This is a genomic window from Streptomyces sp. NBC_00385 (genome assembly GCF_035917155.1).
GTDB lineage: Bacteria > Actinomycetota > Actinomycetes > Streptomycetales > Streptomycetaceae > Streptomyces > Streptomyces poriferorum.
Genome location: NZ_CP107951.1, coordinates 1 through 114,735, shown reverse-complemented (window position 1 = coordinate 114,735; position 114,735 = coordinate 1). Strand labels below are relative to the sequence as shown.

Below are 114,735 nucleotides of genomic sequence, written 5' to 3'. Positions count from 1 at the left end.
GACCCCGGGGGCTGACGGAACCCTCCGCAATCCGCAGTCCGGCAAGTGCCTCGACGCGGAGGGCGTGTCCTCCGCCGACCGGACCAGGCTGCACCTGTGGACCTGCGGCACCGGCGCCAACCAGAAGTGGATCCTGCCATGAGCCGAAGAACGGTCCGACCTCTCGGACGCCTCGCCTGCTGGGCCGCATCGGGTCTGCTCGGCGTCGCTGCTCTGCCTGCGGCGGTCGCGACCGCCGCCCCCGAGCCCGCTGCCCTCGACCGCTCGTTATCCGCCCCGGCGAAGGCGGCCGTCGCTGCTGACCCCGCGTACGACGTGCTGGTCTTCTCCAGGACCGTCGGTTTCCGCCACTCCTCCATCGACGAAGGCATCACCGCCCTGCGCGAGCTGGGCGCGGCCAACAGCTTCACGGTCACCGCGACCGAGGACGCGGCCGCCTTCACTCCGTCGAACCTCGCCGGATACGAGGCCGTCGTCTTCCTCTCCACCACAGGTGACGTCCTCAACGCCACCCAGCAGACCGCCTTCGAGGGATACCTGGCAGCCGGCGGCGGCTATGTCGGCGTCCACGCGGCGGCCGACACCGAATACGACTGGAGCTGGTACGCGGGCCTGGCCGGCGCCCTGTTCCAGTCGCACCCGGCCGTCCAGCCCGCCGCCGTCAAGGTGGAGGACCGGGCCCATGACGCCACCGCCCATCTCGGCCCGACCTGGCAGCGGACGGACGAGTGGTACAACTACCGCACCAATCCACGCATGTCGGCCCATGTGCTTGCTTCCCTCGACGAGTCCAGCTACAGCGGCGGCAGCATGAGCGGTGACCACCCCATCGCCTGGTGCAAGGACTACGCCGGCGGTCGCGCCTTCTACACCGGTGGCGGTCACACCGAGGACTCGTACGGTGACCCGGCGTTCCGCCGGCATCTGCTCGGCGGCATTCGCTGGGCGGCCGAACTGACCGAGGCCGACTGCCGTCCGGAGACCGGCTACACCACGCTCTACGGGAGCTCGGGAACCACCGGCTGGCAACAGGCCGGTCCGGGCTCGTTCGCGGAATCCGACGCCACCTTGACCTCCCGCGGCGGCCTCGGCCTCCTCTGGTACGAGGCGAAGGAGTACACCTCGTACTCCCTGAAGCTCGACTGGCGCCAGGCCGACGACGACAACTCCGGTGTCTTCGTGGGCTTCCCCGCGTCCGACGACCCCTGGTCGGCCGTCAACAACGGCTACGAGATCCAGATCGACGCCACCGACACCCCCGACCGCACCACGGGCTCCGTGTACGGCTTCAAGTCCGCCGACCTGGCCGCCCGTGACGCGGCCCTGAACCCGCCGGGGGAGTGGAACACGTATGAGATCCGGGTCGAGGGTGAGCGCGTCCAGGTCTTCCTCAACGGCCGCCGGATCAACGACTTCACCAACACCGACCCCGTCCGCAGCCTCCGGCAGGGCCATATCGGCCTGCAGAACCACGGGGACGGCGACGACGTGTCCATCCGCAACGTCCGGATCAAGGAACTCGGCGGTGCGACCGGGCCTCGGGAGGGTGCTGTCACGGGTATCGGTGGCAAGTGTGTCGATGTCGCTGGCGGTGTGGTGGCGGACGGGACGCAGATCCAGCTGTACACGTGCAATCAGACGGCTGCGCAGAAGTGGACGGTCGGTACGGATGGCACGCTGCGGTCGCTCGGTAGGTGCATGGACGTCAGTGGGGGTGGTACGGCGAACGGGACCAAGGTCCAGCTCTACGGCTGCAACGGTTCCGGGGCGCAGAAGTGGGCCGCGGCGGTCGATGGGACCTTGCGCAATCCGCAGTCCGGCAAGTGCCTCGACGCGGAGGGCGTGTCCTCCGCCGACCGCACCAGGCTGCACCTGTGGACCTGCGGCACCGGCGCCAACCAGAAATGGGTCCTCCCGAGCTGAGTGACCCGCTCGACACCGTCATCGGCGCGGAGGGCGACGGTGGCGGGACCGGCCCCTCACATGGGCCGGTGACGGCGGCAGTGCGCGACGCCGAAGCGCGCTGCCGCCGTCCCCCATGCCTATCGGTGACGGATGATCGAGGTCACTGCACTCGCTCGTACGGGTTCGCAGACTCCGTCCCGGTCAGGGGTCGCTCTTGCAGCTTCACGCACGGCCTTCGCTGCCGGTGGTTTCAGGGCGGAGTCGTCATCAGCCCATCGATGATGCGGCGCGCCTTGCCGACGGCCTCCGCGTCCCCCGACTGCAGGGCGGTGTTGGCGGCGCAGAGCAGGGCGTCGATCTGAAAGACGGTGAGCTCGACATCGAGCCCGGCGAGCTCGCCGGACTCCACGGCCTTGCGCAGTTCGGCGGCGAGGACTTCGCGCCACTCCCGCTGATCGTGGAACAGTGCGTCGTGGACCGGACCGGCCCGGCTGTCGAACTCGGCGAGATTGGCCACTCTGAAGCACCCGCCTGCGAACAGGGGGGTCTCGGCGTAGACCACCCAGCGGTCCAGCAGTGCGCGCAGACGGGCGATGCCTGCGGGGGCTGTCCTTGCCGGGCGGATCACGGCGTCGATGAACATCTCGCGCGCGAACTCCACCGTCGCGAGCTGTAGGGTCTCCTTCGTTCTGAAGAGAGTCTGAATCCCTGCCTTGCTGAGCCCTGTATCGACGGCGAGCCGACCGAAGCTGACTCCGCCGAGACCCTCCAGCGAGGCGATGTCGACAGCCCGGCGGAGCACCGTCCCGCGTGTCCGTGCGCCGCGCAGGAGACGCTTGTCCGTGACCTCCGTCCGAATCCCCTCCGGTGCCGGGGACAAACGCGATCCGGTACCGCCGGCTCGGGAGCCGACCGACTCCGCAGCACTGCCCATACGGTCGATCGTAACCTGTTCGATCCGCGTAGTCGGAGCGGCGCAGGCCGACGTCAGCAGCGCTGAACCGTGGTCGAGTGCGAGAAATGTGCTCGGCGGTCAGTCACGATGCGTACGGCTCAGTACGTGAGCCAGCCCCTTCACCATCTCGGTCGCCAACACCGCCTGCCCCGAGGACGAGAAGTGAATGCGATCCTCGCTGAGCAGGTCATTCCGTGCGTTGACGGGGTGGTCCCACATGTCAACGAGAACGGCCCCGAACTCGGCGGCCAGTGCCCGGGTGATGTCGTTGACCCTGACCACTCGCTCCGCCCAGTCCGAGAACGCCGGAACGAGGTATGCCCGGCCCAGCGTGAAAGTGGTCAACTGGGCCCCGGTCCTGGACGCCAGGGCGTACATGCGCCGCAGCCCCTGTTCGATCCGGTCGAAGTCCGGCTGCCGGCGCACGAGGTCGTTCGCCCCGCACGGCAGGTGCACCAGGTCCGGGCCGAATTCCTCCAGGCGATCAATCTGCTTGTCGAGGGTCTGCTCCGTGGTCGCGCCGACCTCGGCCGTATTCAGATACTCCAGATCCGGCCGCACCCGCCGAAGGATCTCCGCCATTCTGGTGGACCAGCCCGCGTCCTCATATCCGGGACTCGGGTCCCCGGTGCCGGCCGACAGACTGTCGCCGATCACCGCGAATCGGCTCCAGGGGGCGTCGAACAGTAGCGCCGCCGCGTCCAGGGGCTGCAGGCAGTACGGATCGGACTCCTCGGTGAGCTTCGTCAGAGGCATGAAAAAAGAATACGTACGGCCGTATGTAAAAACAAGGGGCGCCCACGGGACCCGCGTGCTCTGTCGCACTTCCTTGTTGCTCGCGGTCTCGGAACGCACCCACAGTCCTGCGGCAGAGGGTCCTTGGCGGACGCCCGGCCGCTGGGGGAGTCGCCCGGACCTCGCGGGGGCACCACGGATCGACGGCCGGGTGGCGCTTCGCGGGAGCGTGTCGATGCGGTCTTGGGACCGTGGGTGTGGTGGCTGTCGGATTCGAACGGTCGTGCCTGACCGTTGACCGGATGGCGAACTCGGCTCAGCGTTCTGAACGGATTGCTTCTCACTGAGGAGCTGCCGGTGCAGCGTGGCGGCGTGACAGGCCCGGGATTCCCAGGGTGGCCGGGCGGCGGCGTGGGGCCTGGTCCGACCAGGTCCGCCAAGTGGGAGGGATGCTGACCGTTTGCTGCTGCCGCCTCGGACATCGCACCGCCGGCCAGTTGGAGCCTTGCCCGTCCGCGCGCGCCTCTTGCGCCAAGGATGGTTCCGCCTCGGTGCTGTCTCTGGCCGGACCTAACGCCCGGCTTCGCCGGCTGGAACCGGTCCGGACGACGGCCGCCACTCGCGCCTGATCAATCCGAACACCCACGAGTCGGACACGTCGCCGTTCACCACGCAGTCCTCCCGCAACGTCCCTTCGCGCATGAATCCGACCTTCTCCAGGACCCGGGCGGAAGCCGCGTTGCGTGTATCGGTCTCGGCCTGAACCCGGTTCAGGTCCAGTGCGTCGAATGCCCACTGCAGCAGGGAGCGTGCGGCCTCCGTCGCATAGCCGTGGCCCCACATCGCTTCGTCGAGGACGTAGCCCAACGACGCGCTGCGGTAGTCCGGGTTCCATCCGGTCAGACCGCACCAGCCGACAAAGGTCCCGTCGGATGCGCGGTCGATGGCCACCCGCGCTCCGGTGCCTTCGTCCGCCATCTTCCGGGACATCGCAATGAAACGCTGGGAGCGGGCCCGTTCGTTCCACGGTGGGGAGTCCCAGTAGCGCATCACGTAGGCGCTGCTGTGCAGCGCGAACAGGTGATCCGCGTCGGCGTCGGTGAAGGGGCGCAGTCGCAGGCGAGCGGTGTGCAACGTGGGGGTGGCCAAAGTCATGCGCACCATCTTGTGTCCTCACGGTGCGGACAGAAAACCGAATATCCGATCCCGGCCGACCGTCATCGTGACAGCACCGGTGCGCGTGGTGGAGCGTACGGCGCTCGCCAACCGCCACGTCGCCCCGGGCGTTAGGTTGTTGACCACCACTCCGGTTCGCTCTGTCAGGAGGCACACATGTCCGGTGACACACTCAGCCAGGATCCCGCAGAGCTGAGAAGGAGGACGGACAGCAGCAAGGCGCACCCGGCCCGCGTCTACGACGTCTTCCTCGGCGGCAAGGATCACTATCCCGCCGATCGCGACGCGGCAGCCGCCGGGCTCGCCGCCAACCCGCGCGGCTACCTCGACGTACGGCACAACCGTGACTTCCTGCGGCGCGCCGTCACCACCCTGACCAAGGACGACGGCATACGCCAGTTCCTCGACATCGGCACCGGCCTGCCGACCGCGGAGAACGTGCACCAGATCGCCCAGCGCACCGCCCCCGAGACGCGGGTGGTCTACGTCGACAACGATCCGGTCGTCCTCGCTCACGCCCGCGCCCTCCTCACCAGCGGTCCCGAAGGACGTACGGACTACGTCGACGCCGACCTGAAGAGCCCGGCACGGATCCTCGAACAGGCCGAGCGGACCCTGGACTTCAGCCGCCCCATCGCGCTGTGCCTCGTCGCGATCCTGCACTTCGTCGAGGACGAGGAGGCGTATCCGATCGTCCGCGAGCTGATGGACGCGCTGCCCGCAGGCAGCCGACTCGTTCTCAGCCACCTCACCGACGACCTCAACCCGGAGAACATCCGGGCAGTCCAACGCACTTACACGGAGCGGGGTTTCACGTTCGTGCTCCGTAATCGCAAGGACATCGGGCGCTTCTTCACGGAGGCCGGGCTGGATCTCGCCGCGCCGGGGGTCGTCCCGGTGCACCACTGGCGCGCTGACCACGCGGCTCCCGTGCCGGAGCAGCCCGAGGAGTCCTATCTGGCGGGCCTCGAAGACATCGAGAAGGTCCGGTACAAGGACATCAACGACGTCACGGACGCCGATATCAACGTGTACGGGGGGCTGGGCGTCAAGGCCTGACGTCCGGTCCCGCCGCGATGGCTCAGGGGTGGCCCGGCGGTGTTCGCAGCCGGCCGGGAGGCCCTGCCGAGGGTGGCGCCGTGCCCGCCGATACCGTCGCCCGAACGCCGGGGTGACGGCCTTCGTCGTGGGGCCCACGGGGCTACGGTTACGCGCATGACAATTCTGGTCGTTGGTGGTTCCGGCTTTCTGGGGACCGAGCTGGTCCGGCAGGCGAGAGCGGCGGGGCACACGACAGTGGCGACGTACGCGACCGAGCCCGGTGCCGCCTCCCCGGGCGCGTGGTGCCACCTGGATCTGAGGGACGCCGGACGTCTGGAGGCGGTGATGGCCGAGGTGGACCCGCGCGTCATCATCAACGCATCGAGCGGCCGCGCCGACTGGGCGGTTACGGCAGAAGGACCGCTGCGGCTCGCGATCGTGGCCGCGAAGCGCCGGACCCGCATGGTTCACATGTCCACCGACGCGGTGTTCTCCGGCGTCGGCCGGGTCCACTACGACGAGGCGTGTCTCCCGGACCCCGTCACTCCGTACGGCGCGGCCAAGGCCGCGGCGGAGACCGGGGTCCTCGCCGTGCATCCGACGGCTGTCGTCGCCCGCACGTCGCTGATCATCGGCCACGGGCGTTCCGTGCACGAGCGCCTGGTGCACCAGCTCGCCGACGGCACTGTCGATGGCGCCCTGTTCACCGACGACATCCGCTGTCCGGTCCATGTCTCGGACCTGGCGGCCGCGGTTCTGGAACTGGCGTCGAGTGGCGCGAGAGGCATGCACCATGTCGCAGGGGCCGACGCCCTGAGCCGCCACGACCTCGGCGTCCTCATCGCCGAGCGTGACGGTCTCGACGCCTCCCGTCTGCCCACCGGTCTGCGGGCCGACAGCGCTGGACCGGGAGCCCTCGACGTCCGCCTCGACAGCCGACGGACTCAGGGACAGCTGCGCACCACACTGCGCGGTGCCAGGCAGTTCTTGAAGCCTGCCGACCGTGTGTCCTCAGCCGCCCCGGCCTGAGGATGTCCCGTGGCGCTTCCGCAGGGCGGGTGCCGCCGACTCTCACAGATCTCGGAAAACCGAGTCAGCACCGCTCGGAGGCTGGTCTGCGCCCGCCCCTGCCGTCTGGACGGACTACCTCAACTACACGTTCGCCTGGGGGACTTCACCCAGTCCGGGTGATCCCGTCCGTGATATCACGGACGGGGCTTGTCAGGTCGAGTGTCGAACGGGGTGTTGTGGTGGCTGTGGGCTATCTGGTGACCGTGGTGCTGGCCGTACTGATCGTGGTGTTCTGCCTGGTTCGCATACGTGGGCCGCAACCCCTCTTCTACTTCAGCTACCGGCTCGGCCTGGTCTTCAACGAGATCCCGCACGTCGTTGTCTACGCGCTGGTGGCATCGACGGCGCTGGCCTACGCGGAGGGCGACATCGCCACGACCCCCGACCGGGTGAGCGTCGGGGTGGCAGCCGCCGCGGCTGCCGGGCTCGTGGTGGTCGGCCTGCGTGGGGTGCGGGCGGCGTCCGTGGTGCGGGTCGCCCTGGACGACGCGCTCGGCGCCGGCACGGGGACGCGCCGCCGGCCACCGCTGGCACGCATCCTGCTCAGGCCCGTCTTCCGCCGCCGCCGTGACGTCAAGCGGGTGGGCAACCTCAGCTACGGGGACGGAGGCCGCCGCAACCTCCTCGACGTCTACCACCACCGCTCGCGCCCCGAGGGAGGCTCCGTGATGATCCACTTCCACGGCGGCCACTACGACCAGGGCCGGAAGGACACTCAGTCGCTGCCTCTGCTCTACCGGCTCGCCGGCCAGGGCTGGGTCTGCATCAGCGCCAACTACCGGCTGCGGCCCGACTTCCCGCATCCCGCCCACCTGATCGACGCGAAGAAGGTCATCGCCTGGGCGCGTGAACACGCAACGGAGTACGGCGCGGCGCCCGGGGCGGAGGTGTTCGTGGCGGGGAGCTCCGCAGGCGGGCACATGGCGGCTCAGGCCGCGCTCACCCCCAATGAGCCGGCCTATCAGCCCGGGTTCGAGGAGGCGGACACCTCTGTGACCGCCGCCGTCGCGCTCAACGGCTTCCTCGCGGAGTACTTCGACGGAGACCCGGCGACCTCGCCGGTGAACCTCGTCCGGGCGGATGCGCCACCGTTCCTCATCGCACACGGGGACCTGGACGAGTTGGTGGACACCGGGAATCCCAGGGCGCTTGTCACGGCTCTGCGCTCCGTCTCCACCTCGCCCGTCGTGTACGTCGAACTGCCCGGCGCGCACCATGCTTTCGACCTCTTCCACTCGTTCCGGTTCGAGGCGCTCATCGACGGAATCGAGGACTTCGCGGCGTGGGTGGCGGTCCGTAGGACGTCGAGCTGAGACAGCGTCGTGCAGGGTGAGCCGGCGGAGGCGTCTGTCACAGCACAGTGCTGCTTCCGGCCCCGGGCTCCGGTCCGGGACCGGATGACGAACCGACGGTGCACGGTCGGCTTCGAGGCCTCGAGGCACGCAGGGGGAGCTCGCCGGGCGCACCCGCTGACCAGTACGTGAACAGGGCACCGTCTCAAGCGTTGTGGCCGCTTGGATGAGATCCGTATCGTCGGCCTTCCGGCCCGGCCCGCGGCCTTGACGACGGCGTCGGCGACGAGCACCGTGATCCGCTCCGGTCCACCTGTCACCTACCGAAGCCCGCGGACCGTCGTGCATCACCCCCGTAACGAAATGATCCGTTTCCTTGTGCGGGCCGCGTCCACGCCCGTGAAGTGGGCTGATGCACTTTCCGACAGCAGGCGGTCCGCTCCTCCGCCACGTGCGCGTGTGGCACGCCGTGGTGGCCTCCCTCGTCGTGGGGGCGGTGGTGGGGTTCGTCGTCCTTCGGCCGTCCGGCGGCGCGCGTGCGGTGCCCAACAGTCCCTGCCGGGCCGTCGGTTCCGCGCGCGAGGCCGCACCCGCGGCCCCCGACCTCGACGGGGACGGCTTCGTCGATCTGGTGCACGAGATCTCCGAGACGGAGAACTTCGACCTGTTCGTCGTCCCCGGCTCCGAGCACGGTCCTGACCCCGACCGCACGACCGTCTTCGCCCACGACGACCTCGGTGTGCCGCGCGACGTCCAGACGGGCGACGACCCGTTGCAGCCGACGGTCGCCGACCTGGATGAGGACGGCCACGCCGACCTCGTCGTGAGCGGCGCCGCCCAGATCCTGTGGGGAGGCCCCAAGGGCCCACGGGCCGGCGGAGCGCACGGGCGTGTGCCACTGCCGGGCAGCGGGTACCACACCGCGCCGGTCGCCGGTGACTTCGACGGGGACGGCCACACCGACCTCGCGGTGTTCAGGGACTCGAACGAGGCGCGGCAACTGGTGGTCCTCAAGGGACCGTTCAAGCGCTCCGGAGCCCCGGTCAGGACCGTGGAGATCCCCAGCCCGGTCCACGAGGGCGCGTCACCGGTCCTGGTCGCGGGGGACGCGAACGACGACCGCGCCACCGATCTCGCACTCTACGACTCTCCGTGGGATCCGCCCCTGCTGTTCACCGGGGGCGCCCGTACCGCCGGCGGCCTGAGCGAGGAACCCGAGCGGCTGCCGGAGGGCGAGAACGTCGTCTTCGGCGACTTCGACGGCGACGGGCGACAGGACATCGCCATCGGCCGGAGCTTCGTCGACAGCTACGACGAGGTCGACACACCCCACCGGCGCGGCCAGGTCAGCGTCCGCTACGGGAAGGATCCGGGGAAGTGGGTCACCATGGACGGTGGCGACTTCAAGGAGGGCTTCGGCGCCGGGCTCGCCGTCGGGGACTTCAACGGGGATGGCTGCGACGACCTGGCCGTACAGCTCACCAGGAAAAAGGAGGCGGGGGACGCGCGGATCGAGGTGCTGCGGGGCGGCTCCGAGCACGGCCTCGGATCGAAACCCTGGCACTCCACCGAGCGGTCCGTGCCGGGTGACTACGGCCCCGAAGGCGCCAGACTCTTCGCCGCCCACGACTGGGACCGCGACGGCCGCGCGGAACTGACCCTTCTCGGTGGGGACAGGTGGTGGATCACCGATGGCACGGGCCGCGACGAGGCGTCCTTCCCGGTCGCCCCCCGCAAGGACGAAGGTTCGTAGGCACATGCCTGCTGTCCCGGGCACGAAATCCCGGTCTCCGTAACGGGTGCCGCTCGGCCGCCTCCGCGATCGTGTCCTCCAGCAGAGCCTCGAAGCATCCGGCGTCCCGCCGCTGCCGGACCGACACGGCCGGTCACGCTCCGATGAAGCTCACGGTTTCCGTCATGTCCGCCCGCCCGGTACGCAGCCGTGGCACGCCTTCTTTCTCGAACCCCACCGCAACACCGCAGAACAGTGAGAGGCAGTCTTCGGCTCCGACGATCTGACTGACTGTCTTGCGATACATCGTCCACATCACCTGGGGGCAGCTGTGCAGGCCTTCCGCCCTCAGCAACAGCATGACCGTCTGCACGTGCATCCCCGCGTCCCCCCACTGCCCCGGCCCCATCGCCCGGTCGAGGTAGCAGAACAGCACGACGGGGGCCCCGAACGCCTGCGCATTCAAGGCGGCGATCTTCACGGGCCTCTCGGGGTCGTCGCGCTCGATCCCCAGCGACTCGTACCGCTGAGCAGCCGCGGCGGAAAAGCGGTCCGTGTACGGCGAGGTCAGTTCGGCCGGGTACATCGGGTACTCCCGCGCATCCCCTGGGTCTCCCGCCAGGGCCCTGGCTGTTGCGCGCCTCTTCAGCTCGGCCAGGGGCTCGCCGGTGACGACGTACACATGCCACGGCTGGAGGTTTCCACTCGACGGAGTCCGCGTTGCTGCGGCCAGCACGCGGGCGAGCACGTCCTTGGATACCGGCTTGTCGCTGAACGCCCGCACAGCCCGGCGACTGTCCACGGCTTCGTACACATCCACGTCTGCTGTTCCTCTCACTTGACGACAGCCACTTCTCCATCGTCTTCGGCAAGCACACATGGCAACAGGTGATCCTGATCGTGCATCGCTCCGCGCCCGCAGGCCAAGGCCGGTGTCAGGCTCGCGGCCGCCCCTCCCTTACCGGTCGCAGGGCGTCCACCAAGAGGTCCAGCAGTCGACCCGTCAGCTCCGGGCTGTTGGCGGCCGTCGTGGACAGGAACACCCCGAGGAGCATCATCGTGACCTCGTCCGGCTCGACGTCCGCCCGCAGTGAACCGGCCCGCGCCCCGGCGTCGAGGATCACCGCGATTGCCGCGGTGAGCCGTTCCCGGGTGGCCGGTGTCGCGATGGTGCCCGAGGCCCAGCCGGCGCGGAGGGTGTCGGAGATGCCGCGCTTGGCCGCGAAGAACGCCGCATAGCGGTCCATCCACGCACGCAGCGCCTCTTCGGGCGGCAGCGTGGACAGGAGTGCGGGGGCGCTGGTGACGACGGCGTCGAGTTCGGCCGCGTAGATGGCCTCGACGAGCGCCTCACGGGTGGGGAAGTGGCGATAGAGCGTGCCGATCCCGACGCCTGCCTCGCGGGCGATGGCGTCTAGGGGGGCTTGGCCGTCGCTCGCGGTGAACGCGTCGCGGGCGACTTCGAGCAGCCGCTCGCGATTGCGCCGGGCATCCGCGCGCGCCGGCCGCCCGGTCGCCTTCGCCGGGCCGTCGGGGGGTGGCGAGTCTGACGCAGCCAAAGCGGAGGCCCTCCGTTTGGTGTTACGGTTGTTGGTAACGGAGTCTCTCCGTTTCATTCCATCGTCTCATGAGAGCGAGACCGTCATGACGTCCACCGCTCGATCTCCCCAGCTCACCGCCACCGGAGCGGCACGAGCCGGCGGGCCGGGTACGCTCGCGGGCCGCACCGTCTCCCGTGTCGGCTACGGCGCCATGCAGCTGCGAAGGCCGGATCGCGAGGCCGCGGTCGCACTGCTGCGCCGTGCCGTCGAACTCGGCATCGATCACGTCGACACCGCGCAGTTCTACGGCAACGGCTTCGTCAACGAGGTGATCGCCGCCGCGCTCCGCCCCGAGGACGACGTCCTGGTCGTCAGCAAGGTGGGCGCCGAACCCGCCGAGGGTGGTCCCGTCCCCTTGCGTCTCGCCCAGCGGCCCGAACAGCTGCGGGCGGGAGTGGAGGACAACCTCAAGAGCCTCGGACTCGAACAGGTTCCCCTCGTCAACCTGCGCCGCGCCGACCACGGTCCCGGGCTGCGGCCCGAAGGCGATCAGGTGGTCGACCTCGACGACCAGCTCGCCGTCATGGCCGACCTGCGGGACGAGGGAAAGATCGGCGCCATCGGCCTCAGCAGTGTGTCCCTCGACGGACTGCGCCGAGCCCTGCCCGTGGGCATCGCCTGTGTGCAGAACGCCTACAGCCTGGTGTCGCGCGACGACGAGGACATGCTGCGGCTCTGCCTCGCCGAGGACATCGCCTGGGTGCCGTACTTCCCGCTCGGCGGCGCCTACGCAGGCCTGCCGAAGGTCACCGAGGAGCCCGCCGTCGCCACCGCCGCGCAGGCGCTGGGTGTCGCCCCCGCTCAGATCGGCCTGGCCTGGCTGCTCCAGCACGCCCCGAACACCCTCCTCATCCCCGGCACTTCCGACCTTGAGCACCTGCGGGCGAACACCGACGCGGGCGCGATCGCCCTCGACGAGGCCACACTCGCCGCCCTCGACGCCGTCCCGACGCGCTCCGGCGACATCGAGGTCGCATAACCCGTTCGCCCGCACCACCGCACAGGGAGGTCATCCTTGACACTGAACGCCGCCGAACGGCACCGTACGGGCGAGGAGTTCGCCCAGAACCTCGCGCTGACCGGGCTTTCGCCCCACGAAGTCGCCGCCGATCTGGCCTTCACGCCCGAGCGGCTGCGGCGGACGCTCGACGTCGCCCCCGCATCCTACGCCGTCGACGTGTGGCAGCTGCGCGACTATCTGCAGCAGGCCGTTCTGGACGCCGGGGGTACGCCCGTGTCTCACTCCGTCCAGGACCGCCCGTAGAGGCGACCGCCGGTGCGCCGGTGCGCCGGTGCGCCGGTCAGACGGGCGGAGGCCGCTACCGCCGGGCTGGGGGAGCGGAAGTCGCGCGGGTCCACCGTTCGGTACCGCGAGGTGTTCGTTTCCGTGCGCCTGACGTACGGATGCCCGATCTCGCGCACCATGTTCACCAAGTCGGCACCGGGCGCCCTGACCCGACGGGACGAGGAGAGCAGTCATGAACGAGAAGAAGATGCGGGCAGTGGTCCTGAGCGGGCCCGGGCCGGTGGAGAACCTGGTGGTGACCGAGCGGCCGGTCCCGGCGACCCGGCCCGGGTGGGTTCGGATCGCGGTCAGGGCATTCGGCCTGAACCGCTCCGAACTGCACACCCGCCTCGGGCTGGCCGAAGGCGTCGTCTTCCCGCGCGTTCCCGGCATCGAGGCGGTCGGCGTCGTCGACGGCCTCGACCCGGCGGACACGGACAGCGGTCTCCGCCCCGGGCAGCAGGTCGCGACCATGATGGGCGGCATGGGGCGCACGTACGACGGCGGCTACGCCCAGTACTGCCTTGTTCCGACGGGGCAGGTCGTCCCGTTCGCGTCCGCACTGCCCTGGGAAGTGATCGGCGCCGTGCCCGAGACCCTGCAGACCGCGTACGGGTCGCTGACCACGGGCCTGGACCTGAGGGCCGGTCAGAGTCTCCTGGTGCGCGGCGGCACCTCCTCGGTCGGACTGGCCGCCGCGGCGCTCGCCAAGGACCTCGGCGCGAGGGTCCTGTCGACCACCCGGAACCCGGGCCGCGCCGGCGCGCTCGAGGAACACGGTGTGGACCACGTGCTGATCGACGACGGGAACATCGCGGACGCCGTCCGCGAGATCCTCCCCGAAGGCGTCGACGCGGCGCTCGAACTGGTCGGCACCCCGACACTGCCCGACACGCTCGCCGCCACCCGTGTGCACGGGACGGTGTGCTTCACGGGGATGCTGTCCAACCAGTGGATCGTGCCCGACTTCTACCCCATCGGTTACCTGCCCAAGGGTGTACGGCTGACCGCGTACGGCGGCGAGAGCGCCGACCTCCCCGCGTCGGTGCTGCAGCGTTTCCTCGATGGGATCGCCGGGGGCGACATCAGCCTGGGACCGGTCAACACGTACACCCTCGACGGCATCCGCCAGGCCCACGCCGACATGGAGCAAGGACGTGCTGTCGGAAAGCTCGTTGTGCTGACCGGTGCGTGAAGCCTCGCGCGGATACCCCCGCACGGGAGGCCTCCGCGGCCTCGCGTGCGGGGGAGTCCGAGTGTCGGTGTGGGGTCGGCCGTCGTGCGTCGCCAGGTACTCGCGAGGGTCGGGTCCTCGGTTCTGTGGCGCGCGGGCCGCCTCGACCTGGAGTCGATGATCACCCATCGCGTGCCGCTGACGGGCATCAACGAGGCGATCCGCCGGATGCACACCGGTGAGGCACTGCGCACCGTCATCGACATCGCCTGAGCCGCGCGGCCGATCCTGGCCCTGCCACCGGCGGCGCAGCAGCCGCGCGGGGACGGGTGGGCCGGACCGCGTACTCCTTGACGACGGCCTCCCCGCCTTCAGCGGGGAGCGCCCCGGGGCGCCCGCAGCACGGACGCCCCCGCCGGGGTCAGTGTGTGCAGCACGGCCGGCCCGTTGCGGACGGTCGTGATCAGGCCCGCGTCGCGGAGCACCGTGGCGTGCCGGCTCGCGGCGGAGGCCGAGATGCCGGCGGCCCGCGCTATCTCACCCGTCGTCGCCCCCACGGCCGCGGCCCGCAGCGCGACGGCTCGGGCGCGCCCCAGGAGGCTGGTCAGCGGCCGCTCCGGGTCGCTCTCATCAGGGGCCCGGGGCGCGGGTTCGTGCAGCAGCGAGTACCAGATCACCGGCGGCAGCCCCGGGTCGGCGAAGGCGACCGGCTCGCCCCAGTTGAAGTGCGACGGTACGAGCGTGAGCCCGCGGCCGTTGAGATACAGGTCCCGGTCCGCCGTCTGGCGCGGATAGGTGACTTCCAGAACGGGCGGGCGCCAGCGCAGCATCGGACCGAGCCCGGCGAGCATGCCTTCCACGCCGCCGTCCAGGAAACCCCGGGAGCGCAGCGCACGTTCGGCGTCGATTCTCGCCCGCACCTGCTCCTGGTGGGGGACGACGACGGCGTCGAAGTACGCCCGCAGCATCCCCACGAACTCCATGCGCCCCTCGCGCCCGGCCAACTGCCCGGACCACCGGGGCGCTCCGGCGACCCGGTCGAGCAGGTCCAGCTCCGCCACCACCCGGTGCGGCGGTGTGGCGAGGACCGACTCCAGCCCCGCTTCCAGCCCCTCGACGGCGGTGGACGGCGTGAGGAAGTCCGGGAAGTAGGCCGCCCTCGGATACAGCGGCATCAGCACGCTCTGCAACGCCCGCTCCAGCCCTGCCTCCCGCAGCTGCAGCCGCGCTGCCCGGTACCACCCCGCATACGCCCACCGTCCTCTGCGGGACTGCAGCCGGTGGAGGGTGGCGGCGATCTCGAACAGCGGATCCGGCGCGGGCGCGAGTCTGGTTCTGGCCAGATCCGCGTCGGTGAAATGAACACGCAGCATGTCGGTCCCCCGTTGTTCCGCGACGCGCGCCCTTCCTCGGTGCGGGCCCGCCACCCGGGAGCGTAGGAAACGTCGATAAACAGGAGATCGACGGGCGGCTCAGCCCGCGGACACAGCGGTGCCCCGGACCAACGGCTGTCGGTCCGGGGCGGGTGCTCAGGAGAGTCCTGCGCCTCGACGTGCGCGGCGACGGTGAGCTGTCGAGCGGTCCCCCGGCTCACCCCGGGACGCTCCCGAGCGGGCCGGTCAGTGCAGGCAGTCCCAGGTCTTCGGCCCGATGATGCCGTCCTGGGTGATGCCGCAGACGCCCTGCGCCTTGACCACGTACTTCCGCGTCGTGGGGCCGAACTGCCCGTCGACGTCCACGTCCTTGTAGCCCCAGACGTTCCGCAGCAGACACTGGGCGTGGGACACGGCCGCGCCGGAGGCCCCTGAACTGATCTCCGGGTGAGAGCCCGAGTAGTTGCAGACGCCCAGCACGGAGACCCCTCCGGCGGTCACTGCCGCGGGAGCCGGCGCGGCGGCAGTCGCGGATCCGGGCAGGGCGAGCGTGGCGGCTGCGGCTGCGGCGACGGCGAGCGTCGCGAAGACCGAACGAGTCCGGCGCATGTGGGTATTCCCCTCGTTTCGAGGACGTCGGGTGACGTCCAGGCAGCACCCAAGCTGGCAGCGAACTCGCCGGCGGAACAAGGATTCTGGGACGCGTGGGACGGTGGGACGCGGGCTGCCGGGATGACGACGTGTTCCCGCGGCGCGCCGGGACGGGGACGGGACGAGCCCGCCCCGAACCGCCCGGCGCAGGCCCCGTATCGAAGGCGACTGCGCACTCGGCCGTGTGGCGTTCGCGGAAGCGGGGCGGGTGGCCACGGGGGTGATCCGCGCCCGATCCGTACCGGCGGGGGCAACGCTGATCTGGACCTTTGCGCTCAGAGGAAAGGGTGTTGTCGCCTCCGACGACGGACTGGAACGGTGGAGTGGCTCAGCCATCAGCCATCGGAGGGCGCCGAGCCGAGCCGCGAGAGCGTCAGGCCGAGCGGGGCGAAACGGGGGAGTCATGGGGAGACACACGGAGGAAGCCGAGCGGTTGGCGGCCAGGCTCAGGGCACTCAAGTGCCGTGCGGGTGTCAGCTACGACGTACTGGCGAGGAGCACAGGAGTCAGCAGGTCCACCCTCCATCGCTACGGTACGGGCCGGCTGCCCGCTTCGTTCGGGCATGTCCTCGCCTTCGGCCGAGCGTGCGGAGCGACGAAGGAGGAACTGCGCGAGCTCCACACCCTGTGGGCGCTGGCCACAGGCCTTGCGGCCGCGGCGCACCGCGACCGCAAGGCCGGGGGAGAACCGGGGAGCGGACCGGCGGACGCGTGCGTGACGGATTCGACGGGCGGGCCGGTTCCTGGTGAGGCACACGAGACGCGGACGGGCGGGGAGCCGACGGCAGAGCGGCGGACCGCGGGGCGTACGCGCATACGGTCACGCCTCCTGCTCACGACGGCCGCTCTGCTGCTGGGCGGTTTCGCCTGGATCGTGGGCTGGTCCGGAGGAGGATGCCCGCGCTGCGGCGTTCGGCCGGGCGGATGGTGGCGGTCGTCGCCCAGCGGGTGGCGGTGCTTCGCCACCGCTTCGGGCGGCTGACACACGGCCCACGGAAGGGTGTTCCTGGCAGGCCGAAAGGAGTGCCGCGTGCAGATCCGTGCGGTGGGTGACCAGGTAGGGATACGTGAAGCGCCGGGTGTACGCCGCGCCGCGCAGATCGAGCGAGGCGATCTGGTCTCCGCTCAGGGCGTCCATCATCACGAGCTGGGGCGGGGCGACCGCGGTGCGCCGGACGGTGCCGACTACGGCGATGCGGTGTGGAGCAGGGGTCAGGGACATATGGCCTCCTTGGTCGGGGGCGCAGGACACCGATGGAAGGCGGGCAAGAACATCGCGCGGTGATCCGCAGAGCAATCATTGGTGTACGGATCATGTGGCGAGGGTGCGGCCTCGGAGTCAACGATGCGGCGGAGGAGATCCGGGGCGGCCGGCAGGCGGCCGTGTGGCTCTGCGGGTGTGTGAGGAGGTCGTCGACCGCCTCGGCGGCATGGTCGTCTACCCCGGACCGGCGGGGCGCAGGGCGTCGGATACGGACTTGACGCCGCCGTGCGACGTGAGGCCGCCGTCGACGGGGATCTCGGCACCGGTGATGAACGACGACCGGTCGGACAGCAGGAAGACGACCAGTGGCGCAACCTCCTCGACGGTTCCGGTCCGCCCCAGCGGGGTCTCGCGGATGTTCGTCTCCCGGAAGGCGGGAGAGGCGGAGGCGGTCATCTCGGTCTCGATGTAGCCGGGGTGGATCGTGTTGACTCGGATCCCACGGGGTCCGAGCTCCAGTGCCGCCGTCTTCGAGAGACCCCGAAGGGCCCACTTGCTGGTCGTGTAGGCGACCGGGTAGTGGGCGGTGAGGGCCGCCGAGGAGCCCACGTTCACGATGGAGGAACCCGGCGGCATCAGGGGCGTCAGGTGCTGAATGCCGAGGAGCGGGCCGGTGACGTTGACCGCGTGGACGCGCGCCATGTCCTCGGGGCGCACGTCACCGACGCGGGCGCGCCACGTGATGCCGGCGTTGTTGACCAGCCCGTGTACGTGTCCGTACGTCTCCCGCAGCTCGGCGGCGAGTTCCGTCCAGTCCTTCTCGCTGGTGACGTCCAGGCCGCGGCAGCCGCCCACGGGTTCCAGATCGGTCGCGATGACCTGGGCCCCTTCGCGGGCCAGGGCGGCGGCCTCGGCCGCACCCTGGCCGCGGGCCGCGCCGGTGACGACGACGACCTTGCCGTCCAGTGCCATGGGGTGCGGTACGGGTTTCACGAACGTGTCCTCCTGATTGCGGTGGGACTAATCTGGACCCCGCACCGATGATCAGGGAAATTGATTCTGTGGATGGCTTCCATCCGCGTGTTGTATACCTGCCGGTCGGTGCCCTACCGCAGAGGGAAGCCCGTGAATCTGGCCCGCCTGGATCTGAACCTTGTCGTCGCTCTTCGCGCTCTTCTCGAAGAGCGCAACGTGACCCGCGCCGGTCAGCGTGTCGGGCTGAGCCAGCCCGCGATGAGCGCTGCCCTGGCCCGGCTGCGCCGCCATTTCGACGACGACCTGCTCGCCCGCGTGGGCGGCCACTACGAGCTCACCGCACTCGGGCAGGTCCTGCTGGCCCGCACCGCCACTGCCTACGAGGTGATGGAACGGCTCTTCGCCAGCCAGGCCGCGTTCGATCCGGTGAGCGAGACGCGCGAGTTCAAGATCGTGGCGTCCGACTACGCGGTCGCCGTGTTCGGTGCGGAACTCGCCAGGGTCGTGCACGAGGAGGCTCCAGGAATCCGGCTGCGTTTCACTCAGACCCCGACCACCGTGGTCGAAGAGACGGCCACCCTGCTCAGCACCACCGACGGACTCCTCATGCCACACGGTGTCATCAGCGACTTTCCCGCCACCGACCTCTACGAGGACCGATGGGTGTTCCTCGTCGCCGACGACCACCCGAGCGTCGGCGACCGGCTCACCCGGGAGGATCTCGGGCGACTGCCGTGGGTGACCTACCAACGGACCTACGACGCCCCGGCGGTTCGCCAGCTCGGCATGCTCGGAATCGAGCCGCGCGTGGAGGTCTCCGTCGACAACTTCCAGCTGCTGCCCATGCTCGTGGAGCGCACCCAGCGCATCACCCTGATCCAGGCCCGCCTCGCCCGCCTTCTCGCTCCGCTCGCCGCAGTCCACGTGGTCGAGCCGCCGTACGAGGCGGTCCCGCTGAGGGAGGCGCTCTGGTGGCATCCCGTGCACACGCACGACGCCGCACATATCTGGCTCCGTGAAACGACCGCACGGGTGGGCCGCGGCATGGCCGGCGCACCCGCGGCCCACGCGGGCTTCTGACGACGGGGCCAGCCCGCAGCTGGAGATGACGTACGAGGACGGCACCACACGCCTCGTCGCCACGGACGGAACCTGTACCGCCGCACCCGGACCGATTCTCACCAGCGGTCTGTACGAGGGGGAGACCTTCGACGCCCGCCTCCACGACCCCGACTGGGCCACGCCGTCCCGCGCCGGCACGGGGGAGCGGACTGCCGTCCGCACGGGCACCCGTGATCCAGAATCTCGTCGGCCGCCTCCGTGCCACCGTCGACGGCCCGGCCGGCACCACCCTCACCCTCCGGCATGCCGAGGTCCTCCAGGACGGCGAACCGGCCACCCGCCCGCTGCGCGAGGCGCACTCCACCGACACCCTGATCCCTTCCGGGGCGGGACCACTCACCTGGGTGCCCCGCTTCACCCTCCACGGTTTCCGCTACGCCGAGATCACTGGTCGGCCCGGCCAACTGACGCCCGGCATGGTCACCGCGCGCGTCCACCCCACCGACATGCGCCGCACCGGTTGGTTCGAGTGCAGTGACCCCCTGGTCAACCGCCTGCACGAGAACGTCGTGTGGAGCATGCGCGGCAACTTCGTCGACCTGCCCACCGACTGCCCCCAGCGCGACGAACGCCTCGGCTGGACCGTATACATCCAGGTCTTCGCCCCCACGTCGAGCTTCCTCCACGACTGCTCCGGACTGCTCGACTCATGGCGCACCGACGTCGCGCTGGGACAGCCTGCGCCCCGACGGCACCCTCAACCCGGGCGGCATGACCTCCTTCAACCACTACGCCCTCGGCGCCGTCGCCGATTGGCTGCACCGGACCGTCGGCGGTATCACCGCCCCCGGCTACCGGAGCATCGCCTTCCGTCCTCGCCCCGGCGGTGGCATCACCTGGGCCACGACGCGCCACGAGACGCCCTACGGCACCGCGTCACTGTCCTGGGAACTCGCCGCCACCGGCATGACGGCCCGCATCACGGTGCCGGACGGCTGCACGGCGACCGCCGAACTCCCGGGCCGCGCCCCCCTTCCGCTGGGGCCCGGTGAACACGTCCTGCGCACGGCGCGGATCCCCGCAGAGGCGGCCTGACCGGCCACGCCCGGATCCCGTATCGATACCGAGCCGAGGGGAAGGTCGCCCGGGTCCTGGCCGTACGACGGTGCCGGCCCCGCACGTTGCGGGAACCGGCACCGCGCGCATCGTCCGCTACGGGTTGACGCAGCCGATCGAGCCGACCGGGAAGTTGTTGCCGGTCGATGTCGCCGTGAACCCGAAGGTGACGCTGCCGTCCGGTGGGACGGTCCGGTTGTAGTCGACGTTCCTGACCGTGAGCGCGCCGTCGGACCCCGTGGTCAGCGCACCGTTCCACGCACTGCTGATGGTGGTTCCCGCGCCGGGTGTCCACTGCACGGCCCAGCCATTGAGCGCCGTCGTGCCGTGGTTCATGACCTCGACGGACCCCTGGAAGCCGCCGCCCCAGGAGCTGGTGACGCTGTAGACGGCCATGCACCCGGTGTGCGGGTCGGTCGGTGTGGGGGTCGGAGTCGGGTCGGTCGGGTCCGGAGTCGGCGTGCTGCCCGAGCCGCGGATGCCGGTCACCTCACCGTTGCCGCCGTCGAAGACGACGTCGGAGCAGGAGAAGAAGTTCTCCTGGCTGTCCGAGCGCACCCACTGGATGAACATCACCGCGTCACCGGAGCGGCCCGAAGGCAGGGCCGTGTCCCAGTAGTAGTGACCTCCGTCGGTACCCGGTGAGCCCGTCGCGGGCGGGTTGGTGACGGTGTCGATCAGCTCCAGGTCGTCCCAGCCCAGTTCGGTGCTCGGCGAGTAGCCGGGCTTCGACAGGTACACCCGGAAGGAGCCCGGATGCGCCGCCCAGTTGCTGTGCTGGACCTGGATCGTGTTCCCGGACGTCAGGTGCGTCCGGGGCCAGTCGGAGCGCGCGGCGTTGTATCCGGTGAAGTCGTACGGCGACCGGTCACCGGCGCTGCACAGCTTCCCGTCCGGGACGTAACCCGCCCCCCGTCCACCGGCGTTGGAGTCGAGTACGGCGAACCAGTTGTACAGCGAGTTCGGGCCGCTCTCGTTGAGTGCGGCCTTGCACGCCGGGTTGGTCGGGTCCAGGGATCCGGTGCTGGTCTTGGCGTCCAGCCAGCAGAGATAGGTGCGCGAGCCCGGCGTCATCGTCACACCGTGCGCCTGCGCGTTGCCCTGGCCGAATAAGGCCAGGGCGATGGCGCCGAACAGCGTCGCGAGCACCGTTGCCAGGGAGGCAAGTTGTTTCCTGCTTCGGGTCATGGTGTCTCCTGTGCCTGTGCGGGGGTTGTCTTCCGGTGGGGTCTGTCTCCTGCGGGGTGTTGATGGGGTGCGGGTGCGGCCGTGGTGGTCCGTGGTCGGTGCGGTCACGGAAGCACGCAACCGGCCTGCCATGGGTGGGAGCGCTCCCATGCTTGGTTAGTAGGGGACTGTAAGAGCGTCGCCGTGTCCCTGACAACCCATCGGACGGAATGCGTGGAACGGATTCCGAAGCGGCAGGCCAGGGGGGCGCGTTGGGGAGCACCGACGCAACGGGGGTTGCGCGGCGCTCCGTTGCTCTGGGAGCGCTCCCTGAGCCGGTCGCCGCCGCTCGGGACGTACCGGTCGCGGGCCCGGTGGTCAGGGCCGCCGCCGTGGTGTGCGAGAGGCCTCAGGCCGACTCGCGCACCACCAGCTGCGTCCGCAGGATCACATGGCGCCACGCGACCTGCGGCTGGTCCATCTCCTCCAGCAGCAGCCGCACCATGGTCCGGCCGATCTCCTCCATCGGCTGGCGGACCGTCGTCAGCCGCGGTTCGGTCTGCTCGGCCAGCTCGAAGTCGTCGAAGCCGATCACCGCCACATCCTGCGGGACCCGGCGCCCCGCCGTGTGCAGGGCGGTCACCGCCCCGGCGGCCATGCTGTCCGACGAGGCGAAGACGCCGTCGACCTCCGGGTGCCGCTTGATGAGCCCGGTCATCGCCCGCCGTCCGCTGACCTCGCTGAAGTCCCCCTGTACGACCAGGGACTGCACCTCGTCGAGCCCGGCGTCGCGCAGCGCCTCCCGGTAGCCGCGCAGCCTGCACCGGGAGGCGTACATCTCGGGCGGGCCCGTGATCGCGGCGATGGACTTCCGTCCGCCGCGCGTCAGATGGGCGACCGCGGCCCGCGCGCCGCCCACGTTGTCCGCGTCCACATAGGTCACCCGTTCCTCGTCCGAGCGTCGGCCGAGCAGCACCGTGGGAAGTCCGGCGTCGGCGAGCATGTCCGGCAGCCGGTCCTCGGCGCGCACGGACATGAGCAGCGCCCCGTCGATCCGCCCGCCGCGCACGTACTTCACGAGCCGCTGCCGCTCGGCGTCCGTGCGGACGAGCGTGAGCAGCAGTTGCACGTCCGCCTCGGTCAGGGCGTCCCCGACCGCACGTACGACCTCCGAGAAGAACGGTTCGCCGAACAGCCGCCAGTCCGTCTTCGTCATCACCAGTGCGACGGCGTCCGCGCGCCGGCCGGCCAGTGAGCGCGCGGCGAGGTTGGGGACGTAGTCCAGTTCGTCGATGGCGCGCTGCACGGCACGGCGTGTGGACGCCTTGACGCCCGACGCGTTGTTGATCACCCGGGAGACCGTGCCCCGCCCCACTCCGGCAAGCGCGGCCACTTCCTCCAGCGTCGGTGTGCCGGAACCTCGCTTCAGCATGCTCCCACCCCCAAGAGATCCGATCTTACGGCCCGGAGGGTGTCCGGCCCGGATAATGGCGGAGAAGAGGGAGTCCGCGCAACGATGGCGGGACGGTGGGGACTTGAGAGGAAGCGCTGCTCGCTTCCGTGATCGCCGGTGCGGCCGCAGCTGCCCGGCTCCCGCGTCGCATCCCGTCCGCGCGGCTCGCATTCCCGCAGGGCTCCGGTGATCGCGGGGCGAGGTCTGCCGTCCGTGAAGGCGGCAACGGTGGCGAATCCTGTCCAACGGCTTGACGGCGCGTCTCACGTCCCCCGAGATTGGGAGCGCTCCCAACTCCGTTGCGTCCCACCGGACTCGACGTCTCGGAGCGATCGGGCCTGCGGGATGACCGCGCGACGACTACTGGCCGACCCGGCCCATGTCGAGGCCGTTTCCATCCATCAGCGGGACCGGCGTTCTGCGGCCGACGCTCTTCGGGAGCGCTCCCGACCCGCCGTTTCCCCTTCGTACGAGGAGGACTGCTGTGAAACGCCTTCTGGCTCTACTGGCGACCTGCGCGACGATCCTGGGCCTCACGGCCCTGTACGGCCCCCAGGCGGTGGCTGCCGCCGGATGCAAGGTCGACTACACGGTCACCAGCCAGTGGCAGGGCGGCTTCCAGGCCGGTGTGAAGGTCACCAACCTGGGTGCACCGGTCTCCGGCTGGACGCTCGACATCGCCATGCCGGACGCGGGGCAGAAGCTCGTCCAGGGGTGGAACGCCACCTGGTCGCAGTCCGGTTCCACGGTCACCGCCGTCGGCATCGACTGGAACCGCACCCTGAACACGGGCGCGACGGCTGACGTGGGGCTGGTGGGTTCCTTCACGGGTGCCAACCCGAAGCCGACGGCGTTCAAGCTCAACGGCGTCGCCTGCACCGGCTCCGTCGACGGGACCCCGTCACCCGACCCCGACCCCGAGCCGGGTGACGACGGCACCCCCGTGGGCATCAACGGGCAGGTCCACGTCTGCGGCGTCCACCTGTGCAATCAGTACGACCGTCCCGTACAGCTGCGGGGCATGAGCACGCACGGCATCCAGTGGTTCAGTCAGTGCTACAACAACGCATCCGTGGACGCGCTGGCCAACGACTGGAAGGCGGACCTGCTGCGCGTCGCCATGTATGTGCAGGAGGACGGTTACGAGACCGACCCCGCGGGATTCACCAGCCGTGTGAACGGCCTGGTCGACATGGCCGAGGCGCGGGGCATGTACGCGCTGATCGACTTCCACACCCTGACGCCGGGCGACCCGAACTACAACCTCGACCGCGCCAAGACGTTCTTCGCCTCCGTCGCGGCCCGCAACGCCGGCAAGAAGAACGTGATCTACGAGATCGCCAACGAGCCGAACGGTGTGAGCTGGACGGGCATCAAGAACTATGCCGAGCAGGTCATCCCGGTGATCCGTGCCGCCGACCCGGACGCGGTCGTCATCGTCGGGACCCGCGGCTGGTCGTCCCTGGGAGTGTCGGACGGCTCCAGTGAGAGCGAGGTCGTCAGCAACCCCGTCAACGCCACCAACATCATGTACGCGTTCCATTTCTACGCCGCGAGCCACAAGGACTCCTACCGTGCCGCGGTGAGCCGGGCGTCCTCCCAACTGCCCCTTTTCGTGACCGAGTTCGGAACGGTGAGTGCCACGGGTGGCGGGGCGCTGGACCGGGCGAGCACCACGGCCTGGCTGGACCTCCTCGACCAGCTCAAGATCGGCTACGCGAACTGGACCTACTCGGACGCTCCCGAGAGCAGCGCGGCGCTCCAGCCCGGCACCTGCGACGGCAGTGACTACAGCAGCAGTGGCGTGCTGACCGAATCGGGGACGCTGCTCAAGAGCAGGATCAGCACCCCCGACAACTTCCCCACCAGCTGACCCCGGCGGGGCTCCGGCGGTGCCTGAGCCCCGCCCGTGACCGCCCCGGTCCGCGTAGCATCTGCCCATGACGCCGACCGGGAGTGAAGGCGGCGACCCGGCCGCCTGGGATGTCGCACGTCCCCGGCGGCCCGGCAGGGTCGCCGGGGCGGACATGGCCGGCTTCGGTGTCCCCGGCCGGCTGGCGGGCGGCCTGCGGGTGGTCCCGCGTCCGGCCGTGATGCTGGTCCTCGAGGTCGGTGCGTGCCGGGCCGTCGTGGACGACGGCGCAGGGCGGCGGCACCGGGGGAGTGTCGTCGCCGGGCCAGGGTTCGGCGACGGAGGTGCGGTACGGGCGTGGGGCACGCGGGTGGAGTGCGTGCAGGTGCGCCTGTCCCCGGTGGTCGCACGCGCGGTTCTTGGCGTGTCCCCGGTTGACGTGGCCGGTGCGATGGTGGTCCTCGACGACCTGTGGGGCCGGGACGCGGCAAGGATTCGTGAGCAGTTGGGCGAAGCCTCCTCGTGGGAGGAGCGCTTCGCGTTGACGGACGCGTTGCTGGCCCGACGAAGCGACGCGCGGTCACCGGTGGATCCCGAGGTGGCCCATGCCTGGGACCGGATCGTCGCCGGCCGAGGTCTCGTCCGGATCGGCGCGCTGGCCGGCGAGCTCGGATGGAGCCGCAAGCGACTGTGGTCGCGGTTCCACGCGCAGCTCGGCATGCCGCCCAAACGTGCCGCCCAGCTGGTCCGATTCGACCATGCCGCCCACCGGCTGGTCGCAGGTGAAGGGGCTGTTCAAGTCGCTGCAGAGGGCGGCTACTTCGACCAGTCCCACCTGCACCGGGATGTCATGGCCTTCACCGGACTCACACCGGTGGCCGTGGCCGGTGAGCCGTTCCTGACCATCGACGACACCGCATGGCCGGCCGCGGAACGTCCGCACCCCCGCCCTTGATCCGGTATCCCGGTCCGGTCAGTTCCCGTCCCGGGACGGTGGATTCACGGCGACGCCTTTGAAGAACGTGTAGTGGAACGTTCCGTCGTGCTCGGCGGTGCGGCGCAGGTCGGCGATCCCCTGCTCCCACTCGGCGGTGGTGGTGAGTGAAGCGGCCAACGCCTTGTCACGGACGGACGCGATCATGGCGATGAAGGTGTTGCGGGTGAAGCCTTCGACCAGGGCGGGCAGGGTTCCGTCGGCATAGACGGTGAGCGGGCGGACCGCGACCTCGTCGAATCCGGCGCCGGCCAGCAGCGGCTGGACCCGCCGGCCGAGCTGCGCGTCACCTCCGGCCGACGCCTGGAGGCGAACCTGGCAGTCGATCGCGGCGCGGGCCAACGCGCTGTCGGGGTGGAAGAACGCCGAGCCGTGGTCCCCCTCGATCACCGTGATGGTGCCTCCGGGCCGCAGCACACGCCGCAGTCCGGTCAGTGCCCGCCGGGGATCCGCCAGGTGTTCCAGGACGAAGCACACGAAGACATGGTCGAACTCCGCGTCGGCGAAGGGCAGGTCGTACACGTCGGCGCTGCGCCACTCCACCTGGGCGTTTGGCGCAGACCCTGCGACACGGGTGCGGGCCCGCGCGAGGGACTCCTCGGACCGGTCGACCGCGACAATGTGCGCCCGGGGGCTCGACCGGAGCAGATGGACGGTCTGGGCGCCGATCCCGCATCCGAGCTCCAGCACCCGGCTGCCCGCGGGGTAGGCCGTGCCGGCGTGCAGCAACTGGGCCAGTACGTCCGCCTGGTCGCCCAACCGCCGTCCCTCCCGCGGCGAGTAGCCGTGCACGTAGTCGCCCGCCGGCACAGGGGCGGAAGGGGTCGTGGCTGTGTTCATGGCCCCACTCTGTGCCCACAATGGTCCGATGAACAGATCCAATGAGGATGCTCCCGGTGGGGCCATAACGCCCGGGGCCGACTTCCTTCATCTGGCCATCGACGAGGCCCCGGGAGGCGGGAAGTCCGACTGGCTGGCCCGGCAGATCCGGCGCGCTCTGGCGGACGGCCGCCTGCCGGTGGGCAGCAGGCTGCCGGCCACCAGGGTCCTGGCCGGTGAACTGGGCGTATCGCGCGGCGTGGTCACCGAGGCGTACCAACGCCTGGTCGAGGACGGGCACTTGGACGGACGGGGACGGAACGGAACGATCGTTGTCGGTGCCCCCGCGCCGGTGACGAGGGCGACCGGTTCCGCCATACCGGCCGGTCCGCCGTCACCGCGTTCCGTGTTCACCGCGGCGCCCGGCACGGAGATCTTCGACACGATGCGCAGGGCCCGGGCGCGCATCGACCTCTCCCCGGGGCTCCCCGACCTCGCCGCGTTCCCGCGAGCGGCGTGGCTGCGTACCGAACGCCGTGTCCTCGACCACCTCGCGGCATCCGACCTCGGGTACGGAGACCCACGCGGCACGCCGGCGCTTCGCCTGGCCATCGCCCACTGGATCGCCCGGAACCGCGGCATCAGGGCGGACCCCGACGAGGTCCTCATCGTCGCGGGCACCGCCCAGACGCTCACGCTCCTCGGACGGGTGCTGCGCGACGACGGCATCTCCGCGATAGCCGTGGAGGATCCCGGTTCCCTCGGAGCCCGTCAGCATCTGCACAACTGCCGGCTGGACACCCCGCCCGTAGCAGTCGACTCCGAAGGCGTACGCGTCGATGAGCTGCGCGCCACGGGTGCGCCGGCCGTACTCCTCACACCCGCCCACCAGTTCCCCACCGGCGTCGTCCTCCGGGGCAGCCGGCGCAGCGAACTGACGTGCTGGGCCCGCGAACACGGCGGACTGATCATCGAGGACGACTACGATGCCGAGCACCGCTACGACCGGACACCGGTGCCCGCACTGCGGTCCGTGCTGCCCGAGAACGTCTTCTACGCCGGAAGCGTCTCGAAGCTCCTCGCACCGGCCCTGCGCATCGGATGGGTGCTCGCCCCGCCGAAGTACCGCGAAGCGCTGGTGGACGCCAAACGCTTCGCCGACCTCGGCAACGCCGCCCTGCCGCAACTCGTACTGGCCCGGTTCATGGAATCAGGTGCGATGGAACGCCAACTGCGCCACCTGCGCAGGCATCACCGCCACCGCAGGGACGCCATGATCGAAGCCATCGGCGCCCACCTGCCGAGCGCGACCGTGCACGGCGCCGCGGCCGGTCTGCACCTGACGATCACCTTCGACGCCGAGTTCGCCGACACGGAGATCGCGGCCATGGCGCTGGACCGTGACGTGAAGGTGCACCCCTTGTCGTGGCACAGCCAGCGGCCCCACCGCCCGGGACTGGTCCTCGGCTACGCGGCGAGCACACCCTCGGACATCGCCGAGGGGGTGGCGGCACTCGGCGAAGTGCTGCGGCACGGTGGTGCGAGCCGCCCCGGGGCGTGATGCCCGCGAAACAGGGGCCTGAGCCGGCCCGGTGGCCCAGCACGGGCAGAGCCAGGGCGACCCCCTCGGGTGCGGCCTTGCGATCAGGAAGGCCATGGTGGCCGTGAAGTCGTCGAGGAAGGCACGGAACGGCCGCGGCGGGCGGTCGACGGGGCGGAAGAAGTCGTCCCGGTGAACGGGGACGACGCGCCGGGCGCCCGTGGCTCCGCCCTCGCTCACGTGAGCTGTCACCGGGCCCGGCCCGGGTGTCATGACGTCAGTATCCGTCTCCCGGCCGTTCCCGGCCCCGGCGCCGGCCTGCCGGCAGGGGGTGGGGCACCGTACCGGGGACGACGGTGCTGGTGAGTGTGGAGAGGCCCTCGACGGTCAGGCTGACGGTGTCACCCGGTCGCAGGGGAGGCGGCGTCCGCTCGCCGCGCAGGCCCCAGAGTTCCGCGAGGCAGCCGCCGTTGCCGCAGGTCCCCGACCCGAGGACGTCGCCCGGCACGACACGGGTGCCGCGGGACGCGTAGGCGGTCATCTCCTCGAACGTCCAGCTCATGTTGGACAGCAGGTCCGTGCCGACCGTCACACCGTTGATCTCCGCGGTGAGCGCCAGACGCAGGAAGCCGTCCACGTCCCGGAACGGCTCCAGTTCGTCGGCGGTGACCAGGTAGGGCCCCAGGGTGGTCGCGGTGTCCTTGCCCTTGCAGGGACCGAGGCCGACCTTCATCTCCGCCGACTGCAGGTCGCGTGCGGACCAGTCGTTGAAGACCGTGTACCCGACGATGTGGTCGCGGGCCTGCTCCGGGGTGAGGTCACGGCCCTCCCGGCCGATGACCGCACCGACCTCGAGTTCGAAGTCCAGGACCGCCGAGCCGGGAGGCACGGGCACGTCCTGGCCGGGGCCGTAGACCGCGTGCGGATTGGTGAAGTAGAACGTCGGCGCCGCGTACCACTGCTCGGGCACGCCCGCCACGCCGTCGACGGACCGGCGTACCCCCTCGACGTGCTCCTCGAACGTCACGAAGTCCCGTATGGAGGAGGGCTGGAGGGGCGGAAGCAGCCGCACCTGCGACACCTGCGGACCCGCCGGCGCGTCGAGTGCCGCCGCACCCGCGGCAAGCAGTCCGGGAAGGCCGTCGGTCTCCCGGAGCAGCGCGGTGAGCGAGGAGACGCCCGGCAGCGGGAAGAGGGTGCCGTCCTCCTCCACGACGGCCACTCGGTGGCGGTGCTGATGCTCGTAGGAGGCGAAACGCATGACAGGGCTCCTGGAGGACAGGGGCGGGGGGATCAGACGGGCGGGGCGACGAACACACCGCGGTCGGGGTCGTTGAAGGACTCCTTGGCGACGATCTCGTTCATCGCGTTGGCGGTGCCCCACTGGTCGGTGACCTCGGGCCTGGAGAAGTCGTAGACGTGCGGGTGCCAGGTGTCCTCGTCGAGATTCTCCAGCTCCGTCGTGTACTCCACGGTGTTTCCGTGCGGGTCGAGGAAGTACGTGAAGGTGTTGTCGCCCGCCAGGTGCCGGCCGGGGCCCCAGATCTTCTTGAAACCGGCCCGCATGACCCGGCCGGAGCCGCGCATGTACTCGTCGATGCCGCGCATCTCGAAGGAGACGTGGTGCAGGGCGGTGTGCGGGCCCTGGGCGATGGCCATCGAGTGGTGCTGGTTGCTGATCCGCATGAAGTGCATGACCTCGCCCATGTGCGGGGAACTGAGCGTGTCGGAGAGCGCGAAGCCGAGGTGCCGCTCGTACCACGCCCGAGTGCGGTTCAGGTCGGGGGAGTTGAGGACGACGTGGGACAGCTTGACCGGGATGGCCTCCTTCTCCTCGATCTTCCTGTGCTGCCGGACGTCGACATCGGCGGAGACCTCGATGGTGCGGCCGTCGACGTCGAAGAAGCGGAAGCCGTACCCGCCGCCCGGGGTGTCCACCTTTCCGGGCCGGCTGACCAGCTCCACGCCGCCGGCGAGCAGCCGCTCGGCGAGGGTGTCCACGTCGGCCGGGTTCGCGGCGCCGTAGGAGACGAGGTCGAGACGCTTCTCCTCGGCCCTGCGCAGCCGTACGACGTAACTCTCGGGGGAGCCCTCGGCGGCGAGGAACGAGATCCCGGAGTCCTCGGCGACCTTGGTCAGGCCCCACACCCCGGCGTAGAAGTCGAGCTGCTTGTCGTAGTCGGGTACGGCCAGGTCCACGTGGCGCAGATGAGTGAGCAGGCGCATGAGGTCAGTCCTTCCGGAGGAGGGCGGCGGCATTGCCGCCCCGGACGGCGTGGAAATCGGAATCGGTGAGCCGTGCGGCGCGCAGCGCGCCGACCGGGTCCTCGCTGCCCATGTCGAACGGGAAGTCCGAGCCGAGGAGCACCCGGTCGGCCCCGGCGGCACGGACCAACTCGCGCAGCACGTGCGGGTCATGGACGAGTGAGTCGAAGTACAGGCGCCTGAGGTAGCTGCTGGGCAGGTGGGCGCAGCCGGCTCCCGCGTCGGAGCGCGTGGACCAGGCGTGGTCGGAGCGTCCGATGTGGGTGGGCAGATAGCCGCCGCCGTGGGCCGCGATCACCTTCAGCCCCGGGTGGCGGTCGAGCACCCCGGAGAAGATGAGATGGGAGAGCGCGACCGCGTTCTCCGTGGGCTGGCCGACGGTGTTGGACAGGTACCACCGGTCCAGGCGCTCATCGAGCGTGCACCCGAAGGGGTGCAGGAACAGCACCGCGCCGCTCTCCTCCGCCCGGGCCCACAGCGGTTCGTACGCCGGGTCGGACAGCTCGCGCCCCGGTGCGTGACTGGAGATCTCCACCCCGAGCAGCCCGTGTCCCAGGGCGTCGTCGAGGGCTTCGACGGCCAGGTCCGGGTGCTGGAGCGGCACGAGGCCAAGCCCGCGCAGCCGGTCCGGAGCCGCCGCGCAGTGTGCCGCGGTGGCCTCGTTGGCCAGCCTCCAGACCTTCTCCGCGGTCTGCTCGTCCGCCCAGTAGTGGTAGTGCGAAGGAGACGGGCTGACCAGCTGTACATCGACTCCCTGCCGGTCCATCGCCGCGAGGCGCACGGCGACGTCCGTCATCGCCGGGATGCGTGCGCGGACCATCGGCCCGTTCACGGCGAGGGCCTCGGCACCGTTGCGCCGGGCGTCGAGTCGCCCGGCTTCGGCCAGGCCGGGCAGACCGGCCACCAGGGCCTCGATACCGGGGAGCAGGAGGTGCGCGTGCACATCGACGGTGGGCACGGTCACGGCAGCTCCCGGAGCATCGTCATGGTGCGGCCCATCAGGCCGGGTACGTCTGCGTCGCGTACCCCGTCCAGCTGCCACTGCCCGATCTGCACGGACGCTTCGACCACCGGGCGGACCCGGGCGATCCGTCGCTCGTAGTACTCCTGGAACAGGGCGTCGTCCCAGGTGTCCGCCCCGGTCAGCGACTGCGCGAGGACCCACGCATCCTCCAGCGACAGGGCGGCGCCCTGGGCGAGGGTGGGCGGGCAGCAGTGCGCCGCGTCGCCGATGAGCACGACCCGGCCGCGATGCCAGGACCCCTCGACCAGCATCCGGTCGAACCAGGTGTAGTTGACCTCGGCCGGGTCGGTGATGTGCCGGGTGATCTCCGGCCAGAAGCCGCCGTAGGCGGAGGCCAGCCGGCGCATCTCGTCCGCGTACGACTCCGGCGGGATCGAGGCGCGGTCGCGGTTGGCCTCGACGACGTAGGCGTACAGGGTGCTGTCGCTGGTGGGGCAGTATCCGGCGATGTACGCCGGTCCGCCGTAGGCGAGGTCGGTGCGGGTCACACCGGCCGGGCGGGGGGCGGCGATCCGCCAGATGGCCATGCCGGTCGGCTCGGGCTCGGCCGTGATACCGAGCGCGGAGCGCGTGCTGGAGCCCAGCCCGTCCGCGGCGATCACCAGGTCGTACCGGCCGTCGGAACCATCGCTGAAGCGGACGTGGACACCGTCGGCTTCCTGGTCCAGGATCTCGGCGGTGACGCCCAGGCGGACGGACGCGCCGCTCGTGCGCACGGCCTCGATCAGGATGCGCTGGAGCTGAGGCCGCTGCATGCCGACGGTTGCGGGAAGGTCGTCGCCGCCGCTGCGGATGTCGTCCTGGACATGGAGCACGGTCCCGTCGGGTGCCGTGATACCGACCGACCCGAAGCCGTAGCCGGACGCCTCGACCTGCTCCCACACGCCCAGCTCGCGCAGCACCCGCAGGGCGTTGCCCTGGAGGGTGATGCCCGATCCGGCGGCGGCGTTCCAGTCGTCCCTGGCCTCGATCAGGTGCACCTCGACACCGGCGCGGCGCAGCAGGAGCGTGACGGCGTTTCCGGCCGCGCCGCCCCCGATCACGAGGACCGGACGGGCCTCGTTGCGGGCTTGATTCATGGAGAACTCCCTTGTTCCTGAGGCTACTTGACAGCGATCGGGTTGACGGGCGATCCGACGGCGCCGGTGATCGGGAGGGGTGCGGCGGTGAGCCAGAACGCGTACACGCCATCGGCCGCGCAGTCCTCCGCGAGCGCGTCCAGGTCCCACATCTCACCGATCAGCAGCCCGATGTGGGGGATGGCGACCTGGTGCAGCGGCTGGAAGGCGTGCTCGAACTCGTTGGGCCGGACCTCGAAGCCCCAGGTGTCAGTGGCGACGGCGGCGATCTCGCTGCCGTGCAGCCAGCCGGCGGTGGTGAACGACAGCCCGGGGGCGGGACCGCCGGCGTAGTCGCCCCAGCCCTCGCGGCGGACCCGGCTGAGCTGCCCGGTGCGGACCAGGACGATGTCACCGCGGCCGACTTCGACACCTTGGGCCTCGGCGGTCCCCGTCAGGTGTTCCCCCGTGATCGCGAAGCCGTCGGGCAGTTCGCCGCCGTCCCCGAAGGCACGGCCCACGTCCAGCAGTACGCCGCGGCCGGCGACGTGCGGGGCCATGTGCTCGATGCCGGTGACCAGGTCTCCCTCGGAGGTGACGACCTTGCCGGCCGGCCTGCCGTTCCACGCCTTGCCGTGGTCGAAGATGTGGCCGAGCCCGTCCCACTGCGTGGAGCACTGCAGCGGCATCGTGATGACGTCGTCGGCACCCCCGAGACCGTGCGGGAAGCCCTGGAGCCCGAGGGCCGCGTCGGTGCCGGTGTCGAGCATCGTGTGCACCGGGTTGGTACGCCGACGCCACCCCTTCTGCGGCCCGTCCATGTCGAACCGCTGGGAGAGGGAGAAGCTGGTGCCCCGCCGTACGAGCGCGGCGCCTTCGCGGCGCTTGGCCGCGTCGAGGAAGTTGAGGGTGCCCAGTACGTCGTCCTCGCCCCAACGGCCCCAGTTGGAGCAGGCCTTCGCGGCCCGGGCGATCGAACCCTCGGGGTCGTGGCGGTCGAAGGTCACGAGGCGTCCTCCGCGACACAGCGCGTGCGCTGGGTGCCGAGACCCGTGACGGAGCCGTCCATGACGTCCCCGTCGCGCAGCAGCCGGCCCCAGTGCATGCCGTTGCCGGCCGGGGAACCGGTCAGGACCACATCCCCGGGCAGCAGCCGGGCGCTCTGCGAGGCGTACGACACCATGCGTGCCACGTCGAAGATCATGTCCGCCGTGGACTCGTCCTGCATGGTCTCGCCGTTCAGCTTCAGTACGAGCTGCAGGCCGCCGGGGTCGGCGACCGACGCGCTGGGCACGATCCAGGGGCCGAGCGGGGTGAAGCCGGGCGCGTTCTTGCTGCGCAGCCAGTCCGTTCCGATCTGCGGCATGTCGCGGCGGAAGACCGTGGCACGGTCGGTCAGGTCGTTGGCGATCGTGTACCCGGCGACGTACTCCAGCGCCTCCTCCTCGGACACCTGGTGGGCGGTCCGGCCGATGACCACCGCCACCTCCAGCTCCCAGTCGGGCTTCTCGGCCCATGAGGGAAGCGTGACGTCGTCGTACGGGCCCGTGATCGCGCTCGGCAGACCGATGAAGACGTACGGCAGGTCCTCGGCCGCCCGGCGGTCCATGATCTCCGCAGCCTCGGCGCGCCGCTCCTGTTCGGACCGGCCGTCGGCGGGGTCACCGTGCGCGACGTGCAGGTCGATGACGTGCTGCCGGTAGTTGGCGCCGGACTGGAACACCTGACGCGGCTCGACCGGAGCGTGGACCCGGAAGCCGGCCAAGGGCCGGAACTCCGGGCCGTCGTCGGCCGGTGCGGCCAGCGCGGCAAGTCGGGGCGCGGCAGTGTCCCAGATGTCCAGCAGCCCGCGGACGGTCAGACGGGGGTCGCCGAAGGCCGCGCGCAGGTCGAGTACCCGGGCGTCCGCCGTGACGAGCGCGGGGAATCGCGCTCCGTCCGGTTCCGACAGCGTGGCGAGGGCGAACGGTCCGGCGAACAGCGCGGACGCGGATTCAGGTTTCACGAACAAGTCCTCCTGATTGCGATGCGACCAATCTGTCCCAGCAGGCCATGATCAGGGAAATCGATTCTATGGATGATCGTCATCCATGCCGTTTATTCCCGCCGGTACGCATCCGGCCGCTGGAGACGGCCGACGTCGGCCGGCCCCGGGTCTTCCGGGATCACAACTTCCCCTGGAACAGAGGTAATTACGGAATTCGGGGCGGAGGAGGAGGTGAAGTTTCGTACGCTGCGAAAGTCGGAAAGGTCACGGGGAGGGACTTCCATGTCGTTGCGCAAGGGTGCCAACACGCCGGTGCGGAGTGCCCGTGTGCGGGTGGAGCTCGGGTGGCGCGAGGGCCCCGGCGTTCCTGATGTGGACGTGTCGGCACTCCTGCTGACGGCGGCCGGCAAGGTGCGCTCCGACGACGACTTCGTTTTCTACAACCAGCCAGTTCACCCCGGCGGAGCCGTCCGCCATGAAGGAAGGCGCCAGGACGGTGGCGGTGCGGTCGAGACGATCGACGTCGCCCTCTCGGCGGTGGAGCAGGAGATCGGGACCGTCGTGGTCGCGGCGTCCACGGAGGGTACGTTCGGCCGGGTGCCCGGACTGTTCGTGCGCGTGCTCGACGCGGTGAGCGGCGCCGAGACGGCGCGGTTCGACGCCACGGACGCCACGACGGAGACCGCGTTCGTGCTCGGGGAGCTGTACCGGCGCAACGGCGCCTGGAAGTTCCGGGCGGTGGGTCAGGGGTACGACTCCGGCCTGGCGGGGCTCGCGACCGATTTCGGGATCAGTGTCGACGAGCCCACGCCGCCCGCGCCGGTGTCCCTGCCGCGGCCGGCCGCACCCCCGCCGGTGACGGTGCCTCGGCCGGCCGCTCCCGCGCCACTTGCTCCGCCTCCACCCGTTCCCGTCCAGCCGGTGCGTCTTTCGAAGATCACACTGACGAGGACGGCGCCTTCGGTGTCGTTGACCAAGCAGGGTGCGACCTCGGGAGGGATGCGGGTCAACCTCTCGTGGAGCGCCCGCCGGCCACCGCGTGGCTGGATGAGGAAGGGGGAGGAGGCCGTCCGGCTGGAGGACGTCGACCTGGACCTCTCCTGTCTGTGGGAGCTCCGGAACGGGGCGACGGGGATCGTCCACCCCATCAACAACCAGTTCGGCTCGTTCGATCAGCCGCCGTACGTCCAACTCGACCAGGACGACCGGACGGGCACGAGTGACACCGGCGAGAACCTGATGATCAACCTCGATCACGCCGCCGAGATCAAGCGTCTTCTGGTGTTCGTGGTCATCTACGCCGGGGCGTCGAGCTTCGCGGGGCTGCACGGCGTCGCCACGTTGTATCCGCCCGTCGGCCCGCCGATCGAGATGCTCCTCGACGAATGCACCGTTCCGTCCCAGGTGGCCGCGATCGCGCTGATCGAGAACAACGGCGGGGAGCTGATGGTCCGTCGGGAGGCGAAGTACCTGTTGCCGCCGCCCGGCATCTTCAAGCAGCAGGCCGCGGATCTGGAGTACGGCTGGGGGCTGACGTGGCAGGGGGCGAGCAAGGACTGACCGGGCCGCGCCCCATCGTGCCGCCGGGGGGTCTCCGGGCCGATGGGGCAGTCCGGTGTAGACAGTGTCTACCACTTGCTGGTAGACACTGTCTACATGGAACGTGAAAGGTCTCTGCGGGAACGGCTGATCGACGTCGGCGTGGACATCGTCATGACCGACGGACCCGCTTCCCTCGGGCTGCGCGAGATCGCCCGCCGCGCGGGGGTCTCCCACGGGGCGCCACGCCGCTACTTCCCGACGCACCACGCCCTGCTCTCGGCGATCGCGCGACGGGGCTTCGCGGACCTCGCCTCCCGGTTCGAGGCGGCAGCGGACGAGGACGCGTCGCCGCGGGACCGGCTACAGGCGCTCGCACGGGCCTATCTCCGCTACGCCTCGGAGCACCGAGGCATGTTCGAGCTGATGTTCCGTCATGACCTGCTGTACAGCGGCGAGACGCAGCCGGCCGACCTGCCTCCGCTGCGCGAGTCGACCCTCCCGCTGTTCTCGCACTTCGTCGAGCTGGTGTCGCGCCACACGGCTGAGCGCGTGGCGGCCGGGCCCACCGCGCCTCCCGCTGTCATCGCGGCGGCCCTGTGGACCAATCTGCACGGCGTCGCCCAGCTGGGGGCGTGGGGCAGTCTGCAACTCGCCCTGGACGCCGCCTCCCCGGAGGCCGCTCCCGGTGACGACCCGGTCGACGGTCTCCTCATGGTGGTGCTCGACGCCCATCTCGGCCCGGTGAACGCGTGACGGGGGCGGCCGGGCGGCCTCGCATCGCGCTCCTGGCCGCCGTGGCCGGAGCGATGATCGTCGCGCTGGACGGCACCGTGCTGCTCGTGGCACAGCCCGACCTGCAACGTGATCTCGGGGCGACCGTGACACAGGTTCAGTGGACCAGTACCGGCTACCTCCTGGCCGTGGCCGTGGCCGCGTTCCTCGTCATCGCGGGGCGCCTGGGGGACAGGTACGGCCACCGGCGCCTCCTGTTCGCCGGCGTGCTCGGCTTCGGGGCGGCGTCGGCGGGCATCGCCTTCGCCCCGGGAGCCGGCTGGGTGATCGCCCTGCGCATCGCCCAGGGCGTGTTCGGCGCGCTCCTGCAACCGGCCACGCTCGCCCTGCTGAGGCTCGTGTACCCGCCCGACCGGCTCGGCGCGGCGGTCGCCCTTCGGACCAGCGCGATCGGGGTGGCGGCGGGGACCGGTCCGCTGCTCGGGGGCTTGCTCGTCGCGCATCTGGGCTGGCGGGCCGTCTTCCTGGTCAACGTTCCCGTCGCGCTCGCCATCGCCGCACTCACCCTGGCGGTGCGGGTGCCGGAGACGCCACGTGTCCGCGGCGGGAGGGCCGACCTCGTCACCGCGGCGCTCTTCGCAGCGGTTCTCGCCGTGCTGGTCCACAGCCTGGCCGGTGTTCCGGAGTACGGCTGGGCCGCACCGCAGTCGCTCCTCGGACTTGTTCTCGTCGTGTGTCTCTCGGTGGGGCTCGTCCTGCGTGAACGCCGCAGCGCGCACCACTTCGTGCCGTATGCCGTGGCGCGGTCGGTGCCGGTGGTCGCCTCGATGGCGATCCTGCTGGTCACGTCGGGCGGGATGTCCGGCGCGCTGTTCGTGTCCACCTTCGTCCTGCAGAACAGCCTGGGGCTCGACCCGCTCACCACCGGCCTGCGCGTTCTTCCGCTGACCGTGCTGATGGTCCTCGGCGCGCCTGCCGCCCACGCGATGCTCCGCCGGTACGGCGCCCGACGCGCCGCGATCACAGGGCAGGCTCTTGTCGTACTGGCCATCGTGGGCCTGTCCGCGCTCGGCCCGGCCAGTCCATGGGCGTGGTGGAGCGCGACGTTCGCCGTACTCGGTGCCGGCTTCGCCGTCGTCATGGTCACCGCCACCGGCACCGTCGTCGGCGACACGCCACCGGGCTACGCGGGGGTTGTCGGCGGACTCAAGCAGACCGCCATGAACGTCGGCCCGACGCTCGGCATCGCCGTGGCCGCCGGCACGATGCCGCCGCATCCGTCCGCCGCCCTGCTTCCCGGCGCGGGGCTGCCCGCGTCAGGCCCCGTCATGGATACGGCCCTGCTGGTCCTGGCCGCTCTCGCCGCGCTCGGGCTGCTGCCGGCGTCGCTCCTGCCGAAGGCCCGGAATGCCGCGTCCACCGCCGCTGGTCAACCCTGCCGGCGCAGGTCCAGCATGCAGAAGACCTTGTCGTAGCGGAGTTCACCGACGGCGACGAAGCCGGGCAGGCGGCCGTATTCGGTGAAGCCCAGCGAGCGGTAGAGGTGCAGGGCGCCGGTGTTGTCGCCACGGGCATCCAGGGTGAGGACCTCGATCCCCGCTTCCCGGGCGTCAGCGATCAAGGCAGTGGTCAGCGCCCGGCCGACGCCACCGCCGTGGGCGGCAGCATCGACCGCGATCTTCTCCAGGTCGGCGTGGGGCCGATGGGTCGGCCGGGCGTAGCGGAGCCAGTACCCCAGACCGACAAGCCGACCGCAGAGGTACGCGGCACGCAGGGACGCGTCCCCGGCCTGAGTGGCGGAGATGACGTGGCCGAGAAGTTCCGCCACCTCATCCCGTGAGGGAGGGTCGACCCAGCCGAGCGCGGCACCTCCGCTCACCAGGTCCGCCAGGATCCGGTGGGCGGACTCCGCGAACCGGACCTCCAGCTCCGGGTCGGAACTCAACGCCGAGGCGTCGAGGACGACGGGCTCAGGGGTCGCACCGCTGGTCATGGCCGGATTCATGACCGGCAGCCTAAGGGCGGGACAGCCCTTAGCCAGCCCTGGGCCCGGCAGAGTCCCCCGGCTCCGGCTCGTGCCCCCGGCCGGCGGTCGTCCCGGCGCCACCCGCGCCGTGCGCGACGGCTACCCGGCCCAGGGGACCTCGGTGGTGGAGAAGTTCGAACGCGATGGTCGTGCCGTCGCGCGACACGGTCGTCGACTTCACTGCGGCGTCGGCGTCGGCAGGGCTGGCGGACATGCTTCCTCGGATTCACTCGGCGGGCCCACCTGGCGGCTGTCGCACGGAAGACCGAATCCGGTCCGAGAAGTCATCGGTTGACCGCAGGCCGGAAAAAACGCTTGGACTCGGTAGGTGCGACGGCGGGACACTGGAGCCCCTCGCCCGACTCCTTCTCGTACTCACCCGGAACACCGCCGCGCGCCGTGTGCCGCAGGACCACCCCGGCGAGGGCACTCCACTCGAAACCGAAGCTCCGCGCGGCCGGTGGGGCAAGCGCCTCCTCCCGCAGCAGAACGTGGCGGGCGGCCGCACGACCACACAAGGTTGTTATGGGATCGCCTGAATCGCACGAAGCGCCGGGCAGGGGCTCCGTGCTCCTCGCACTTCGTTACTACGGAAGGGAACTGACCCGCCGAAAACGGCTGACCTTACCCGCGATGCTGATGCCCGCACTGGGCAACATCGGCATCAGCTACATCGCCCCGCTCGTCGTCGCGAAGCTCGTCGGTCACCTCGCCGGTGACGGAGACGACGACATCGGCTCGATGCTCCCCTACGTCCTCGCCTTCGCCGGCGTGCTGCTCCTCGCGGAGATCTGCTGGCGCGTCGGAGTGCACTTCCTCAACCGCCTCGACGCCCTCGGCATCGAGCACCTGTACGTGCAGGGCATGGACGAGCTCTACGCCAAGGACACCGCGTTCTTCCACGACAACTTCGCCGGGTCGCTGACCAAGCGGGTGCTGAGCTTCGCCTCCCGCTTCGAGGAGTTCGTCGACACGCTGACGTTCTCCGTCGTGGGCAGCTTCGTGCCGCTGATCTTCGGATCGGTGGTGCTGTGGCGGTACGAACCACTCCTCGTCGTCGTCCTGTTGACGATGATCGCCGTCACGGCGCTGTGCGCGGCACCGCTCATCCGCCGCCGGCAGGCTCTCGTCGGAAAGCGCGAGGAGGCCATCGCCCGGGTGTCCGGACATGTGGCCGACAGCCTGATGAACATGGACACCGTCCGGGCGTTCGCCGCCGAGGAGCGGGAGGCCGCCGAGCACCGCTCCCGCGTCGCGGAGTCGCGGCGGCTCACCCTGCGTTCCTGGGACTACGGAAACCTCCGCATCGACACGCTGGTCGCGCCGATGTCCGTGCTCACCAACGCCTTGGGCCTGCTGCTCGCCGTCGCCCTCAGCGGAGGCGGCAACGGCGTGGAGGCGGTGGTCGTCGCCTTCATGTACTACTCCAACGCGACCCGCATCATGTTCGAGTTCAACCAGATCTACCGCCGGCTGGAAAGCTCGATGACGGAGGCCGCCCAGTTCACCGAACTCCTGCTGACGCCGCCCGCCCTGCGTGACCCGGAGTCGCCTGAGCCACTGCGTTCCCGGGCCGCCGATGTCCGCTTCGAGCAGGTGACCTTCGCCCACGCGGGAGCGCCGCCGCTCTTCGAGTCCCTCGACCTGGCCGTGCACAGCGGTGCGAAGATCGGCCTCGTCGGCCGGTCGGGCGGAGGCAAGACCACGCTCAGCCGACTGCTGCTGCGGATGACGGACATCGACGACGGCAGGATCCTGATCGGCGGTCAGGACATCAGCAGAATGCGCCAGGCGGACCTGCGCAGCATGATCGCCTACGTACCGCAGGACCCGGCGATGTTCCACCGCACGCTGCGGGACAACATCGCGTTCGCCCGGCCCGACGCCACCGACGCCGAGATCCGTCGCGCGGCCAAGGCCGCCCATGTCACCGAGTTCGCCGACGCCCTGCCCGAGGGATTCGGCACGATGGTGGGGGAGCGGGGCGTGAAGCTGTCCGGCGGACAGCGCCAGCGCGTCGCCCTGGCCCGGGCGATCCTGCGCGACGCGCCGATCCTGCTGCTGGACGAGGCGACGAGCGCCCTGGACTCGGAGAGCGAGATCCTCGTCCAGGAGGCGCTGTGGCGGCTCATGGACGGGCGAACGGCGCTCGTGGTGGCGCATCGCCTGAGTACGGTCGCCACCATGGACCGGCTCGTGGTCCTGGACCGCGGGCGGATCATCGAGCAGGGCACGCACCACGAACTGCTCGCGTCGGAGGGTGCCTACGCCAAGCTGTGGCAGCACCAGTCCGGCGGTTTCCTCGAAGACCCGGCCCAGCCGAAGGCCGGCCTGGTCTGACCGGCGACGGCCGCGGCCGGGGCCCGCACACGGGCCCCGGCCGTCCCCACCCGAGGGACCGCCCCGCTCACAGCCACCCCGAGCGCTGCGCCTGCAACGCCATCTGGAACCGGTTCGCGGCACCCAGTCGCGCCATCAGGACCGACAGGCGGCGGAACAGCGTCCGGCGGCTGATGCCCAGTTCGCGGGCGATCACGTCGTCGCTCGCGCCGCCGGCGAGGAGCCACAGGAGCCGGCGGTCGGCGGGTGGCAGCCCGCCCGGCCGGGTCGCCCTGCCGTGGAACGGCAGGGCGTTCTGCCAGGACTGCTCGAACAGTGCCACGAGCGCCGAGAGCAGACCGCAGGGCTGCACGACCAGCATCGTGTTGTGCACGTCCGCCTCCTTGATCGACAACGACACGAGCGCGTACGCGTCGTCGATGATCACGAGCTTGACCGGTACCGACGCCAGCACCCTGGCCTGCTCCCCGGCCTTGACGCACGGCTCGATGACGTCCTGCAGATGTCCCGGATGCTCCAGTGACGCCCGCGAGTACACGACACGCTGCGTCACCCCGCGGGCCAGGGTGGCCAGCGCGTCGTCCGTCGCCCCGGGCAGCGGGAAGTACGGGGGTGACTCGAACTGCCGGATCTGGTCCCGGGCACTCGCCCAGGCCTGCCGGATCCTCGGGCCGACGGCGTCCCCGGTCACGACCTCGACGAGATGGTCGTTGTACGCGGCGAGCCGCTGCCGCCGGAACGAGTCGAACGCGCCCCCGACCGCGATGCGGGACTCCTCGACCTCGGCCGCGCGGTGCCGGGCCAGCACCTCGAGCCCCGCGGCGGGCGGCACCGGGGCCACCACGTCCTCGCCCTCCTCGGCGGCACTGGCCAGACCGGCGTCCACCAGCGCCGCGTACGCCGTGGTGACCTCCGCACGGCCGAGGCCGGCCGCGGACCCGATCGCGTCCAGCGGGGCGGGGGCCAGTTCCAGCAACGCCAGATAGACCTCGCTCGCCGCCGGGCCGATGCCCAGAAGCCGAAGGGCCTCCCCGAGTCTCACGTTCGTCATACCCGCCATTATCGACCGCTTCCGCCCGCGCCCTGGCCGATCTGTGCCAGTGGCGGCACTGGGCGCCACCTGCCAGGCCCGCGGGATACCGTCCGAGAGCCGCCGGCGGCAGCGAAGGCGGACGTCCGGAGGTCTCCCTTCGGCCCTGCCGCCGAGGAACCGTCCCGAAGAACCCGAAGAAGGAGCATGACGTGTCGAAAGGCCGAAAGAACGGTCTCTACTCAGGGATCTCCGAGGAACTGTCCGCCCTGATGCGCACCGGATGGGCCGACACCGAGCAGCACGACCTGCAGCCCGACGAGCAGGCCCCGCACGCCGCCCTCCGCCGCGCCGCGCTCTCCGCGCGCTTCCCCGGCGAACGCCTCGTGATCCCCTCGGGCAACCTCAAGGTCCGCTCCAACGACGACACCTATCCCTTCCGCCCGCACTCGGCCTACGCACACATGACGGGAGACCGCGCCCGGGACGGCGCGCTCGTCCTCGAACCGCGCCCGGACGGCGGCCACGACGCCTACTGCTTCCAGCTGCCGCGGGACAGCAGGGACAACGACGAGTTCTGGACCGGTCCCACCGCGGAGCTCTGGATGGGCCGGCGACGCTCCCTCGCCGAGTCGGAGCGCGTGCTCGGCCTGCCCTGCCGCGACGTCCGCACCGCGGCCGGCGACCTGGCGGCCGCAGCCGGTGTGCCGACCCGGATCGTGCGCGGTGTCGACCCGGTCCTGGAAGCCGCGGTCACCACCGACGAGGAGCTCGACGCCGATCTCGAAGAGGCCCTCAGCGACCTCCGCCTCGTCAAGGACGACTGGGAGATCGGCGAGCTCCGCAAGGCGGTGGACTCCACCGTGCGCGGGTTCACCGACGCCGTCGGCGAGCTCTCCGGCGCCGTGGCCTCGTCCGAGCGGTGGATCGAGGGCACCTTCCTGCGCCGCGCCCGCCTGGAGGGCAACGCCGTGGGCTACGGCACCATCTGTGCCGCGGGCGACCACGCCACGATCATGCACTGGACGGACAACGACGGCCCCGTGCGCCCGGGAGAACTGCTCCTGTTCGACGCCGGCGTGGAGACGCACACCCTCTACACCGCCGACGTCACCCGCACGCTGCCGATCAGCGGCACGTTCACGCCCGTGCAGCGCAAGGTCTACGACGCGGTGTACGAGGCCCAGGAAGCCGGCTTCGCGGCCGTCAAGCCGGGCGCCGCGTACCGCGACTTCCACGACGCGGCCCAGCGGTACCTCGCGGTCCGGCTGGTCGAGTGGGGCTTCATCGAGGGCCCGGCCGAGCGCGCCTTCGAGCTCGGCCTCCAGCGCCGCTTCACCATGGCGGGCACCGGGCACATGCTCGGCCTGGACGTGCACGACTGTGCCCAGGCCAGGAACGAGGAGTACGTCGGCGGCGCCCTGGAGCCGGGCATGGTGCTCACGGTCGAGCCCGGTCTGTACTTCCAGCCCGACGACCTCACCGTCCCCGAGGAGTGGCGCGGTATCGGCGTCCGGATCGAGGACGACCTGCTCGTGACCGCCGACGGCCACGAGAACCTGTCGGCCGGCCTGCCGCGCTCGGCCGGCGACGTCGAGGCGTGGATGGCCCGGTTCGCGGGCTGAGCACCGGCGAGGGATCCGGCCGCGCCGACGGGCCACGGCCTGTGCACCGGCGCGGCCGGGTCCCTCGTACCCTGAGTCCCGTGTCAGCCTCCCGTCTCCACCGCACCGCCGTCCTCGTCCTGGAGGGCGCGAAACCGCTCGATGTCGGGATCCCCGCGCAGGTGTTCACGACGCGCGCGAGCATGCCGTACGAGGTACGGGTGTGCGGCGCGGCGCCCGGGCTCGTGACCGGCGGCGACGGGCTGTCGTACCACGTCGCCGACGGTCTGGACGCGCTGGAATGGGCCGACATCGTCTTCATCCCCGGTTACCGGTTCCCGGACCGCGACGACCCGCCGCAGTCCGTCGTCGACGCGCTCGTCGCCGCCCACGACCGTGGCGCACGGCTCGCGGCCATCTCGACGGGTGCCTTCGCCCTCGCCGCCACGGGCCTGCTCGACGGCAGGCGCGCGACGACACACTGGCACTACGCGCGGGCGCTCGCGGCGAAGCACCCCCTCGTCCAGGTCGACGAGAACGTCCTGTTCGTCGACGAGGGCAGCGTCCTGACCTCGGCGGGTGCCGCATCCGGCATCGACCTGTGCCTGCACATCCTGCGTGGCGACCTCGGCGTGGCCGCCGCCAATCACGCGGCCCGGCGGCTGGTGGCGGCGCCCTACCGCAGCGGCGGTCAGGCGCAGTACGTGCCGCGCAGCGTGCCCGAGCCCCTCGGGGAACGCTTCGCCGCCACCCGGGAGTGGGCCCTGCACCGCCTCGGTGAGCCGCTCACCCTCGACGCGCTGGCCCGGCACGCGGCGGTCTCGCCGCGCACGCTCTCGCGCCGCTTCGTCGAGGACACCGGCTACACCCCGATGCAGTGGGTCATGCGGGCCCGCATCGATATGGCCCGCGAACTGCTGGAGCGCTCCGAGCAGAGCATCGAGCAGATCGCCGCCGAGACCGGACTCGGGACGGGGACCAATCTGAGGCTCCACTTCCAGCGCATCCTGGGCACCACCCCGAGCGAGTACCGGCGCACCTTCGCCCGGGCCGAGTAGCCCGGCACGTGGTGGCGCGATCCTTTCGAACCGTGGCGCTCACGCCGCTGCCACGACCGGGGTGCGGCGAGCGAACCTTGATGACGAACCGCAGGGACGAAGGGACACCCCATGACTCGCATCGCCATCAACGGATTCGGCCGCATCGGACGCAACGTGCTGCGCGCACTGCTGGAGCGCGACAGCGACCTCGAAGTCGTCGCCGTCAACGACCTCACCGAGCCCGCCGCTCTGGCGCGGCTGCTCGCCTACGACTCGACGTCCGGCAGGCTGGGGCGCCCGGTGACCCTCGACGGGGACGTCCTCGTCGTCGACGGCCGCCGCATCCAGGTGGTCGCCGAGCGCGATCCGGCACAGCTCCCGTGGGCCGCGCTCGACGTCGACATCGTGCTGGAGGCCACCGGACGCTTCACGTCGGCGAAGGCCGCCCGCGCCCACATCGACGCCGGTGCGAAGAAGGTGCTCGTCAGCGCGCCCTCCGACGGAGCCGATGTGACGCTCGCGTTCGGGGTCAACACCGACGCGTACGACCCGGCCCTGCACACGATCGTCTCGAACGCCTCGTGCACGACCAACGCGCTCGCGCCGCTGGCCAAGGTCCTCGACGAGCTCGCCGGCATCGAGCACGGTTTCATGACGACGGTGCACGCCTACACGCAGGAGCAGAACCTGCAGGACGGCCCGCACCGCGACCCCCGCCGCGCCCGCGCCGCCGGTGTGAACATCGTGCCGACCACGACCGGTGCCGCCAAGGCGATCGGCCATGTGCTGCCGAACCTCGAAGGCAAGCTGTCGGGCGACTCGATCCGCGTCCCCGTACCGGTCGGTTCGATCGTCGAGCTCAACACGACGGTGGCCCGCGACGTGTCGCGCGAGGACGTCCTGGCGGCGTATCGCGCCGCGGCGGACGGGCCGCTCGCCGGGGTCCTGGAGTACTCCGAGGACGCCCTCGTCTCGTCCGACATCACGGGCAACCCGGCCTCGTCGATCTTCGACTCGGAGCTCACCCGTGTCGAGGGCCGGCACATCAAGGTCGTCGCCTGGTACGACAACGAGTGGGGCTTCTCGAACCGTGTCATCGACACGCTCCAGCTCCTCGCCAACGGCTGACCGGCCATGGGGCCCCGCGGCAGGCGCTCGGCGCCTGCCACCGGGGCCCCGGCCGTTCGCGGAAGAGGCTCAGGGAGCGATCGCCATGGCGAAGAGGTGAACGTTCCCGTTGGCGGGCAGGACCACGAACTCGACCGTCCTGGACGGGTCCAGCGCGATGGAGTGGGCGAACACGCTGTACTTCACCGTGGCGTTGCCGTACCCGTCGGGCCGGTTGCGGCCGTCCGTCGACGTGACCAGGGTCGCGCCGTGGGCGTCGACCGGGTCGAACGACCAGTTGGGGAAGCCGAACGAGCCCGTGGTGGACGTTCCGTCGGTGTAGTAGACGGTGGCCTTTCCGGTGGCGCCGCTCCCGACGCCCGAGCCGAGGAACACCAGCTTCGACCCCTGGCCGGCCAGGGAGACGGCCTGCCCGGCACTCGCCACGTTGTCCTTCGTGCCGGCCGGCACGTCCGGCCAGGTCAGGGTTGCGCCCAGTGCGTCGACCTTCGCTCCGGGGGTCAGACCGGCCGCCGCGAGCTTCTGCGCCGAGAAGCTGTTGCCCTCACCGTCGTAGTTCCCTGCCGTCGTGGCGGACTCGTCGGTGATCGCCACACCGTTGTACGCCGCGGCGAGGTTCGCCTGCGGTGAGCCGGAGCGGTCGGTCCGGATGCCCGTGGCCATTCCGAGGCCGTCGCCGCCCTGGTAGGTGGCCGTCGCCGTGAACGTACGGATCACGAATCCTGACCGCTTCTCCGGCACCTGGATGTGGAACGTGGCGGTGGCCGAGGTACCCGTCGCGAAGGAGCCGGACACGCTCTGCACGGACGGCTGGACCGCCCATCCGACCGGCCCGGCGAACGACACCTTGAGCGAACGAAGGCGCTGCGGCGCGGAGTTCTTGACCGTGACCTTCACCGTCGAGATGACCGGCCCGTCGAGGTCGACGGGAGAGACGGTCACCTCGGTCTGCGACTCGGCGGCCGCGGCCGGCGGCGCGGGCGCGGCGGAGGCGGCCTGCGCGGGAACGAACAGGACCGCTGCCGCCACGACGGCTCTGAGCGGGTTGATCAGTCGGGCCGTTCTCATGGCGTGCTCCTTGGAGGGGGAGGTCATGGGGCGACGGGGGGCATCTCGGTGGTGCGCGAGTCGAGCCCCATGCGCAGGTTGACCCACGAGCCACGGGTGAAGTCCGGAATCTCCACCGGACGCCCTTGGGCAGCGAGGGACTTGACGCTCAGCGGAACCGCCGCGCACCACGAGGCGGAGTCGTACACGTCGATGTCGGGGACGAGACCGGCCCGCATCAGCTGGACCGTGCGCCACTGCAGGACGTAGTCCATGCCGCCGTGACCGCCGTTCTCGGCCTCGTCACCGAGCTCCTTCCAGAGCCAGTGGTCGAACTCCTTGCGGTACGTCTCGAAGTCGCGCCAGGTGTCGCCGCTGTGGTCCGGCTCGAAGTAGACGCGGGCGTCGGTCGTCGAAGTGCCCGCGTAGTCCTCGAAGATGCCCCGGCTGCCGACCAGCGAGTTGATCCGGCTGTACGGACGGGGTGCGCTCACGGCGTGCTCGGCCCGGATCGTCCGGCCGTTCGCCGTCCGGATCTGACAGGTGACCAGGTCGCCGTTGATGTACGTCTCGTTCCAGGACGGGTGGGACTTCGGCATGAAGCGCTCGCGGTAGTCGGCGAGTCCCTTCGGCGCCGTCGCGGTGGCCGACAGCGTCGTCATCCGGTCGCCGCGGTTGATGTCCATGGCGGCGGCGATGGGAGCCAGTCCGTGCATGGGGTAGAAGGAGGCGGTGGAGCGCGTGTGCCACAGCCGACGCCAGGCATCGGTGTAGTAGGTGTCGGAGAACAGCAGCGCGCGCAGGTCGTGGAGGTAGCCGCCGTGACCGTTGGTGAGCTCGCCGAACACCCCCTCGTGGCCCATCTTGAGCATGGCCAGCTCATTGCGGCCGTAGCTGCAGTTCTCGGACAGCATGAGGTTCTTGCGGGTGCGCTCCGAGGTGTTCACGAGGTCCCAGAGCTCGTCGAGCTCGGTCGCGATGGGAAGCTCGACGATCACGTGCTTGCCGGCCAGGAGCGCGGCCTTGCCCTGCTCGTAGTGGAACTCCCAGGGCGTGGCGATGTAGACGAGATCGATGTCGTCGCGCTTGAGCATCTCGGCGTAACTGCCGTCGGAGCCGCCGAACTCCCGGGGGCGCGGCTTTCCGGCCGTGACGAGCCCGTCGGCGGTGCGCTTGGCGCGGTCGGCGCGGATGTCGCAGACCGCGGTGACCACACAGCCGGGGATCACGGACCAGCCCGTGGTCATCCCGGAGCCCCGGTTGCCGAGCCCGATCACCCCGACGCGCACGGTCTCGTAGGGCTCGAAGGGGACGTTGACCATGGACTTCTGACCCGCTGCCCGGCGGGGCGCGGCGCTCTCGGTGAGCAGGGAGGCGGCGGCGGAACCGGGAGCGGCCGACGCGGACGCGGCCGATCCGAGCCCGACGGCGAGCGCTCCGGTGGCCAGCGTTCCTCCCAGGACCAAACGGCGTGAGACTTCAGGGATTTCAGGCATGCGACAACGCTCCTCGTTACGCGACCGGCATCACTGGCGGGGACGACTCTCGCGGGAACGACGGTGACATGTCAAGAGTTGTTCACCGTCACCGAGTTTCGAGCATTAGCGAGCATGTGGCGTGCGAGAGTGGTTCCCGTGCGTGCGCGCGCCGGTGGGCCGATGAGATGTCTCCACTCATCGGCCCACCGGCACCCCTGCGCGCCGTGTGCCCGCTCAGGCCGTAGCCGTCACCGAACGCGCCGCGGGCTGCTCCGGGTTCCGCCGTGCCATGCGCAGACCGGCCAGGGTGATGAAGACCGTGGAGAACACGGCGGAAAGGGCGAAGGCGGTGAAGCCCCAGTCCGCGGCTCCGTTGGCGAGCAGCTGACCGCCCAGCCAGGGCCCGAACACGGCGCCGAAGCGGCCCATTCCGGAGGTCCAGCCCACAGCCGTGGCGCGGTTGGCGGAGGTGGAGTAACCGGCCACGGTCGCGTAGATCATCGTCTGGGCGCTGTTCAGGAACAGGCCGGTGACGAAGACGACCGTGAAGGTCAGTCCGAGCGGCATGTGGACGCTCAGCAGATAGACGCCGACGGCGGTCAGTACGAACCAGATCGCGGAGATGCGTGCCGCGCCGAAGCGGTCGGCGCAGCGGCCGGCGACGAGCATCCCCACGATTCCGCCGAGGTTGAAGACGACGACGAAGTTCAGTGAGGAGCCGAGTTCGTAGCCCTCGTTGCGCATCATGGTGGGCAGCCAGGTGGCGACTCCGTAGACGAGCAGCAGTCCGCCGAAGGAGGCCAGCCAGAACATCAGGGTCTGGATCCATTCCCTGCCCCGGAACAGCTGGGCGAGGGCGTACCAGCGGTCGCCGGCGGCCTGTGGGTCCTTCGTCGCCGGTATCTCCACGTCGTAGCGCGCCGCGAGATCATGCGCCTCGGTGGTGCGTCCCTTGGCGACGAGGAAGCTCAGCGACTCCGGCATGTACCGGGCGACGAGCGGCACCGCGATGACGAGCGGGACCACGCAGACCCAGAAGGCCGCACGCCAGCCGAGGGGCTCCACGATCCACAGGGCCACGTACGCGGAGAGGATGCCACCGGCGTGGTGGGCGGTCATCAGCGTGCCGATGACGAAGGCGCCGCGGGCGCGCGGGGCGTAGTCCGAGACCATGGTGATCGCGGTCGGCAGCAGACCGCCGAGGCCGAGCCCGGCGAGCGTCCGGCCCAGGCCGAACACGGTGACCGTGGAGGCTGCCGCGCAGAGGGCCGAGGCCAGGGAGAACAGCGCGGTGCAGGACATGATCATCTTTTTGCGCCCGATGAGGTCGGTGAGCGTGCCCGAGGAGAGGGCGCCGATCAGCATCCCGAACGTGGCGTAACTGCCGAGGTCGCCGGCCATGGACGGTTCGAGCCCCAGCGCGTGCTGCTCCAGCATGTGGGGCAGCACCGAGCCGTAGATGAACATGTCGAGGCCGTCGAAGAGCACGACCAGCCAGCACAGCGCGATGACCAGCATGGCCATTGCGCTGCCGCGGGCGGCCGGGGCGAGCGAGGAGGACATCGTTGTTTCCTCTCGTCCGGGAGGAGAGTCCCTGGAGGTTGGGAAGAAGGGGCGGTCGGCGCGGCTCGAGCCGCCGACCCGGCGCGAGGCGAGATGCGCGCTCGCGGTGATGGCCTTGACGGTAGAAACACCGGAAGGGCATGTCAACGCTTTTGTTGACAATCTTAGAAACAATGTGGCCCCGGTCCGGGCGCGCTGCCGGACCGGGGCCGAACGAGGCGCCGGACGTCAGCCGACCGGCGGCGTTCCGTGGGTGTGGAACGACTCGATGGTCCGCAGTCCCCAGGCCTGTCCCTTGGCGCGCTCGGCCTCGGTCCAGGTGATCAGAGGCCAGTCGGGGGCCAGCACGAGGCGGGTGAGCGGGTTGCACAGCTCGACGCGGTTGCCGCCCGGCTCGTAGACGTACAGGAAGAACGTCTGCTGGATGGCGTGCTTGTGCGGACCCGTCTCGATGAACACGCCGGTGTCCAGGGCGAGATCGGCGGCGCGCAGGATGTCCTCGCGGGTGTCCGCGGCGAACGCGATGTGGTGCAGCCGGCCGCTCGACCCGGTCCAGTCCTCGGTGTAGACGATGTCGTACGACTTGTTGGTGAACGTCAGCCACTGGGCCGCGATCCGGCCGCTGTCGAGCCTGATCTGCTCGGTGGGGCGGGCGCCGAGAACCTCGCGGTGGAAGTCGCCGTTGGCCGCGACGTCCGCGCCCAGGAAGTTGACGTGGTCCAGCCGGCGTACGCCCACGCCGCGGCCCGGTTTGGCCTGGGGCTGGTTCTTGAGCCCCGGCCGCAGTCCGTCCGGCGCCTCGTACCACTCGCTCTCCCAGTACAGGGCCAGTTCGTGGCCGTCCGGGTCGGTGGTGACGTACAGCGGACCGATGCCCGGTTCGTCCTCGACCCAGCGGCCCGGCCGGCCGGCCGCCTCGACGGCCTCGATCCGGCGCCGGAGCGCGTCGGCGCTGGAGGCACGGAGAGCCGTGCGGCGGATCCCGGGGACGGAGTGGGCGGTGAGCGTCAGGCTGTGGTGCTCGTAGTCGTCCCAGGTCCGCAGGTACACGGAGTCGCCGGAACGGCCGTTCTCCGTCAGGCCGAGGAACTCGGTGAAGAAGCGGACGCTGGCGTCCAGGTCGGGGGTGAGCAGTTCGACATGGCCGAGGTGGGCGATGTCGCCGAGAGGCGGGGTCATCTGCAACTCCTGGAAGTGCGGGAGAGGGAAGGAACGTGTGGGGTGCGGGTCAGACGGGACGGGGGAAGACCGTGCCGTCGAAGATCTTTCGCGCGGTACGTACGACAGCGGTGCGGCCGGCCCGCGGCAGGGCACCACCCGCGCCCCGCTCGACGGCCGACTCGATGTCGAGGAACCCGGTGGGATGCTCTATGCGCAGCCGGTCCCCGTGGGCGGGCAGCCGCGCCACGCTCTCCCCGACGCCGCCGGCGACGCGCAGCCCGGCGGCCACGCTCGCGGCGCCCAGCACCCCGATGGACGTGTGGCAGCGCACCGGGATGAACGTGCGCGTCGACACCGCGCCGCCGTACCGCGGCGGTGCCAGCAGGCTGATCTTGGGCACGGTCGCGTCAGTGACGTCGCCGAGCCCCATCAACGGCCCTGCTGCGAGGCGGATTTCGCGGATCCGGCCCGCCAGAGCCGGGTCCGCTTCCAGTTCCTCGGGACTCTCGTAGCCGGTCAGGCCCAGTGCGGAGGCGGCGACCAGGACGGTCGGCATGCCGTTGTCCACGCAGGTCACCGGGGTGCCGGCCAGTGTGTCCCGGGCGCTTCCCGTGGGCAGCAGCGGACCGCCGCCCGGCGGGAACCCGATCACCACCGGTGCGGCGGTACCCGGCACCCCGGAGATCTCGGCCGCACCTTCGTAGGAGATCCGTCCGTCCGGAGTGGGGAATGTCGCGGTGGCGAGATCCCCCGTGTTGAGCATGCGGATCCGCACCGAGGTCTCCGCCCGGCCGGGGGTGACGAGACCGCGTTCGACGGCGAAGGGGCCGACCCCCGCGAGGAGGTTCCCACAGTTCTGACGGTCCGACACCTCCGGTGTACCGACTCCGACCTGGAGGAAGAGATAGTCGACGTCGGTGTCGGGGCCGGCTGACGGACGCACCACCGCCACCTTGCTGGTGAGAGGGTGCGCCCCGCCCAGGCCGTCGATCTGGCGGGTGTCCGGACTGCCCATGATCCGCAGCAACAGGGCGTCACGCAGGTCCGGTTCGGCAGGCAGGTCCGCCGCGAGGAAGTAGGCCCCCTTGGAGGTGCCGCCGCGCAGGAGCAGGCAGCGCACCCCGGCGGGCGCGGTCACCGCTCCGGCCCGGAGGTGTCCGCGGCGTACTCGTCGTACGGCTGGTACCGGACACCGAGGCGTACCAGCGTCTCGCGCAGCCCGTACCGGTCAAGACCCAGTTGTCCCTCGGTGAACGCGGCGCGCGTGGCCTCCTCCTTCGCCGTGCGCGCCTGCGACAACTCGACGGCATCCGAGGCCCGTTCGCGCGGCACGCACATGACACCGTCGTCGTCGGCGAGGATCACGTCACCGGGACGGATGATCCGGCCGCCGATCGCGACCGGCACATTGACCGATCCGCCGGTCGCCTTGACCGTCCCCTGGGCGCAGACCGCGGCCGACCAGACGGGGAAGCCCATCGCGCGCAGCTCGGAGGTGTCGCGCACCCCGGCGTTGGTGACCAGACCGCGCACGCCCCGGTACCGCAGCGCGGTGGCGAACAGCTCGCCGAACATTCCGTCGGTGGAGGGCGAGGTGGTGGTGACGACGAGGAGGTCGCCCTCGCCGCACTGCTCGACGGCCGCATGGATCATGAGGTTGTCGCCGGGCCAGCTGAGCACCGTGACCGCGGTGCCGGCCACACGTACGTCCTGCTGGATCGGGCGCAGGTGGGAGCCCAGGAGGCCGGTACGGCCGAGTGCCTCGTGCACGGTGGCCACGCCGTAGCCGGCCAGGGCCCTCACGTCCTCGGCGGACGCCTTCGGGGGACGGGTGACGATGACGCCGCTCATGCCAGCTCCCCGGTGACCTGCGGGTAGGGGCGCATGTACGCCTCGGCCCAAGTGGCGTGCGGAAGTCCGAGGTTGGGCCCGGCGTTCCGCTTGAGCTGGACACCGCGCCGCTTGCCGAGATCCGTGTAGTACTCCCACAGGTGCTGCTGCGCGCCCAGGCACTCCATGGCCTTGCGCTTGGTCTCCCAGACCTCGGTGATGTCCAGCAGAACCTCGGGCACGAACCCGCACATCTCCGGCTGGTGCGGTTCGAAGAAGAACACCGGGGGAGCCCCGATGATCTCGCCGTCGGCCGGGTAGCCGATCGCCTGGGCCAGGACCCGCGCGTCCAGCGCCATGCGGGCGGCCGCCGGGTGGTCCCCGTTGTACGGGTCGGTGAGGGGATGGGTGAGGACCACGTCCGGCTGCGCCTCGCGGTAGACGGCCACCAGCCGGTCGGTGAGCTCCGGGGTGACGGGCAGCGGGTAGTCGCCGGCGTCGAAGAAGACGATGCCGGCGCCGAGCGCCGCCGCGGCGCGCTCGGCCTCCCCGCGGCGGATCGCCTTGATCTCCGCCAGCTTCTTGCCCTCGCGCCACGCCTTGGCGGACTCGCCCCGCTCACCGAAGGTCAGGCACGCGATGGTCACCTTCTCGCCGCGGGAGGCGGCGAGGGCTATGGCGCCGCCCGCCCGCCATACGAAGTCCCCGGCGTGCGCGGTGATCACCAGCGTCGATCGTGGGGTGGCGGGCACCTTGCCGTGCGTCATTGCGAACTCTCCTTGGTGACAGGTGTGCTCCCGCCCCGAGTCGCGTCAGTCGTCGCGCAAGGCGTCGATCACGCTGCCGAGGTGGGCGCGGACGGCTGCTTCCGCCGCCTGCGGGTCCCTGGACGTGATCGCGTCGATCACGGCCAGGTGCTCACTCAGGGACTTCTGCGGACGGCCCGGCCTCAGTGCCAACTGGAACTGATGGCGCACGAGTTGGCCGTTCAGCCGCTCCAGCAGTCCGACAGCCGTCCGCTGGCCGGAGAACTCCCGGATCAGCGCGTGCAGTCGGTGGTTGAGCTCGGAGTAGGTCATCGGCTCGCCGTCGGCCACGGCCTTGGCCATGGCCGCGCCCGTCTCCGCCAGCTCGGCCAGCTGCTCCTCGGTGGCCCCCGCGGCCACCTTGGCGGCGCAGAGTCCTTCGAGGACCATCCGGCACTCGGTGATGGCGACCGCCTCCTCCTTGGTCACCACGCGGACGCGTGATCCGCGGTTACGGATCCGCTCGACCAGCCCTTCGGATGCCAGCTCGAGAAGTGCCGCCCGGATGCTGGCCCGGGTGACACCGAACTGCTCGGCGAGTTCGTCCTCCACCAGCCGTTGGGCCGGTGCCATCTCCCCGCGCAGAATCGCCTGCCTCAGCTCCCCGAGCGCGTGCTGCTTGGCCTGCTCTCCGGAACTGGGACGCGCTTCCTTCGGCATCAATGCCCTCCCTGAGTGAGTGCCTGTCGAACGTAAACTTACGCCAACAGGATTGTCAACAATCTCGTTGCCAAGTCTTGCGCGAAGATCCGGGCGGGACTACGTTCCTCGCCGTAGCGCCGCCGGGGAGCCGGACGGCCGGCGGCGTCCCACGCGTCAAGGCGTGTCCGCACCCTCCCGGCACCCTTCCCGCACGTACCCACTGGACGGCTTACGGGCACAGGCCCGGGCCGCGACCGAACGGAGTCCGGGTATGCCCCTGCCCTCACGCTGGTTCCGAAGGAAAACGCCTGCCGTACTGGCCACCCTCGCCGCCGTCCTCGCCCTTGTCGGCGGGACGGGCATGGCGTCGGCCGACGGCACGACCGGCAACGCCCCGGCCGCCGCTCCGGCACCGGCCGTAACCGGCGCGTCCTCCGGTACCGCACCCGCCCTGCCCTGTTCCGGCATCGCCTCACTCGACCTGGCAGCCGACGTGCCGGGCGTGCCCTTCGAGATCAGCTCCGCGACGGAGCTGGCCGCCGGCAACAACACGCTCGGGAACTGGGCGGCCTGCTACGTCAAAGGTGTCATCGCCCCGCAGATCCACTTCGAACTCCGGCTGCCCGAGAGCGGCTGGCAGTCCAACTACCTCCAGGTCGGCTGCGGCGGCCTCTGCGGAAGCGTGAACACGGGCAGCGCCCCCGCCGCCGCCGGCTGTGTGCCGTTGACCGACGGAGCCTTCGCCGTCGCCTCCAGCGACGAAGGGCACTCCCAGGGTGGCGGGCTCTTCTCCACCGACCCCACCCTGCGCGCCGACTTCGGATACAAGTCCGACCACCAGCTCGCGCAGGCGGCCAAGGCCGTCATCAAGAAGTACTACGGGCGGGCCGCCGCCCACTCCTACTTCGACGGCTGCTCGCAGGGCGGCCACCAGGCGCTGACCGAAGCGCAGCGGTACCCGGACGACTTCGACGGCATCATCGCCGGAGCCCCCGCCAACAACTTCACCGCCCTCAACACCTTCTCGCACGCCTGGACGGCCCAGTCCGTGTTCCTCGACGGCGGCCCCGCCACGCTCACCACCGCCGATCTGACGCCGCTGCACGAGGCGGTCCTCAAGGGCTGTGCCGCCACCGACGGAATCATCGCGGACCCGCTGGGCTGTACCTGGGATCCGGCCACCCTCACATGCCGGGCAGGCCGGACCTCCACACCTGGGGACTTCTGCCTGACCGCCGACCAGGTCACCACACTCCACCGGATCTACTCGGGCCCCACCGACCGGCACGGCAAGCTGCTGTACCCCGGCTACCAACTCCGCGGCTCCGAACTCAACTGGGCCGGCGTCATCGTGCCGGCCGAGGCCACCGGGACCACCGGAGACATCAACTTCGTCAGGGAAACCCTCCGCTACCAGGTCTTCGACAGTCCGCAACCCACCCTGACCTACCAGGACATCGAGTTCACCGAGGCCTATTACAAGAAGATCGTCCGGCCCAACGAGGGCATGTACGACGCCACCGACCCGGACCTCAAGGCGTTCAAGGCGACCGGAGGCAAGCTGATCCTCTGGCACGGGCTCGGCGACCAGCACATCCCGGCCGTCGGCACCATGGCGTACTACAAGGCCGTGCAGAAGGCCATGGGCGGCACGGCGGCGACGGCGGGCTTCGCCCGGCTGTTCCTCCTCCCGGGCGTCGCGCACTGCGGCGGCGGCCAGGGCCCGGACGACTTCGACGCGCTGACCGCCGTCGTCGACTGGGTCACGAAGGGCGACGCCCCCGACAGCCTGATGACGACGTCGGCCGACAGCACCGGGAAGGTCACGGCCACCCGCCCCGTCTACCCCTTCCCGTACGTCGCCGAGAACACCACCGGGGGCCCGGACGACGAGGCGGGCAGCTACACCCCCGTCACGTCCACCGCCGAGGCGGGCCTGACGCTGAACTGGCTCGGCTCCTTCCGCTCCGGCTACGAGACCGTCGGCAACTGGGCCGACGGCAAGTGGGTCGTCACCAAGGGCAAGGCCTGACCGGATGGTGACGTGATCGCCGCCGACGCGTGACCTCGTGCGGTGCGGCCCCGCCCCCGGGGTCGCACCGCACGCCAGGCTGCTCGCAACCGCCCATTCCCGGCAGGGAAGTGCCGCTGCGCCGTGCCCGGCGCAGGATCTCGTCCGAAGCGATCCACCGGGTAAGGAGTACGACGTGACCGAGACCGACCCTCAGGACCTGGCCAACCGGTACATCGCCCTGTGGGTGGTGCCGGATGCAGCCGGACGCCGCGCGGCCATCGAGCAGCTGTGGGCGGAGGACGGCATCCATTTCCTTCAACCACCCGTGGAGATGCGAGAGGTGGCCGCAGGACTGGGCTTCGACCGCTCCACCTTGCAGGCCCAGGGGTTCGACGCGTTCGAGACCCGAGTGGCGCGAAGTCACGAACAGTTCGTCAAGGAGGCGGGTCTCAACTTCCGTTCGGGGAACGACGCCATGCGTCTGCACGACATGGTCAAGTTCTCCTGGGAGACGGTGTCCACCGGCACCGGCGAAGTGGTCGGTGGCGGTCTGGAGATCCTGGTACTCGACGAACACGGCCGGATCAAGGCCGACTACATGTTCCCGGGGGCCTGATCCGCCACCGGTCCGGTCGGCCGGGCCGCCGCCGAGAGGGCCTCCGCCGTCTCCTGGTCGGCCGGCAGGAACGCCTCGAGTCTCAGCTCGGCGAGTGTCACGTCGATGGCGGTGGCGAACGTCGTCACCGTCGTCATCAGGCGCAAATCGCCGAACGGCGAACACAGATGGAGAGGAACCGCGAATCCGAGCTGCCCGGCGGACGGCTCCAGACCGGGAACATACCCGGAGAGTTCGTCACGCAGGTCCCCCAGGTGACCGAGGCCGGCCAGGATGTGACGCGCCCACTCCGCGAGGTTGCGGATACGGGGAGCCACCCCGTCGGGGTGAAGGGCGAGTCGGTAGACGTTGCGGCCGGGGCCGACCAGTTCGGGAGCCGCGCCCTCCGTGATCAGACCGAAGGCGGAGTTCGCGGCGATCAGGTCACCGGCCCGGTCCACGACGATGGCGGGACAGGGCAGATGGCCGCGCAGAATGCGGTCGATCGCGGCCCGCACAGGGGCCAGTTCCGGACCGTTGAGCGAACTCTCCGGGTAGGCGGGCGCGTACCCGGCGGCCAGCAGCAGTTCGTTGCGCTCGCGCAGCTCCAGCTCCAGCGACTCGGCCAGACGCACGACCATGGTCCGGCCGGGAGCGGACCTGCCGGATTCGATGAAACTGAGGTGGCGCTGAGTCGTGCCCGCGCGCAGCGCCAGGTCGAGCTGGCTGAGACGGAGACGAGTGCGGCGGTCGCGTAACGCGCGGGGGAAGTCCACGGGCCCGTTGTACCGGTGCCGGAGGATTCAGGTCCATTCCCCCGAGGGAATGGACCGCGGTCCTGACGTGCGGGCAGGGGGCCCGTTCGTACCGCCCGGCTGCCCCAAGAGGCAGGGCCGGATGCCCCTGGCCCGTCAGGGGCGGGCTGGACGGGGCAGGGGCCCGGCCGTGAACGTGGAAGACCGGCAGGAGGGCGTGGTGCGCGCGCCCACGACGGTGCGGGTCAGGGAGACGGCGATGAACGCACAGGACCACAGCCAGCAGGACGAACAGGACCACCACGGTCCGGCGCGGGAGAGCGGGCACGACCACGAGCACCTGCACGGCGAGGCCCCCGCGGTCCCGGACGCCCGCGGCACCCGGGCGGACACCCACCACGTCTTCCGGGCGGCGGCCACCGGCCGGGCGGACGTGCTCGGAGCGGCCGGCATGGGCGTGCTCCAGCGGAGCGTCGGCAACGCCGCGCTCGGCCCCGTGCTTCAGCGCTCCAGGGCCGGAATGCCGGAACAGTCCGAGGAGGAGCCGCGGTCGCCGGTCCACGACGTCGTCTCCTCGGGCGGCGGCGCCCCACTGGACACCGAGACGCGCACGGATCTCGAGGCCCGGATGGGAGCGGACTTCTCCGACGTGCGCATCCACAACGACTCCTCCGCCCACGAGTCGGCGAAGGGCGTCGGCGCGCACGCCTACACCGTGGGCAACAACGTGGTCTTCCAGCGCGACGCGTACGACCCGTCCTCACCGCAGGGCCGGACGACGCTGGCCCACGAGCTGACCCATGTGATCCAGCAGCGCAGCGGTCCGGTGGAGGGCACGGAGGCCCCCGGAGGCATCCGGGTCAGCGACCCCTCGGACCGCTTCGAGCGGGAGGCCGTCACCAACGCGGACCGGGTCCTTTCGGATCCCGCTCCGGCCGCCGCCCCGGTCCCGCCGTCGGCCGCCCCGGCCGTGCAGCGGGCCGCCACGGAGGACGAGGACGAGCAGCCGGCCGATGTGCAGGGCTCGTTCGTCCAGCGGGCGGAGGAGAAGGGCCCCGAGGAGGAGGAAGAGGCGCCACCGGCCTGAGCGCGTTCGCCCGCGCCCGGTGGGTGGGGACGGGCGGGGGCCGTCCGGCGATGGAGGACGGACCCCGCACCCCCGTCAGCCCGCGGAGTCGGCCCGCATCGTGCCCCCCAGGAACAGCGACTCCGAGCACCGTGCGGGCGTGCGGGCGCCCACCGGCTTGCCGACCTTGCGGCAGTCGATCGTCATGGTGACCTTGCCGCCCGCCGGGACGAGGATCGGCGTCACGAAGTGGTAGTCGGAGTCACGGAAGTTCTCCAGCCCGAGACTCAGCACACTCGAGTTCGTGCCGGCCGAGATGACGACGGTTCCGGCGTCACCCTGCGGGTTCTGCACGACGATGTCGGTCAGCTGGAAGGTGTGGCCCTTCGGCACCTGGAGGGCGGTCGCGGCATTCGTCCCGCCGCCCACCGAGTCCCTGACGCGGACCTGCGCGCTCGTCGGAGTGGCCGTCCCGTCGTCCGTCCCCGTCCCCGCACCGGCCTCCGCCTCCGCGGACGGGCTCGGCGTGGGCGTCGAGGCGCCGGCGCCCGCGTCCGCCCCGGCGGTGTCACCGGCCCCGCCGTCGGCGCCCGCCCCCGCCGTATCGCCGCCGTCCGGTGCCTTGCTCTTGTCGGCGGCGGCTGCGGAACGTACCGCCTCGGGTGTGACCGCCTCCCGCGCCGCGGACTTCACGGCCGGACGCAGCAGCGCGTACCAGATCCCGGCCAGGGCGATCAGCAGGACGGCGGCTGTGACGAGCGCCCGGGGCAGCCAGCGCGGCAGCAGGGGCTCCTGCTGGTAGGAACCGTCCACGAGCACCGGAGCCACCGGCTCCTCGCCCTCGGCCACCTGGGTGGCGGCGAAGACCTGGAAGGGATGCGTCAACGGCGTGCCGCGCCACATCCGCTTCGCGGGCCTGACCCGCAGCCTGCCGAACTCCGCGTGCCCGGGCGCCACCTGGAGTTCTGCCACGTCGAACGCGACGCGGGCGAGCTCGGTCCCCGGCTGCGCGCCCAGCCGGACGGTGACCGGCGTGTTGCCCCGGTTGTCGACAGCGAGCTGGTGCCGTCCGCGGCGGGAGCCGTGCGAGCTGCGCGGGACCAGCTCGGCCGTCGTGGCCGTGAACGGCAGCACCGTCACCCGGCCTTCCGGCACGACCGTCTCGCCCTGCTCACCGGTGGGCACCACCCGGATCCCGAAGGGTGTCTCGCCGGCCGGTACGGTCGCGTCCCGGGGCGGGCGCAGCATGAGCGAGACGGTCCGGGTGTCGCCCGGATACAGCGACAGCACCGCAGGCTCCACCGCCGACCATGCGGCGCACGCACCGACCACCTCGAAGCGGTACTCCTCGACCGTGGCGCCGGAGTTCCGGACCTGTAGGGGAACAGCCGTCTCCTCGCCCGGTGCGGCGCTGACGGACGATGCGTCGAGACTTGCCGTGAGACTCATATGGCGGACCGTAGAGTCGTCGACGCCGTCGGACATTGGCCTCGAAGGAACACTTTCGGGCAGATCCCATGCCCCTGACACCCTTTTAGTTTTCTTTTCAGTAAACAAGGGCATCTTCTGACCGCCTCATGACCAATGGGGCGGACAAATACGGCTGCGAGGCGTGTGCTTGTTGTGGCCTTCCAGCTGTTGCCCAAGGGGGAGCATCGGCATGGAACGCATGGAACGCACCACGGTCGCGTTACGGGCCCAGGATCCGATCTCGCAGGCCGGAGTGGCCAGCCAGCTGAGGACCCGTCCCGAGGTCAACGTGGTGGAATGGGGCGAGGACGACTCCGCCCCCCAAGTCGTCGTCATGGTCGTGGACACGGTGGACGAGGACGTGCTCACGACGCTGCGCCACGTGCAGCGCACCAGCGACTCGCGCACCGTGCTGGTCACCACGGAGATCGACGAACAGAAGCTGGTGAGTGCGGCGGAGTGCGGGGTCGTCGGGGTGATCAGGCGGGCGCAGTCGACGCCCGAACACCTGGTGCACGTCATCGAGACGGTGGCGCGGGGCGAGGGCCACCTGCCCTCCGACCTGCTCGGCAGGCTCCTCGCGGAGGTGGGGCGGCTCCAGGGTCAGGTGCTCGGGCCGCGCGGACTGCACTTCACCGGACTCGCGGCACGCGAGGTGGACGTGCTGCGGCTGGTGGCCGAGGGATACGACACCGCGGACATCGCCACGAAACTCGCCTACTCCGAACGCACGATCAAGAACGTCCTGCATTCCGTGATGACCCGCCTCCAGCTGCGGAACCGGTCCCACGCGGTGGCGTACGCCTTGCGGCAAGGGCTGATCTGAGGACTCGGCCGGCCCCCTCCCACGGTCTTCGGCCGGCCCTTCCCTGCCCGGGCCCCGGTGGGGGCAGGGTGCGCTGTTCCGCGGGCCTGCCCCAAAGGGCAGCGCCGGCTTCCCGGGGAAGTGACTCGCCTCCCGCTGCGATATCCGGGCACCTGCGGGACGGTGTCGGCGCTGTTCTTTCGGTGGGAGGTACGGGTGCGGGGGAGTGATTCGGTGCGGGCGACCGGGCGGACGAGACGGGCGGGCGGACATGCCGGTGCGCGGCGTTCCGTGGCGCTCGTACTGATGTTGCTGGCCGCCGGTCTCGCGCCCGCCTCGGCCGGTACGGGCGTGGCCACGGCCGTACCGGTGCCGCCCGAACCCTGGGTGACTCCGGCGAGCCTGCACGAGGCGCTCGACCCGGGAGGTTCGACGGGGGTGGACAAGGCAGTGCGTACACCGGCCATTCCGCCGATGCCGGATGTGGTGCTGCTGGTGGACGGCACGATGAGCATGCCCGTACCCATTCAGCAGGTTCAGGAAAACTTTCCCGCCATTTCCGAGAAGATCCTGAACGAGCAGCCCGACACGCATTTCGCCGTCGCCACGTTCGGCGACCAGGAAGTCGATCCGGGCGCCGGGTTCAAGGTGCTGCAGGAGCTGACGGATGACGTCGGAAAGGTCCAGGACGGCGTCGACGCACTGGAGGCGGACATGGGGGGCGGCAGTCGCGGACCCTCCGAGGACTGGATCAACGGGCTCTGGCAGATCGCCGGCGGGGCCGGTGGCAAGACGGTCTTCCGCGAGGGGGCCAACCCGGTCGTCGTGCTGATCGGGGACGCCTCCAGCCACGCGCCCAGCAACGGCCACACCATCGACGACACGATCTTCGCCCTTCAGGACAAGGGCGTCCGCGTGATCGGCATCGACCTGGACAGCCCGATCGGCGACGGCCTGAACGGCAACGGGGACGCGGGTGACCCGAATTACGTCGAGGACCCGCCGACCACACCGGGGCAGGCGACACGCATCATCGAGGCGACGCAGGGGCGTCTGCTGGAGGAGATCCAGCCCGACGCGGTCGCCCAGGCCATCATGGACGGATTCGACAACCTGCCCACCTCCGTCGGCTACCGGCTCGACAACTGCGACCCCCACCTCACCGTCACCCTCGACCCACCCACCCGACAGCTGACCAGCGGCGAGACCGCCCACTTCGCGGAGACCGTCGACGTGTCGGCCGACGCTCCACAGGGCACCACCCTCACCTGCACCGTGCAGTTCCTGCTCGGCACCCAGGCACCGGGGACGGACACGATCGGGCCCGCCGCGGCGGCCGATCCCGACTTCCAGCAGCAGATCAGCATCGACGTCAACGACATCGCCGCCCCCGTCGTCACGGTGGACGACCGGATCGCCTGGCCCGACAACGACGACGGAGCACGGATTCGCTACCGGGTGACGGCGACCGACGCCCAGGACGGCACGCTGCCCGCGACCTGCACCCCCGCGTCCGGTTCCTTCTTTCCCGTCGGAACGACCACGGTCACCTGCTCGGCCACGGACGCGGCGGGCAACACCGGCACGGACACCGCACGGTTCGAGGTGCTGCAGCCCCCGCCGCAGCCCGACCCCCCGTCGCCACCGGGACCGGTGCCGCCCTCGTCGGAGATCGCCGTCAAGGCCGACGTCAGCCCGGACCGTACGTACGTCACTCGCCCGGCCCGCGCCCGCTTCACCGTCACCAACGCCGGCCCGGACACGGCAGGAGGAGTCGTCATCGGCGCGAGCTGGCCGGCCCCGGAAGAAGGCAAGGACCGGAGCCTGCAGATCCTCACCCGCTGCACGGCGGCCAAGCCCTGCACCATTCCCGCGGGCGGCCGGATCGAGGTGACGCAGACGGCGACGTACCGGACGGCGATCACCGGAGACGTACGGGCCACGGTGCGCGGCACCGTCCCGGACCGCAGCACGGCCGACAACCGGGACACGGACCGGCTGCGCGTACTGAAGCCCTCCCTCACCGTGACCCCGCAGGTCGCCAGGCCGGGGCAGCCCGTACTGGCCCGCGGCAAGGACTACCCGCCCGGCGAGACCGTGAACCTCACGTGGAACCTGGGCATTACGGCCGACCGGTCCGGGGTGAGGGTGGGCCGCGACGGCACGTTCGAGGTGCAGATGCTGGTGCTCCGCAAGGACACCCTCGGCCCACGCGTCCTCCGGGCTGCGATCCGCCGCCTTCCCCGGCTGGAGAAGCCGGTCCTCGTGGTCCAGCGCAACCTGCAGCCCCCCGACTTCAAGGGCCGGACGTGAGAGGGGTGACCAGCGGATGATCCACGAGGTGGACGACGTACTGCGCTCCCTGATCCGGGCGGAGGTGCTCGAAGGCGGCCAGATCGCAGTCGTCTTCGACGCACCGACCCGGGAATGGGCGGCCAAGGTGAACGCTCCGATGGTCAACCTCTACCTCTACGACATCCGCGAGGACATGCGACGACGGGAGCGCGGACTCCACAACGAGTACGACGAGCGCGGGACCGTCGTCGCGCGACGCCGCCCGCCCCGCTACTTCAAACTGTCCTACCTGATCACGGCATGGACGAAGCGCCCGGAGGACGAACACCGACTGCTGTCCTCCCTGCTCGCCTGCCTGCTGGCGTACGAGGCCCTGCCCCCGGAACGCCTGGCCGGGACCCTCGCCGGGATCGGGGCCGCCGTACCGATGTCGATCGCGCTCCCACCGCCGGAGGACCGTTCGTTCGCGGACGTGTGGAGCGCCCTGGGCGGTGAGCTGAAGCCCTCGCTGGACCTGGTGGTCAGCGTCCCCGTGACCGCCTCGCCGACGTACACGGCGGGCCCGCCGGTGGGGGAGGAAGGTCTCCGGGCACACTTCGGGGACGTACCACCGGCCTCGGAACCGCCACGCGATCCGATGCCGGGCCGGGGCGGCCTTCCGGTGTACGGAAGCCGCCCGGGACGTCCGGCACCCGAGACCGCACCAGGCCCCACGGCATCGCGCCGGGGCCTCGCTCTCCGCATCACCGAGAACCGGCGCAGCCAGGACGGCCGTACGGAGGACAGCACCGCATGACATCCCCGGGCCACCCCGCCGAGGACCTGAACCTGCGCCACCTCCTCGCCCGCGCGGTGGGCGTGGAGCAGCGCATCCGCCACGCGGTCGAGGCCCGGCGGTGTACGGACCCCGACCCCGAGGACGCGTTCCGCGGGCTCTACCTCACGGACGAGAACATCGCTCGGCTGCTGGACGTCGAAGGGGCACGGGGCTTCCCGGAACCGATGGGGACGGACGCCGCCCCGGCAGCGGACGGCGACTCCCGTATCGCCTCCCTGGAGGCCGGCTTCGGGCTCACCGCGCTCGACATCGAGATCCTGCTCATCGCCCTCGTACCGGATCTGGACGAACGCTTCGAGGCGTTCTACGGCTACCTCAACGACGACGTGACCCGCCGCCGGCCGTCCATCGGCCTGGCGCTCGGCCTGTGCGGCCTGTCACCCGCCGATGCGGTGGCGCGGGGCCGGCTGGCCGCCCGCGCACCGCTCCGCCACGCCGGGCTGCTCCTGGCCGAGGACCTGGACCGCCCGTTCCTGAGCCGGGCACTGCGCGTCCCGGACCGGGTCACCGCCCACCTGCTCGGCGACGACACCCGGGACCCGCGCCTCGCCGATCTCCTGGCGCCCTGGCACGCGGTGGAGGGCGTCGGCGACCCCGTCCCCCTGGCCCGGGTCCTCGCCGACGGGCTCCCCCTGGCCTACCTGAGCGAGGACCAGGGCGGCGCGGGCACAGCCCTCGCCGCATCGGCGCTCGCCCTCGCGGGCCGTGGCGTCCTGGGCCTGGACCTGGCCCGCCTGGCACAGGACCCCGCGCCGGCCGACGCGGTACGTTCCCTGGTCCGCGAGGCCCGGCTGACCGACGCGGGCCTGGTCTGCGCACCGCTGGACGCGCTGTCCCGCGAACACCCGCACCTGCTGAGGCTCCTCACGGCGACGCCCGTGCCCACGGTCATCGTGGGCCGGGCACCGTGGGACGCCTCGTGGTCGACGGTCCCGCCCCTGCTCCTGCACGCCCCCAGGGTGGAGCCGTCGGCACGCGGCGCCCTGTGGAGCGACGCGTACCGCCGTGCGACGTCGGCCCCCCTCCCCGCGACAGTCGACCCGGACCACCTGCTCGCCCCCTTCCTCCTCACTCCGGAACAGGTCACCGGCGCGGCCCGCAGCGCGGCCCAGACGGCTCAGCTCGACGGCGGAACGCTCACCCCCGGCCACGTACGCCAGGGAGCCCGCGCCCAGAACGCGGCCGGCCTCGACCGCCTGGCCCGCCGCATCGAACCCACGGTGAACTGGCACGACCTGGTCCTCCCGCCCGACGCCCACGCCCAGCTCCGCGAACTCACCGCCCGCGCCCGCCACCGCGACCGGGTGCTGGGGGAGTGGGGGATGCGCCCGGGAGGAGGCAGGGGCCGAGGTGTATCGGCCCTCTTCGCGGGCGACTCCGGAACGGGCAAGACCATGTCGGCCGAAGTGATCGCGGCCGACCTCGGCCTGGACCTCTACACCGTCGACCTGGCCACGGTCATCGACAAGTACGTCGGCGAGACCGAGAAGAACCTGGAGCGCATCTTCACCGAGGCGGCGGGAGTGAACGGCGTCCTGCTCTTCGACGAGGCGGACGCGATCTTCGGCAAGCGCTCGGACGTCAAGGACGCGCACGACCGCTACGCGAACGTCGAGAGCGCGTACCTCCTCCAACGCATGGAGTCCTTCGACGGCCTGGCCATCCTCGCCACCAACCTCCGCGCCAACCTCGACGACGCCTTCACCCGCCGTCTGGACCTGGTCATCGACTTCCCGGTCCCGGACCCGGAACAACGCCTGCTGCTCTGGGAACGCTGCCTCGGCCCGCTGCTCCCGCGCGGCACGGACCTCGATCTCACGTTCTGCGCCGAGAACTTCGAGCTGGCGGGCGGCAACATCCGCTCGATCGCGGTGACGGCGGCGTACCTGGCGGCGGACACGGGGGGCGCGGTGACGATGACGACGCTGATCCACGCGATCCAGCGGGAATACCAGAAGCTGGGACGGCTGACGCTGGCTTCGGAGTTCGGGCCGTATCTGGGGCTGGTTCAGGGGTGAGGAGGGAGTTCGCGCTCAGGCCGGGCCAGGTCGGGTGAGGTCATGTCATGTCATGTGCGTGGGGTGGCAGGTGATCCGGCGAGAGCGGTGAGCTGGAGCCTGGTCTCGTCCGCGCTGCCGGGCACGGCGGTCATGATGACGATCTTGAGTTCGGAATCGCCGTCGGTCAGGACGTCACAGTCCACCGTGACCGGTCCCACCGACGGGTGGTCGACCGTCTTGTGGTCCTCGCGGTGCGCGGCCACCGCTCCAGTCGCCCAGAGCTCGGCGAACCTCCGGTTGCCCGCGTTCAGATCGCGGATCAGCGCGGCCAGGCGGCTGTCCCGGGGGAAGCGGCCGGTGGCGCGGCGCAGATCGGAGACGACGGCGGCATCGGTGGCGTCACGGTCCGCCTCGGTCACCGGCCATCGCGCGAGGTGGGCGGGGCCGGCCCCCACCGGGAACCTGTCGCGGGCGAAGTTACGCAGCCGCGGCAGCGAGGCTGAGGGGTCGCCCAGCAGGGCTGCCCACCCACGGTTCCACCACACGAGTTGCCAGTCGGCCGCGAACACGGCTACCGCCACGTCCCCGAGGCGGGTGAGAACCCGCTGCATCCCGGGCGGGAGATGGTCGCAGATCGCGCCGTCCACCGGCGGCGCGAGCCGGCTCAGCCGGTACAGGTGATCCCGTTCGGCGGTGGACAACTGGAGCGCGCGTGCCAGCGACGCCACCACGGACACCGAGGGCGTCGTGGCCCGCCCCTGCTCCAGACGCACGATGTAGTCGACGGAGACACCGGCCAGGTCAGCCAGCTCCTCGCGCCGCAGTCCGGCGGCCCGCCGCCCACGGGCCACCGGCAGCCCGGCGGCCGACGGGGGCAGCCGGTCGCGCCACGTGCGGATCATCGCACCGAGCCCGGATTCGGGTGTCGTCGACATGACCTCCATAATCCCGCATCCCCGGCGGTGCGTGCGGGCGCGAAGGTGGTACAGGTCTTCCTACCGTCGAAGCGTCCCTGGTGCGCTTCCCCCGGCGGGCGGACCATCGACCGCATGACGATCACTTTCATCACCGGAGCCAACAAGGGTCTCGGCCGCGAGACCGCCCGCCGCTTGATCGAGCACGGCCACACCGTCCTCGTCGGAGCGCGCGACCGCGAGCAGGGCACGGAGGCCGCAGCCGCGCTCGGTGCACGCTACGTCCCCATAGACGTGACCGACGACGCGTCCGTGGCGGCCGCGGTCGCGAACGTCGCCGAGCACGAGGGAAGGATCGACGTCCTGATCAACAACGCCGGCGTGCACGGCCCCGCGGGCGATCCCAGCGGCCTCACCGCCGCCGACGCCCACGCCGTTCTCGACGTCAACGTCATCGGCGTCATCCGAACCACCACCGCGTTCCTGCCACTGCTGCACCGCTCGGACGACCCCGCGATCGTGAACGTCAGCAGCGGTACGGGCTCCCTCGCTCTGACCCACGACCCCGAGCGGCCCGAATCGCACGTCATCGCACCGCTCTACACCTCCTCCAAGGCAGCAGTGACGATGTTGACCACGCAGTACGCCAAGGCGCTCAAGGGCATCCGCGTCAACGCCGCAGACCCCGGCTACACCGCGACGGACCTCAACGGTCACAGCGGCCCGCAGACCGTCACCGAGGGCACGGACGCGATCGTCGCCCTCGCCACGGAAGAGCCCGGCGCCGGCACCGGACGCTTCGTCTCCCGGCACGGCGAGATCGCCTGGTCCTGAAACCGCTGCGCGGGTGAGGCCGCAACGACCGCCTCCGCGTGTGCCCTTGCGCGGGCCGATGGATACCGCCACGGTGGGCGGGCGGACGGGCTGTTGACCGACAGATCCCCGCCGCACTGCGACGGGAGCCGGTGTGACCGCACTGTCTGTTCTGCCCCATGCCCTGCACGGCGACGGCCCGCACAAGGTGATCGCGGTGCACGGCTGGCTCGCCGACCGCTCCGCGTACGACCCGGTGCTGCCGGACCTCGACGCCGCTTCGTTCCAGTACGCGGTGGTGGATCTGCGCGGCTACGGCGAGGCGAGTGACGCGGACGGCTCGTACACGACGGCCGAGGGCGCCGCGGACGTGCTCACGCTGGCCGACCGGCTCGGCTGGGACCGGTTCTCGCTGGTCGGCCACTCGATGGGCGGCTCCGTCATCCAGCGGACGGTGGCCGCCGCGCCGCAGCGGGTGCGCAGAATCGTCGGAGTGTCACCGGTTCCCGCGTCCGGCCTGCCGCTGCCGCCCGAGCAGTGGGAGCTGTTCGCCGGGGCGGCGCAGACGCCGGACAACCGTCGGACCATCCTCGACATCACCACCGGAGGCCGGCGACCGGCGGCCTGGCTGGACCGCATGGTGCGCCGCTCGGTCGAGTGCAGCGACGCGAACGCGTTCCGGGCGTGGCTGGACTCCTGGGCGGGCGAGGACTTCCACGACCGGATCGAGGGATCGCCCGTACCGGCGCTGGCCGTGGTGGGGGCGCTGGACCCGGCCCTCTCCGCCGATCTGCAGCGCGCCACCTGGATGCGCTGGTTCCCGCGCTCCGAGCTGGCGGAGCTGCCTTCGTGCGGCCATTACGCGATGGACGAGGCGCCGCTCGACGTGATCCGGGTGATGGAGGACTTCCTGCGGGCGGACGCGGAGGACGGCGGGGCGACGGCGTGAGCGCGCCGGACGTGTTCGACCCCAGGCAGTACGGGCGTGGCATCCCGCACGACCGCTACCGCCACCTGCGCGACCACGACCCGGTCGCCTGGCAGGAAGAGCCCGAAGTGCTGGGCTGGTCGGCGGGCCCGGGCTTCTGGGCGGTCACCCGGCACGAGGACGCCGTCCGCGTACTCAAGGACTCGTCGACGTACTCCTCGTATCTGGGCGCCACCCAGATCCGCGACCCGGACCCCGCAGACCTGCCGTTCATCCGCCGGATGATGCTCAACCAGGACCCACCGCACCACAGGCGGCTGCGCATGCTCGTCAGCCGCGCCTTCACCCCGAAACGCATGGACCGCTTCGAGACGGTCGTACGCGAACGGGCCCGCGCCCTGCTCACCCGGGCGGTCGCCGAGGCGCGGGCAGGAGACGGCACCTGCGACCTGGTCACCCAGGTCACCGACGACTACGCGCTGCTCAACCTCACCGACCTCCTGGGCGTCCCGGACACCGATCGCACGCTCCTTCTCCACTGGACCCAGCGCGTCATCGGCTACCAGGACCCGGACGAGGCAGGAACGCCGGCACTCGGCCCGGACGGGAAGCCGGTCAACCCGCGCTCCCCGGCGTCGCTGCGCGACATGTTCGACTACGCGCACACCTTGGCGGCACACAAGCGCGAGCACCCTGCCGACGACGTGATGACAGCCCTCGCCACCGACCCCGAACTGACCGCGCCCGAGCTGGAGATGTTCTTCTTCCTGCTGGTGGTGGCGGGCAACGACACGGTGCGCAGCGCAGCCCCCGGCGGCCTGAGCCTCCTCGCCGAGCACCCCGAGGCGTTCGACCGCCTGCGCAACGGCGAGGCCGCGTTCACCACAGCCGTGGACGAACTGCTCCGCCGCCACCCACCGGTTCTGACGTTCCGCCGCACCGCCACACAGGACACGGACCTCGCGGGCACACGCATCCGCGCCGGTGACAAGGTGGTCGTCTTCCACGCCTCGGCCAACCACGACGAACGCGTCTTCCCGGTCCCGTTCACCCTGGACCTCTCCCGCTCCCCGAACCCGCACATCTCGTTCGGCGACGGCCCTCATGTCTGCCTGGGCGCGCACTTCGCGCGCCTGCAGCTGCGCGCGTTGTACGAGGAGGCGTGCCGCGTACTCCCGGCAGGGCCTCTTGAGCTCGCGGCCCCACCGCGCCGCCTGGTGTCGAACTTCATCAACGGTCTGAAGTCGCTGCCGCTGCGGGTGGCCGTGTCCGATGGGTGACGACAGCGTCCCCTGACATGGGCCGGCGAGGATGCGCCGCTGCGCTACGCCTTGCCCGACCCGAGCTGTGACGCCTGCCATCCGTGAATGAGGAGATCGAACACGGTCTCCACGGCCGCGAGCGGATCGTGCCGGGTCGCGGCCAGGACCGGTACCTCCAGGACGAACCGTGCGAGTGCCGAGCAGGCGAGATCATCGGCCTCCCGGCCGAGCTCAGCCGCGATCGCGGCGCTGAGCGCGCCCGCGTGCCGCATCCACATGCGCTCCCAGTACTCGCGCAGCGCGGGCGTCTGCTGCACCAGTGCGGCGAACCGCTCCCGACGAGGATCGGCCTCCAACTGGACCCAGGAGGACAGTGCGTGCGCGCGGAGCGCTTCGACCACGCCCTGCCCCCCGGGCCGTTCGCGGACGGCGGCGGTCAACGCGGCTTCGACTTCCGCTTCGCGGTCGAAGACGAGCGCCTCTTTGCCCGGGAAGTGCGCAAAGAGTGTCGTCGTCGACACGTCGGCTCGCTCGGCGACGTCCCGGACGCTCACTCGTTCGTATCCGTGCTCCAGGAAGAGCTCCAGGGCGGCGTCGGCGATGGCCTGCCTGGTCGCGGCCTTCTTGCGCTCGCGGCGACCAACGGGAACGGGCGGGGTATCGGGCATGCCACCACTGTACCCGATACCTGAAACAAGGCAGAAACTTGAACGATTGCAGTTTCTGACTTGTTCTGCTTTTCTGGTCTCGGCAGGGGCTGCCGCCCATCAGGGCGCGGCACCGGACATCTCCGCGCAATGGGCGCGGCGTCACCGGAGTCCTGCCCGGCGAAAGGAATCCCCCATGTACTCTCCGACACCCACCAACGCACGCATCGGCATCATCGGCGCCGGCCCGGGAGGCCTCACATGCGCCCGCATCCTGCAACGGCACGGCATCGCGGTGACCGTGTACGACCGCGATCCGGACGCGGACTCCCGGAACCAGGGAGGCTCGCTCGACCTGCACGACGACGACGGCCAACTCGCACTCCGCGAAGCGGGCCTGCTTGAGGAGTTTTTCGCGCTCGCCCGGTTCGACGGGCAGGAAATGCGCCACCTGGACCCGGCGGGCAACCTCCTTTCCCACCACGTGCCGGACGAGGGCGAAACGACCAAGCCCGAGATCGACCGCGGACAACTGCGCGACCTGTTGCTGCGCTCACTCGCCGCAGGGACGGTCCAGTGGGGACGCACGCTCGAGTCGGTGAGCGGGCCGGCCGGCGGCCCCCGAACTCTGACGTTCACCGACGGGACAACAGCCGAGACCGATCTCGTGATCGGTGCGGACGGCGCCTTCTCGCGCGTACGCAGAGCGGTGTCACCCGCAACACCGCGCTACACGGGGGTCAGCTTCCTCGAAGCACACTTCGACGACATGGAGAACGCGCACCCCGAGCTCTCCGAACTGGTCGGGAAGGGCAGCGCGCACGTCGCCGACGGGGAGCGTGGTCTCTTCGCGCAGCGGAACAGCGGCGGCCACATGCGCGTGTACATCATGCAGCGCGTCCCCCTGGACTGGATCGAGGCGAAGGGGCTCAGCCCCAGTGACACGGTGGGCATCCGTGCGCACCTGCTCGACGCGTACGCGGCGTGGTCGCCCCGTACCCTCCGCATGATCACCGACAACGACGGCCCCTACGTCGATCGCCCGATCCTGGCCCTGCCGGTCCCGCATACGTGGGAGCACTCCCCGGGCGTGGCACTCCTCGGGGACGCCGCACATCTCATGCCTCCGCTGGGTGTCGGTGTCAACCTCGCGATGCTCGACGCCAGCGAACTCGCACTTGCGCTCGTCGGCTCCGCGACTGTGGACGACGCGGTGCGCGCGTACGAGAAGACGATGCTGCCGCGCTCGGGGGAGATCGCCCAGATGCTTGAGGGGGGCGCCGAGTCGATGCTGGCCGTGCCCAACGCTGACGACGAGCGAGTCGGGCAGGACCGGCCTTGACGCGCGCGCCGAGCCCGGGCGGCCCGTTCGCCTTGCCTCTTCCCTCTCTCGAATCGCGAGGAGACCGGCATGACGTACGCACACATCTCTGACGAGGTGTTCAGTCGCCCCGACGGCACCACCTTCATGCTTGATGTCCCTCGCCCGTCGCATGACGAACAGCTTCCGGCGGTTGACGGGCCTCGCTGACGGAGGCTTCCTGGTCGCGACACTGGACTCCTGTCTCGCGCCCGAGCACTCCCGGCGTCGCCTGTCGAGGCCGTCATCGCAGCCGGCGAGTACCTGCGTCGCGAGGCGGACCGATTCCACCTCGACCCACAGGCCATCGAAGCCGGGTAAACCTCGGCTGGCGCCTCGCTCTCCACCGTGCCGCGCTGCGACGGCCGGACCTCTTCGGAGCGTTCGTGCACTACTGAGGCCGAGCGACTTCTACGCCTCGGCATCCCGAAGCCCCATGGAAGCTTTCCTGCTTGGCGCGCCAATGGAAGCGGCCTGCCTCGGTGGCGAGGGCGACGAGTACCTGGATGGCGTCAGGGAGGCCGGCCCGATCTCCCTAGCGGACCAGGCGGCGCGGCCGATTCTCCTCGTGCCCGGCGACCTGGACCGCCTGACGGGCCTCGCGGACGCGGAGGCGCTGCACGCGAGGGGCATCTGCCGTGCCCCAGATCACGGGCATGGGTAGCGGGCGCGCATCTCGGTGATGCCTTGAGCTGCGCAAACGAGCGGTCCGTATGGTCGCCGAGGTCCGTGGTGACTATCCGAACGAGTCGGTCGCACTGCGGGCGGTCGCCCAGAAGCTGGGCATCGGTTCGGCCGAGACTCTGCGGAACTGGGTGAAGCGCGATGAGATCGACTCCGGAAAGCGTCCGGGGACGACCACAGAAGGGTCACCGCAGATCAAGGCGATAAAGAAGGAGATCGCTGAGCTGAAGCGGCGAACGACATCTTGAAGGCGGCGGCAGAGCGTTGCCTTGACCGGTTGAATCCAAGGGCACGGCTTCCAAGATCATGGAGTTGTCGACGCCCCGTGATTCGACTGGAAGACCGTGCCGGAAGGCCGCGCCCCAACCTCCCAGATTTGTAACTGGACTGGACGGGCTGCTCCGACAAACACGGCGATCCCGTATCTGTGAACCAGATCTTCTCGTTCGTGCCGACTGGGGCGATCAGTCAGGACTCGGGCGTGCCGATCTGCTGGATCAGCAACGCCTCCTGGGGCCACTTCCCGGGAGCGGATGGAGGCCTCCTGGACGAAGAAGGAGCCGTCGGTCACCGAGTTCGGCCTGGTCGAGTCGGGCTGAGGGTGGCACCTCAGGACTGTCCGCCGAGGCCGGAAGTCAGGTCGCGCTTGAGGCGATCGATGGCCTCCACGATGTCACGGGCCTCGTCGAGCATCTCGTCCGCCACCGCGTGCCCGGGCCCGTAGTAGCGCTCCTCCACCTGGGCGTAGAAGTCGGCGTAGTACTCGGCCAGGACGTCCAGCAGCGAGTCGCCGTAGCGCGGAACTTCGGCGGGTAGCTCCTCCAGTACCGTCCAGACCGCGCCCTCGATGCCGTAGACCGTGGTGGCGCCCTGGGCAAGGTCGGACAGGCGGTAGCAGAGCATGGAGTCGCCGTGCTTCGTCTCCTCCTCGTCAAGGCAGACGAGGGGGAGCAGGTCGGGGTCCAGATCGGCGACGGCCTTCTCGTACCGCTCCGGCGTGGGAGGAGCAAACGGGACTGAGTCCCGGCCAGGCCTGGTGATGAGGCGCCACGGCTGGTTGGCCGGGTAGTAGTCGGGCAGCTTGGGGTCGATCCCCGAGTCAGCGATGGCGAAGATTTCGTCGGGTAGCTCCACCCCGTAGCACTCGGCCAGCGCCTCGCGGGCACTCCGTCCCTGGTCGTAGAGGGCCTGTACGCGGGCGGCCATCGTGGCGTATCCCTCGCGCGGCGCTGTCGGACTCACTTGTCGGTTCCCCCTTCAGCAGGTGGAACGATCTCGTCCAGGTAATGCTTGATCTGTGCCCAGGTGTCCACGAGGTCGGCGGAGGTGAGCACGCGGACGATTTCCTTGGTGACTTCCCCAGCCTTCTTTACCAGATCCTCGCGCGCCTCCCGCCTGGCGAGGAGTTCATCGACTCTTGCATCGATAGCCTCCAGTCGAAGCCGGAGCTCCTCGGTAGCGAGCGCCTTCGGATCGCGTGCCATCATTCGCACGACACTTTCCACCTCGGAGTAGACCTTTTTCGTCAGCCCCTGGGTGGCCCAGCCGGGCGCGGACGTTTCCGACTTGGACATCTCCATGGCGAGCCGGTTCGCGTTCGCGTAGGTCTGCGACTGGCCCAGCAGCGCGTCGGCAGGATCTGGATTCCGCCGACCGGGCCGGACCGCGTGCAGGACCTCGGGCTCGCCGATACCGAACCCCCGGGAGGAGTCGTGGATGAGGGGGTCCGTCGTCGTCGCGGCCTCATGGACGTAGGCCACGAAATCCTGGTCGTCGCCGCGGTATCCCCTCGCCAGCCGATTCCGCATTGCCCAGCCCTCGGCAGCCTTCTTGCCCCAGAAGGGCTTCTTGGCCCCCATCATCGCCGGGTCCTGGAAGATGCCCGGTTGTTCGCCCTGGTCGTGTGTCCATGCCTTGATGAGCATGTTCGGCTCAGTCGGGTAGATCATCCGCGGCAGGACCTTCGCCACGGCTGCTCGGATCGCCCGGTCGATCTCGTTGCCCAGGACCGTCAGCTGAACTCTCCGGGGATCCGCGTCCGCGGCCCAGCTGACGCCCTTGAAGGAGTATCCGCCGATGGTCAGCATGGGGTGCCGCTGCATGTCCGCGAGAACCTTCGTGTACTTCGCGAGGACACCCATCGGGTCCTCGCCGACGGTGGTCAGCCCACCGTCCGGATCCTGGCTGAAGACGTGCACCCGATGGTTCCGGGTGGACAGAATGTCCACCGCCTGCTGGGTGTACGTCGAGCGGAGCACCTGTTCCCGCAAGGCGCCGTACGGGAGCGACTTACTCTGCCGCATCGTCGACTCCTCATCCTTCGCCCTCGTGCGGTCGCCCTCGTCACTCAGCTCCGCGTACGCCTTGCGTACTTTGCTCAGCGGCACCGCCTTGCCACCGGACTTGGGGAACCACCGCGGCTCCCAGAGGAAGCCGAAGACCGCCATCAGCATGTTGTCGCGCTCCGCCACACCCGAGACGGCGTTTGCTACCTCCTTGCCGGCCGTCTCAGTGGCCTCGATGTCCAGCCTTTCGAAGGCGTTGACGCCCGCGATGACCGCCGTCCGGTGAGCCGCCACGGCCTGCAACTCCGGGTCACCGGCCCAGGCCTGGTCCAGGTAGCGGGTCGCCAGATCGCTCTTGGCTTTGTCGGGCGTGGCGAGAAGGTTGACGGCGAAGCCGGTGAAGTCGTCCTTCACTTCGAAGCCACCGTCGGGGAAGGGCTGCAGCTGCTCGTTCACCGTCCCGACCAGAGTGGTCTTCAACTGGGCCATGCCTTGAAGCGGGCCGATCTTGTACGGGAAGGCCTCGCCGGCCGCTGGCACCTGGCCTTGCTGCTGGGTGGTGTTCGGCGCGATCTTGACGGTGGTCGCGATTTGTTTGTCCCGGGTCACCCCGGTGAACGGCTCCATCCCGATGGTGAGCTTGAGGCCGCGGGCACGGCTGTCGAGGCGCCTCTGCTGGGACACGGTGATGTTCTTGGCCGCAGCGACCTTCCTGGCGTACGCGGTGCGCAGGTCGCCGTCCTCGGGCTCGGCGGTGCCGCGCAGCGCGTCGAACGACTCCGCGATCACGGCGCGGTTGAAGGCGCGGTGGTCCTTCGCAGCGTACCAAGAAGCGCCGTTCTCGCCCTTCGCGATCCAGCCCTTCCCCTCCTCGGTGGTGGCCTTCTTTGCGCCCTTGCTGGCCGTGGCCCGGACCGTCCAGGGGGTGCCCGCCTCGCCGACTACGACCTGCACCTGTACGCCGCCGCGGGCCGCTCCGGTCCTGGCCAGGGCCGATTCAAGCTCGGCTCGGCCGACGAGCTGCGTATCGGTTCGCTGCCGGGCTACGGCCCAGCCGCGCTGTGCGGCCTGCCGGGCGATGACGCGCACGTCCAGGGGATCGGCCTCCTTGCCGTCCTTGCCCATGCGTTTCGCCCAGATCTTCTTGCCCGCCTTGGCGATGAAGCCGACGATCTTGTCGATCGCCCGGTTCACCGGCCGCGCCACCGCGTGGAAGACCTGCTTGACCTTGTTGGCCAGGCTCCCGATGCCCAGCAGCGACGCCAGGAACCCGATGAGCAACGGCACGCTCGCCGCCAGAGCCGTCTCGACCATCTTCGGGACGCCCGCCTGGCCGCCGTTGGCTATGGCGACCACCGCGTCCAGTACCGAGTTGACGAACTCCGCTATCTGCGCGCCCTGCGTCACCACGAACGTGACGATGTCGATGATTCCCTTGACCGCGCGGATGAACGCCGACGCCGGGTTGAGCAGGGAGAGGATCCACGTGATGCCCGCGATGATGACCGTCGGGATCAGATAGCTCGTCAGCTTTTCCAGGATCGTGGCCTTGAGGTCGCCGGCCTCTGCCTCGATTTCCTTGACCGCGCCCGCCGGGCCCTCGGTCGCGATGCTCTTCGCGACCGGGACCGATGTCTCGACCGCCGCCATCGCCTCGTCCGGGACACCCTTGCGGGTGACGCGGGCCTTGATGTTGTCCCAGGTCAGGCCCAGCAGTGAGCCGATGAGCTGGATGATGCCCTTCATGTCGAACTTCTGGGGGAGTTCCAGGCCCGCCTTGACCGCGGTGCCGAGCAGCCAGGAGACGACGCCCGTCTTCAGGTGCTCGGCGATGTTCGTGATGAAGAGGTTGAGGCCTGCGCCGACCGCGCGTACCAGGTTGCCCAGGAAGCCGATGGGGTCCTTGATGATCTTCATGATGGCGCCGGCGGCCTTGGCGAGGATGCCGAGGAGGAGGTTCTTGAGCTCGTTGATCGTCTTGATGACGCCGACGATCGCGTCCTTCGCCTTGTCGATCAGGCCCTTGTTGGCTTCCTGGAGCTTCTTGATCTCCTCGTCGATCTTGTTCAGGGCCGCCGTGTACTTCGACGCGAGGTCCTGGACCAGCTGCTCCGATTTCTCGTTGACCGTGGCTTCCAGGTCGTCGAACTTGCCCGCGAAGTCCTTCGCTGCCTCGTCGCCGAACTGCCGCAGGTCCGCGGGGAGTTTGTCGACCTCGGCCTTGAGCTCGGTGCGGCCCTTGGCGATGCGGGCCTTCGCCCTGCCCAGTTCCGTTCCGATGAGGTCGGCGACCGAGGAGATCACCGTCTGCATCTGGGCGACGTAGAGCTTGCGGGCCTCCTGGTAGAGGTCGTTGGCCGCCTCGGGGAGGCCGGCGAACTTGTCCTTCACCCAGCGGGCCTTGCCCGTCCAGCCCGAGTAGCGCTTGTCCTTGTACTTCTTCATCCGGCGCTTGTGGTCCGCCGTGAACGCGTCCCGGGCCGACTTCTCGCCTGCCGTGAACGCCGTGTCGACCTTCTTGTCCAGGTCGGAGAGCGTGGTCTCGACGTCCTTCTTCGTGCCGTCATAGACCTTCTGGAGCTTGGCCGTCACCTCGGCGCGCTTCTTCTCGTCCTTCGACTTCGTCTCGCCCTTGCCGCCGTCCACCTTCTGGCCCGCCTGCGCGCGGGTTGCCGTGAGGGCCGTCATGGCGGCGGCGCCGGAGGCCGCCGCGCCTGCCTTGGCGGTGGTGAGTTGCTGGTTCTCGGCTGCCTGGCCCTTCGCGGGCGCCTTCGCGGAGTCCGTCTCGGCTGTCTTCTTCGCCGACAGCGCCTCGTTGAAGGCCGGCTCGTTGCTCTTGGCCAGCTGGTCCTCGGTGACCTCGGCGTCCGCCATGTGCTTGTCGTTCTCGGCCGGGCCTTCGGAGAAGTCCGTGACGGCGGCCGGTTGCTTCGCCGGAACGGCGTCCGCCGCTGAGGGGGCGCCGGGGTTGCCCGGGGGCTGGTCCGGGGCGAGAGGGGTGACCGCCTTGTCCTTGGCGGCCGAGGTGTCCGGTGGGGCCTTCGTCGCCGTGTCGATGTCCTTGGCCGAGGACTCCTTGCCGTCCGAGACCTTGCCGTCGACCTCCGCCTTGACCTTGTCCGCCTTGCCGGACTTGGAGAACTTGTCGGCCTCGTCGAGGTTCTTCGGCGCCTGTGCGTCGATCGCCTTGTTCACCGCGTCGACGAATGCCTTCTTGTCGAACTCACCGGGCTTCGCGGCGTTCATCTTCTCGGCGTTCGCCGCTTTGCCCTGGGCTTCCTTGTCGTCAGGGGGCGCGACCGCCGCGTCCTGGGAGGCCTTGGACTCCGCAGCCGCAGGCGGGTGGACGGCGATCCGTGTCCTCTTCGCCGCCACGGCCGCCTTCATGCTGCGGAAGCCGGGGGCCTGGGCGGGAGACGGTGTGACCGGGGCCGTGTAGCGCTGGGCGACGAGGCGGGAGACCGCCGCGTTGCCGGCCGCCCGTTGCAGGCGCTGAAGGGCTCGGCGGTCCGGGGCCGGTGAGGACGGCGAAGGGGCCTGCTCCGTGCGAGGGGCGGCGTCGGGGTGGGCCGGTGCGGTGGGGGTCTTCTCCGGAACCGACTTCATCCGACCCTCCCGCCAGCCACAGATCCGCCCGGACGTCGTGTGTCAGGCTGCCGCGCGCGTACCGGGCCGGTGGAGGATGCGCGGGCCGTGGCCGGGGCACGTCGCCGTGGCGTGTGAGGTGCCGGCGGCCTGCCTCTTCGGGCAGCCGTCCGTGCACGGCGGGGCGGCCGAGTATCCGTTCCCGGTGATCGCGCCAGTGATGAGAATGACTCGCGGTCCCGACCATGGAACGGGGCGAGGAGCACATCGAGGAGCGCGTCAAGGAGAGGCTCATATGCCGTCGTACCTGTCCCCGGGCGTCTACGTCGAAGAGGTCGAGTCCGGGTCCCGGCCGATCGAAGGGGTGGGCACCTCGGTCGCCGCCTTCGTCGGCTTCGCCCAGCGGGGGCCGTTCGACGAGCCGACGCTCATCACCAACTGGAGCCAGTTCGCCAGTACCTTCGGCGACTTCGTCGACGGCATGTACCTCGCCTCCTCCGTCTACGGCTTCTTCGCCAACGGGGGCGGCATCTGCTACGTCGTACGCATCGCCGAGGGAGCGGACACCGGTGCCGGGGAGCTGGCCGCCGGGGCCGAGGTCCAGATCGGGCCGTACGCCGTCAAGCCCCGGGCGGGTGTCGCCGGTGAGATCAGTGTGGAGGTCGCGGAGGCCGAGGGCGACGACCCGCCCTCCGACGTCTTCCAGCTGATCGTGAAGCGGGACGGGCAGGTGGCGGAGACGTACCCGTCCGTGACCACCAAACGCAGCAAGGAGAACGTCGCGACCCGCGTCAACGCGAAGTCAGAGCTCATCGAGATCCGGGAGACGGGGCGCGGCGCCGCCCCGGCAAGGCCCGACGTCCAGTCGGTCGCGCTCGCGCCCGCCGCCCCCGCAGCCGGCGGTGCCGGAGCACTCGCCCCCGAGGCATACGTCGGTGACGCCGACCGCCGCACGGGGCTCGGGGGGCTCGAAGCCGTGGACGAGGTCACGATGGTCGCCGTGCCCGACCTGATGGGCGCGTACCAACGCGGGCTGCTCGACCTGGAGTCCGTCATCGCCGTTCAGCAAGGGCTCATCAGCCACTGCGAGTTGATGGGCGACCGTGTCGCCGTCCTCGACCCGCCGCCCGGCCTCTCACCGCAGCAGGTCAGGAGCTGGCGCATGGACCGGGCCAACTTCGACTCCAAGTACGCCACGCTCTACTACCCCTGGATCAGCGTCGCCGACCCGGCCTCCGGACGCGCCACCCTCGTACCGCCGAGCGGCCACATCGCGGGGATCTGGGCGCGCAACGACGACACGCGCGGAGTGCACAAGGCGCCGGCCAACGAGGTGGTGCGCGGGGCCGTGGCGCTGCAGACGCAGCTCACCAAGAGCGAGCACGATCTGCTGAACCCGATCGGGCTCAACTGCATCCGCTCCTTCCCCGGGCGCGGCATCCGGGTCTGGGGCGCACGGACGCTCGCCTCCGACCCGGCCTGGCGCTACCTCAACGTCCGGCGGCTCTTCAACTACCTGGAGGAGTCCATCCTCGCGGGCACGCAGTGGGTCGTCTTCGAGCCGAACGACGACGCGCTGTGGGCACGCATCCGGCGTACGGTCTCGGCGTTCCTGGTGAACGAGTGGCGCAAGGGCTCCCTCTTCGGGCTGACACCCGACGAGGCGTTCTACGTGAAGTGCGACCGCGAGACCAACCCGCCCGAGAGCGTCGACGCGGGGCAGGTCATCTGCGAGATCGGCGTCGCACCGGTCAAGCCCGCCGAGTTCGTGGTGTTCCGGCTCTCCCAGCTGACCGGCGGCACCGGGGGTGTCGACGAATGACCGGGCCGTCGGCTCCGCCGCGATCAGCAGTGACCCGCCCGTCCTCGAACCTGGCGTAAGGAGCCCGTTGTGCCGCTTCCCGATCTTGACAGTTCCGTCGGACACTCCTTCGGCCTGGAGTTCGACAGCGTCATCATCAAGCAGATCACCGAGGTCAGCGGTCTGAAGATGGAGCAGGACGTCATCGAGCTGAAGCAGAACACCGCCGACGGCAAGTACGCCATCAAGAAACTGCCCGGCCGGCCCAAGGCCGGTGAGGTCACCGTCACACGCGGCCTCACGGAGGACAACAGCTTCGAACGCTGGATCAAGGACTCCCGGTTCGGCCGCATGATGAGCGCCCGGCGCAACGGAGCGGTCATCGTCTACGACTACGAGGGCCTGCCCATCAAGCGGTACAAGCTGATCAACGCCTGGCCCAAGTCCCTGGAGATCGGCACCCTGAAGGCCGGTGACACCTCGGTCCTCACGGAGAAACTGTCGATCACCTACGAGAGCATGGAGCTCGACTGATGCGGCGCACGGTCCAGTTCCAGGCTCCGCAGGGGGAGTCGGCGGAGCGGGAGAGTGCCGGGCGGCGCGAGCCGTTGCGTACGGAGTTCGCCTTCGACCTGCCCCGCGGGTACGTCGACGAGTCGGGCACCGTGCACCGCTCCGGAGTGATGCGACTCGCGACCGCCCGCGACGAACTCGTGCCGTTGCGCGACGATCGGGTGCGGGAGAACTCCGCATATCTGTCGGTCGTTCTGATCTCCCGGGTCGTGACCCGGATCGGAACGGTCGAGGACATCCACCCAGGAGTCATCGAGGACCTGTTCGCTTCCGATCTGGCCTTCCTCCAGGACTTCTACCGCCGGATCAACGCGGAGGGGCACACCCGCGCCGCCGTGTCGTGTCCGTCCTGCAAGGAGGAGTTCGCGGTGGATCTCGCCGGCGGTCGCCTGGGGGAATCGTGACGTACGCGGCCGACCTGCTCTACGAGGAAGTCGCGTACCTCGCCTACCACTTCCACTGGCCGCTGGACGACCTGCTGGACCTGGAACATCCGGAACGGCTGAAGTTCGTCGCACAGATCGCTCGCCTCAACGGGCAGTAGCGAGGAGCGCAGGGAGGGCGGGAGAGTCATGGGGCTGATGTCCTGGCTGCGCGGCGGCCGTTCCACCGGTGGTGACCCGTCCCCGGGTGATGCGCACGCTGCGCGGCCGGACCGGGTGGACCGTGTCGATGTGAGCCGTCCGGCACCTGTGCAGCGGTCCGTGACAGGACAGGATCTCGTGATCGACCCGGATGGATTCCAGGCGGCGCTGACCACGAGGCAGGACACCGCACTCGGCACACCGCTGGGCCATCTGGTCAGCCCGGACGCACCGGCCGGGCTGGTGCACGGAGTCGCCCTCGCGGCGCCGGGGAGCCCTGCTCCCGCGGTCCAGCGGACCGTCGAGATGCCGCTGCGGCTACGGAGCAAGCCCGCTCCGGTGGCTGTTCAGCGCGTGTACGGGGAGAGCGTTCCGGCTCTGACGACCGCTGCCGGATCGTCGGCCGAAGCCGGTCTGCCCGTACGGCACCTGGTGGGCGACGAGCCGCTCGTACAGCGATCGGAGGCAGCCGGGCAGAGCGATGCGGTGCTGGACACGAGCGAGGCTTCGCCGGGTGCGGCTGCGCTTCGGCGCACGGATTCCTCCCCCTCGGCGCAGCCCCCTCGACGCACGCCGGGACTCGGGGCGCCGCTGCCCGGTCTGCCGCCCACCGCGCAACGACAGGCCCATCGGCCATCGGACGTTCAACCGGCCTTGCCCCGGCCGCCGGTGGCGCGGAGAGAACCGACCTCAGCGGCCTCGGCCGACGAATCCTCCGCTTCGGCGGGCGACGCAACGCCGGTGGCTCCGGAGATGCACGTGCCGTCCGACGGGACGGAGGCGGCCGCCGCGGTCGCCCCGCTGCTCGGTGATGCGCCCCTGGCCGGTGCGGACTCCGGGGGAGAACCGGGCGGGGAGGACGTGGCCGTCGCGACCCCGACACCCACTGGCCCCGTGCAGCGCTCCGCGGCCGTCCCCGCCGGAATCCCGCCCGTACCTCCGCCCGCCGCCGGCCCGACCGCACCACTTCTCGGGGATCGGCCGCTCTCCCTCCGGTCCGCAACTGATCCCGGACCTCCTGCCGGCGCGGTCGTTCAACGCGCGCCGGAGGGCGGCGGGGCGCAGCGGATGCCGGCACCGCCCGCCGGTCCGCCGCCGAGTGAGCCCTCTGCCGTACCCGTACGGTGGACCGCCCCGGATCCGGGAGCGCCTTCCGGTCCGCCGGCGGCACTTCTCCGGCGTGCGGCTGCGCCCGTACAGCGGCAAGCGGCCGGGGCACCGGCCGTCCAGCGGCGGACGGGCGGGGCGCCGCCCGTACCCGCGTCGGCGGCGGTCCGTACCGGCGGCCGGGCCGCCGCGTCCCCGACCGCCGGTTCCGTCGCCGTCGCGGCCGGGGTGGCCCAGCGGATGGCCGACGGGAGCGTCGTCTTCGGGGCCGCGCCCCTGCACGGCACCTCACGGCCGGTCGTCCAGCGGGACGCCGAGATCGCCGAGGAGCCACCACCGCTGCCGGAACCCGAGCCGCCTCCCGCAGCGGAACCGGAGCCGGGACCCGAGGCGTCGGCCGGTCCCGGGGTCATGCCGGCAGTCGCCGACTCCGATGCCCGCGCGGGAGCGGTGGCAGGGCAGGGGGCCCCGCCCGTGACGGACGAGCTGGTCAGGGCGCTCTACGGGCCGCTCAGCCGACTCCTGAAGGCCGATCTGCGGCTCGACCGCGAGCGCGCCGGATTCCACATCAACACCCGCCACTGACGATCAGCGCCCTTCACCGACTCGCCTGAGTCAGTCACCGGATCACCCGAGTCACTGAGCCACCGATCGAGAGGCACGTCCCATGGCCACCTCCCCGGACGACGACCCCGCCGTCAGCGTCTGCTTCGTCGTGACGATCGACGACATCGAACTCGGGTCGTTCAACACCTGTGACGGGCTGGGCTGCGAAGTGGTCCTGGAGACCCGGGAGGAGGGTGGCAACAACGGGCATCTGTGGCAGCTGCCCACCCGGCTGAAGTACTCCAACGTCAAGCTGTCCCGCCCGCTCACCCGGGAGACGGAGAAGGTGGCGCGCTGGTTCGCCACCATGACGACCGGGTTCAGCCGAAAGACGGCGCACATCGAGGCGCGGACCGGGGACGGGCGGAAGGTGGCCCAGTGGGGGCTGCTGGAAGTCGTGCCCGTGCGTTGGACCGGGCCCTCGTTCACTCCCGAGTCGCCCAAGGTCGCGATGGAGACGATCGAGATCGCCCACCACGGCTACGTGATGGAGGGCTGAGCAGGATGAGCGGCTCGGGACCCATCGCCTTCAGCGCCGCCGGTACGTCCGGGGTGGCGTCCGCCGCGAAGGGCGGCTCGGCCAGGCCCAAGCTGGAGCACGCCTACCTGGAGCTGCGGACCCCGCCCACCGGGGGCGGGCTCACACCCGGTGGTCCGTGCGGACGGATCGACTTCCAGTTCAACCCCAAGGAGCTGAGCCTGACCAAGGCCGCCTCCTGGAAGCGCACCCCGGCCAAGGGCGCGAAGAGTTCGGGCCCGCCGGAGTACCAGGGATCGCAGCCCAGCAAGCTCACCGTCGAGATGTTCTTCGACGCCAGCGACACCCAGGACACCCGGGTGGTGACCTCCGTGGAACAGCTCTTCGCCTGCTGTGTGCCGACGAGCGAGACCCGGCAGCAGCAGCGGTCGTCACCACCCTGGGTGGTGTTCCACTGGGGCGGGCTCACCGGGTTCCCCGGGTACGTCAGCCAAGTCGGGGCGAAGTACACCCTGTTCACGACCTCAGGGGTGCCGATCAGGGCCGTCTGCCAGGTCACGATGGAGGAGATCAGTGGGGAGACGCCCGGCCAGAACCCGACCTCCGGCGCGCTGGCTGCCCGGCGCGTGCACCGGGTGGCGGCCGGGGACTCGCTGCCGTCGCTGGCCCACCGGGAGTACGGCGACGCCGCTGCGTGGCGGGTCATCGCGGAGGCGAACCGTATCGACGACCCGTTGCGGCTCGCACCGGGGACACAACTGCTGCTGCCCGCCCTCGACGAGCTGAGCAGACTCGGCAGTGACGCGGACCGGGGGCAGGGCCGATGACCGGGCAGGGCGTCGCCAGCGCGCTGGTGGTGGAGTTCGACGGCACCCCGCTTCCCGCGAAGTTCGTGAACACCCTCGTCGAGGGGTACGTGGACGACAGCCGTACGCTCCCCGACCTGTTCCTGCTGAGGTTCCGGGACCCCGACCGGGTCCTGCTGCAGCAGACCGGACTGAAGATCGGCAGCGAGGCCCGGCTGCTGGCCCGGGCAGGCGGTGACACGGCACCGAAGCCGCTGCTCGAAGGAGTGGTGACGGCACTTGAGGTGGAACTCGACGAGACCGGCACGTTCACCGTCGTACGGGGCCTCGACGAGTCGCACCGGCTGCTGCGGGGCCGGCGGGTCGCCAGCTACCAGAACATGACGCTCGCCGACATCTGCGGTCAGGTCGCCCAGCGCGCCGGACTGAAGCCGGGAACGGTGGATGTCGCCGGCCCCGTGATCGAGCACATGGCCCAGCCCAACGTCACCGACTGGGAGTTCGTGCGCGGGCTCGCCGAGGAGGCCGGGGCACAGGCGTACGTACGCGACGGGCGACTGCACATCACCCGTCCCGCCGAGGCGAGCGGGGCGCCGGACGGGTCCGCGCGCGCCGACCGCAATCCGCTCGTCCTGGAACTGGGCGGCAACCTGCTGCGGTGCCGCGCCGGGGTCTCGGCCGCCGAACAGGTGTCCGAGGTGGAAGTACGCGGCTGGGACGTCGCGGCGAAGCAGCCGGTGATCGGCAGGGCCCCGGCCGGAACGTCGTCGACGCTGGAACTCGGTGTGACGGCCGCCGAGGTGTCCGCCCCGTTCGGCGAGGCACGGTTCGTCGTCACCGACGCGGCGTACGGGGCGCAGGCGCAGGTGGACCGTGCGGCGAAGGCGCTGGCGGAACGGATCGCCGGGTCGTTCGCGGAGCTGGAGGCGGCGATCCGGGGCAACCCGGAGGTCAGGGCGGGCAGCGCGGTGGCGCTGAACGCGGTGGGCGCGCCCTTCGAGGGCCGGTACACCGTCACCTCCTCGCGCCACGTGTTCGACGCCGTACGCGGGTACGAGACCTGGATCACCGTGTCCGGGCAACAGGAACGCTCGCTGTTCGGACTCACCGGAGGCGGCGGGCAGGGGGCGGCGGCCGCGTCCGGGGGAGGGGGGCGATGCGCCGGCCTGGTCAGCGGGACGGTGACGGACACCCAGGATCCCGAGGGGTCGGGCCGGGTGAAGGTGCGCTTCCCCTGGCTGTCCGACGAGTACGCCAGTGACTGGGCGCGCACGGCGCAGTCCGGCGGTACGGGCGGCGGCGAGGCCTTCATCCCTGAGGTCGGCGACGAAGTGCTGGTCGGCTTCGAGCACGGGCACCTGGACCGGCCGTACGTGCTGGCCGGGCTGTACAACGGCAAGGACCGGCCCGGGGGAGGCCCCCCGGGCACCGCGGGAAGCCCCGCCGAGGGCGGCGACCTCGTCGATCCCACCACCGGCGCGGTGAACCGTCGCGCCTTCGCGTCCAAGAGCGGAAACCAGCTCGAACTGCTGGACGCGGCCAACGGCCCGCAGGGAGTCAGGCTCCGCACCGGCGACGGGAAGCTCACCATCGACCTGGACCGGCGGGGCACGGCCGTCGTCATCAACAGCGACGGCAGCGTGACGATCGAGGCCAAGGAGCAGGTCTCCGTCAAGGCGGCCAAGGGCGTCGCGCTGGACGCCGGACGCGGCGCGCTGGAACTGACCGGCGACAGCGTCACGGTGACGTCCCGCAGCGGGGTCGCCCTCGACGGCGGGAACGGCAAGGTCGCGCTCTCCACCGGCGGCGCGGTGGAGGTCCAGGGCGGCCAGGTCACGGTCAACGGCACACAGCGCACGGACGTGAGGAGCGGCGGGTCGGTGGCCGTCAACGCACCGATGATCACGCTCAACTGACCTACCGCAATCAGGGAAGAGGAGTACACCGCATGCCGTCAGCCGCAGCCGCCCGGGTCACCGACCCCACCGGCCACCCCGGCACGGTCGGGCCGCCCGGAGTCGTGTCGGTGCTGATCGGCGGGAAGCCCGCCGCCACGGTCGGCACCGCCCACCAGTGCGCGTCCCCTCTCGCCCACCCGCCGTCCACGATCGCACCCCCCGGCAGCACCACCGTGCGGATCGGCGGGAGCCCGGCCGCCCGGGTCGGAGATCTGAGCGGCTGCGGTTCGCCGGTCGTGTCGGGGTGTGCCACCGTACTGATCGGAGGCTGAGCCGGGATGGGACAGCAGTTCATCGGAGCCGGCTGGGCGTTCCCGCCCCGCACGGACGCCACCGGGTCCATCGCGCTGGTGCGCGGCGAGCGGGAGCTGGAGGAGTCCATCCGGCTGATCCTCGCGACCTCCCCGGGCGAACGGCCGATGCGGCCCGAGTTCGGCTGCGCCGTCAACGACTACGTGTTCGCGCCCGCCGACGCGGGAACGGCGGGACAGCTCGCGTACGAGGTCCGGCTGGCGCTGGAGCGCTGGGAGCCCCGGATCGACGTCGCCGAGGTCACCGTGCGGTTCGACGAGGCGGACAACGGGGTCCTCTACATCGACATCGGCTACGCGGTGCGCGGCTCCAACGACCCGCGCAACCTGGTCTTCCCGTTCTACGTGATCCCGCAGCACGCGCAGGAGCCGACGACCCACGACGACGAGGAGGCCGGCGCGTGACGCTGCCCAGTCCCCATCTGGACGACCGCCGCTTCCAGGGCCTGGTGGACGAGGCCAAGCGCCTGGTCCAGCAGCGCTGCCCGGAGTGGACCGACCACAACGTGTCCGACCCCGGCGTCACCCTGATCGAGGCGTTCGCCACCATGGTCGACCAGCTCGTCTACCGCGTGAACCGGGTGCCGGAGAAGAGCTATCTCACCTTCCTCGACCTGATCGGGGTCCGGCTGCACCCGCCCACGGCCGCGCACACCGACGTGACGTTCCGGCTGTCCGCGCCCCGGCCCGACCCGGTCGTCGTGCGGGCCGGGACGGAGGTCGCCACCGTGCGTACGGAGACGGAGGAAGCCGTCGTCTTCACGACCGCCGAGCAGCTGACGATCACTCCCTGCGCCTTCGCCCACCTCGCCACCTGGCCGGTGTCGGGGGAGGCGGCGGACCGCACGGACGAACTGGCGATCGGCCGGGACGTGACATGTTTCGGGGCGGCCCCGGCGCCCGGCGACTGTCTCTATGTCGGTCTGTCGGCCGCGGTGCCCGCCGGAGTCGTCGTCCTGCGCCTCGACTGCAGGGTCGAGGGCGTCGGTGTCGATCCGCTGCGGCCGCCCCTGGTCTGGGAGGCCTGGGACGGTACCGCCTGGACGGTCTGCGATATCGAGAAGGACGACACCGGAGGCTTCAACCGCTCCGGCGAACTGATCCTCCACCTGCCGAGGACGCACACCCCGGCAGCCGTCGTGCGGCGCACCGGGGGCTGGCTGCGCTGTCGCCTGATCGACGCCCAGGACGGCCGGCCGACGTACCTGGCCCCGCCCGTCGTCCGCCGGATCACCGCCTTCACCATCGGTGCGACCGTGGCGGCCGAACATGCCGAGACCATCGCCGACGAGGTGCTGGGCGCGGCGGAAGGAGTGCCGGGCCAGGTGTTCGAGCTGGCCCGGCCGCCCGTGGTACCCGGCGACTTCGTGGTCGAGGTGGCCGACCCCGGAAGCGGACCGGAGCCGGAGTACACCCGGTGGACCCGGGTCGACGACTTCGCGCACTCCGGACCCGAGGACCACCACATCACCCTCGACCCGAACTCGGGCCGCGTCGAGTTCGGACCGGCCGTACGGGAACGGGACGGTTCCGTACACCACTACGGCGCGGTTCCCGCGAAGGGCGCCACAGTCCGGGTGCGGTCCTACCGCACGGGCGGCGGGCTGCGCGGAAATGTCGCCAGGTCGACACTGAAGGTCCTGCGCAGCGCCATCCCCTACGTGGCCCGGGTGGAGAACCGCAGGCCGGCCCTCGGCGGTGTCGACGGCGAGAACGTCGACAGCGCCCGGGTGCGCGGGCCGATGACCCTGCGGACCCTGCACCGCGCCGTCGTCCCGCACGACTACGAACTCCTCGCCCGCGACATCGCCCCGGACGCGGCACGCGTGCACTGCATCCGGGCGGGCGAGCCCGGGGACGACGACGGTTCGGCCCACGGGGTACGGCTGCTCGTCGTCCCGGCCGGCCGCAGCGACGAACAGGGCAGGATCGAGTTCGACGAGCTCATCCCTCCCGCGCACACCCTTCGCCTCATCGCCGGACACCTGGAGGCCCGCCGCCCGATCGGGGCCCGCCTCGTCGTCGAACCGCCGTTCTACCAGGGCGTCACCGTCGTCGCCTCGGTGCAGGCCGAACGCGGAGCGGTCGCGGAGCGCGTACGGGAGGCCGCGCTGGCCGCGCTCTACGGGTACTTCAACGCGCTGTCCGGCGGGCCGAACGGACAGGGCTGGCCGTTCGGGCGACCGGTCCAGTCGGGCGAGGCGTTCGCCGTGCTCCAGCGGGTGCCCGGGGTGGACCTCGTGGAGGACGTACGGCTCTACCGGGCCGATCCGGTCACCGGCGAACGCACCGACGCCACGGCCAAGATCCCGCTCGACCGGCACGCGCTGGTCTTCAGCTACGAGCACCAGCTCCGGGTGAGGGGAGCCTAGGAAGATGCGTACCGGCGTCACCGGACTGCCCACCCCGCACCCCCTGATCGACCAACTGCCCGCCGTCTACCTGGAGCAGGACTTCCTCCGGCGCTTCCTCGCCGCGCTCGACGAGGTACTCGCACCCGTCCTGCTCACCATCGACAACCTGCCCGCCCACCTCGACCCCCGCAGCGCCCCGGAGGACTTCCTGGCCTGGCTGGCGCAATGGGTGGCGGTGGAGCCGCCCGAGGACGGTCCCGTCGAGCGGCGCCGCGAGACGGTACGGGGAGCGGTCGCCCGGCATGCCAGGCGCGGCACGGCGGGCGGGCTGGCCGACGCGGTGCGGCTGGAGACGGGCGCGGAGGCGGAGATCACCGAGAGCGGCGGAACGGCCTGGTCGACCGTGTCGCAGACCGCGCTGCCGGGCCGGGCGCGCGCCACGGTGACGATCCGGGTCCGCGAACGGGCGGGGAGGTCTGTCGACCGGGTGCGGCTGGAGGAGCTCATCAGGACCGAGATCCCGGCCCATGTCGGGTACACGCTGGAGATCCTGCCTCCGGCCGGGGACGCGGGGGGTGGTGCGCAGTGATCTGTGAGGCGTGTGGTCACCGGAATGCGCCGGGGCGCGAGTTCTGCGCGTCCTGCGAGGCGTTCCTGGCGTGGGAGCCGGAGGGGACGGGCGGGGCCGGACCTGGGCCGCGGGCGGCCGGACAGCCGCATCCCGTGGCGCCCGCCGCCGCCCCGGAGCCTGTTCCGCACTCCGCCCCGCCCGCGGTGCCGGCGCCCGGTCCCGTACGCATGCCCCCCGCACCGGCTTCCCCGCCGCAGCCGGCGGCGGCAGCGGCTCCCCGGCGCCCAGGGGACGCTCCGGACGGGCCGGCCCCCGGCCCGGATGCCTGGACGCCCGGTTCGGTGTCCGCTGCGCCGGGACCGCCCGGACCGGTGGCGGGTGCTCCGGTGGTGTGCCCCAACTGCCGCGCGGAGAACGCGCCGGAACGCACACTCTGCGTCCGGTGCGCTCTGCTCCTCGACCCGGGGCCGCCCCCCGCCCCCCGCCCGCCGTGGTGGCGCCGGATTCTTCGGCGGAGGCCGGGGAAGAGCCGTGCCGCGGGTACGCGGCCACGGCGCGGGCGGCGCAGACCGAGGTTCGCGCTGCCGGTCATGCTGCTTCTGCTGGCGGCCGGGGTCTGGTTCGCGCTGCCGCACCTGTCCGGCCTGCTCGGCTTCGCCAAGGAGGAGACCGGGGCCCCGGAGGCGGTGGAGCCGTCCGCGTTCCGCAGCTCCAGCTCCGCTCCGGGACATCCGGTGGCGGCGGCCTTCGACGGATTCAACAACCGGTACTGGACCCCGCGGGAGAGCGGTGACGGAACCGGCGCGTACCTGGACTGCTCGTTCACGCAGCCGGTCCGGCTGCTGAAGATGGTGGTGTTCTCCGGGACTTCGGCGCGAAAGGACGAATTCCTCACCCAGGCCAGGCCCGCGCGGATCACTGTTGTCCTGACCTCGAAGGACGGCAAGGCGAGCACTCGGACGGTCCGGCTGGCCGACGAGCCGGGCCAGCAGACGTTCGACGTACGGGGGTCGGACACGGTCGCCGTGCGGCTCACGGTCGACTCCGCGTACGGCACGGGCAAGGGGCGCCGGGTGGCCATCGCGGAGGTCGAGTTCTTCGGACACCGGTCCTGACGGCCCTGCCGTCTGCTCGACGGCCCGGTTCGGGCCGGACCTCCAGCGGCAGGCGCTGAGTGCGCCGACCGCGCCGACCACCGGCGCCGGTTGGGACGCGAGGGTTCCGGCGTCGGGCCGCAGCGAGCCGTCGAAGGCGGCGGAGCCGATCGTGAAGGCATCCGCTCCGGCCGATGCGAGGTTCCGGACCTGGTCGGTGCCGGTGATGGAACCGGCGACCACCAGGCGGCCCGAAGTCGCGGCGCGGGCGGCCCGGACCAGGTCGAGGGGGTCGGCGTCGATGGCGCGGTACGCGAGCAGCTCGACACCGGCGCAACCCGCGGCCTCCGCACGCCGGCAGTCGTCGGCGATGCGACGGGGGCCGCCGGCGAGGCGGGCGGGGTGTCCGAGGGGGTGGCCGGCGAACGGCAGGCAGCCGATGGGTGTGCCCTGCAGGAGACCGAGGGTCTCCTCGGTCCACGTGCCGCCCATGAGCCAGTCCACGCCGAGCTCGACGGCGGGCGATCGGAGTCATGCGTGGTCCCCTCGGGCGGAGGAGAGGCGGCCGGCGGGCTGCCGGACCAGTCGGCACAGCCGCAGCAGCGTCTCGTCGTCGCCGAAGCCGCCCGCCTTGATCAGGACGGGGAGGGGGACGACGCGCCGAGCGGGGTTCCGCGGGCGACGCCGGGTTCGGGCTCGTCGAGCAGGTCGATCCCGTTGATGCCGAGGGCCTGGAAGACGGTCGCGGCCGTCTCTCCGCCGGTGACGACGAGTGCGTCGACCAGACGCTTCCCGGCCAGTGTCCGTACGACTGAGGCCAGGGAACGGGCGAGTGCGCGGGCGGTGTGCGGTGCATGGCGTTCATCGGGTGTCCGCACGGTGAGGACGGGCGCGGTCAGGGTGCGCAGCGCCTCCACCGCCGGGGTGGGATCGTCCCCGACGGTGACCCCCCGGACGTCGGCCCGGGCGCGGAGCACGGCCAGCTGTCGCCGGGTCGCCGGATGGGCGCTGCCGACGACGACGAGCGGCCGGCGGGCCGGTGCGGGCGCGGGCGCGACCGGTCCGTCGACGCGTGCGCACCGTCGGGCCAGGGCGGCCGCCAGCCCGGGCGATCCGACCCACAGGACGTCGTAGAGTCGGGGGGCCGCTGACACCAGGCGGTCGAGGTCGCCGTCCGTCGCGGCGGAGCAGACGATCAGGGCGCCTCGGCGGATCAGGCCGGGCAGTTCGGCCGCCCGGTCCGGTCCGACCGCGACGGCGTCCGGGAACACCGTCGTGAGGTCGGAGCACCGCACCGGATGAACGGGGTCGCGGGCGTAGTCGCTCTCGTGGACCGGTACGCCCCGCATTCGCCGTCGTCCAGGACGACCTGGAACGGGGCCGGCTCGTCGCGCCCTTCGAGTTTCGTCCCCGACGGCACCGGCTACCACCTCCTGAGCAGTCGACCGTCCGGCCAGGACGCGCGCGAGCACCGGCTGACGGCATGGCTGCGGAGCCGTACGGACTGGACGGCGAACCCGAGCCGACGGACTCCGGCTCCGGGTGAGCGGCGCCCGGCGCGCCGGACTCCGGCTCACTTGCGGCAGGGCGGCGGCCACTGCAGGGTTCCGGGTGTGGCTACCTTGCTGATCGTCCATCACACTCCCTCGCCGAACTGCCAGGCGCTGTTCGAAGCCGTCGTCTCCGGTGCGACGACGGATGAGATCGAGGGGGTCGAGGTCGTCCGGCGGGCGGCGCTCGCCGCGACGGCGTCCGACGTCCTCGCCGCCGACGGTGTGCTGCTCGGTACCCCGGCCAACCTCGGCTACATGTCCGGCGCCCTCAAGCACTTCTTCGACCAGGTCTACTACCCCTGCCTGGACGCGACGCGGGGCCGTCCCTTCGGGTACTACGTACACGGCGGGAACGACGTCACCGGTGCCGTGCGGGCCATCGAGTCGATCACGACGGGGCTGGGATGGCGTCGTGCGGCGGACGCCGTGAAAGTCACGGGAGAGATCGCCAAGGCGGACACCGATGCGTGCTGGGAACTGGGGGCGACCCTCGCTGCCGGCCTGGCGGACTGACGCGCGAAGCCTTTCATGGCCCGGTGGCCGGGCGCGGCGGCCCCGTCACCGCCACCCGCTTGCCGGTCTCCGGGTTGCCGCTAATGTCGATATGTAGGCCAAAAGTGTGGTTTCGTTTCCGCGCTCTCCCCGCGAAGGGACGGCGCAGTACGAGAAGGAGCCTCCCATGAGGAGCACATTGCGGAGCGCGATAGCCCTGGCCGGAGCGGCAGCCCTGTCCCTGGGAGCGGTGGCGACCAGCGGCGCGGCGCAGCCGGGAGCGGACCGCCAAGCCGACGAGGTCAAGATCGGCCTGCTGCTGCCCGAGAGCAAGACCACGCGGTACGAGAAGTTCGACCGGCCGTACATCGAGGACAAGATCAAGGAACTGGCGCCCGGCGCCCAGATCGATTACTACAACGCCGCCGAGAGCGCCACCACACAGCAGCAGCAGGTGAACACCGCTCTCGCCAAGGGCGACCAGGTGCTCATCCTCGATGCCGTCGACGCCAAGTCGATCCAGTCCTCCGTGCAGAAGGCACGCGACGCGGGCGTGAAGGTCGTCGCGTACGACCGGCTCGCGCAGGGGCCCGTCGACGCCTACGTCTCGTACGACAACCGCAAGGTCGGCGAACTGCAGGGCCAGGCGTTGCTGGACGCGCTGGGCGACAAGGCGGACAGTGGCGAGATCGTCATGCACAACGGTTCGCCGACCGACCCGAACGCCGCCGAGTTCAAGGCCGGCGCCCATTCCGTCCTCGACGGCAAGGTGAAGATCGGTAAGGAGTACGACACCCCGAACTGGGACCCGAACAACGCCAACCAGCAGATGGCGGGCGCCATCAGTGCCCTCGGCAAGGACAAGATCGTCGGCGTGTACTCGGCCAACGACGGTCTGGCCGCAGGCATCGCCACCGCCCTGAAGGCGGCCGGCATCAACGTGCCCCTGACCGGTCAGGACGCCCAGCTCGACGCGATCCAGCGGATCCTCGGGGGAACGCAGACCATCACCATCGAGAAGCCGTACAAGCCGGAGGCGGACACCGCGGCTGCGATGGCGGTCGCCCTCGCCCAGGGCAAGGACATCCCCAAGAACCTCACACCGACCACCGTCACGAGCGGCAGCGGCGAGAAGGTCCCGGCCAAGCTGCTGACCCCGGTCGTGGTCGACAAGGACAACATCAAGGACACCGTCGTCAAGGACGGCCTCTACTCCGTCGAGGAGATCTGCACCGCGAACTACGCGGACGCCTGTGAGGAGACCGGTCTCCAGTAGCCCCGGTGTCCACGACTCCGGACGAACGCCTCCGCGCGGTCGTCCGGCGGGGGACGAGACCGCCGGCCCGTACGGACGGGCAGCGGAGGAGGCGGTTCCTTTGCCGCAAGAACCTGTGCTCACTCTGCGGGGGATCTCCAAACGCTTCGGCGCCGTCCAGGCGCTGTCGGGCTTCGACCTGGACGTCCACCCCGGCGAGGTGGTCGCGCTCGTCGGTGACAACGGAGCCGGCAAGTCGACCGCGGTCAAGGCGATCGCGGGAGTCAACCCACCCGACGAGGGCACCATCGAATGGCGGGGCCGCAAGGTCACCATCGGCCGCCCGCACGACGCCCAGAACCTCGGCATCGCGACCGTCTACCAGGATCTGGCCCTGTGCGACAACCTCGACGTGGTCGGCAACCTCTTCCTCGGCCGTGAACTGCGCCGCTTCGGCGTGCTCGACGAGGTCCGCATGGACCAGCGGTCACGTGAACTGCTCGACACGCTGTCCATCCGCATCCCGAGCGTCCGCATTCCCGTTGCCTCGCTGTCCGGCGGACAGCGTCAGACGGTGGCGATCGCCCGTTCGCTGATCGGCGATCCCCAGGTCGTCATCCTGGACGAGCCCACAGCGGCGCTCGGTGTGGAGCAGACGGCCGAGGTGCTGGACCTGGTCGAGCGGCTCCGCGACCGCGGCCTCGGCACCATCCTGGTCAGCCACAACATGGTGGACGTGATGGCGGTCGCGGACCGGATCGCGGTGATGCGACTCGGCCGCAACAACGGGTTCTTCGACCGGCGCTCCACCACCACCGAGGAGATCATCTCCGCCATCACCGGGGCCTCCGACAGCGCGGTCACCCGGCGCCAGGCCCGCAAGCGGGAGGAGGAGCGATGACCCGCGATCCCGCCCGCGACGCCGACGACGCCGCCCAGGAACCCGCACGCGATGCCATGCCGGCCGTCGACACCCGCCTGCTCGTCCGCGACGAGGGCATCCGCGGGTACGCCGGCGAGTTCTGGCGCAAGACGCGCAGCGGGGAACTGGGCTCCCTGCCCGTCGTCATCGCCGTGATCATCATCTGGACCGTGTTCGGCAGCCTGAACAGTACGTTCCTCTCGGCCCAGAACCTCTCCGACCTGAGCCAGCAGATCGTCGGCACCGGCATGATCGCCGTAGGCATCGTCTTCGTCCTGCTCCTCGGCGAGATCGACCTGTCCGTCGGCTCCGTGAGCGGCCTGTGCGCTGCGATCTTCGCCGTGCTCAACGTCCTGAACGGCATGAACGAATGGCTGGCGCTTCTCGTCGCGGTGCTGGGCGGAGCGGCCGTCGGCCTCATCCAGGGCTTCTTCTTCGCGAAAGTGGGCGTGCCGGCCTTCGTCGTCACCCTGGCAGGCAACCTCGCCTGGAACGGGCTGATGCTCCAGGTACTGGGATCCAGCGGCACGGTCAACATCCCCGCCGACAGCATCGTCGCCGAGATCTACTCGACCATCTACCACAGCCCGGCCGCCGCCTACGCGGCCGCGGCCGTCGGGGTCGGACTCTTCCTCACGGCCTCCCTCCTGGACGCCGCACGCCGCAGAGCGGCCCGGGTGCCGTCCCGGCCGGTCGCCGAGATCGTGCTGCGTACCGTCGTCATCGCCGCCATCGCGTTCGTCACCGCGTACATCCTCAACCAGTACCAGGGCCTCCCGCTCGCCCTTCTGATCTTTCTGATCGTGCTGGTGGTACTGGACTTCGTGCTCCGCCGCACCACGTACGGGCGGAAGGTGTTCGCGGTCGGCGGCAACTCCGAGGGGGCGCGACGCGCCGGCATCAGCGTGCCGTTCGTCCGGATGACCGTCTTCTCGATCGCCGGCGCCATGGCGGCGGTCGGGGGCCTCTTCCTCGCCGGACAGATCCAGTCGGCGAGCCAGACCTCGGGCGGCGGCAATCTGCTGATGAACGTCATCGCCGCCGCCGTCATCGGCGGGACCAGTCTGTTCGGCGGGCGCGGCTCCGTCTGGTCGGCCCTGCTCGGCGCCCTGGTGATCGGGTCCATCCAGTCCGGGATGAACATCATGGGTGTCAGCAACGCCGTCCAGTTCATGATCACGGGATCGGTCCTGCTGGCGGCCGTGGTCGTGGACTCGCTGTCCCGCAGGACCCAGAAGGCGGCGGGGCGCGCGTGATCCGTACGCGGACGGGCCCGTGCGGCGGTCAAGGCGCGTCCGGACTGCCGCGATCCGGAGCCCGGGAGGGGCTCGGTGCGCAGGTGCCGCTCACCGTCCTCCGGGGGCGGGGACGGTGACGCCGGAACTCTCCGCCCTGATAGGGCGGGTGGACGGAACAGGCGGCGCAGCCGCGTTGTTGTCGTTCGGAGCAAGGCGAGTCGGAGCAAGGCGAGTCGGACCAAGGCGAGTCGGAGCAAGGCGAGTACGGCCATGATCCGCCGGGCATTGCGCGGCGGGCCCGGCGCGCGTAGCGTTCCGGGCAGGTCATGAGTGTCAGCGTCAAGCCCTGGCTTGCCGACCGGCAACCCTCCTGCGCGGCGGGGTGCTTCAGGTGACGACCAGGCGGGGCCCGTCCGGGTTCCGCAAGCGCGAGGCCTCCGGGCCCGCCGAGCCGGAAGAGCGGAGGCGACGGTCATGCCATCGGTGACCTGCCCGCTCGTCAGGGTGCTCGCCCCGCGGCGCCGCGTCCACCTCTACTCCCGGCCCCACATCGACCTCCAGCGCGTGGCTGCCGCGCTCTGTTGTTCCTGATCCGTACCCGCGACGCCGAACCTCCCGACGAGGCCCGGCGATCACCCACGGTCGATCAGGAAGGCAGCCTGTCGTGTCCGCACCGTCATCCCCGCACCCTCCCCTGTCCTCCCCCCTGCACCTCGCCGTCGCGCTCAACGGCGCGGGCTGGCACCCGGCCGCATGGCGTGAGCCGGAGGCCCGGCCCGGGGAACTGCTCACCGCCGCGTACTGGGCCGACACCGTCCAGGAGGCCGAACGCGGCCTGCTCGACTTCGTCACGATCGAGGACGCGCTCGGGCTCCAGTCCTCGCGGTTCACGGGGCCCGACGACCGCACCGACCAGGAGCGCGGGCGCCTCGACGCGGTACTCGTCGCCGCCCGCGTGGCCCCGCTGACCCGGCACATCGGGCTCGTTCCCACCGTCGTCGCCACGCACACGGAGCCGTTCCACATCTCCAAGGCGATCGCCACGCTCGACTACGTCAGCACCGGCCGGGCCGGTCTGCGCATTCAGGTGTCGGCCCGGCAGCACGAAGCCGCGCACTTCGGCCGCCGCACGTTCCCGCACTTCGGCGTCGAGGACCTGGACACCCCGGCCGTCCGCGACCTGACCGCCGAACTCTTCGAGGAGGCCGCCGACTACGTCGAGGCGGTGCGCCGACTCTGGGACAGCTGGGAGGACGGGGCGGAGATACGCGACGTCGCCACCGGCCGCTTCATCGACCGCGACAAGCTGCACTACATCGACTTCGAGGGACGGCACTTCAGTGTCAAGGGCCCCTCGATCACGCCCCGGCCCCCGCAGGGACAGCCGGTCGTCAGCGCCCTGGCCCACCAAAGCGTGCCGTTCCGACTGGTGGCCCGCTCCACGGACATCGGCTATGTCACCCCGCACGACGCGGTCCGGGCCCGAACCATCGTCGAAGAGATACGTGCCGAACAGGCAGCCGCGGGGCGCGCGGAGGAGCCCCTCCACATCTTCGGGGACCTCGTCGTCTTCCTCGACGACGATCCCGGAGCCGCAGCAGCCCGCCGGGACCGGCTCGACGGCCTCGCGGGATATCCGTACACCAGTGACGCGAAGGTCTTCACCGGCACACCCGCGCAACTGGCGGACCTGCTCCTGGAATGGCAGCGGGCCGGGCTCACCGGATTCCGGCTGCGCCCCGCGGCGACCGCCCACGACCTCCCGGCGATCACCCGTCAACTCGTACCCGAACTGCAGCGCCGAGGCGCCTTCCGGACCGCCTACGAGGCCGGCACCCTGCGCGGGCTGCTCGGACTCGCCCGCCCCGCCAACCGCTACGCCGCCGTCTGAGCCGGAGGGACCACAGACATGAGCACCAGCAACGGCGCCGGCACCAGCACCGGCAAGCCGCTCAAGCAGATCCATCTCGCCGCCCACTTCCCGGGCGTGAACAACACCACCGTGTGGAGCGATCCCGCGGCAGGCAGCCATGTCGAATTCAGCTCGTTCGCGCACTTCGCGCGTACCGCCGAACGGGCCAAGTTCGACTTCCTGTTCCTCGCCGAAGGGCTCCGGCTCCGTGAACAGGGCGGGCAGATCTACGACTTGGATGTCGTCGGGCGCCCCGACACCTTCACCGTGCTGTCCGCCCTGGCGGCCGTCACCGAACGCCTGGGCCTCACCGGCACGATCAACTCCACGTTCAACGAGCCCTATGAGGTGGCCCGCCAGTTCGCCAGCCTCGATCATCTGTCGGGCGGGCGCGCGGCGTGGAACGTCGTCACCTCGTGGGACGCCTTCACGGGCGAGAACTTCCGCCGCGGCGGATTCCTTCCGCAGGAGGAGCGGTACTCCCGGGCCAAGGAGTTCCTCGCCACGGCCAACGAACTGTTCGACTCATGGCGCGGCGACGAGATCGTCGCCGATCAGGGGGCCGGCGTCTTCCTCCGGGACGCCCGGGCCGGGTCCTTCGCGCACAAGGGACAGCACTTCGACATCGAGGGGCGGTTCAACGTCCCGCGCAGCCCGCAGGGCCGCCCGGTGATCTTCCAGGCCGGTGACTCCGACGACGGACGCGAGTTCGCGGCGGAGGGCGCCGACGCGATCTTCAGCCGCTACAGCACCCTCAAGGAGGGACAGGCGTTCTATACGGACGTCAAGGGCAGGCTCGCCCGCCATGGCCGCACCCACGATCAGCTGCTGATCCTTCCCGCCGCGACCTTCGTCCTCGGCGACACGGACGCCGAGGCGCGGGAACTGGCCCGCGACGTACGCCGGCAGCAGGTCAGCGGCGCCACCGCGATCAAGCACCTCGAGTTCGTCTGGAACCGCGACCTGTCCTCGTACGACCCCGAAGGCCCGCTTCCCGACATCGACCCGGACCTCGGCGAACACACGATCGCCCGCGGCCGCGCGCAGGTACGCATGTACCGCGATCCGCTGGCCATCGCCCGGGAGTGGCGGGAGCTCGCGGCCGCGAAGAACTGGTCGATCCGCGACCTCGTCATCGAAACCGGCAACCGCCAGGCCTTCGTCGGCTCACCGGACACCGTCGCGTCGACCATCAACGACTTCGTCCAGGCGGACGCCGCCGACGGCTTCATCCTGGTCCCGCACATCACACCCGGCGGGCTGGACGTGTTCGCCGACACCGTGGTCCCGATCCTTCAGGAACGGGGTGTGTTCCGTACGGAGTACGAGGGCGCGACCCTGCGCGACCACCTCGGCCTGAGCCGCCCCGACGACGTCGCGACAGCCGAGCGCGTGGCCTCCTGACGCTCCTTCGCATCTGCGGCCGGTGCGCCGTCGGAGCCGGTGACCGGCGACGACACCGGCCGCAGGTGCGAAGAGCGCGTCGAAAATGCGTGGCGGCCGCACATAGGGGCCGCTAGGCTGCCCGCGATGACCACACACACTGCTCTCGGATTGGGGGACCCGTCCGCGCAAGGTGAGTGCTGATGCTCACTGAGAACGCGAACACGGATCCCTTCCTCACCTTCTGGCTGCGCGTACGCGAGTTCGCCGTGCCGCCCTCCATGATCGAGACCGCGACCGTCCGCCGCCGCGCCGGTGACTGGGCCGGAGCGTGCGCCGCCGCGGGCATCGACGTCGATCTCCGACTCCGCACCCTGGCGCACACGCACGGCCGGGAACTGGCCGGCCGGGTACGGGCCGACCTGCGCCACCTCGTGCCGGACCTGCTGCGCTGGCACCTGCCGAGAATCGCTCCGCACGGGCTGCTGCGCCCGGGCCTGACGATGGCTCTGGCACGGTACGAAGCCGGGGAGCCCGGCAGCCATGACCCCCTGCATCTCGTGGTCCGGACCCCGCCGGCCCGGGCCGATGCCGGCCAGCGGATCAGCCTCGCGTTGTGGGACGGCTCCCGCTCCGACACGGACGCCCGCCGCCATCCGCATCCCCGCCCCAGCCGGCGCTTCCGCCTCGACCTGCATCGCCACCTGTGGGACGCCCGCACGACGGACGAACTGCGCATCCGGTCCGGGGCCGACCGCCCGCCGGCCGATGCTGATGACGGTTGCGGCGTGGACCCGCGCGTGCGGGCCCTGATTCCGCCGGGCCGGCGTTGCGCCACCGGGCTGTGGGCGGCCGAGGCGGCCCTGCTGCTGCGGGCCGAGGCCCGGTCCGCCGGCACGTTCGTCGTGCGGTTCGGGGGCCGGCACCGGCTGCTCCTCGAACAGGACGCGCACGGTGACGGGACGGGCCCGCCCGCACTGCGGATCGCGGAGGCGTCCCCGGACACCGCCGGATGCGTGCTGCCGGTCCTGCCCGACGCGGCGGCCTGGGCGCTGCCCGACCTGGAGCTGATCCGCAGCGGGGTGATCGAGGCCGACCGGCTGCACCCCCTGGTCGTCCGGGCCCTGATTCCGGGGCACGTCCCGGCGGGGCCCGCCCCGCATCCGGACGGGGCCGGACAGCCGCGCCTCGTGGAGTGCGGCGGAGCGCTACACCGGATCGGGCTCGTCGACGGGGTCCTGGCCCCGCTCGACCACGACCCGGCCGAACTTCGCCGTGAGGAGCTCCTGGCGGCCCTGACCGGGACGCCGATGCCCTGCCTCCAGGCCATCGACGAGGCCCACCGCCGTCCTGACTGCCTCACCGGAGTCCGCGAACGCCTGGACCACGGTGACATCGAAGGTGCGCTGGCCGTCGTCGAAGGGCTGCTGGGTCCCGGAGCCGTCCTGCGCGCCGGCCCGCTGCGGGACGAGCTGGAGACCGCGGCGCGGCGGCGCATCGACTACGGACTGTTCCGGGCGGACCTCGCCGGATCCGGTTCTCGCCACGCCCTCCCGGAGCACCGGCGCTCCCGGGGCCGCCACCCGTACCGGCGCCCGCGCCTCGCCACCGTCCGCTGATCCGGGGCCCCTTCACCCCGCACGCCCCAGCTGTGTTCCCCTCCGTTCCGAGACCCCTCAGGTGATCACCCATGCCCACACGCACCCTGTCCGCGCCCGCCCGTACCCACCACGAGCCCGCTCCCGCGTCCCAACTGGACGTCGCGGGGGAGCTGATGGCCCTCCTGCGTGACACCACCACCGAACCGCGCCCCGACATCCAGCTGGAGGCCCTCACCCTGGCCGTCGCCGCCGACCTGCCCGTCCTCCTGTGGGGCGAGCCGGGGATCGGCAAGAGCGCCGCGCTCACCCAGCTCGCCGCGTCGCTGGACCTCCCGCTGACCACGGTGATCGCCAGCGTGCACGAGCCCTCCGACTTCTCGGGCCTGCCCATCGTCGGCGACGATCCCGCGGAACAGGGCGTGCCGATGGCGCCGCCGGACTGGGCGGTGCGCCTGGTGCGGGCAGGCCGCGGGCTGTTGTTCCTCGACGAACTGTCGACGGCCCCGCCCGCCGTGCAGGCCGCACTCCTCCGTCTCGTACTGGAGCGACGGATCGGCGCGCTCCAGCTTCCGCCGGGTGTGCGGATCGTGGCAGCCGCCAACCCCCGCTCGTCGGCGGCCGACGGATGGGAGCTCAGCCCGCCCCTCGCCAATCGGTTCGTGCACCTCCAATGGGTCCACGACCACGAGGTCGTGGTGCGCGGACTGGGTGGGACGTGGCCGCGGGCCACCCTGCCGCAGCTCGCCCCCGAACGGCTCACGGAGGCCGTGGACTTCGCCCGCCGCGCGGTGTGCGGGCTGCTGTCCGCGCGCCCCGCGCTCGTGCACCGGCTGCCCAGCGGGGAGACGCGCCGGGGCGGGGCCTGGCCCTCCCCGCGGAGCTGGGAGATGACGCTGCGTCTGATCGCGTTCGCGACGGCGGCCGACGCCTCGCGCGACGTGCTGTCACTGCTCGTCAGGGGTGCGGTGGGGGACGGCCCTGGGCTGGAGTTGCTGGCGAGCCTGGACCGGATGGACCTGCCGGACCCGGAGGACCTGCTCGCCGACCCGGCAGGGGCCGAGCTGCCCGAGCGGGGGGATCTGCGCCAGGCCGTACTCGACGGCGTGGTGGCGGCGGTCCGCCGGACTCCGGAGAAGTCCCGCTGGGACGCGGCCTGGGCCCTGCTCGTCCGGGCGCTGGAGACAGGGGCCCCGGACCTGGTCGTCGTCCCCGCCACGACGCTCGCCGCGCTGCGCCGGCAGGACTGGGACGTGCCGGAGTCGATCGAGGCGCTCGCCGGAACCGTGTCGCTCTCCCGGCGCGCGGAGCAGGCGGCGGCCCGTGCCGCGGTCGCGACCAAGGCCCGCCGGTGACCCCGGGCGAACCGGGGGCCCTGGACCTCGACAAGCTCTACGCCGCCCGGTTGCAGGCGGCCCGCGCCCGCCCCTACCTGGCGACCGCACTGTTCGCCCTGCACCTCGTGGAGTCGAGGCGGGTCCCGACCATGGCGGTGGACCGGTACTGGCGGTGCTACGCCTCGCCCGGCTTCGTGGACCGGACACTGGTGGAGGAGCTCGCCGGTGTGTGGGTCCACGAGGTGTCGCACCTCCTGCGCGACCACCACGGGCGCAGCGACCGGTTCGTGAGGGAGCACGGTCCGGCCGGTCCGGCGGAGCGGCTGCGGATGAACATCGCCGCCGACTGCGAGATCAACGACGACGTGTTCGGCGACGGTCTTGTGCGGCCCGCGGGGGCGGTGGAGCCCCGCCATCTGGAACTGCCCGAGGGGGAGCTCATGGAGGACTACCTGCGACAGTTCCGGCTCGGGGCGCGTACGCAGCACCTGGCCTGGCTGGACTGCGGCAGCGGCGCCGACGGGCTGGAACGGGAGTGGGACCTGGGGCCGGGCGGCGCCCACGGTCTCAGCCCGCAGGAGCGGGACGCGGTGCGCTTCCGGGTGGCCCAGGGCATCGTCGGACGGCCGGGGAACGCCTCGAAGGGGTGGAGACGGTGGGCGCAGGAGGCGTTCCACTCGCCCCAGCCCTGGCGGCAGTTGCTGGGGGCGGCGCTCCGTTCGGCGGTGTCGGGGCCGGGGGCCGGCGAGGACTACACGTACGGCCGCCCGGCCCGGCGTTCCGCAGGCGTGCCCGGTGTCGTGCTGCCGAGCCTGCGGCGCAGGCCGCCGCGCGTCGCGGTGGTCGTCGACACCTCGGGTTCGGTCAGCGACGCCGAACTGGGCAGTGCGCTGCTGGAGGTCGCCGCCATCTCCCGGGCCGTGGGCGGCCGGCGGGACCTGGTCACCGTCCTGGCGTGCGACGCGGCGACCCGGGTCGTCCAACCACTGTGCCGTGCCGAGGGCATCGCGCTGGTCGGCGGTGGCGGTACGGACCTGCGCTCGGGCTTCGCCAGGGCGCTCCGGTCGCAGCCCCGGCCCGACGTCATCGTGGCTCTCACCGACGGGCAGACCCCCTGGCCCGGCTCGCCACCGCCGTGCCGGACGGTGGTGGGTCTGTTCGACCGGCCGCATGAGCGGAGGTGGGACGAGGACTCCGAGTACGTACCGGACGAACCGCCCGCGTGGGCGCGCACGGTGGTCATCGGGGCCGCTGCGTCGTGAACCGTACGGAGTGCTGGGCTACGCCGACGCGCCGGGAGCCCCCGCCCGCAGTCCGTCCATCACCAGGTCGAACAGGCGGGCGGCCCTCGGCTGCCAGTCGCTCTGCGGGTCGAGCTGCCAGAGACCGGCGATGGCGAGCTGGAAGTCGTCGGGGGTCACATCCGGGCGGATGGTGCCCGCCTCCTCGTTCGCGCGCAGCAGGAGCGTGACGCCTCGGGTCACCGGGCCGTGGCCGAGCTGCGCCAGACTGCCGTACCTGCTGGCGGTCGCGCGCAGGGCGACGGCCAGACCGGCCTTGGCCATGGCGTACTGCGCCAGCCGGTCCATCCACTCCCGCAGCGCCCGGTCGGGGGCGCGGGTCGCGAGCAGCTGGGCCGCGGTCTCAGCGACCTGCTGCATCTCGTAGCGGTAGACCTCCAGGACGAGCGCCTCGCGGTTCGGGAAGTTGCGGTAGAACGTCCCCTGCCCGACACCGGCCTTCTTCGCGATCGTGCTCACCGGGGCGTCGGCCGACCGTGTCAGTTCCACGAGGGCGACGGCCAGGATGCGCTCGCGGTTCCGTTGCGCGTCCGGACGCTGGGGCGTGCACTTCTCGTCGTCCACGACTCCTCCTTCCGGACACACGGCCCTGACGGCCTTGCTAAGCGGACAGCTGTCCACTAGGTTCGACGGATAAGCGGACAGGTGTCCGCTTTCCCTCATCGTAGCGGTAGATCCGGCCCATGAGGCCGACCGGAGTCCCCGGTCGCCCGCCCCCCACCCGAACCGCCCTCTCCCTCCCGGCGCGCTGCCGGGATCGTCTCGTTCGACGCGCATAAGCAATGCGAAAGAAGGCTGATCATGGCCCCATCGACGTCCAGTGCCATCACCCTGAACATCAATGGCGAAAATTACACGCTGCCCGTCGACCACCGCACCACACTCCTCGACGCCCTGCGTGAGCGTCTCGATCTGACCGGCACCAAGAAGGGCTGCGACCAGGGGCAGTGCGGTGCCTGCACGGTACTGCTCGACGGGCGGCGGACCGTCGCCTGTCTGCAGCTCGCGGTCGCCGCCGAGGGGCGCGCGATCACCACCATCGAAGGCGTCGCCGACGGCGACCGGCTGCATCCGGTGCAGCAGGCCTTCCTCGACCTCGACGGCTACCAGTGCGGCTACTGCACCCCTGGCCAGATCTGCTCGGCACTCGCGGTGATCGAGGAACACGCGGCGGGCTGGCCGAGCGCCGTGACCGACGACATCCGGCCCGAAGCGGGGGTGCCCGCTCTCACCGCGGAGGAGATCCGCGAGCGGATGAGCGGCAACCTCTGCCGCTGCGGCGCGTACATGTCCATCGTGCAGGCAGTGGCGCGTGCCGCGGAAGTGTCCGCGGAAGACGCCAAGGAGGCTGTGGCATGAGGGAATTCGGATACGAACGCGCCCGCGATGTATCCGGGGCAGTGGCCCTGCTCGCGGAGGACCCCGGTGCCCGCCTCCTCGGCGGCGGCACCAACCTCGTCGACCTGATGAAGACCGGCGTGGAACGGCCGACGCTGCTCGTCGACGTCCAGGAACTCCCGCTCGGCGACATCGCGTTCACACCCGACGGCGGACTGCGCGTCGGCGCGACCGTCACCAACAGCGACCTCGCCGCCCATGCCGAGGTCCGCCGGCACTACCCGGCCCTGGCGCAGGCGGTTCTGGCCGGTGCCTCCGGACAACTGCGCAACATGGCCACCGTCGGCGGAAACCTCCTCCAGCGGACCCGCTGCGGCTACTTCGGCGACATCGCCAAGCCGTGCAACAAGCGGACCCCCGGCAGCGGTTGCCCCGCACGGGCGGGCGAACACCACAACCACGCGATCCTCGGCGCATCCGAGCACTGCGTGGCGACGCACCCCTCGGACATGGCGGTCGCGCTGGCGGCCTTCGACGCGGTCATCTCGTACGAAACGTCCGACGGCCCGGGTGAGTCGGCGGTCGCCGACTTCTATCTTCCGGTGGGGGAGACCCCGCACCTCGAAACGGCTCTCCCGCCCGGCGCACTGATCACCGGCGTCACCGTGCCCCCGGCCGCCGTCGCCGCGCGCTCCCGCTACCGGAAGGTACGTGAACGGGCCTCCTTCGCGTTCGCGATCGGCTCCGTCGCAGCGGCGCTCGACGTCCAGGACGGCGTCGTACGCGAGGTGCGCCTGGCCCTCGGCGCGGTGGCGTCCCGTCCCTGGCGGGCCCGGACGGCCGAGCAGGCACTGACCGGCGGCCCCGCGGACGCGGAGGCGTTCGCCGCCGCGGCGGACGCCGAACTGGCGGCGGCCGAGCCCCTTGCGGACAACGGATACAAGGTGACCCTGATGCGCAACCTCGTCACGGCCGTGCTCACCGAACTCGCCGAGGAGGCCGCCCGATGACCACCACGACCGAGAACACCACCGTCACGGGAGCGGTCGGCTCATCCCGTACCCGCGTGGAAGGCAGGGACAAGGTCACCGGCGCGGCCCGCTACGCCGGCGAGATCCCCTTCGCCGAACTGGCCCACGGCTGGCTGGTGCTGTCGACCGTGGCGCGCGGCCGGATCCGGTCCGTGGAGGATGCGCCCGTCCGGGACATGCCCGGTGTCCTCGCCGTGCTCCACCACGAGAACGCACCGCGTGTCGACACCGCGTACATGGGCATGCTGGGCCCGCCCAACCCGGTGGTCGGGATCTTCCAGCACGACCGGGTGCCCTTCATGGGCTGGCCCGTGGCACTGGTCGTCGCCGAGACGTCCGAGGAGGCCCGCGCGGCCGCCGAGGCACTGGTGGTGCGCTACGACGAGGAACCGCACGACGTGGGGTTCGTCGCCGGGCACGCCGGTGCGTACACCCCCGGCGGACCTGCGGTGGAACAGGCCGACACGGAGAAGGGGGACCTGGAGGCCCGGCTCCGGGAGGCCGCCCACGTCGTGGACGAGGAGTACTCCACGCCGGAGGAACACCACAACTCCATGGAGCCGCACGCCGCGACGGCCCGGTGGGAGGGCGGCCGGCTGGATGTCCTCGACTCCAACCAGGGCACCTTCTGGGTGGCGAGCGAACTCGCGTCGCTCTTCTCCCTCGACCCGTCATCCGTCCGGGTGCGCTCCGAGCACGTGGGCGGCGGCTTCGGGTCGAAGGGACTGTCCCCCCACCAGGTGGCGGCCGTGATGGCCACGACCCTGCTCCACCGGCCTGTCCGCGTCGTGCTGACGCGCCGCCAGATGTTCTCGCTGGTCGGATTCCGCAGCCCCACCCTGCAACGGGTCACGCTCGGGGCCGACACCGGCGGCCGTCTGCGGGCCTTCGACCACCAGTCGCTGAGCCTCACGTCGACCGTGCACGAGTTCGTGGAGCCGAGCGCGAACGTGGGGCGCACCATGTACGACGCCGACGCCCATCGCACCGGGCACCGGCTGGTGCGGCTCGACGTGCCGACCCCCACCTGGATGCGGGCACCGGGGGAGACGCCCGGCTCCTTCGCCCTCGAATCGGCCATCGACGAACTGGCCGAGAAGTGCGGCCTGGACCCGATCGAGCTGCGCGCGCGCAACCAGCCGGAGACCGGTCCCGTGTCAGGGCTCCCCTTCAGCCGCCGCAACCAGATCGCCTGCTTCGAGGAAGGCGCCCGCCGCTTCGGCTGGGCGGGCCGGGACCCACGCCCGGGACTGCGGCGTGAGGGACGCTGGCTCCTGGGGACCGGTATGGCGGCGGCGTCCTTCCCCGCCGGCGCCGGCGCTTCCACCGCGGCCGTCACCGCGCAGCCGGACGGCAGCTTCACCGTGGGGATCAACGCGGCCGACATCGGGACCGGGGCCAGGACCGCGATGGTCTCGGTCGCCGCGGACGCGCTGCGGGTGACACCGGACCGCATCCGGGTAAGCCTCGGGGACAGCGACCTGGGCCCGGCGTGGATCGCCGGAGGCTCCATGGGCACCCGATCCTGGGCCTGGGCGGTGCGGCTGGCAGCGGACGAACTGCGCGAACTCCTCGCCCTCGGCGGATCCGTTCCGCCGGAAGGCATCACCACCCGATCGGACACCAGCGAAGCGATCGGCGCCCTCGCGCAGAAGGAACGGCACGCCTACGGGGCCCAGTTCGCCGAGACCGCCGTGGACATCACCACCGGCGAGGTCCGCGTACGGAGACTGCTCGGCATCTTCGCCGCAGGCACCATCGTCAACCCGCTGACCGCGCGCAGCCAGCTGGTCGGCGGCATGACCTGGGGGCTCTCCATGGCCCTGCACGAGGAGGCGGTCCGCGACGCGGCGTCCGGCGGCTACGTCAACGCCGACCTGGCCGGCTACCACGTCGCCGCCCACGCCGACGTGCGGCACATCGAGGCCGACTGGGTGGACGACCACGACCCCGAGGACCCGGTCGGCATCAAGGGCGTCGGTGAGATCGGCATCGTGGGCGTCGCCGCCGCCATCGCCAACGCGGTGTGGCATGCGACCGGGGTACGCCACCGCAGCCTGCCGATCCGTCCCGACCGTGTCCTCGCGGCGGCGGAAGAGGCGCGGCAGCGGGCTGCGGAGGAACCCCGGGGTGCTTGACATCGCAGCGGCCCTCCACCGCTGGTGCGAGGAGGGCCGCGACTTCGCCGTCGCCACCGTCGTCGCGGTCGACGGCAGTGCGCCGCGCGCACCGGGCGCGGCGCTGGCCGTCGACGGCGAAGGCACCGTCATCGGGTCGGTCTCCGGCGGCTGTGTGGAAGGCGCCGTGTACGAACTGTGCGTCCAGGCACTCCAGGACGGCCGGACCGTGCGGGAGCGGTTCGGGTACAGCGACGAGGACGCCTTCGCCGTGGGACTCACCTGCGGCGGTGTGATCGACATCCTCGTCGCACCGGTGCGCTCGCAGGAGCCGTTGTTCCGGGCGGCATTGTCGGCGGCCCGCCGCGACGAGGCGGTGGCGCTCACCCGGGTGGTCCGCGGGCCGGAGGCGTTGCTCGGCCGGGCGTTGCTGGTCCGGGGCGACGGATCGTACGAGGGCGGCCTCGACGGGCGCCCGGCCCTGGACCGCAGGGCTGCCGCGGAGGCGAGGGCCCTGCTGGACGGCGGCCGTACCGGCACCGTGGAGATCGCGGAGGACGGGACGAGCTGCCCGGGTGGCCTGACGCTGTTCGTGGAGTCGAGCGTGCCGCCGCCCCGGATGATCGTGTTCGGCGCCGTGGACTTCGCCACGGCGCTGGTGCGGGCGGGCAAGTTCCTCGGCCACCATGTGACGGTGTGCGACGCCCGGCCCGTCTTCGCCACCCGGGCCCGCTTCCCCGAGGCGGACGACGTGGTGGTCGACTGGCCGCACCGGTACCTCGAGAGCGCCGCCACCGACGAGCGCACCGTCCTGTGTGTGCTGACCCATGACGCCAGGTTCGACATTCCGCTGCTGGAGACGGCCCTGCGTCTGCCCGTCGCGTACGTCGGTGCGATGGGCTCGCGCCGCACGCACGAGGACCGGAACCAGCGGCTGCGCGAAGCCGGGCTGACCGAGGACGAGTTGGACCGACTGCGCTCCCCGATCGGCCTCGACCTCGGCGCCCGTACGCCGGAGGAGACCGCCCTGTCCATCGCGGCGGAGATCGTGGCGGAGCGCCGGGGCGGAACGGGCGCACCGCTGACCGGAACGCGGGCGCCCATTCACCATGACGTCGACACCGTGCCCCGCACCGGCGGGACGTCGTAGGCCACGGCCAGTCGTCGAGCCGGGCGACGATCTGCCGGAGCCCGCGGGCGTGCCGACGGGACACGGCCTGCATGACGGTGCTCGGGAGAGCGCGGGCTTCGAAGGGGTTGCTGCCGAACGGATAAGCTCGCAGCGGGAGTTCGCACGGCAGGAAGGACACGGGGATGAGCGGTGGCGGGGGCGGGGCTCCGTGGAACCCGTACGGGGGTGGACTTCAGCCGGGTGTGGGCCGGCCACCCGTGCCGCCGGGTCCGGTACGGCGGATGACCTTCGGGCGTCTGTTCAATCCGATCGCCGTGGGGCGCGCGGTGTTCACGCCGTCCCGGCCGGACCGGGTGAACGACCCGGTGGTGAAGCGGGTGCAGGTCCTGCGGACGGTCGTCGGTCTGATCGCGGTCACCTGGATGCTGCTGTCCTACGGAGCGGCGCCGGACGCCGACGCCGTGGTCGACGACCGTTTCGGCCAGATCCGTACCACTCTCATCGCGCTGGGGGTCACGTTCCCGGTGGCCGTCGCCGTGTTCGTCATGGCGGCCCGCCCGCCCCACCGGCGCCTGTTCCTGCGCCGTGCGGCCAAGCCCGCCGGGGCGCTGCTCGCCCTGGTCACCACGCTCGCCGTGCCGAGACTGATCACCGGCCTGGGGTACGTCGACGAGAACACGGACTGGACGGCGTCCGCGGGGCGGGTGGTGCTGCTGTTCGCTCTGGGCGCCTTCCTCCTGTGGCTCGCGCCGTTCAGTCCCTCTACGGCATCGCACAGGCGCTCGTGCACGTCTTCAGGACGGCGGACCTGCACGAGACGGAACCGATCATGCTCACCGCGGCATCGCCGCCGCTGCTCGTCTGGGAGGTCGCCCTCTTCGACGTGTTCCGGGGGGCCTACGACGGTGTGCCGCTCGGCGTGCGGGTGGTGTTCCTCCTCGGAGCCCCGCTGACGGTCACCGTTGCGGCGATGTGGGAACTGCGGCGGCTGCGTACACGGCACGGCATCACGTTGCGGGCGGCACTGCTGCGCTGAACCCGGGCGCAGGCGCCGGATGTCGGAGGGATGCGGTTGACTGGCGGTCATGGCCGAACCCGCATTCGTCAACACCGTCTGGCAGCACCTCCGTCACGTGCTGGGACCTGCGCCCGCTCCCCGTCCGCCGGTCATCCTGGACGTGCCGGAGGGAACGGACTTCCAGGAACTCGTCGACGAGATCTCCGGCAGGGCCGGGAGCGCCCGGACGCTGATCGATGACGGCCGGAGGGTGGAGCCGGTCAACACGCGAACCGGACAGCCGCTCGTCGAGCCCTTCGGCGAGGAGTTGCTGGAGATGCGCGCGTGGCCGTACTGGAACGATTGGATCGGATGCGCGCGGGTGGTCCGTGCCGGACGGGAGCAGGCGGCCGTCGTGGTCGCCCACCGTGCGGACCCGGCAGCGGAAGGGCTGCCGGAGGGCGCCTCGTCGGCGGAGAAGCTGCGCCTGCTCACCGGCTGGGAACCGCTTCCCCGGACGCCGGTCGACTGGCAGGCCGCCGAACAGGCCCTGGGCACACGGCTGCCGGGCGACTACAAGGAGATCGCCGAGATGTTCGGGTACGGAAGCTTCGACACGTACCTCGAACTGCTCGTTCCCGGCGTCCGAGGCCTGGACCTCGTGCAATGGGCGACGTCCGACGCGGCGTACGGGGACGACCTGTGGCGGCCCCATGCCCGGTTCCCGGAACCGGAAGGACTTCTGCGCTGGGGATCGTCGGAGCAGGAGCTCGACTTCGTCTGGCAGACGGGTGCGCCCGATCCGGACGAATGGACCGTGCTCGTCCGTACGGACTTCGACACCTGGGAGCGATACGACTGCGGTATGGGGGAGTTCCTCGTGCGCCTGCTCACGGATGTGGCGCTCGGCTACCCCACCAGCCGGATAGCGGCCCACTGCTTCGCGGACTACGCGTGACCGATACCCCGACGGAGATCACGGCCGGCATCACGGGGGTTCCGCGAGCCTGGACATGGGCATGCCATGGCTTGGCCGAGTCCGGCAGGCGTGATCCAGGAGGAAGCAGTGAAGAACCGAGGACGGCTCCGCAAGGCGTTACTCACCCTGTCCGCCGCCGCGACCCTGGTCGTCGCCTCGTCCGGCAGCGCCTTCGCGGCCGTACCGGGCGCTCTGCCCGCGAACGCGGACGGGCTGGAGCAGACGTTCCAGCCCGCCTTCGACTACGACGGAGACGGCTGCTACCCGACACCCGCCATCGGTGCCGACGGGACCGTGGCACCGGGACTCAAGACCACGGGCGCCGTCAACGGCAGCTGCCACGACTCCTGGGACCTGGACAACACGAACGGCTACGCACGCTCCCTGTGCAACAACGGCTGGTGCGCCATCATGTACGGCCTCTACTTCGAGAAGGACCAGGCCGTGGCCGGCAGCGGGCTCGGCGGCCACCGGCACGACTGGGAGCATGTCGTGGTGTGGGTACAGGACGACGAGGCGAAGTACGTGTCCACCTCCGCCCACGGCGACTTCCACGTGTACGGCCGCGACGGGATGCTGTGGGACGGGACGCACCCCAAGGTCGTGTACCACAAGGACGGCATCGGAACGCACTGCTTCCGCCGCGCGACCACGGGCGACGAGCCGCCGGAGAACCACTACCACCAGTGGCAGTTCCCCGGTCTGGTCGGCTGGAACGGCTACCCCGCCGGCATCCGGGAGAAGCTGGTCCAGGCCGACTTCAAAAGCGCCGTGTTCGGGCTCAAGGACGGCAACTTCGCCTCCCACCTCGACCGGGCGAAGCCCGCCGGGATCCCCTTCGACCCCTACGCCTGACCGGCCACGAAGCGAGCCGACGCGAGACGAGTCGCGGCCCATCGGCTCCGAGAGGACACGGCATGACCCGCAGCACCACCCGGATCGCACACCTGCGCGCGGCCGGGGTGAGCTTCGTCGTCGAGCTCCGCACTCCGCTGCCCCGCGTCCTGCACTGGGGCGAGGACCTCGGGGAGCTGACCGACGACGGTCTCGCGGCCCTGGCCCTGACGGCGGACGCGGCCTCGCTCCACTGCGCGCTCGACGAGCCACGGCAGTTCACCGTCTGGCCCACCCAGGCCGACGGCTGGTCGGGAACCCCGGCCCAGGAAGGCCACCGGGCCGGAACCGCCACCGCACCCCGCGTCACGATGACCGGCGCCGAGGAGAGCCCGGACGCACTCGTCATCGCTCTGCGGGACACCGACGCCGGTCTCGACCTCGGCCTCACCTACCGCCTCGACCCGTCCGGTGTCCTGGCCGTCCGCACCCGGTTGTCCTGCCCGGCCGGAGCCCCCGGCCCCGCCCCGTACGACCTCGCCTCCACCACCGCCCTGCTCCCGGTGCCGAACCGCGCCCAGGAGTTCCTGGACTTCACCGGCAAGTGGTGCCGCGAACGCTCCCCGCAACGGGGCCGGCTCGCCTTCGCGGGCCACGTCCGTGAGGTCCGCCGGGGACGCCCCGGGCTTGACGCGCCCCATCTCCTGACGGTCGGCGTACCCGGATTCGGATTCCGTACGGGCGAGGTCTGGGCCCTGCACGTCGGCTGGAGCGGCAACCAGCGCTGGCTCGCCGAACGGCTGCCCGAAGGCGCCGGGGTACACGGCGGCGTCCTCGGCGGCGGCGAGCTGCTCACGCCCGGCGAGATCCGGCTCGCCCCGGGCGACAGCTACACCTCGCCCGAGTGCTACTTCGCCTGGTCCGCCGAAGGCCTCGACGGGCTCGCCGGCCGCTTCCACACGATGCTCCGCTCCCGGCCCGGGCACCCGTCGTCACCCCGTCCGCTGACCCTGAACACCTGGGAGGCCGTCTACTTCGACCACCGTCCCGAACGACTCCTCGCCCTGGCCGACGACGCGGCCGCGGTCGGGGTGGAGCGCCTCGTCCTGGACGACGGCTGGTTCCTCGGCCGGCGCGACGACACGGCCGGACTCGGGGACTGGACCGTCGACCCGCAGATGTGGCCCGACGGTCTGACCCCGCTGGCGGAGCGGGTGCACGCCCACGGCATGCAGTTCGGACTCTGGGTGGAACCGGAGATGGTGAACCTCCGGTCCCGCCTCGCACGCGAGCACCCCGACTGGATCCTCGGCCCGTCAGCGGGCCTCGGGCCGAGCTCCCGCCATCAGTACGTGCTGAACGTGGCCCACGAGGAGGCGTTCGCGTATCTGCTGGAGTCGCTGGACGCGCTCGTCGCCGAGTACCGCATCGACTACCTGAAATGGGACCACAACCGGGAACTGCACGAGGCGGTCCACCGCGACGCGCACGGCGGAGACCGGCCGGGGGTGCACGCCCAGACCCGGGCCCTGTACCGGCTCATGGACACGCTGCGGTCCCGCCGGCCCGGTCTGGAGATCGAATCGTGCTCCAGCGGCGGCGGACGCGTCGACCTCGGCGTCCTCGCCCGCACGGACCGGGTGTGGGCCTCGGACTGCAACGACCCGGTGGAGCGCCAGGCCATCCAGCGCTGGACGGGCCAGCTGCTGCCGCCCGAACTGATCGGCGCCCATGTCGGGGGTCCGCGCAGCCACACGACGGGCCGGGTCGCCGACGACTCGTTCCGCCTGATCACCGCGCTGTTCGGACACGCGGGCATCGAGGACGACCTGACGGCGCGCACCCCTGCGGAGCGGGAGGCGCTGACCAGGTGGGCGGCGCTCTACAAGGAGGTACGGGGGCTGCTGCACGGCGGACGGGTCGTCAGGGCGGACCTCGCCGACGACGCGACGTACCTGCACGGCGTCGTCGCACCGGACGCCGGTGCCGCGCTGTACTGCTGGGCGCGGACGGAGACCTCCGTGCCGGCCCAGTCCGGCCGCGTCCGCCTCCCCGGGCTCGCCCCCGGCCGGTCCTACCGGGTGCGCATCCGCACGGAGGCCGGGCTGCCCTCCATGCACCAGGTCGTCGCGCCCGCCTGGTACCGGGCCGCCGTCGAGGACTGGGTGCCGATGCCCGGTACGGTCCTGACCGGGGCGGGGCTTCCGATGCCGACGCTCAACCCGGGGCAGGCCCTGCTGATCGAGGCCGTAACGGATCCGACGCACTGACACGTCCCCAA

General features: G+C 71.0%; 101 protein-coding genes, 4 pseudogenes and 1 riboswitch (1 of these 106 only partly in view). Of the genes and pseudogenes, 68 read left to right on the top strand and 37 right to left on the bottom strand.

Annotation, left to right across the window (positions count from 1 at the left end; genetic code table 11):
- A protein-coding gene (locus tag OG959_RS00530) for a PQQ-dependent sugar dehydrogenase (RefSeq protein WP_326655918.1) crosses the window boundary here: on the top strand, window positions 1-142 show its 3' end. The gene continues 2,681 nt to the left of window position 1, outside the view; the window shows 142 of its 2,823 coding nt (coding positions 2,682-2,823); its start codon lies off the left edge, out of view; its stop codon occupies window positions 140-142.
- Complete coding sequence (locus OG959_RS00525; RefSeq protein WP_326655916.1) at window positions 139-1,923, top strand: ThuA domain-containing protein; 1,785 nt, start codon at window positions 139-141, stop codon at window positions 1,921-1,923. The genes OG959_RS00530 and OG959_RS00525 overlap by 4 nt, the downstream gene beginning before the upstream one ends.
- Window positions 1,924-2,155: 232 nt before the next feature.
- On the opposite strand, the gene OG959_RS00520 is transcribed toward OG959_RS00525, so the two are convergent.
- The 3 genes from OG959_RS00520 to OG959_RS00510 all read right to left on the bottom strand — a co-directional run bounded on the left by OG959_RS00520 (window position 2,156) and on the right by OG959_RS00510 (window position 4,750).
- Entirely contained in the window at window positions 2,156-2,707 is a 552-nt protein-coding gene (locus OG959_RS00520) for a TetR/AcrR family transcriptional regulator (RefSeq protein WP_326655914.1), read from the bottom strand.
- Window positions 2,708-2,938: 231 nt separating this feature from the next.
- A complete protein-coding gene (locus tag OG959_RS00515) occupies window positions 2,939-3,616 on the bottom strand; it encodes an SGNH/GDSL hydrolase family protein (protein WP_326655913.1) in 678 nt (225 codons plus the stop codon).
- A gap of 549 nt (window positions 3,617-4,165) precedes the next feature.
- A complete protein-coding gene (locus OG959_RS00510; RefSeq protein WP_326655912.1) occupies window positions 4,166-4,750 on the bottom strand; it encodes a GNAT family N-acetyltransferase in 585 nt (194 codons plus the stop codon).
- A gap of 177 nt (window positions 4,751-4,927) precedes the next feature.
- Between OG959_RS00510 and OG959_RS00505 the strand changes: the two genes are divergently transcribed.
- The 4 genes from OG959_RS00505 to OG959_RS00485 all read left to right on the top strand — a co-directional run bounded on the left by OG959_RS00505 (window position 4,928) and on the right by OG959_RS00485 (window position 9,928).
- Entirely contained in the window at window positions 4,928-5,830 is a 903-nt protein-coding gene (locus OG959_RS00505; RefSeq protein WP_326655910.1) for an SAM-dependent methyltransferase, read from the top strand.
- Between the two features lie 156 nt (window positions 5,831-5,986).
- Window positions 5,987-6,841: an SDR family oxidoreductase gene (locus tag OG959_RS00500; RefSeq protein ID WP_326655908.1), complete on the top strand. Its 855-nt coding sequence runs from the start codon at window positions 5,987-5,989 to the stop codon at window positions 6,839-6,841.
- Between the two features lie 221 nt (window positions 6,842-7,062).
- Window positions 7,063-8,196, top strand: coding sequence for an alpha/beta hydrolase (locus OG959_RS00495; RefSeq protein WP_326655907.1), 1,134 nt, complete (start codon window positions 7,063-7,065; stop codon window positions 8,194-8,196).
- 391 nt (window positions 8,197-8,587) lie between these two features.
- Window positions 8,588-9,928: an FG-GAP repeat domain-containing protein gene (locus tag OG959_RS00485; protein WP_326655906.1), complete on the top strand. Its 1,341-nt coding sequence runs from the start codon at window positions 8,588-8,590 to the stop codon at window positions 9,926-9,928.
- 133 nt (window positions 9,929-10,061) lie between these two features.
- Here the strand turns inward: OG959_RS00485 and OG959_RS00480 are convergent, their stop codons facing one another.
- Window positions 10,062-10,727 (bottom strand): nitroreductase, encoded by a 666-nt coding sequence (locus OG959_RS00480; RefSeq protein WP_326655904.1) that lies wholly within the window; start codon window positions 10,725-10,727, stop codon window positions 10,062-10,064.
- A 115-nt stretch (window positions 10,728-10,842) separates the two neighbouring features.
- Window positions 10,843-11,466, bottom strand: a complete 624-nt coding sequence (locus OG959_RS00475; protein ID WP_326655902.1) for a TetR/AcrR family transcriptional regulator — start codon at window positions 11,464-11,466, stop codon at window positions 10,843-10,845.
- 85 nt (window positions 11,467-11,551) lie between these two features.
- Between OG959_RS00475 and OG959_RS00470 the strand changes: the two genes are divergently transcribed.
- From OG959_RS00470 to OG959_RS00455, 4 genes and pseudogenes are all read left to right on the top strand, one after another.
- Window positions 11,552-12,487 carry an aldo/keto reductase gene (locus tag OG959_RS00470; RefSeq protein ID WP_326655900.1) on the top strand — a complete coding sequence of 312 codons (936 nt, stop codon included), beginning with the start codon at window positions 11,552-11,554 and terminating at the stop codon, window positions 12,485-12,487.
- A 36-nt stretch (window positions 12,488-12,523) separates the two neighbouring features.
- Window positions 12,524-12,772, top strand: a complete 249-nt coding sequence (locus OG959_RS00465) for a DUF2316 family protein (RefSeq protein ID WP_326655898.1) — start codon at window positions 12,524-12,526, stop codon at window positions 12,770-12,772.
- A 214-nt stretch (window positions 12,773-12,986) separates the two neighbouring features.
- The gene (locus OG959_RS00460) at window positions 12,987-13,988 is read left to right on the top strand and encodes a zinc-binding dehydrogenase (protein WP_326655897.1); all 1,002 of its coding nucleotides are present in this window, start codon (window positions 12,987-12,989) and stop codon (window positions 13,986-13,988) included.
- A 123-nt stretch (window positions 13,989-14,111) separates the two neighbouring features.
- A pseudogene (locus OG959_RS00455) lies at window positions 14,112-14,240 on the top strand (Zn-dependent alcohol dehydrogenase); the annotation flags it as partial.
- A 98-nt stretch (window positions 14,241-14,338) separates the two neighbouring features.
- Here the strand turns inward: OG959_RS00455 and OG959_RS00450 are convergent.
- Together OG959_RS00450 and OG959_RS00445 are read right to left on the bottom strand one after the other, a co-directional pair.
- Window positions 14,339-15,340, bottom strand: coding sequence for a helix-turn-helix domain-containing protein (locus OG959_RS00450; protein WP_326655896.1), 1,002 nt, complete (start codon window positions 15,338-15,340; stop codon window positions 14,339-14,341).
- A 246-nt stretch (window positions 15,341-15,586) separates the two neighbouring features.
- On the bottom strand, window positions 15,587-15,949 hold the full coding sequence (locus OG959_RS00445; protein ID WP_326655894.1) for a peptidoglycan-binding domain-containing protein: 363 nt from the start codon (window positions 15,947-15,949) through the stop codon (window positions 15,587-15,589).
- Between the two features lie 445 nt (window positions 15,950-16,394).
- Here OG959_RS00445 and OG959_RS00440 point away from each other — a divergent pair.
- Window positions 16,395-16,598: pseudogene (locus OG959_RS00440) on the top strand (helix-turn-helix domain-containing protein); the annotation flags it as partial.
- Window positions 16,599-16,811: 213 nt separating this feature from the next.
- Here the strand turns inward: OG959_RS00440 and OG959_RS00435 are convergent.
- Both OG959_RS00435 and OG959_RS00430 read right to left on the bottom strand, forming a co-directional pair.
- On the bottom strand, window positions 16,812-17,213 hold the full coding sequence (locus OG959_RS00435; protein ID WP_326666851.1) for a hypothetical protein: 402 nt from the start codon (window positions 17,211-17,213) through the stop codon (window positions 16,812-16,814).
- A 216-nt stretch (window positions 17,214-17,429) separates the two neighbouring features.
- Window positions 17,430-18,167 carry an SDR family NAD(P)-dependent oxidoreductase gene (locus tag OG959_RS00430; protein WP_326666142.1) on the bottom strand — a complete coding sequence of 246 codons (738 nt, stop codon included), beginning with the start codon at window positions 18,165-18,167 and terminating at the stop codon, window positions 17,430-17,432.
- A gap of 153 nt (window positions 18,168-18,320) precedes the next feature.
- Here OG959_RS00430 and OG959_RS00425 point away from each other — a divergent pair, with 153 nt between their 5' ends.
- The 4 genes and pseudogenes from OG959_RS00425 (at window position 18,321) to OG959_RS00410 (ending at window position 20,327) form a co-directional block, all read left to right on the top strand.
- Complete coding sequence (locus OG959_RS00425) at window positions 18,321-19,250, top strand: LysR family transcriptional regulator (RefSeq protein WP_326655892.1); 930 nt, start codon at window positions 18,321-18,323, stop codon at window positions 19,248-19,250.
- A gap of 25 nt (window positions 19,251-19,275) precedes the next feature.
- Window positions 19,276-19,365, top strand: a pseudogene (locus OG959_RS00420) (hypothetical protein); the annotation flags it as partial.
- 97 nt (window positions 19,366-19,462) lie between these two features.
- Window positions 19,463-19,909 (top strand): annotated as a pseudogene (locus OG959_RS00415) (family 78 glycoside hydrolase catalytic domain); the annotation flags it as partial.
- A 94-nt stretch (window positions 19,910-20,003) separates the two neighbouring features.
- Window positions 20,004-20,327: an alpha-L-rhamnosidase C-terminal domain-containing protein gene (locus tag OG959_RS00410; protein ID WP_326655889.1), complete on the top strand. Its 324-nt coding sequence runs from the start codon at window positions 20,004-20,006 to the stop codon at window positions 20,325-20,327.
- 117 nt (window positions 20,328-20,444) lie between these two features.
- Here OG959_RS00410 and OG959_RS00405 read toward each other — a convergent pair whose 3' ends face one another.
- Complete coding sequence (locus OG959_RS00405) at window positions 20,445-21,536, bottom strand: lytic polysaccharide monooxygenase (RefSeq protein WP_326655887.1); 1,092 nt, start codon at window positions 21,534-21,536, stop codon at window positions 20,445-20,447.
- A gap of 388 nt (window positions 21,537-21,924) precedes the next feature.
- Window positions 21,925-22,947, bottom strand: coding sequence for a LacI family DNA-binding transcriptional regulator (locus OG959_RS00400; RefSeq protein ID WP_326655886.1), 1,023 nt, complete (start codon window positions 22,945-22,947; stop codon window positions 21,925-21,927).
- 505 nt (window positions 22,948-23,452) lie between these two features.
- On the opposite strand from OG959_RS00400, the gene OG959_RS00395 reads away from it, so the two are divergent.
- Window positions 23,453-24,841, top strand: a complete 1,389-nt coding sequence (locus tag OG959_RS00395) for a cellulase family glycosylhydrolase (protein ID WP_326655885.1) — start codon at window positions 23,453-23,455, stop codon at window positions 24,839-24,841.
- Window positions 24,842-24,908: 67 nt separating this feature from the next.
- Window positions 24,909-25,775 carry a helix-turn-helix domain-containing protein gene (locus OG959_RS00390; RefSeq protein WP_326655884.1) on the top strand — a complete coding sequence of 289 codons (867 nt, stop codon included), beginning with the start codon at window positions 24,909-24,911 and terminating at the stop codon, window positions 25,773-25,775.
- 18 nt (window positions 25,776-25,793) lie between these two features.
- On the opposite strand, the gene OG959_RS00385 is transcribed toward OG959_RS00390, so the two are convergent.
- Entirely contained in the window at window positions 25,794-26,654 is an 861-nt protein-coding gene (locus tag OG959_RS00385; protein ID WP_326655882.1) for a methyltransferase domain-containing protein, read from the bottom strand.
- 28 nt (window positions 26,655-26,682) lie between these two features.
- On the opposite strand from OG959_RS00385, the gene pdxR reads away from it, so the two are divergent.
- Entirely contained in the window at window positions 26,683-28,194 is a 1,512-nt protein-coding gene (pdxR, locus tag OG959_RS00380) for a MocR-like pyridoxine biosynthesis transcription factor PdxR (protein WP_326655880.1), read from the top strand.
- 256 nt (window positions 28,195-28,450) lie between these two features.
- Here pdxR and OG959_RS00375 read toward each other — a convergent pair whose 3' ends face one another.
- From OG959_RS00375 to OG959_RS00350, 6 genes are read right to left on the bottom strand one after another with little or no spacing between them, the layout of a single operon-like run.
- Entirely contained in the window at window positions 28,451-29,434 is a 984-nt protein-coding gene (locus OG959_RS00375; RefSeq protein ID WP_326655878.1) for a fumarylacetoacetate hydrolase family protein, read from the bottom strand.
- A gap of 32 nt (window positions 29,435-29,466) precedes the next feature.
- Entirely contained in the window at window positions 29,467-30,399 is a 933-nt protein-coding gene (locus OG959_RS00370) for a VOC family protein (protein WP_326655876.1), read from the bottom strand.
- A gap of 4 nt (window positions 30,400-30,403) precedes the next feature.
- Complete coding sequence (locus tag OG959_RS00365; protein WP_326655874.1) at window positions 30,404-31,402, bottom strand: amidohydrolase family protein; 999 nt, start codon at window positions 31,400-31,402, stop codon at window positions 30,404-30,406.
- Entirely contained in the window at window positions 31,399-32,541 is a 1,143-nt protein-coding gene (locus tag OG959_RS00360; RefSeq protein WP_326655872.1) for an FAD-dependent oxidoreductase, read from the bottom strand. Before OG959_RS00360 ends, OG959_RS00365 begins: the two co-directional genes overlap by 4 nt.
- 23 nt (window positions 32,542-32,564) lie before the next feature.
- Complete coding sequence (locus tag OG959_RS00355; RefSeq protein WP_326655871.1) at window positions 32,565-33,527, bottom strand: cyclase family protein; 963 nt, start codon at window positions 33,525-33,527, stop codon at window positions 32,565-32,567.
- Window positions 33,524-34,525, bottom strand: coding sequence for a fumarylacetoacetate hydrolase family protein (locus tag OG959_RS00350; protein WP_442805521.1), 1,002 nt, complete (start codon window positions 34,523-34,525; stop codon window positions 33,524-33,526). Before OG959_RS00350 ends, OG959_RS00355 begins: the two co-directional genes overlap by 4 nt.
- A 264-nt stretch (window positions 34,526-34,789) precedes the next feature.
- Between OG959_RS00350 and OG959_RS00345 the strand changes: the two genes are divergently transcribed.
- The 3 genes from OG959_RS00345 (at window position 34,790) to OG959_RS00335 (ending at window position 38,256) form a co-directional block, all read left to right on the top strand.
- Complete coding sequence (locus OG959_RS00345; RefSeq protein ID WP_326655868.1) at window positions 34,790-36,067, top strand: TerD family protein; 1,278 nt, start codon at window positions 34,790-34,792, stop codon at window positions 36,065-36,067.
- A gap of 96 nt (window positions 36,068-36,163) precedes the next feature.
- Window positions 36,164-36,802: a TetR/AcrR family transcriptional regulator gene (locus OG959_RS00340; RefSeq protein WP_326655866.1), complete on the top strand. Its 639-nt coding sequence runs from the start codon at window positions 36,164-36,166 to the stop codon at window positions 36,800-36,802.
- Complete coding sequence (locus OG959_RS00335; RefSeq protein WP_326655864.1) at window positions 36,799-38,256, top strand: MFS transporter; 1,458 nt, start codon at window positions 36,799-36,801, stop codon at window positions 38,254-38,256. Before OG959_RS00340 ends, OG959_RS00335 begins: the two co-directional genes overlap by 4 nt.
- Here OG959_RS00335 and OG959_RS00330 read toward each other — a convergent pair.
- Window positions 38,211-38,786, bottom strand: coding sequence for a GNAT family N-acetyltransferase (locus OG959_RS00330; RefSeq protein WP_442805520.1), 576 nt, complete (start codon window positions 38,784-38,786; stop codon window positions 38,211-38,213). The genes OG959_RS00335 and OG959_RS00330 overlap by 46 nt on opposite strands.
- 28 nt (window positions 38,787-38,814) lie before the next feature.
- Window positions 38,815-39,021 carry a hypothetical protein gene (locus tag OG959_RS00325; protein WP_326655862.1) on the bottom strand — a complete coding sequence of 69 codons (207 nt, stop codon included), beginning with the start codon at window positions 39,019-39,021 and terminating at the stop codon, window positions 38,815-38,817.
- A 311-nt stretch (window positions 39,022-39,332) separates the two neighbouring features.
- On the opposite strand from OG959_RS00325, the gene OG959_RS00320 reads away from it, so the two are divergent.
- Window positions 39,333-41,147 carry an ABC transporter ATP-binding protein gene (locus tag OG959_RS00320; RefSeq protein ID WP_326655860.1) on the top strand — a complete coding sequence of 605 codons (1,815 nt, stop codon included), beginning with the start codon at window positions 39,333-39,335 and terminating at the stop codon, window positions 41,145-41,147.
- Between the two features lie 67 nt (window positions 41,148-41,214).
- Here the strand turns inward: OG959_RS00320 and OG959_RS00315 are convergent, their stop codons facing one another.
- Window positions 41,215-42,198 carry a helix-turn-helix domain-containing protein gene (locus OG959_RS00315; protein ID WP_326655858.1) on the bottom strand — a complete coding sequence of 328 codons (984 nt, stop codon included), beginning with the start codon at window positions 42,196-42,198 and terminating at the stop codon, window positions 41,215-41,217.
- 191 nt (window positions 42,199-42,389) lie between these two features.
- On the opposite strand from OG959_RS00315, the gene OG959_RS00310 reads away from it, so the two are divergent.
- The 3 genes from OG959_RS00310 (at window position 42,390) to gap (ending at window position 45,949) form a co-directional block, all read left to right on the top strand.
- The gene (locus OG959_RS00310) at window positions 42,390-43,802 is read left to right on the top strand and encodes an aminopeptidase P family protein (protein WP_326655856.1); all 1,413 of its coding nucleotides are present in this window, start codon (window positions 42,390-42,392) and stop codon (window positions 43,800-43,802) included.
- An 80-nt stretch (window positions 43,803-43,882) separates the two neighbouring features.
- A complete protein-coding gene (locus OG959_RS00305) occupies window positions 43,883-44,839 on the top strand; it encodes a GlxA family transcriptional regulator (RefSeq protein WP_326655855.1) in 957 nt (318 codons plus the stop codon).
- A 111-nt stretch (window positions 44,840-44,950) separates the two neighbouring features.
- On the top strand, window positions 44,951-45,949 hold the full coding sequence (gene gap / locus OG959_RS00300; RefSeq protein ID WP_219569391.1) for a type I glyceraldehyde-3-phosphate dehydrogenase: 999 nt from the start codon (window positions 44,951-44,953) through the stop codon (window positions 45,947-45,949).
- Window positions 45,950-46,018: 69 nt separating this feature from the next.
- On the opposite strand, the gene OG959_RS00295 is transcribed toward gap, so the two are convergent.
- The 8 genes from OG959_RS00295 to OG959_RS00260 form a co-directional block, all read right to left on the bottom strand.
- On the bottom strand, window positions 46,019-47,017 hold the full coding sequence (locus OG959_RS00295) for an NEW3 domain-containing protein (RefSeq protein WP_326655854.1): 999 nt from the start codon (window positions 47,015-47,017) through the stop codon (window positions 46,019-46,021).
- Window positions 47,018-47,040: 23 nt separating this feature from the next.
- The gene (locus OG959_RS00290) at window positions 47,041-48,492 is read right to left on the bottom strand and encodes a Gfo/Idh/MocA family protein (RefSeq protein WP_326655853.1); all 1,452 of its coding nucleotides are present in this window, start codon (window positions 48,490-48,492) and stop codon (window positions 47,041-47,043) included.
- A gap of 216 nt (window positions 48,493-48,708) precedes the next feature.
- The gene (locus OG959_RS00285; protein WP_326655851.1) at window positions 48,709-50,037 is read right to left on the bottom strand and encodes an MFS transporter; all 1,329 of its coding nucleotides are present in this window, start codon (window positions 50,035-50,037) and stop codon (window positions 48,709-48,711) included.
- Window positions 50,038-50,265: 228 nt separating this feature from the next.
- On the bottom strand, window positions 50,266-51,216 hold the full coding sequence (locus OG959_RS00280) for a catechol 2,3-dioxygenase (protein WP_326655849.1): 951 nt from the start codon (window positions 51,214-51,216) through the stop codon (window positions 50,266-50,268).
- Between the two features lie 49 nt (window positions 51,217-51,265).
- Complete coding sequence (locus tag OG959_RS00275) at window positions 51,266-52,336, bottom strand: 4-oxalomesaconate tautomerase (RefSeq protein WP_326655848.1); 1,071 nt, start codon at window positions 52,334-52,336, stop codon at window positions 51,266-51,268.
- A complete protein-coding gene (locus tag OG959_RS00270) occupies window positions 52,333-53,049 on the bottom strand; it encodes a 4-carboxy-4-hydroxy-2-oxoadipate aldolase/oxaloacetate decarboxylase (RefSeq protein ID WP_326655847.1) in 717 nt (238 codons plus the stop codon). Before OG959_RS00270 ends, OG959_RS00275 begins: the two co-directional genes overlap by 4 nt.
- The gene (locus tag OG959_RS00265) at window positions 53,046-53,795 is read right to left on the bottom strand and encodes a PIG-L deacetylase family protein (protein ID WP_326655846.1); all 750 of its coding nucleotides are present in this window, start codon (window positions 53,793-53,795) and stop codon (window positions 53,046-53,048) included. Before OG959_RS00265 ends, OG959_RS00270 begins: the two co-directional genes overlap by 4 nt.
- 45 nt (window positions 53,796-53,840) lie before the next feature.
- The gene (locus tag OG959_RS00260; protein WP_326655845.1) at window positions 53,841-54,494 is read right to left on the bottom strand and encodes a GntR family transcriptional regulator; all 654 of its coding nucleotides are present in this window, start codon (window positions 54,492-54,494) and stop codon (window positions 53,841-53,843) included.
- 253 nt (window positions 54,495-54,747) lie between these two features.
- Here OG959_RS00260 and OG959_RS00255 point away from each other — a divergent pair, with 253 nt between their 5' ends.
- Window positions 54,748-56,508: a tannase/feruloyl esterase family alpha/beta hydrolase gene (locus OG959_RS00255; protein WP_326655844.1), complete on the top strand. Its 1,761-nt coding sequence runs from the start codon at window positions 54,748-54,750 to the stop codon at window positions 56,506-56,508.
- A gap of 175 nt (window positions 56,509-56,683) precedes the next feature.
- A complete protein-coding gene (locus tag OG959_RS00250) occupies window positions 56,684-57,106 on the top strand; it encodes a hypothetical protein (protein WP_326655843.1) in 423 nt (140 codons plus the stop codon).
- On the opposite strand, the gene OG959_RS00245 is transcribed toward OG959_RS00250, so the two are convergent.
- Entirely contained in the window at window positions 57,085-57,861 is a 777-nt protein-coding gene (locus OG959_RS00245) for a helix-turn-helix domain-containing protein (RefSeq protein ID WP_326655841.1), read from the bottom strand. The two genes, OG959_RS00250 and OG959_RS00245, sit on opposite strands and share 22 nt — an antisense overlap.
- A 238-nt stretch (window positions 57,862-58,099) precedes the next feature.
- Between OG959_RS00245 and OG959_RS00240 the strand changes: the two genes are divergently transcribed.
- Window positions 58,100-58,927 carry an eCIS core domain-containing protein gene (locus OG959_RS00240; protein WP_326666138.1) on the top strand — a complete coding sequence of 276 codons (828 nt, stop codon included), beginning with the start codon at window positions 58,100-58,102 and terminating at the stop codon, window positions 58,925-58,927.
- 75 nt (window positions 58,928-59,002) lie between these two features.
- Here the strand turns inward: OG959_RS00240 and OG959_RS00235 are convergent, their stop codons facing one another.
- Window positions 59,003-60,355: a COG1470 family protein gene (locus OG959_RS00235; RefSeq protein WP_326655839.1), complete on the bottom strand. Its 1,353-nt coding sequence runs from the start codon at window positions 60,353-60,355 to the stop codon at window positions 59,003-59,005.
- A gap of 220 nt (window positions 60,356-60,575) precedes the next feature.
- Between OG959_RS00235 and OG959_RS00230 the strand changes: the two genes are divergently transcribed.
- The 4 genes from OG959_RS00230 (at window position 60,576) to OG959_RS00215 (ending at window position 66,332) form a co-directional block, all read left to right on the top strand.
- Window positions 60,576-61,202 (top strand): response regulator transcription factor, encoded by a 627-nt coding sequence (locus tag OG959_RS00230; protein ID WP_326666136.1) that lies wholly within the window; start codon window positions 60,576-60,578, stop codon window positions 61,200-61,202.
- A gap of 270 nt (window positions 61,203-61,472) precedes the next feature.
- On the top strand, window positions 61,473-63,494 hold the full coding sequence (locus OG959_RS00225; protein ID WP_326655838.1) for an HYR domain-containing protein: 2,022 nt from the start codon (window positions 61,473-61,475) through the stop codon (window positions 63,492-63,494).
- Between the two features lie 16 nt (window positions 63,495-63,510).
- Window positions 63,511-64,272: a DUF4255 domain-containing protein gene (locus OG959_RS00220; protein ID WP_326655836.1), complete on the top strand. Its 762-nt coding sequence runs from the start codon at window positions 63,511-63,513 to the stop codon at window positions 64,270-64,272.
- Window positions 64,269-66,332 carry an ATP-binding protein gene (locus OG959_RS00215; RefSeq protein ID WP_326655835.1) on the top strand — a complete coding sequence of 688 codons (2,064 nt, stop codon included), beginning with the start codon at window positions 64,269-64,271 and terminating at the stop codon, window positions 66,330-66,332. The genes OG959_RS00220 and OG959_RS00215 overlap by 4 nt, the downstream gene beginning before the upstream one ends.
- A 50-nt stretch (window positions 66,333-66,382) precedes the next feature.
- Here the strand turns inward: OG959_RS00215 and OG959_RS00210 are convergent, their stop codons facing one another.
- Window positions 66,383-67,249, bottom strand: coding sequence for a helix-turn-helix domain-containing protein (locus tag OG959_RS00210; protein WP_326655834.1), 867 nt, complete (start codon window positions 67,247-67,249; stop codon window positions 66,383-66,385).
- A 114-nt stretch (window positions 67,250-67,363) separates the two neighbouring features.
- Between OG959_RS00210 and OG959_RS00205 the strand changes: the two genes are divergently transcribed.
- The 3 genes from OG959_RS00205 (at window position 67,364) to OG959_RS00195 (ending at window position 70,249) form a co-directional block, all read left to right on the top strand.
- Window positions 67,364-68,062 carry an SDR family NAD(P)-dependent oxidoreductase gene (locus OG959_RS00205; protein WP_326655833.1) on the top strand — a complete coding sequence of 233 codons (699 nt, stop codon included), beginning with the start codon at window positions 67,364-67,366 and terminating at the stop codon, window positions 68,060-68,062.
- Between the two features lie 133 nt (window positions 68,063-68,195).
- Window positions 68,196-68,990 (top strand): alpha/beta fold hydrolase, encoded by a 795-nt coding sequence (locus OG959_RS00200; protein WP_326655832.1) that lies wholly within the window; start codon window positions 68,196-68,198, stop codon window positions 68,988-68,990.
- On the top strand, window positions 68,987-70,249 hold the full coding sequence (locus OG959_RS00195) for a cytochrome P450 (protein WP_326655831.1): 1,263 nt from the start codon (window positions 68,987-68,989) through the stop codon (window positions 70,247-70,249). Before OG959_RS00200 ends, OG959_RS00195 begins: the two co-directional genes overlap by 4 nt.
- A gap of 44 nt (window positions 70,250-70,293) precedes the next feature.
- Here OG959_RS00195 and OG959_RS00190 read toward each other — a convergent pair whose 3' ends face one another.
- Window positions 70,294-70,899: a TetR/AcrR family transcriptional regulator gene (locus tag OG959_RS00190; RefSeq protein WP_326655830.1), complete on the bottom strand. Its 606-nt coding sequence runs from the start codon at window positions 70,897-70,899 to the stop codon at window positions 70,294-70,296.
- 175 nt (window positions 70,900-71,074) lie between these two features.
- Here OG959_RS00190 and OG959_RS00185 point away from each other — a divergent pair, with 175 nt between their 5' ends.
- Together OG959_RS00185 and OG959_RS00180 are read left to right on the top strand one after the other, a co-directional pair.
- On the top strand, window positions 71,075-72,220 hold the full coding sequence (locus OG959_RS00185) for an FAD-dependent oxidoreductase (RefSeq protein WP_326655829.1): 1,146 nt from the start codon (window positions 71,075-71,077) through the stop codon (window positions 72,218-72,220).
- Window positions 72,221-72,951: 731 nt separating this feature from the next.
- A complete protein-coding gene (locus tag OG959_RS00180; RefSeq protein ID WP_326655828.1) occupies window positions 72,952-73,170 on the top strand; it encodes a transposase in 219 nt (72 codons plus the stop codon).
- Window positions 73,171-73,531: 361 nt separating this feature from the next.
- On the opposite strand, the gene OG959_RS00175 is transcribed toward OG959_RS00180, so the two are convergent.
- Window positions 73,532-74,164, bottom strand: coding sequence for a hypothetical protein (locus OG959_RS00175; RefSeq protein WP_326655827.1), 633 nt, complete (start codon window positions 74,162-74,164; stop codon window positions 73,532-73,534).
- Window positions 74,161-78,813 carry a phage tail protein gene (locus OG959_RS00170; protein WP_326655824.1) on the bottom strand — a complete coding sequence of 1,551 codons (4,653 nt, stop codon included), beginning with the start codon at window positions 78,811-78,813 and terminating at the stop codon, window positions 74,161-74,163. The genes OG959_RS00175 and OG959_RS00170 overlap by 4 nt, the downstream gene beginning before the upstream one ends.
- Before the next feature lie 274 nt (window positions 78,814-79,087).
- Here OG959_RS00170 and OG959_RS00165 point away from each other — a divergent pair, with 274 nt between their 5' ends.
- The 13 genes from OG959_RS00165 to OG959_RS00105 all read left to right on the top strand — a co-directional run bounded on the left by OG959_RS00165 (window position 79,088) and on the right by OG959_RS00105 (window position 91,056).
- Window positions 79,088-80,614, top strand: a complete 1,527-nt coding sequence (locus OG959_RS00165) for a phage tail sheath family protein (protein ID WP_326655823.1) — start codon at window positions 79,088-79,090, stop codon at window positions 80,612-80,614.
- 69 nt (window positions 80,615-80,683) lie between these two features.
- Window positions 80,684-81,127, top strand: coding sequence for a phage tail protein (locus OG959_RS00160; RefSeq protein ID WP_148016754.1), 444 nt, complete (start codon window positions 80,684-80,686; stop codon window positions 81,125-81,127).
- Window positions 81,127-81,570, top strand: coding sequence for a hypothetical protein (locus OG959_RS00155; protein WP_326655822.1), 444 nt, complete (start codon window positions 81,127-81,129; stop codon window positions 81,568-81,570). The genes OG959_RS00160 and OG959_RS00155 overlap by 1 nt, the downstream gene beginning before the upstream one ends.
- Entirely contained in the window at window positions 81,567-81,710 is a 144-nt protein-coding gene (locus tag OG959_RS00150; RefSeq protein WP_187284983.1) for a DUF6760 family protein, read from the top strand. The genes OG959_RS00155 and OG959_RS00150 overlap by 4 nt, the downstream gene beginning before the upstream one ends.
- Before the next feature lie 178 nt (window positions 81,711-81,888).
- Window positions 81,889-83,442: a hypothetical protein gene (locus tag OG959_RS00145; RefSeq protein ID WP_326655819.1), complete on the top strand. Its 1,554-nt coding sequence runs from the start codon at window positions 81,889-81,891 to the stop codon at window positions 83,440-83,442.
- Window positions 83,443-83,524: 82 nt separating this feature from the next.
- Entirely contained in the window at window positions 83,525-83,962 is a 438-nt protein-coding gene (locus tag OG959_RS00140; protein WP_148016756.1) for a phage tail protein, read from the top strand.
- A 5-nt stretch (window positions 83,963-83,967) separates the two neighbouring features.
- Window positions 83,968-84,768, top strand: coding sequence for a CIS tube protein (locus OG959_RS00135; RefSeq protein ID WP_326655815.1), 801 nt, complete (start codon window positions 83,968-83,970; stop codon window positions 84,766-84,768).
- Window positions 84,765-86,663 carry a VgrG-related protein gene (locus OG959_RS00130; protein WP_326655813.1) on the top strand — a complete coding sequence of 633 codons (1,899 nt, stop codon included), beginning with the start codon at window positions 84,765-84,767 and terminating at the stop codon, window positions 86,661-86,663. The genes OG959_RS00135 and OG959_RS00130 overlap by 4 nt, the downstream gene beginning before the upstream one ends.
- A gap of 32 nt (window positions 86,664-86,695) precedes the next feature.
- The gene (locus tag OG959_RS00125) at window positions 86,696-86,977 is read left to right on the top strand and encodes a PAAR domain-containing protein (RefSeq protein ID WP_306084275.1); all 282 of its coding nucleotides are present in this window, start codon (window positions 86,696-86,698) and stop codon (window positions 86,975-86,977) included.
- A 6-nt stretch (window positions 86,978-86,983) separates the two neighbouring features.
- The gene (locus OG959_RS00120; protein WP_148016760.1) at window positions 86,984-87,421 is read left to right on the top strand and encodes a GPW/gp25 family protein; all 438 of its coding nucleotides are present in this window, start codon (window positions 86,984-86,986) and stop codon (window positions 87,419-87,421) included.
- Window positions 87,418-89,388 (top strand): putative baseplate assembly protein, encoded by a 1,971-nt coding sequence (locus OG959_RS00115; RefSeq protein ID WP_326655808.1) that lies wholly within the window; start codon window positions 87,418-87,420, stop codon window positions 89,386-89,388. The genes OG959_RS00120 and OG959_RS00115 overlap by 4 nt, the downstream gene beginning before the upstream one ends.
- A 4-nt stretch (window positions 89,389-89,392) precedes the next feature.
- Window positions 89,393-89,959, top strand: a complete 567-nt coding sequence (locus OG959_RS00110; protein ID WP_326655807.1) for a phage tail protein — start codon at window positions 89,393-89,395, stop codon at window positions 89,957-89,959.
- Between the two features lie 572 nt (window positions 89,960-90,531).
- Entirely contained in the window at window positions 90,532-91,056 is a 525-nt protein-coding gene (locus tag OG959_RS00105; RefSeq protein ID WP_326655805.1) for an NADase-type glycan-binding domain-containing protein, read from the top strand.
- Window positions 91,057-91,670: 614 nt separating this feature from the next.
- Here OG959_RS00105 and OG959_RS00100 read toward each other — a convergent pair.
- Complete coding sequence (locus OG959_RS00100) at window positions 91,671-92,384, bottom strand: nucleotide-binding domain containing protein (protein ID WP_326655803.1); 714 nt, start codon at window positions 92,382-92,384, stop codon at window positions 91,671-91,673.
- 264 nt (window positions 92,385-92,648) lie between these two features.
- Here OG959_RS00100 and OG959_RS00095 point away from each other — a divergent pair, with 264 nt between their 5' ends.
- From OG959_RS00095 to OG959_RS00050, 10 genes are all read left to right on the top strand, one after another.
- Window positions 92,649-93,101 carry a flavodoxin family protein gene (locus tag OG959_RS00095; protein WP_326655801.1) on the top strand — a complete coding sequence of 151 codons (453 nt, stop codon included), beginning with the start codon at window positions 92,649-92,651 and terminating at the stop codon, window positions 93,099-93,101.
- 166 nt (window positions 93,102-93,267) lie between these two features.
- Entirely contained in the window at window positions 93,268-94,356 is a 1,089-nt protein-coding gene (locus OG959_RS00090) for a sugar ABC transporter substrate-binding protein (RefSeq protein ID WP_326655799.1), read from the top strand.
- 100 nt (window positions 94,357-94,456) lie between these two features.
- Window positions 94,457-95,236 carry an ATP-binding cassette domain-containing protein gene (locus OG959_RS00085; RefSeq protein WP_326655797.1) on the top strand — a complete coding sequence of 260 codons (780 nt, stop codon included), beginning with the start codon at window positions 94,457-94,459 and terminating at the stop codon, window positions 95,234-95,236.
- Window positions 95,233-96,513: a sugar ABC transporter permease gene (locus tag OG959_RS00080; RefSeq protein WP_326655795.1), complete on the top strand. Its 1,281-nt coding sequence runs from the start codon at window positions 95,233-95,235 to the stop codon at window positions 96,511-96,513. The genes OG959_RS00085 and OG959_RS00080 overlap by 4 nt, the downstream gene beginning before the upstream one ends.
- 304 nt (window positions 96,514-96,817) lie before the next feature.
- Window positions 96,818-96,930: riboswitch (SAM riboswitch) on the top strand.
- A gap of 39 nt (window positions 96,931-96,969) precedes the next feature.
- Window positions 96,970-97,086: a putative leader peptide gene (locus OG959_RS00075; RefSeq protein ID WP_326655793.1), complete on the top strand. Its 117-nt coding sequence runs from the start codon at window positions 96,970-96,972 to the stop codon at window positions 97,084-97,086.
- A gap of 73 nt (window positions 97,087-97,159) precedes the next feature.
- Window positions 97,160-98,386 (top strand): LLM class flavin-dependent oxidoreductase, encoded by a 1,227-nt coding sequence (locus tag OG959_RS00070; protein ID WP_326655791.1) that lies wholly within the window; start codon window positions 97,160-97,162, stop codon window positions 98,384-98,386.
- A gap of 18 nt (window positions 98,387-98,404) precedes the next feature.
- Window positions 98,405-99,811 (top strand): NtaA/DmoA family FMN-dependent monooxygenase, encoded by a 1,407-nt coding sequence (locus OG959_RS00065; RefSeq protein ID WP_326655789.1) that lies wholly within the window; start codon window positions 98,405-98,407, stop codon window positions 99,809-99,811.
- Between the two features lie 182 nt (window positions 99,812-99,993).
- A complete protein-coding gene (locus OG959_RS00060; protein ID WP_326655787.1) occupies window positions 99,994-101,409 on the top strand; it encodes a hypothetical protein in 1,416 nt (471 codons plus the stop codon).
- Window positions 101,410-101,480: 71 nt separating this feature from the next.
- A complete protein-coding gene (locus OG959_RS00055; RefSeq protein WP_326655786.1) occupies window positions 101,481-102,743 on the top strand; it encodes an AAA family ATPase in 1,263 nt (420 codons plus the stop codon).
- Entirely contained in the window at window positions 102,740-103,987 is a 1,248-nt protein-coding gene (locus OG959_RS00050; protein ID WP_326655784.1) for a vWA domain-containing protein, read from the top strand. The genes OG959_RS00055 and OG959_RS00050 overlap by 4 nt, the downstream gene beginning before the upstream one ends.
- An 18-nt stretch (window positions 103,988-104,005) precedes the next feature.
- Here the strand turns inward: OG959_RS00050 and OG959_RS00045 are convergent, their stop codons facing one another.
- Complete coding sequence (locus OG959_RS00045; RefSeq protein ID WP_326655782.1) at window positions 104,006-104,590, bottom strand: TetR/AcrR family transcriptional regulator; 585 nt, start codon at window positions 104,588-104,590, stop codon at window positions 104,006-104,008.
- Window positions 104,591-104,827: 237 nt separating this feature from the next.
- On the opposite strand from OG959_RS00045, the gene OG959_RS00040 reads away from it, so the two are divergent.
- The 8 genes from OG959_RS00040 to OG959_RS00005 all read left to right on the top strand — a co-directional run bounded on the left by OG959_RS00040 (window position 104,828) and on the right by OG959_RS00005 (window position 114,724).
- Window positions 104,828-105,385: a (2Fe-2S)-binding protein gene (locus OG959_RS00040; protein ID WP_326655780.1), complete on the top strand. Its 558-nt coding sequence runs from the start codon at window positions 104,828-104,830 to the stop codon at window positions 105,383-105,385.
- Window positions 105,382-106,374, top strand: a complete 993-nt coding sequence (locus OG959_RS00035) for an FAD binding domain-containing protein (RefSeq protein WP_326655779.1) — start codon at window positions 105,382-105,384, stop codon at window positions 106,372-106,374. Before OG959_RS00040 ends, OG959_RS00035 begins: the two co-directional genes overlap by 4 nt.
- Window positions 106,371-108,533: a xanthine dehydrogenase family protein molybdopterin-binding subunit gene (locus OG959_RS00030; protein WP_326655777.1), complete on the top strand. Its 2,163-nt coding sequence runs from the start codon at window positions 106,371-106,373 to the stop codon at window positions 108,531-108,533. The genes OG959_RS00035 and OG959_RS00030 overlap by 4 nt, the downstream gene beginning before the upstream one ends.
- Window positions 108,526-109,662: an XdhC family protein gene (locus OG959_RS00025; RefSeq protein ID WP_326655775.1), complete on the top strand. Its 1,137-nt coding sequence runs from the start codon at window positions 108,526-108,528 to the stop codon at window positions 109,660-109,662. The genes OG959_RS00030 and OG959_RS00025 overlap by 8 nt, the downstream gene beginning before the upstream one ends.
- A gap of 721 nt (window positions 109,663-110,383) precedes the next feature.
- Window positions 110,384-110,680: a hypothetical protein gene (locus OG959_RS00020; RefSeq protein ID WP_326655772.1), complete on the top strand. Its 297-nt coding sequence runs from the start codon at window positions 110,384-110,386 to the stop codon at window positions 110,678-110,680.
- Between the two features lie 49 nt (window positions 110,681-110,729).
- Window positions 110,730-111,599: an SMI1/KNR4 family protein gene (locus OG959_RS00015; RefSeq protein WP_326655771.1), complete on the top strand. Its 870-nt coding sequence runs from the start codon at window positions 110,730-110,732 to the stop codon at window positions 111,597-111,599.
- Between the two features lie 108 nt (window positions 111,600-111,707).
- The gene (locus OG959_RS00010; RefSeq protein ID WP_326655769.1) at window positions 111,708-112,475 is read left to right on the top strand and encodes an NPP1 family protein; all 768 of its coding nucleotides are present in this window, start codon (window positions 111,708-111,710) and stop codon (window positions 112,473-112,475) included.
- Window positions 112,476-112,537: 62 nt separating this feature from the next.
- Window positions 112,538-114,724, top strand: coding sequence for an alpha-galactosidase (locus tag OG959_RS00005; protein WP_326655767.1), 2,187 nt, complete (start codon window positions 112,538-112,540; stop codon window positions 114,722-114,724).
- Window positions 114,725-114,735 lie beyond the last annotated feature (11 nt).

What these genes read in the sequence shown, in the direction of transcription:
- OG959_RS00005 (WP_326655767.1), top strand. Translation starts at nt 112,538, where the DNA reads ATGACCCGCAGCACCACCCGGATCGCACACCTGCGCGCGGCCGGGGTG.
- OG959_RS00325 (WP_326655862.1), bottom strand. Translation starts at nt 39,021, where the DNA reads ATGTCCGCCAGCCCTGCCGACGCCGACGCCGCAGTGAAGTCGACGACC.
- OG959_RS00280 (WP_326655849.1), bottom strand. Translation starts at nt 51,216, where the DNA reads ATGACCCCGCCTCTCGGCGACATCGCCCACCTCGGCCATGTCGAACTG.
- OG959_RS00100 (WP_326655803.1), bottom strand. Translation starts at nt 92,384, where the DNA reads ATGCGGGGCGTACCGGTCCACGAGAGCGACTACGCCCGCGACCCCGTT.
- OG959_RS00265 (WP_326655846.1), bottom strand. Translation starts at nt 53,795, where the DNA reads ATGACGCACGGCAAGGTGCCCGCCACCCCACGATCGACGCTGGTGATC.
- OG959_RS00460 (WP_326655897.1), top strand. Translation starts at nt 12,987, where the DNA reads ATGAACGAGAAGAAGATGCGGGCAGTGGTCCTGAGCGGGCCCGGGCCG.
- OG959_RS00260 (WP_326655845.1), bottom strand. Translation starts at nt 54,494, where the DNA reads ATGCCGAAGGAAGCGCGTCCCAGTTCCGGAGAGCAGGCCAAGCAGCAC.
- OG959_RS00170 (WP_326655824.1), bottom strand. Translation starts at nt 78,813, where the DNA reads ATGAAGTCGGTTCCGGAGAAGACCCCCACCGCACCGGCCCACCCCGAC.
- OG959_RS00125 (WP_306084275.1), top strand. Translation starts at nt 86,696, where the DNA reads ATGCCGTCAGCCGCAGCCGCCCGGGTCACCGACCCCACCGGCCACCCC.
- OG959_RS00240 (WP_326666138.1), top strand. Translation starts at nt 58,100, where the DNA reads ATGAACGCACAGGACCACAGCCAGCAGGACGAACAGGACCACCACGGT.
- OG959_RS00400 (WP_326655886.1), bottom strand. Translation starts at nt 22,947, where the DNA reads ATGCTGAAGCGAGGTTCCGGCACACCGACGCTGGAGGAAGTGGCCGCG.
- OG959_RS00040 (WP_326655780.1), top strand. Translation starts at nt 104,828, where the DNA reads ATGGCCCCATCGACGTCCAGTGCCATCACCCTGAACATCAATGGCGAA.
- OG959_RS00120 (WP_148016760.1), top strand. Translation starts at nt 86,984, where the DNA reads ATGGGACAGCAGTTCATCGGAGCCGGCTGGGCGTTCCCGCCCCGCACG.
- OG959_RS00450 (WP_326655896.1), bottom strand. Translation starts at nt 15,340, where the DNA reads ATGCTGCGTGTTCATTTCACCGACGCGGATCTGGCCAGAACCAGACTC.
- OG959_RS00315 (WP_326655858.1), bottom strand. Translation starts at nt 42,198, where the DNA reads ATGACGAACGTGAGACTCGGGGAGGCCCTTCGGCTTCTGGGCATCGGC.
- OG959_RS00215 (WP_326655835.1), top strand. Translation starts at nt 64,269, where the DNA reads ATGACATCCCCGGGCCACCCCGCCGAGGACCTGAACCTGCGCCACCTC.
- OG959_RS00410 (WP_326655889.1), top strand. Translation starts at nt 20,004, where the DNA reads ATGACCTCCTTCAACCACTACGCCCTCGGCGCCGTCGCCGATTGGCTG.
- gap (WP_219569391.1), top strand. Translation starts at nt 44,951, where the DNA reads ATGACTCGCATCGCCATCAACGGATTCGGCCGCATCGGACGCAACGTG.
- OG959_RS00165 (WP_326655823.1), top strand. Translation starts at nt 79,088, where the DNA reads ATGCCGTCGTACCTGTCCCCGGGCGTCTACGTCGAAGAGGTCGAGTCC.
- OG959_RS00015 (WP_326655771.1), top strand. Translation starts at nt 110,730, where the DNA reads ATGGCCGAACCCGCATTCGTCAACACCGTCTGGCAGCACCTCCGTCAC.
- OG959_RS00360 (WP_326655872.1), bottom strand. Translation starts at nt 32,541, where the DNA reads ATGAATCAAGCCCGCAACGAGGCCCGTCCGGTCCTCGTGATCGGGGGC.
- OG959_RS00140 (WP_148016756.1), top strand. Translation starts at nt 83,525, where the DNA reads ATGGCCACCTCCCCGGACGACGACCCCGCCGTCAGCGTCTGCTTCGTC.
- OG959_RS00210 (WP_326655834.1), bottom strand. Translation starts at nt 67,249, where the DNA reads ATGTCGACGACACCCGAATCCGGGCTCGGTGCGATGATCCGCACGTGG.
- OG959_RS00390 (WP_326655884.1), top strand. Translation starts at nt 24,909, where the DNA reads ATGACGCCGACCGGGAGTGAAGGCGGCGACCCGGCCGCCTGGGATGTC.
- OG959_RS00330 (WP_442805520.1), bottom strand. Translation starts at nt 38,786, where the DNA reads ATGAATCCGGCCATGACCAGCGGTGCGACCCCTGAGCCCGTCGTCCTC.
- OG959_RS00370 (WP_326655876.1), bottom strand. Translation starts at nt 30,399, where the DNA reads ATGCGCCTGCTCACTCATCTGCGCCACGTGGACCTGGCCGTACCCGAC.
- OG959_RS00055 (WP_326655786.1), top strand. Translation starts at nt 101,481, where the DNA reads ATGCCCACACGCACCCTGTCCGCGCCCGCCCGTACCCACCACGAGCCC.
- OG959_RS00510 (WP_326655912.1), bottom strand. Translation starts at nt 4,750, where the DNA reads ATGACTTTGGCCACCCCCACGTTGCACACCGCTCGCCTGCGACTGCGC.
- OG959_RS00445 (WP_326655894.1), bottom strand. Translation starts at nt 15,949, where the DNA reads ATGCGCCGGACTCGTTCGGTCTTCGCGACGCTCGCCGTCGCCGCAGCC.
- OG959_RS00090 (WP_326655799.1), top strand. Translation starts at nt 93,268, where the DNA reads ATGAGGAGCACATTGCGGAGCGCGATAGCCCTGGCCGGAGCGGCAGCC.
- OG959_RS00135 (WP_326655815.1), top strand. Translation starts at nt 83,968, where the DNA reads ATGAGCGGCTCGGGACCCATCGCCTTCAGCGCCGCCGGTACGTCCGGG.
- OG959_RS00320 (WP_326655860.1), top strand. Translation starts at nt 39,333, where the DNA reads ATGGGATCGCCTGAATCGCACGAAGCGCCGGGCAGGGGCTCCGTGCTC.
- OG959_RS00270 (WP_326655847.1), bottom strand. Translation starts at nt 53,049, where the DNA reads ATGAGCGGCGTCATCGTCACCCGTCCCCCGAAGGCGTCCGCCGAGGAC.
- OG959_RS00075 (WP_326655793.1), top strand. Translation starts at nt 96,970, where the DNA reads ATGCCATCGGTGACCTGCCCGCTCGTCAGGGTGCTCGCCCCGCGGCGC.
- OG959_RS00500 (WP_326655908.1), top strand. Translation starts at nt 5,987, where the DNA reads ATGACAATTCTGGTCGTTGGTGGTTCCGGCTTTCTGGGGACCGAGCTG.
- OG959_RS00340 (WP_326655866.1), top strand. Translation starts at nt 36,164, where the DNA reads ATGGAACGTGAAAGGTCTCTGCGGGAACGGCTGATCGACGTCGGCGTG.
- OG959_RS00105 (WP_326655805.1), top strand. Translation starts at nt 90,532, where the DNA reads ATGCTGCTTCTGCTGGCGGCCGGGGTCTGGTTCGCGCTGCCGCACCTG.
- OG959_RS00130 (WP_326655813.1), top strand. Translation starts at nt 84,765, where the DNA reads ATGACCGGGCAGGGCGTCGCCAGCGCGCTGGTGGTGGAGTTCGACGGC.
- pdxR (WP_326655880.1), top strand. Translation starts at nt 26,683, where the DNA reads ATGAACAGATCCAATGAGGATGCTCCCGGTGGGGCCATAACGCCCGGG.
- OG959_RS00205 (WP_326655833.1), top strand. Translation starts at nt 67,364, where the DNA reads ATGACGATCACTTTCATCACCGGAGCCAACAAGGGTCTCGGCCGCGAG.
- OG959_RS00185 (WP_326655829.1), top strand. Translation starts at nt 71,075, where the DNA reads ATGTACTCTCCGACACCCACCAACGCACGCATCGGCATCATCGGCGCC.
- OG959_RS00515 (WP_326655913.1), bottom strand. Translation starts at nt 3,616, where the DNA reads ATGCCTCTGACGAAGCTCACCGAGGAGTCCGATCCGTACTGCCTGCAG.
- OG959_RS00290 (WP_326655853.1), bottom strand. Translation starts at nt 48,492, where the DNA reads ATGCCTGAAATCCCTGAAGTCTCACGCCGTTTGGTCCTGGGAGGAACG.
- OG959_RS00065 (WP_326655789.1), top strand. Translation starts at nt 98,405, where the DNA reads ATGAGCACCAGCAACGGCGCCGGCACCAGCACCGGCAAGCCGCTCAAG.
- OG959_RS00110 (WP_326655807.1), top strand. Translation starts at nt 89,393, where the DNA reads ATGCGTACCGGCGTCACCGGACTGCCCACCCCGCACCCCCTGATCGAC.
- OG959_RS00435 (WP_326666851.1), bottom strand. Translation starts at nt 17,213, where the DNA reads ATGTCCCTGACCCCTGCTCCACACCGCATCGCCGTAGTCGGCACCGTC.
- OG959_RS00485 (WP_326655906.1), top strand. Translation starts at nt 8,588, where the DNA reads ATGCACTTTCCGACAGCAGGCGGTCCGCTCCTCCGCCACGTGCGCGTG.
- OG959_RS00155 (WP_326655822.1), top strand. Translation starts at nt 81,127, where the DNA reads ATGCGGCGCACGGTCCAGTTCCAGGCTCCGCAGGGGGAGTCGGCGGAG.
- OG959_RS00345 (WP_326655868.1), top strand. Translation starts at nt 34,790, where the DNA reads ATGTCGTTGCGCAAGGGTGCCAACACGCCGGTGCGGAGTGCCCGTGTG.
- OG959_RS00405 (WP_326655887.1), bottom strand. Translation starts at nt 21,536, where the DNA reads ATGACCCGAAGCAGGAAACAACTTGCCTCCCTGGCAACGGTGCTCGCG.
- OG959_RS00385 (WP_326655882.1), bottom strand. Translation starts at nt 26,654, where the DNA reads ATGAACACAGCCACGACCCCTTCCGCCCCTGTGCCGGCGGGCGACTAC.
- OG959_RS00375 (WP_326655878.1), bottom strand. Translation starts at nt 29,434, where the DNA reads ATGCGTTTCGCCTCCTACGAGCATCAGCACCGCCACCGAGTGGCCGTC.
- OG959_RS00060 (WP_326655787.1), top strand. Translation starts at nt 99,994, where the DNA reads ATGCTCACTGAGAACGCGAACACGGATCCCTTCCTCACCTTCTGGCTG.
- OG959_RS00030 (WP_326655777.1), top strand. Translation starts at nt 106,371, where the DNA reads ATGACCACCACGACCGAGAACACCACCGTCACGGGAGCGGTCGGCTCA.
- OG959_RS00505 (WP_326655910.1), top strand. Translation starts at nt 4,928, where the DNA reads ATGTCCGGTGACACACTCAGCCAGGATCCCGCAGAGCTGAGAAGGAGG.
- OG959_RS00230 (WP_326666136.1), top strand. Translation starts at nt 60,576, where the DNA reads ATGGAACGCACCACGGTCGCGTTACGGGCCCAGGATCCGATCTCGCAG.
- OG959_RS00035 (WP_326655779.1), top strand. Translation starts at nt 105,382, where the DNA reads ATGAGGGAATTCGGATACGAACGCGCCCGCGATGTATCCGGGGCAGTG.
- OG959_RS00255 (WP_326655844.1), top strand. Translation starts at nt 54,748, where the DNA reads ATGCCCCTGCCCTCACGCTGGTTCCGAAGGAAAACGCCTGCCGTACTG.
- OG959_RS00190 (WP_326655830.1), bottom strand. Translation starts at nt 70,899, where the DNA reads ATGCCCGATACCCCGCCCGTTCCCGTTGGTCGCCGCGAGCGCAAGAAG.
- OG959_RS00080 (WP_326655795.1), top strand. Translation starts at nt 95,233, where the DNA reads ATGACCCGCGATCCCGCCCGCGACGCCGACGACGCCGCCCAGGAACCC.
- OG959_RS00470 (WP_326655900.1), top strand. Translation starts at nt 11,552, where the DNA reads ATGACGTCCACCGCTCGATCTCCCCAGCTCACCGCCACCGGAGCGGCA.
- OG959_RS00220 (WP_326655836.1), top strand. Translation starts at nt 63,511, where the DNA reads ATGATCCACGAGGTGGACGACGTACTGCGCTCCCTGATCCGGGCGGAG.
- OG959_RS00285 (WP_326655851.1), bottom strand. Translation starts at nt 50,037, where the DNA reads ATGTCCTCCTCGCTCGCCCCGGCCGCCCGCGGCAGCGCAATGGCCATG.
- OG959_RS00180 (WP_326655828.1), top strand. Translation starts at nt 72,952, where the DNA reads ATGGTCGCCGAGGTCCGTGGTGACTATCCGAACGAGTCGGTCGCACTG.
- OG959_RS00525 (WP_326655916.1), top strand. Translation starts at nt 139, where the DNA reads ATGAGCCGAAGAACGGTCCGACCTCTCGGACGCCTCGCCTGCTGGGCC.
- OG959_RS00295 (WP_326655854.1), bottom strand. Translation starts at nt 47,017, where the DNA reads ATGAGAACGGCCCGACTGATCAACCCGCTCAGAGCCGTCGTGGCGGCA.
- OG959_RS00235 (WP_326655839.1), bottom strand. Translation starts at nt 60,355, where the DNA reads ATGAGTCTCACGGCAAGTCTCGACGCATCGTCCGTCAGCGCCGCACCG.
- OG959_RS00430 (WP_326666142.1), bottom strand. Translation starts at nt 18,167, where the DNA reads ATGGCACTGGACGGCAAGGTCGTCGTCGTCACCGGCGCGGCCCGCGGC.